The 115,071-nt window shown below is 57.1% G+C and carries 112 protein-coding genes and 5 pseudogenes; 58 read left to right on the forward strand and 59 right to left on the reverse strand.

Going from position 1 to position 115,071, the window contains the following annotated elements:
- The first annotated feature begins 309 nt into the window (after positions 1–309).
- Positions 310–909: a recombinase family protein gene (locus tag AARI_RS15915; RefSeq protein ID WP_041649103.1), complete on the forward strand. Its 600-nt coding sequence runs from the start codon at positions 310–312 to the stop codon at positions 907–909.
- Positions 910–1,173: 264 nt separating this feature from the next.
- Positions 1,174–1,461 carry a hypothetical protein gene (locus AARI_RS15920; protein WP_013350280.1) on the forward strand — a complete coding sequence of 96 codons (288 nt, stop codon included), beginning with the start codon at positions 1,174–1,176 and terminating at the stop codon, positions 1,459–1,461.
- 342 nt (positions 1,462–1,803) lie between these two features.
- On the opposite strand, the gene AARI_RS15925 is transcribed toward AARI_RS15920, so the two are convergent.
- The gene (locus AARI_RS15925; RefSeq protein WP_013350281.1) at positions 1,804–2,304 is read right to left on the reverse strand and encodes a DUF805 domain-containing protein; all 501 of its coding nucleotides are present in this window, start codon (positions 2,302–2,304) and stop codon (positions 1,804–1,806) included.
- A 279-nt stretch (positions 2,305–2,583) separates the two neighbouring features.
- Positions 2,584–3,627: a PDDEXK nuclease domain-containing protein gene (locus tag AARI_RS15930; RefSeq protein ID WP_013350282.1), complete on the reverse strand. Its 1,044-nt coding sequence runs from the start codon at positions 3,625–3,627 to the stop codon at positions 2,584–2,586.
- 408 nt (positions 3,628–4,035) lie between these two features.
- Here AARI_RS15930 and AARI_RS15935 point away from each other — a divergent pair, with 408 nt between their 5' ends.
- Both AARI_RS15935 and AARI_RS19400 read left to right on the forward strand, forming a co-directional pair.
- Entirely contained in the window at positions 4,036–4,533 is a 498-nt protein-coding gene (locus tag AARI_RS15935; protein ID WP_013350283.1) for a hypothetical protein, read from the forward strand.
- A gap of 362 nt (positions 4,534–4,895) precedes the next feature.
- Positions 4,896–5,353 (forward strand): annotated as a pseudogene (locus AARI_RS19400) (transposase); the annotation flags it as partial.
- A gap of 201 nt (positions 5,354–5,554) precedes the next feature.
- Here the strand turns inward: AARI_RS19400 and AARI_RS15950 are convergent.
- The 8 genes from AARI_RS15950 to AARI_RS20465 form a co-directional block, all read right to left on the reverse strand.
- Positions 5,555–5,917: a hypothetical protein gene (locus AARI_RS15950; RefSeq protein ID WP_013350285.1), complete on the reverse strand. Its 363-nt coding sequence runs from the start codon at positions 5,915–5,917 to the stop codon at positions 5,555–5,557.
- A 130-nt stretch (positions 5,918–6,047) separates the two neighbouring features.
- A complete protein-coding gene (locus tag AARI_RS20460; RefSeq protein WP_407637047.1) occupies positions 6,048–6,212 on the reverse strand; it encodes a hypothetical protein in 165 nt (54 codons plus the stop codon).
- Positions 6,212–6,610: a DDE-type integrase/transposase/recombinase gene (locus AARI_RS19410; protein ID WP_162094127.1), complete on the reverse strand. Its 399-nt coding sequence runs from the start codon at positions 6,608–6,610 to the stop codon at positions 6,212–6,214. Before AARI_RS19410 ends, AARI_RS20460 begins: the two co-directional genes overlap by 1 nt.
- Before the next feature lie 361 nt (positions 6,611–6,971).
- Positions 6,972–7,283, reverse strand: a complete 312-nt coding sequence (locus AARI_RS15960) for a transposase (RefSeq protein ID WP_041650260.1) — start codon at positions 7,281–7,283, stop codon at positions 6,972–6,974.
- Positions 7,284–7,941: 658 nt separating this feature from the next.
- Positions 7,942–8,511 carry a hypothetical protein gene (locus tag AARI_RS15970; RefSeq protein WP_041649106.1) on the reverse strand — a complete coding sequence of 190 codons (570 nt, stop codon included), beginning with the start codon at positions 8,509–8,511 and terminating at the stop codon, positions 7,942–7,944.
- Positions 8,512–8,815: 304 nt separating this feature from the next.
- Positions 8,816–10,048, reverse strand: coding sequence for a glycosyltransferase 87 family protein (locus AARI_RS15975; protein WP_041649107.1), 1,233 nt, complete (start codon positions 10,046–10,048; stop codon positions 8,816–8,818).
- Between the two features lie 175 nt (positions 10,049–10,223).
- Positions 10,224–11,371 (reverse strand): IS3-like element ISAar3 family transposase gene (locus AARI_RS15980; RefSeq protein ID WP_157867089.1). Its coding sequence is split into 2 segments (ribosomal slippage): positions 10,224–11,098 and positions 11,098–11,371, totalling 1,149 coding nucleotides; the frame shifts between segments, so codons are not numbered across the junction.
- Positions 11,372–11,430: 59 nt separating this feature from the next.
- The gene (locus AARI_RS20465; RefSeq protein WP_219724430.1) at positions 11,431–11,652 is read right to left on the reverse strand and encodes a DUF6355 family natural product biosynthesis protein; all 222 of its coding nucleotides are present in this window, start codon (positions 11,650–11,652) and stop codon (positions 11,431–11,433) included.
- A gap of 181 nt (positions 11,653–11,833) precedes the next feature.
- Between AARI_RS20465 and AARI_RS19865 the strand changes: the two genes are divergently transcribed.
- Together AARI_RS19865 and AARI_RS15990 are read left to right on the forward strand one after the other, a co-directional pair.
- Positions 11,834–12,325 (forward strand): hypothetical protein, encoded by a 492-nt coding sequence (locus AARI_RS19865; protein ID WP_162094128.1) that lies wholly within the window; start codon positions 11,834–11,836, stop codon positions 12,323–12,325.
- Between the two features lie 472 nt (positions 12,326–12,797).
- Positions 12,798–13,632 (forward strand): annotated as a pseudogene (locus AARI_RS15990) (IS5 family transposase).
- Here AARI_RS15990 and AARI_RS15995 read toward each other — a convergent pair.
- The 5 genes from AARI_RS15995 to AARI_RS16015 all read right to left on the reverse strand — a co-directional run bounded on the left by AARI_RS15995 (position 13,616) and on the right by AARI_RS16015 (position 18,336).
- The gene (locus AARI_RS15995) at positions 13,616–14,089 is read right to left on the reverse strand and encodes a hypothetical protein (RefSeq protein ID WP_013350292.1); all 474 of its coding nucleotides are present in this window, start codon (positions 14,087–14,089) and stop codon (positions 13,616–13,618) included. The pseudogene AARI_RS15990 and the gene AARI_RS15995 overlap by 17 nt on opposite strands.
- 379 nt (positions 14,090–14,468) lie before the next feature.
- Positions 14,469–14,909, reverse strand: a complete 441-nt coding sequence (locus AARI_RS16000; protein WP_041648188.1) for a hypothetical protein — start codon at positions 14,907–14,909, stop codon at positions 14,469–14,471.
- A 241-nt stretch (positions 14,910–15,150) separates the two neighbouring features.
- On the reverse strand, positions 15,151–15,744 hold the full coding sequence (locus tag AARI_RS16005; RefSeq protein ID WP_013347371.1) for a recombinase family protein: 594 nt from the start codon (positions 15,742–15,744) through the stop codon (positions 15,151–15,153).
- 183 nt (positions 15,745–15,927) lie between these two features.
- Complete coding sequence (locus AARI_RS16010) at positions 15,928–17,235, reverse strand: ISL3-like element ISAar19 family transposase (protein WP_013347368.1); 1,308 nt, start codon at positions 17,233–17,235, stop codon at positions 15,928–15,930.
- 159 nt (positions 17,236–17,394) lie between these two features.
- Positions 17,395–18,336 carry a metal ABC transporter substrate-binding protein gene (locus AARI_RS16015; protein WP_013350294.1) on the reverse strand — a complete coding sequence of 314 codons (942 nt, stop codon included), beginning with the start codon at positions 18,334–18,336 and terminating at the stop codon, positions 17,395–17,397.
- Between the two features lie 823 nt (positions 18,337–19,159).
- Here AARI_RS16015 and AARI_RS16020 point away from each other — a divergent pair.
- Positions 19,160–20,149, forward strand: coding sequence for an Abi family protein (locus AARI_RS16020; RefSeq protein WP_013350296.1), 990 nt, complete (start codon positions 19,160–19,162; stop codon positions 20,147–20,149).
- A 647-nt stretch (positions 20,150–20,796) separates the two neighbouring features.
- On the opposite strand, the gene AARI_RS16025 is transcribed toward AARI_RS16020, so the two are convergent.
- Genes AARI_RS16025 through nrdI form a run of 4 tightly spaced genes read right to left on the reverse strand, consistent with a single transcriptional unit; the run spans position 20,797 to position 25,129 of the window.
- Complete coding sequence (locus tag AARI_RS16025) at positions 20,797–21,372, reverse strand: NADPH-dependent FMN reductase (protein WP_013350297.1); 576 nt, start codon at positions 21,370–21,372, stop codon at positions 20,797–20,799.
- Positions 21,373–21,419: 47 nt separating this feature from the next.
- Positions 21,420–22,445, reverse strand: a complete 1,026-nt coding sequence (gene nrdF / locus AARI_RS16030; RefSeq protein ID WP_013350298.1) for a class 1b ribonucleoside-diphosphate reductase subunit beta — start codon at positions 22,443–22,445, stop codon at positions 21,420–21,422.
- Positions 22,446–22,478: 33 nt separating this feature from the next.
- Positions 22,479–24,644, reverse strand: coding sequence for a class 1b ribonucleoside-diphosphate reductase subunit alpha (gene nrdE / locus AARI_RS16035; RefSeq protein WP_013350299.1), 2,166 nt, complete (start codon positions 24,642–24,644; stop codon positions 22,479–22,481).
- Complete coding sequence (gene nrdI / locus AARI_RS16040; protein ID WP_013350300.1) at positions 24,641–25,129, reverse strand: class Ib ribonucleoside-diphosphate reductase assembly flavoprotein NrdI; 489 nt, start codon at positions 25,127–25,129, stop codon at positions 24,641–24,643. Before nrdI ends, nrdE begins: the two co-directional genes overlap by 4 nt.
- A gap of 438 nt (positions 25,130–25,567) precedes the next feature.
- Between nrdI and AARI_RS16045 the strand changes: the two genes are divergently transcribed.
- Positions 25,568–26,209: a zeta toxin family protein gene (locus tag AARI_RS16045; protein ID WP_013350301.1), complete on the forward strand. Its 642-nt coding sequence runs from the start codon at positions 25,568–25,570 to the stop codon at positions 26,207–26,209.
- A gap of 197 nt (positions 26,210–26,406) precedes the next feature.
- On the opposite strand, the gene AARI_RS16050 is transcribed toward AARI_RS16045, so the two are convergent.
- Positions 26,407–26,820, reverse strand: coding sequence for a hypothetical protein (locus AARI_RS16050; protein WP_013350302.1), 414 nt, complete (start codon positions 26,818–26,820; stop codon positions 26,407–26,409).
- A 113-nt stretch (positions 26,821–26,933) separates the two neighbouring features.
- Between AARI_RS16050 and mobC the strand changes: the two genes are divergently transcribed.
- The 4 genes from mobC to AARI_RS18790 are packed head-to-tail and all read left to right on the forward strand — an operon-like array spanning position 26,934 to position 30,146.
- On the forward strand, positions 26,934–27,326 hold the full coding sequence (gene mobC / locus AARI_RS16055) for a plasmid mobilization relaxosome protein MobC (protein WP_013350303.1): 393 nt from the start codon (positions 26,934–26,936) through the stop codon (positions 27,324–27,326).
- Positions 27,323–28,825 (forward strand): relaxase/mobilization nuclease domain-containing protein, encoded by a 1,503-nt coding sequence (locus tag AARI_RS18785; RefSeq protein ID WP_013350304.1) that lies wholly within the window; start codon positions 27,323–27,325, stop codon positions 28,823–28,825. The genes mobC and AARI_RS18785 overlap by 4 nt, the downstream gene beginning before the upstream one ends.
- Positions 28,826–28,851: 26 nt before the next feature.
- The gene (locus tag AARI_RS16065) at positions 28,852–29,703 is read left to right on the forward strand and encodes a hypothetical protein (protein ID WP_013350305.1); all 852 of its coding nucleotides are present in this window, start codon (positions 28,852–28,854) and stop codon (positions 29,701–29,703) included.
- Positions 29,700–30,146, forward strand: coding sequence for a DUF4913 domain-containing protein (locus tag AARI_RS18790; protein ID WP_013350306.1), 447 nt, complete (start codon positions 29,700–29,702; stop codon positions 30,144–30,146). The genes AARI_RS16065 and AARI_RS18790 overlap by 4 nt, the downstream gene beginning before the upstream one ends.
- 478 nt (positions 30,147–30,624) lie before the next feature.
- Here the strand turns inward: AARI_RS18790 and AARI_RS16075 are convergent, their stop codons facing one another.
- From AARI_RS16075 to AARI_RS16125, 11 genes are all read right to left on the reverse strand, one after another.
- Positions 30,625–31,053 (reverse strand): hypothetical protein, encoded by a 429-nt coding sequence (locus AARI_RS16075; RefSeq protein ID WP_013350308.1) that lies wholly within the window; start codon positions 31,051–31,053, stop codon positions 30,625–30,627.
- 74 nt (positions 31,054–31,127) lie between these two features.
- Positions 31,128–31,529: a hypothetical protein gene (locus tag AARI_RS19790; protein ID WP_157867178.1), complete on the reverse strand. Its 402-nt coding sequence runs from the start codon at positions 31,527–31,529 to the stop codon at positions 31,128–31,130.
- A 57-nt stretch (positions 31,530–31,586) separates the two neighbouring features.
- On the reverse strand, positions 31,587–38,150 hold the full coding sequence (locus AARI_RS16085) for a DNRLRE domain-containing protein (protein ID WP_041649111.1): 6,564 nt from the start codon (positions 38,148–38,150) through the stop codon (positions 31,587–31,589).
- A gap of 113 nt (positions 38,151–38,263) precedes the next feature.
- Positions 38,264–38,665, reverse strand: coding sequence for a hypothetical protein (locus tag AARI_RS16090; protein WP_157867179.1), 402 nt, complete (start codon positions 38,663–38,665; stop codon positions 38,264–38,266).
- Positions 38,666–38,880: 215 nt separating this feature from the next.
- A complete protein-coding gene (locus tag AARI_RS16095) occupies positions 38,881–40,602 on the reverse strand; it encodes a type IV secretory system conjugative DNA transfer family protein (RefSeq protein ID WP_013350309.1) in 1,722 nt (573 codons plus the stop codon).
- The gene (locus AARI_RS16100) at positions 40,602–42,215 is read right to left on the reverse strand and encodes a hypothetical protein (protein WP_013350310.1); all 1,614 of its coding nucleotides are present in this window, start codon (positions 42,213–42,215) and stop codon (positions 40,602–40,604) included. The genes AARI_RS16095 and AARI_RS16100 overlap by 1 nt, the downstream gene beginning before the upstream one ends.
- Positions 42,215–43,726 carry an SCO6880 family protein gene (locus AARI_RS16105; RefSeq protein WP_013350311.1) on the reverse strand — a complete coding sequence of 504 codons (1,512 nt, stop codon included), beginning with the start codon at positions 43,724–43,726 and terminating at the stop codon, positions 42,215–42,217. Before AARI_RS16105 ends, AARI_RS16100 begins: the two co-directional genes overlap by 1 nt.
- A 2-nt stretch (positions 43,727–43,728) precedes the next feature.
- Complete coding sequence (locus AARI_RS18795) at positions 43,729–45,309, reverse strand: hypothetical protein (protein ID WP_049862677.1); 1,581 nt, start codon at positions 45,307–45,309, stop codon at positions 43,729–43,731.
- 42 nt (positions 45,310–45,351) lie between these two features.
- Entirely contained in the window at positions 45,352–46,071 is a 720-nt protein-coding gene (locus AARI_RS16115; RefSeq protein WP_013350313.1) for a hypothetical protein, read from the reverse strand.
- Between the two features lie 37 nt (positions 46,072–46,108).
- Positions 46,109–46,390, reverse strand: coding sequence for a hypothetical protein (locus AARI_RS16120; RefSeq protein WP_013350314.1), 282 nt, complete (start codon positions 46,388–46,390; stop codon positions 46,109–46,111).
- Positions 46,391–46,402: 12 nt separating this feature from the next.
- On the reverse strand, positions 46,403–46,822 hold the full coding sequence (locus tag AARI_RS16125; protein WP_041650276.1) for a DUF6668 family protein: 420 nt from the start codon (positions 46,820–46,822) through the stop codon (positions 46,403–46,405).
- 390 nt (positions 46,823–47,212) lie between these two features.
- On the opposite strand from AARI_RS16125, the gene AARI_RS16130 reads away from it, so the two are divergent.
- From AARI_RS16130 to AARI_RS16160, 7 genes are all read left to right on the forward strand, one after another.
- Positions 47,213–47,431: a helix-turn-helix domain-containing protein gene (locus AARI_RS16130; RefSeq protein ID WP_013350316.1), complete on the forward strand. Its 219-nt coding sequence runs from the start codon at positions 47,213–47,215 to the stop codon at positions 47,429–47,431.
- A 28-nt stretch (positions 47,432–47,459) separates the two neighbouring features.
- Positions 47,460–48,923 carry a hypothetical protein gene (locus AARI_RS16135; protein ID WP_013350317.1) on the forward strand — a complete coding sequence of 488 codons (1,464 nt, stop codon included), beginning with the start codon at positions 47,460–47,462 and terminating at the stop codon, positions 48,921–48,923.
- A 12-nt stretch (positions 48,924–48,935) separates the two neighbouring features.
- Positions 48,936–50,066 carry a transglycosylase SLT domain-containing protein gene (locus AARI_RS18800; protein ID WP_013350318.1) on the forward strand — a complete coding sequence of 377 codons (1,131 nt, stop codon included), beginning with the start codon at positions 48,936–48,938 and terminating at the stop codon, positions 50,064–50,066.
- Positions 50,063–50,626, forward strand: a complete 564-nt coding sequence (locus tag AARI_RS16145; protein ID WP_013350319.1) for a hypothetical protein — start codon at positions 50,063–50,065, stop codon at positions 50,624–50,626. Before AARI_RS18800 ends, AARI_RS16145 begins: the two co-directional genes overlap by 4 nt.
- Before the next feature lie 48 nt (positions 50,627–50,674).
- Positions 50,675–52,156, forward strand: coding sequence for a MinD/ParA family ATP-binding protein (locus AARI_RS16150; protein WP_013350320.1), 1,482 nt, complete (start codon positions 50,675–50,677; stop codon positions 52,154–52,156).
- Positions 52,157–52,219: 63 nt separating this feature from the next.
- Positions 52,220–52,993 (forward strand): ApeA N-terminal domain 1-containing protein, encoded by a 774-nt coding sequence (locus tag AARI_RS16155; protein WP_013350321.1) that lies wholly within the window; start codon positions 52,220–52,222, stop codon positions 52,991–52,993.
- A 57-nt stretch (positions 52,994–53,050) separates the two neighbouring features.
- Positions 53,051–54,361 (forward strand): ISL3-like element ISAar39 family transposase, encoded by a 1,311-nt coding sequence (locus AARI_RS16160; RefSeq protein WP_013350322.1) that lies wholly within the window; start codon positions 53,051–53,053, stop codon positions 54,359–54,361.
- A 23-nt stretch (positions 54,362–54,384) separates the two neighbouring features.
- On the opposite strand, the gene AARI_RS16165 is transcribed toward AARI_RS16160, so the two are convergent.
- From AARI_RS16165 to AARI_RS16180, 4 genes are all read right to left on the reverse strand, one after another.
- Positions 54,385–55,161 carry an ABC transporter ATP-binding protein gene (locus AARI_RS16165; RefSeq protein WP_013350323.1) on the reverse strand — a complete coding sequence of 259 codons (777 nt, stop codon included), beginning with the start codon at positions 55,159–55,161 and terminating at the stop codon, positions 54,385–54,387.
- On the reverse strand, positions 55,158–56,222 hold the full coding sequence (locus tag AARI_RS16170; RefSeq protein WP_013350324.1) for a FecCD family ABC transporter permease: 1,065 nt from the start codon (positions 56,220–56,222) through the stop codon (positions 55,158–55,160). The genes AARI_RS16165 and AARI_RS16170 overlap by 4 nt, the downstream gene beginning before the upstream one ends.
- The gene (locus AARI_RS16175; protein ID WP_226940849.1) at positions 56,212–57,162 is read right to left on the reverse strand and encodes an ABC transporter substrate-binding protein; all 951 of its coding nucleotides are present in this window, start codon (positions 57,160–57,162) and stop codon (positions 56,212–56,214) included. Before AARI_RS16175 ends, AARI_RS16170 begins: the two co-directional genes overlap by 11 nt.
- A gap of 95 nt (positions 57,163–57,257) precedes the next feature.
- A complete protein-coding gene (locus tag AARI_RS16180) occupies positions 57,258–58,127 on the reverse strand; it encodes a DJ-1/PfpI family protein (RefSeq protein WP_226833574.1) in 870 nt (289 codons plus the stop codon).
- A 161-nt stretch (positions 58,128–58,288) separates the two neighbouring features.
- On the opposite strand from AARI_RS16180, the gene AARI_RS16190 reads away from it, so the two are divergent.
- A protein-coding gene (locus AARI_RS16190) for an IS3-like element ISAar24 family transposase (RefSeq protein WP_096253939.1) occupies positions 58,289–59,454 on the forward strand; the annotation gives its coding sequence in 2 pieces (ribosomal slippage) (positions 58,289–58,565 and positions 58,565–59,454; 1,167 coding nt in all).
- Positions 59,455–59,499: 45 nt separating this feature from the next.
- Here the strand turns inward: AARI_RS16190 and AARI_RS16195 are convergent.
- Positions 59,500–59,817 (reverse strand): annotated as a pseudogene (locus AARI_RS16195) (integrase core domain-containing protein); the annotation flags it as partial.
- A 141-nt stretch (positions 59,818–59,958) separates the two neighbouring features.
- Here AARI_RS16195 and AARI_RS16200 point away from each other — a divergent pair.
- The 7 genes and pseudogenes from AARI_RS16200 (at position 59,959) to AARI_RS16230 (ending at position 66,363) form a co-directional block, all read left to right on the forward strand.
- Positions 59,959–61,260 (forward strand): ISL3-like element ISAar42 family transposase, encoded by a 1,302-nt coding sequence (locus AARI_RS16200; protein WP_013350329.1) that lies wholly within the window; start codon positions 59,959–59,961, stop codon positions 61,258–61,260.
- 238 nt (positions 61,261–61,498) lie between these two features.
- Positions 61,499–62,705: pseudogene (locus AARI_RS16205) on the forward strand (ISL3 family transposase).
- Between the two features lie 289 nt (positions 62,706–62,994).
- On the forward strand, positions 62,995–63,429 hold the full coding sequence (locus AARI_RS16210; protein ID WP_013350331.1) for a hypothetical protein: 435 nt from the start codon (positions 62,995–62,997) through the stop codon (positions 63,427–63,429).
- Positions 63,430–63,521: 92 nt separating this feature from the next.
- Entirely contained in the window at positions 63,522–63,722 is a 201-nt protein-coding gene (locus tag AARI_RS16215; RefSeq protein WP_049862679.1) for a hypothetical protein, read from the forward strand.
- Positions 63,723–63,873: 151 nt separating this feature from the next.
- Positions 63,874–65,301 carry a hypothetical protein gene (locus AARI_RS16220; protein ID WP_013350333.1) on the forward strand — a complete coding sequence of 476 codons (1,428 nt, stop codon included), beginning with the start codon at positions 63,874–63,876 and terminating at the stop codon, positions 65,299–65,301.
- Between the two features lie 173 nt (positions 65,302–65,474).
- Complete coding sequence (locus AARI_RS16225) at positions 65,475–65,762, forward strand: hypothetical protein (protein ID WP_013350334.1); 288 nt, start codon at positions 65,475–65,477, stop codon at positions 65,760–65,762.
- 217 nt (positions 65,763–65,979) lie between these two features.
- Positions 65,980–66,363 carry a hypothetical protein gene (locus AARI_RS16230; protein ID WP_013350335.1) on the forward strand — a complete coding sequence of 128 codons (384 nt, stop codon included), beginning with the start codon at positions 65,980–65,982 and terminating at the stop codon, positions 66,361–66,363.
- 47 nt (positions 66,364–66,410) lie between these two features.
- Here AARI_RS16230 and AARI_RS16235 read toward each other — a convergent pair whose 3' ends face one another.
- Positions 66,411–66,701, reverse strand: coding sequence for a hypothetical protein (locus AARI_RS16235; RefSeq protein WP_013350336.1), 291 nt, complete (start codon positions 66,699–66,701; stop codon positions 66,411–66,413).
- A gap of 220 nt (positions 66,702–66,921) precedes the next feature.
- Between AARI_RS16235 and AARI_RS16240 the strand changes: the two genes are divergently transcribed.
- From AARI_RS16240 to AARI_RS16270, 8 genes are all read left to right on the forward strand, one after another.
- Positions 66,922–67,515 carry a ParA family protein gene (locus AARI_RS16240; protein WP_013350337.1) on the forward strand — a complete coding sequence of 198 codons (594 nt, stop codon included), beginning with the start codon at positions 66,922–66,924 and terminating at the stop codon, positions 67,513–67,515.
- Positions 67,512–67,748, forward strand: a complete 237-nt coding sequence (locus tag AARI_RS16245) for a toxin-antitoxin system HicB family antitoxin (RefSeq protein WP_013350338.1) — start codon at positions 67,512–67,514, stop codon at positions 67,746–67,748. The genes AARI_RS16240 and AARI_RS16245 overlap by 4 nt, the downstream gene beginning before the upstream one ends.
- 460 nt (positions 67,749–68,208) lie before the next feature.
- Positions 68,209–68,595 carry a hypothetical protein gene (locus AARI_RS16250; RefSeq protein WP_013350339.1) on the forward strand — a complete coding sequence of 129 codons (387 nt, stop codon included), beginning with the start codon at positions 68,209–68,211 and terminating at the stop codon, positions 68,593–68,595.
- A 53-nt stretch (positions 68,596–68,648) separates the two neighbouring features.
- A complete protein-coding gene (locus AARI_RS19795; protein WP_013350340.1) occupies positions 68,649–68,816 on the forward strand; it encodes a hypothetical protein in 168 nt (55 codons plus the stop codon).
- Between the two features lie 16 nt (positions 68,817–68,832).
- On the forward strand, positions 68,833–69,057 hold the full coding sequence (gene nrdH / locus AARI_RS16255) for a glutaredoxin-like protein NrdH (protein ID WP_013350341.1): 225 nt from the start codon (positions 68,833–68,835) through the stop codon (positions 69,055–69,057).
- Between the two features lie 355 nt (positions 69,058–69,412).
- Positions 69,413–70,414 carry a DUF4192 family protein gene (locus AARI_RS16260; RefSeq protein WP_013350342.1) on the forward strand — a complete coding sequence of 334 codons (1,002 nt, stop codon included), beginning with the start codon at positions 69,413–69,415 and terminating at the stop codon, positions 70,412–70,414.
- 504 nt (positions 70,415–70,918) lie between these two features.
- On the forward strand, positions 70,919–71,152 hold the full coding sequence (locus AARI_RS16265) for a hypothetical protein (RefSeq protein WP_013350344.1): 234 nt from the start codon (positions 70,919–70,921) through the stop codon (positions 71,150–71,152).
- Positions 71,153–71,353: 201 nt separating this feature from the next.
- A complete protein-coding gene (locus AARI_RS16270; protein WP_013350345.1) occupies positions 71,354–71,680 on the forward strand; it encodes a hypothetical protein in 327 nt (108 codons plus the stop codon).
- Between the two features lie 159 nt (positions 71,681–71,839).
- Here the strand turns inward: AARI_RS16270 and AARI_RS16275 are convergent, their stop codons facing one another.
- Positions 71,840–75,115 (reverse strand): type ISP restriction/modification enzyme, encoded by a 3,276-nt coding sequence (locus AARI_RS16275; RefSeq protein WP_013350346.1) that lies wholly within the window; start codon positions 75,113–75,115, stop codon positions 71,840–71,842.
- A 216-nt stretch (positions 75,116–75,331) separates the two neighbouring features.
- Between AARI_RS16275 and AARI_RS16280 the strand changes: the two genes are divergently transcribed.
- On the forward strand, positions 75,332–75,658 hold the full coding sequence (locus tag AARI_RS16280) for a hypothetical protein (protein WP_013350347.1): 327 nt from the start codon (positions 75,332–75,334) through the stop codon (positions 75,656–75,658).
- Positions 75,659–75,742: 84 nt separating this feature from the next.
- Here AARI_RS16280 and AARI_RS16285 read toward each other — a convergent pair whose 3' ends face one another.
- The 3 genes from AARI_RS16285 to AARI_RS16295 all read right to left on the reverse strand — a co-directional run bounded on the left by AARI_RS16285 (position 75,743) and on the right by AARI_RS16295 (position 78,865).
- The gene (locus AARI_RS16285; RefSeq protein WP_013350348.1) at positions 75,743–77,146 is read right to left on the reverse strand and encodes a PepSY-associated TM helix domain-containing protein; all 1,404 of its coding nucleotides are present in this window, start codon (positions 77,144–77,146) and stop codon (positions 75,743–75,745) included.
- An 82-nt stretch (positions 77,147–77,228) separates the two neighbouring features.
- Entirely contained in the window at positions 77,229–78,431 is a 1,203-nt protein-coding gene (locus AARI_RS16290; protein WP_041649118.1) for a Dyp-type peroxidase, read from the reverse strand.
- Complete coding sequence (locus AARI_RS16295; RefSeq protein ID WP_231849403.1) at positions 78,431–78,865, reverse strand: copper chaperone PCu(A)C; 435 nt, start codon at positions 78,863–78,865, stop codon at positions 78,431–78,433. Before AARI_RS16295 ends, AARI_RS16290 begins: the two co-directional genes overlap by 1 nt.
- Positions 78,866–78,881: 16 nt before the next feature.
- Between AARI_RS16295 and AARI_RS20165 the strand changes: the two genes are divergently transcribed.
- The gene (locus AARI_RS20165; RefSeq protein ID WP_226910952.1) at positions 78,882–79,223 is read left to right on the forward strand and encodes a hypothetical protein; all 342 of its coding nucleotides are present in this window, start codon (positions 78,882–78,884) and stop codon (positions 79,221–79,223) included.
- A gap of 186 nt (positions 79,224–79,409) precedes the next feature.
- On the opposite strand, the gene AARI_RS18805 is transcribed toward AARI_RS20165, so the two are convergent.
- Complete coding sequence (locus AARI_RS18805) at positions 79,410–79,835, reverse strand: hypothetical protein (protein ID WP_157867180.1); 426 nt, start codon at positions 79,833–79,835, stop codon at positions 79,410–79,412.
- Positions 79,836–80,787: 952 nt separating this feature from the next.
- Here AARI_RS18805 and AARI_RS16310 point away from each other — a divergent pair.
- Genes AARI_RS16310 through AARI_RS16320 form a run of 3 tightly spaced genes read left to right on the forward strand, consistent with a single transcriptional unit; the run spans position 80,788 to position 83,350 of the window.
- Positions 80,788–81,729 carry a metal ABC transporter substrate-binding protein gene (locus tag AARI_RS16310; RefSeq protein ID WP_013350294.1) on the forward strand — a complete coding sequence of 314 codons (942 nt, stop codon included), beginning with the start codon at positions 80,788–80,790 and terminating at the stop codon, positions 81,727–81,729.
- The gene (locus AARI_RS16315; RefSeq protein WP_013350352.1) at positions 81,729–82,460 is read left to right on the forward strand and encodes a metal ABC transporter ATP-binding protein; all 732 of its coding nucleotides are present in this window, start codon (positions 81,729–81,731) and stop codon (positions 82,458–82,460) included. The genes AARI_RS16310 and AARI_RS16315 overlap by 1 nt, the downstream gene beginning before the upstream one ends.
- A gap of 47 nt (positions 82,461–82,507) precedes the next feature.
- Positions 82,508–83,350: a metal ABC transporter permease gene (locus tag AARI_RS16320; RefSeq protein WP_049862754.1), complete on the forward strand. Its 843-nt coding sequence runs from the start codon at positions 82,508–82,510 to the stop codon at positions 83,348–83,350.
- 70 nt (positions 83,351–83,420) lie between these two features.
- On the opposite strand, the gene AARI_RS18810 is transcribed toward AARI_RS16320, so the two are convergent.
- Positions 83,421–83,954 (reverse strand): metal-dependent transcriptional regulator, encoded by a 534-nt coding sequence (locus tag AARI_RS18810; RefSeq protein ID WP_269446600.1) that lies wholly within the window; start codon positions 83,952–83,954, stop codon positions 83,421–83,423.
- A gap of 459 nt (positions 83,955–84,413) precedes the next feature.
- Between AARI_RS18810 and AARI_RS16330 the strand changes: the two genes are divergently transcribed.
- The 8 genes and pseudogenes from AARI_RS16330 (at position 84,414) to AARI_RS18815 (ending at position 91,413) form a co-directional block, all read left to right on the forward strand.
- The gene (locus AARI_RS16330; RefSeq protein WP_041649120.1) at positions 84,414–85,073 is read left to right on the forward strand and encodes a hypothetical protein; all 660 of its coding nucleotides are present in this window, start codon (positions 84,414–84,416) and stop codon (positions 85,071–85,073) included.
- Complete coding sequence (locus AARI_RS16335) at positions 85,061–85,522, forward strand: hypothetical protein (RefSeq protein WP_013350355.1); 462 nt, start codon at positions 85,061–85,063, stop codon at positions 85,520–85,522. The genes AARI_RS16330 and AARI_RS16335 overlap by 13 nt, the downstream gene beginning before the upstream one ends.
- Positions 85,523–85,821: 299 nt before the next feature.
- The gene (locus AARI_RS16340; protein ID WP_041649121.1) at positions 85,822–86,415 is read left to right on the forward strand and encodes a recombinase family protein; all 594 of its coding nucleotides are present in this window, start codon (positions 85,822–85,824) and stop codon (positions 86,413–86,415) included.
- 6 nt (positions 86,416–86,421) lie between these two features.
- Positions 86,422–87,930, forward strand: coding sequence for a Mu transposase C-terminal domain-containing protein (locus AARI_RS16345; RefSeq protein ID WP_226910932.1), 1,509 nt, complete (start codon positions 86,422–86,424; stop codon positions 87,928–87,930).
- Positions 87,930–88,742, forward strand: coding sequence for an AAA family ATPase (locus AARI_RS16350; RefSeq protein WP_013350357.1), 813 nt, complete (start codon positions 87,930–87,932; stop codon positions 88,740–88,742). Before AARI_RS16345 ends, AARI_RS16350 begins: the two co-directional genes overlap by 1 nt.
- 50 nt (positions 88,743–88,792) lie before the next feature.
- A pseudogene (locus tag AARI_RS19430) lies at positions 88,793–88,954 on the forward strand (helix-turn-helix domain-containing protein); the annotation flags it as partial.
- Between the two features lie 123 nt (positions 88,955–89,077).
- Positions 89,078–90,264 (forward strand): IS3-like element ISAar4 family transposase gene (locus AARI_RS16360; RefSeq protein WP_157867047.1). Its coding sequence is split into 2 segments (ribosomal slippage): positions 89,078–89,333 and positions 89,333–90,264, totalling 1,188 coding nucleotides; the frame shifts between segments, so codons are not numbered across the junction.
- A gap of 96 nt (positions 90,265–90,360) precedes the next feature.
- Positions 90,361–91,413: a nucleotide-binding protein gene (locus AARI_RS18815; RefSeq protein WP_013350358.1), complete on the forward strand. Its 1,053-nt coding sequence runs from the start codon at positions 90,361–90,363 to the stop codon at positions 91,411–91,413.
- A 125-nt stretch (positions 91,414–91,538) separates the two neighbouring features.
- On the opposite strand, the gene AARI_RS16370 is transcribed toward AARI_RS18815, so the two are convergent.
- Positions 91,539–91,871 carry a hypothetical protein gene (locus AARI_RS16370; RefSeq protein WP_013350359.1) on the reverse strand — a complete coding sequence of 111 codons (333 nt, stop codon included), beginning with the start codon at positions 91,869–91,871 and terminating at the stop codon, positions 91,539–91,541.
- Positions 91,872–92,185: 314 nt separating this feature from the next.
- Between AARI_RS16370 and AARI_RS18820 the strand changes: the two genes are divergently transcribed.
- Entirely contained in the window at positions 92,186–92,980 is a 795-nt protein-coding gene (locus tag AARI_RS18820) for a restriction endonuclease (RefSeq protein WP_013350360.1), read from the forward strand.
- Positions 92,981–93,052: 72 nt separating this feature from the next.
- Here AARI_RS18820 and AARI_RS16380 read toward each other — a convergent pair whose 3' ends face one another.
- A complete protein-coding gene (locus AARI_RS16380) occupies positions 93,053–94,099 on the reverse strand; it encodes an IS110-like element ISAar41 family transposase (protein ID WP_013350361.1) in 1,047 nt (348 codons plus the stop codon).
- 341 nt (positions 94,100–94,440) lie between these two features.
- Between AARI_RS16380 and AARI_RS16390 the strand changes: the two genes are divergently transcribed.
- Positions 94,441–95,678 (forward strand): IS3-like element ISAar40 family transposase gene (locus AARI_RS16390; protein ID WP_157867181.1). Its coding sequence is split into 2 segments (ribosomal slippage): positions 94,441–94,708 and positions 94,708–95,678, totalling 1,239 coding nucleotides; the frame shifts between segments, so codons are not numbered across the junction.
- Positions 95,679–95,991: 313 nt separating this feature from the next.
- Here the strand turns inward: AARI_RS16390 and AARI_RS16395 are convergent.
- The 7 genes from AARI_RS16395 to AARI_RS16435 all read right to left on the reverse strand — a co-directional run bounded on the left by AARI_RS16395 (position 95,992) and on the right by AARI_RS16435 (position 103,032).
- Entirely contained in the window at positions 95,992–96,252 is a 261-nt protein-coding gene (locus tag AARI_RS16395) for a hypothetical protein (RefSeq protein ID WP_013350364.1), read from the reverse strand.
- A gap of 585 nt (positions 96,253–96,837) precedes the next feature.
- Positions 96,838–97,985 (reverse strand): IS3-like element ISAar3 family transposase gene (locus AARI_RS16405; protein ID WP_102597772.1). Its coding sequence is split into 2 segments (ribosomal slippage): positions 96,838–97,712 and positions 97,712–97,985, totalling 1,149 coding nucleotides; the frame shifts between segments, so codons are not numbered across the junction.
- 43 nt (positions 97,986–98,028) lie between these two features.
- Positions 98,029–98,361, reverse strand: coding sequence for a transposase (locus AARI_RS16415; protein WP_049862681.1), 333 nt, complete (start codon positions 98,359–98,361; stop codon positions 98,029–98,031).
- Between the two features lie 290 nt (positions 98,362–98,651).
- Entirely contained in the window at positions 98,652–99,863 is a 1,212-nt protein-coding gene (gene rlmN / locus AARI_RS16420) for a 23S rRNA (adenine(2503)-C(2))-methyltransferase RlmN (RefSeq protein ID WP_049862755.1), read from the reverse strand.
- Between the two features lie 223 nt (positions 99,864–100,086).
- A complete protein-coding gene (locus tag AARI_RS16425) occupies positions 100,087–101,205 on the reverse strand; it encodes an FAD-dependent oxidoreductase (RefSeq protein WP_013350366.1) in 1,119 nt (372 codons plus the stop codon).
- Positions 101,198–101,911: a methyltransferase domain-containing protein gene (locus AARI_RS16430; protein WP_013350367.1), complete on the reverse strand. Its 714-nt coding sequence runs from the start codon at positions 101,909–101,911 to the stop codon at positions 101,198–101,200. The genes AARI_RS16425 and AARI_RS16430 overlap by 8 nt, the downstream gene beginning before the upstream one ends.
- Positions 101,911–103,032: a type III polyketide synthase gene (locus AARI_RS16435; protein WP_013350368.1), complete on the reverse strand. Its 1,122-nt coding sequence runs from the start codon at positions 103,030–103,032 to the stop codon at positions 101,911–101,913. The genes AARI_RS16430 and AARI_RS16435 overlap by 1 nt, the downstream gene beginning before the upstream one ends.
- A 167-nt stretch (positions 103,033–103,199) precedes the next feature.
- Here AARI_RS16435 and AARI_RS16440 point away from each other — a divergent pair, with 167 nt between their 5' ends.
- A complete protein-coding gene (locus AARI_RS16440; protein WP_013350369.1) occupies positions 103,200–103,865 on the forward strand; it encodes a GntR family transcriptional regulator in 666 nt (221 codons plus the stop codon).
- 6 nt (positions 103,866–103,871) lie between these two features.
- On the opposite strand, the gene AARI_RS16445 is transcribed toward AARI_RS16440, so the two are convergent.
- The 5 genes from AARI_RS16445 to AARI_RS16460 form a co-directional block, all read right to left on the reverse strand.
- Positions 103,872–104,525, reverse strand: coding sequence for a zinc-binding dehydrogenase (locus AARI_RS16445; RefSeq protein WP_231849405.1), 654 nt, complete (start codon positions 104,523–104,525; stop codon positions 103,872–103,874).
- Positions 104,425–104,760, reverse strand: coding sequence for an alcohol dehydrogenase catalytic domain-containing protein (locus AARI_RS20170; protein WP_257998039.1), 336 nt, complete (start codon positions 104,758–104,760; stop codon positions 104,425–104,427). Before AARI_RS20170 ends, AARI_RS16445 begins: the two co-directional genes overlap by 101 nt.
- A gap of 156 nt (positions 104,761–104,916) precedes the next feature.
- Positions 104,917–105,579, reverse strand: a complete 663-nt coding sequence (locus AARI_RS16450) for a GOLPH3/VPS74 family protein (RefSeq protein ID WP_013350370.1) — start codon at positions 105,577–105,579, stop codon at positions 104,917–104,919.
- Between the two features lie 84 nt (positions 105,580–105,663).
- Positions 105,664–106,833, reverse strand: a complete 1,170-nt coding sequence (locus AARI_RS16455; protein WP_013350371.1) for a hypothetical protein — start codon at positions 106,831–106,833, stop codon at positions 105,664–105,666.
- A 52-nt stretch (positions 106,834–106,885) separates the two neighbouring features.
- Entirely contained in the window at positions 106,886–107,614 is a 729-nt protein-coding gene (locus AARI_RS16460; protein ID WP_157867182.1) for a sulfite exporter TauE/SafE family protein, read from the reverse strand.
- A 98-nt stretch (positions 107,615–107,712) separates the two neighbouring features.
- Here AARI_RS16460 and AARI_RS16465 point away from each other — a divergent pair, with 98 nt between their 5' ends.
- The 5 genes from AARI_RS16465 (at position 107,713) to AARI_RS16485 (ending at position 111,686) form a co-directional block, all read left to right on the forward strand.
- Positions 107,713–108,888 (forward strand): FAD-dependent oxidoreductase, encoded by a 1,176-nt coding sequence (locus tag AARI_RS16465; RefSeq protein ID WP_013350373.1) that lies wholly within the window; start codon positions 107,713–107,715, stop codon positions 108,886–108,888.
- 233 nt (positions 108,889–109,121) lie between these two features.
- Positions 109,122–109,766, forward strand: a complete 645-nt coding sequence (locus AARI_RS16470; RefSeq protein WP_013350374.1) for a SipW-dependent-type signal peptide-containing protein — start codon at positions 109,122–109,124, stop codon at positions 109,764–109,766.
- Between the two features lie 120 nt (positions 109,767–109,886).
- Positions 109,887–110,354: a signal peptidase I gene (locus AARI_RS19960; RefSeq protein WP_013350375.1), complete on the forward strand. Its 468-nt coding sequence runs from the start codon at positions 109,887–109,889 to the stop codon at positions 110,352–110,354.
- 107 nt (positions 110,355–110,461) lie between these two features.
- On the forward strand, positions 110,462–111,148 hold the full coding sequence (locus tag AARI_RS19965; protein ID WP_146041044.1) for an LPXTG cell wall anchor domain-containing protein: 687 nt from the start codon (positions 110,462–110,464) through the stop codon (positions 111,146–111,148).
- Positions 111,141–111,686 carry a hypothetical protein gene (locus AARI_RS16485; protein ID WP_013350377.1) on the forward strand — a complete coding sequence of 182 codons (546 nt, stop codon included), beginning with the start codon at positions 111,141–111,143 and terminating at the stop codon, positions 111,684–111,686. The genes AARI_RS19965 and AARI_RS16485 overlap by 8 nt, the downstream gene beginning before the upstream one ends.
- Before the next feature lie 23 nt (positions 111,687–111,709).
- Here the strand turns inward: AARI_RS16485 and glsA are convergent, their stop codons facing one another.
- A complete protein-coding gene (glsA, locus tag AARI_RS16490) occupies positions 111,710–112,738 on the reverse strand; it encodes a glutaminase A (protein WP_013350378.1) in 1,029 nt (342 codons plus the stop codon).
- 208 nt (positions 112,739–112,946) lie between these two features.
- On the opposite strand from glsA, the gene AARI_RS16495 reads away from it, so the two are divergent.
- Complete coding sequence (locus tag AARI_RS16495; RefSeq protein ID WP_013350379.1) at positions 112,947–113,369, forward strand: acyl-CoA thioesterase; 423 nt, start codon at positions 112,947–112,949, stop codon at positions 113,367–113,369.
- 198 nt (positions 113,370–113,567) lie between these two features.
- A complete protein-coding gene (locus AARI_RS16500) occupies positions 113,568–113,987 on the forward strand; it encodes a VOC family protein (RefSeq protein ID WP_013350380.1) in 420 nt (139 codons plus the stop codon).
- Between the two features lie 7 nt (positions 113,988–113,994).
- Here AARI_RS16500 and AARI_RS16505 read toward each other — a convergent pair whose 3' ends face one another.
- Positions 113,995–114,834 (reverse strand): SGNH/GDSL hydrolase family protein, encoded by an 840-nt coding sequence (locus tag AARI_RS16505; RefSeq protein ID WP_013350381.1) that lies wholly within the window; start codon positions 114,832–114,834, stop codon positions 113,995–113,997.
- Positions 114,835–115,071: the final 237 nt, after the last annotated feature.

Genomic DNA, 115,071 nt, shown 5'->3' on the forward strand with positions numbered 1-115,071 from the left:
ACGGAAAAATCGTACGCTAAGGGCGAGTGGAGCCAGATAGCAATTGGACTTCAGCTTGCCGACGGAATCAAGTCAAAGGCTGTCCCGTAGCAGGACCAGGTAGAGCCCTCTGTTTGGCTGCGCAATCAGTGGCGTCGTCCCGCAAGGGGTCTGACCGCATAATTGAATTGCAGTGTTCCGATAGCCGGTCCTCCACCGGACACGCCAACCGCTGACCTGCTGCTTTGCTAATGGTGACCTATGAAGTGTCCGTATAGGGTGTACGGTGAACTGTCCGGTGAAGGATCCCTATGTGACACACTGATCTACATGTCTAAGATCATGGTCGGTTACGCACGCGTGTCCACGGAGGAGCAAGACCTCACCGCCCAGCGTGATGCCCTGGCATCCCTTGGCGTTGAACCCGAACGCGTCTATGTTGATCATGGCTTTACCGGCAGGAACAAGAATCGCGCAGGACTTCACGAAGCCCTCGCCGCCTGCCGGGCCGGAGATACCTTCGTCGTTACCAAACTCGACCGCCTGGCCCGGTCCGTCCGAGACGCCCACGAGATAGCCGACGACCTCGCCAGACGCGAAATCAGACTCAGCATCGGTGGTTCCGTCCACGACCCCACCGACCCAATGGGCAAACTGCTGTTCAACGTCCTGGCGATGATCGCTGAGTTCGAAGCCGACCTCATCAGCATGCGCACCCGCGAAGGAATGAAGGTTGCCACGGCCAACGGCCGACTCCGGGGAAAACAGCCAAAACTCACCGTGAAACAAGAAACACACCTCCTCGAACTGCACGATGCCGGCAAACACACCATGACCGAAATGGCAGAACTATTCTCCATCAGCCGATCCACCATCTACCGGGCCGTTGAACGCGACCAACGCAAGAAAACCGGCACAATCAATCCGTGACCTCTTCCTGCCACCACCGAAAGATGACGTGCGGCTCTCATCCGTTGCCCCACACTGCGAAAGCTTTGCGTCGGGCATTTCGCTTTTTCGCGAGCCCTATCCACGCCAGGATCGACACCGGGATGTCGTTAGCGTGAATTTCCGTACCGATCTTCCTCAGACCCCTATTCGGATTCAACCAGTCAGCTTCGCCCCGCTGACAGTGAATGTAACAACCGCGATCTCTCCCTGTCCCTCACTGACGGTGTTGTCAGGCTCGCACTGATGAAAAACAACGAGATAAATCAGTTCGGCAACCAGATGCAAGAGCTCATCGGCGACCGTTGCGAGCCGCAGGATGCCTATGAAAATATCCTGTCCTGCTACTTTTTCACCAATGACAGTTGGATCACTGTTACCGCACGCCAAGACGCCACCGAACAACCGTTCCGAGGCAATACCAAAACCTGGCAACCGAATTCGCCGAACAAGCAGAATTCGGCATCAAGTAACGACAACGTTCCAGTACTTTCTAACCAATCAAAGAATGGGCTGGCACTCACCTCACGGTGAGTACCAGCCCATTCTTTTCGACCGTGGTTACGTGGGTGGCCTCCTGCCCACCTGTGCACAGCAAAAGCCCAACCGCTGCGCTGCTTTTCCTGCACACACGTGGACAGCAGGAACCAACCGACCACCCGCACACAAGCCACAAGCTGCGGTACCTGAGTTCACCTACGACAGGTGATCGTGGCCCGTGCACAGCCTCGAAGATGTATATGTCCGTGCCTCCAGCCACACAATGCACTTCGCGAAATTGGCCCAACAGAAAATAAGCACGCTTCACAATGACGAACAGCGCCCGCACACCCACTTCACGCAGATTCACAGACGCTGTCCTCACCAACAAAATGACTATGGCGCGGTCGGCTGTTCAGGCCACAACTCCCGTTTGTCGAAACGTGTACCTACCGGGTTGGCTGGCATCAATGTCAAAATCAAAAGCGCCAAGGTACCCAAGATCGGCACAAGCGCTAACAGATACAACCAGCCACTGAAGTTGGCATCATGTAAACGACGCACCGCGATCGAAATATTCGGGATCAGCGTCGCCAAACCATAGATGTTCACTATCCACTCCACCACGACAGCCTCCGTAGGGACCTCAACGGCGCCAGGCTCAATAGCAAGTGCACCGCTCATGAACATCGCGATCACAGCCACAAAACCTACGATGAAATTGAACAACGCCACCCACCAGTACTCACTCAAACTCGCACGGCCACTGAAAGTCGCGTACTTCTTGAAGAACCGTTTGACGGCTTCGCCAAAAGACGCTCCGTACAACGGTAAGCTCAGACTTTCAGTCTCAGACGTCGCATAAGGATTATTCGGCGGGTAAACAGGGTCAGACATAAGGCAGCTTCCTCCAGTGGATTGATCATTCAACATCATACTGCTATTTCAACCGAAACTTCACGGCCCCAGAGAACACTCGACATCTAGGAATCCACATTCACCAATAAATTAACCCGGTACCGTGCATGGTGACGCCGCTTGGCATCACTCCCAGAATTCGCCAAATCTCAGGGACAAGATTCATCCCAGCGACATTCTCGAAGCCTGGCAGCTCAGAAGGTCATATCAATCAATATGCCATCTGACCAATTACTTGGATCCACGGCAGCATCAATGCTATTCGCCTGCCAGACCTCCTTCGGCCTCCAACGCAGCCGCAATCGCTTCAGGAGACGGCAAAGACGTCTTCTCCTCCTGAGGCAACGCATCATACGTGTAAGAAGAAACCGCTAGCGGCTGTGTCGAACCCTCCAAGGCATACCGCACCGTCCGATCGTTCTTAGACCCACAAACTAAGATCCCCACCGTAGGAGCCTGACGGGGAAGCCTCAACATGTCATTAACCGCAGCGACATAGAAATTCAACTGCCCCAGATGCTCAGGCCTGAACTTCCCAGCCTTCAGCTCAACGACGACATAACGGTCCGATGGCACGTGATACAACAACAGATCAACATAAAAATCATCGCCATCGACATCAAGATGGTACTGCCTACCGACGAACGCGAAACCAGCACCAAACTCGGCTAAAGTCTGCGACAAACGAAGCGTCATGGCTTCTTCAATCGCAAGCTCTTGCGCCTCTTCGGTGAGCCCCAAAAAATCAAAGATCAGGGGATCCTTGGCCAGTTCCTTCGCCAAGTCACTGCCCTGGCTAGGTAAACGAGATTCTAAATTGTTAGGAGCCGCACCTTCGCGTGCATGTAACCGAGTACGAATTTGGTGCTCAAGAACCGCCACCGACCAACCATTCTGAACAGCACGGTGCGCATACCACTGACGCAATTCACCGTCACCAATCTTATTCAGAAGCGCCACGTTGTGAGTCCAGCTCAATTGTCCAGTTACTGACTGGACAATTGAATCTTCATCACCCCACGCTTCGGCAAACGCCCGCATATTGTATAGATTCGTTCTCGAGAACCCCTTCATATGAGGGAACTCAGCTCGCAGATCCCTCGCAATCCTGTCGAACACCTTACTCCCCCAAGGCTGACCAGCCTGACGCTCAAGAATGATTCGCCCGATATTCCAATACAGTTCGACCATGGCCGTATTAACCATCCGCTGCGCCCGATGCTGGGCCCCGTGGATCAGCTCTTTCAAGGTCAACAACGCATCAGAATAGTCAGCAGGAAGATCGCGTTCGATTTGGGACATATATCAACCATAGATGCCGAAGAGACAACATGCCGGAAAAGTTCAGCCACCAACTGGACACTTAACGCATACATCCACAAACTGACACAATGGATGCGACAAAAGTGGGACAGATTCGATCAGTGCCACAAACGGTCGTTTACGTGACATCGGGCATCGAAGAACATGCACATCCGAAAATTGTCACTTAACCCCAATGCTGTTTCATGGAGGTCCGGAAACCCACGAACGCACCACCCCAAGGCTCGTCGTCCTTGACGCTCTTGGACGCGGACCCCCTAGTCTTTGCCTGTGCAGCAGTCCGCTCTCAAAGATCCTACTGCGGGGCGATTCACTAGTACTACCTCAGGTGCGACACTGAGCAATGCACCGGGCCTCTACGTGGGCGCGCCAAGCGAAGGACAACACATGAACAAGCAAACCAAAAAGTTCCTGATCACCGCTGGAATAGGCGCCATCGCCATGGGGCTCACCGCCTGCGGCCCCCTAGACACGCCGTCTCCAGGTGCGCGCGCCTATGGCGGGATCGAACCGACCACCTCAACCCAGGAAAGTCTCGCATCCCGCGTTCCTCCCGATGAGATGGACAGTCCTGGATTCGATGTAGTGGTAGCAGACCCACTCCTGAAAGGCACCACTTCCACTGATGTTCCTCTCGGTATGGGACGATTTGTCTCTATCTGGGTGGATTGCGATCGTGCCACGTCACACCTACGAGTGAGGGTGACCGCCGCCAACGGTGCGAAGCTGCTTGACGACACACAAGCGTGCGACTTCAACGGTGCTGCGTTCGTTTCGAACGCGACGGAGGGTTCTCCGACGGAACAAGCCAAGGTTCTGGTGGAGGCTCCGGGAAGCGTCGTGTATCGCATCTTCGTCGGCGCGGAAGGTAGCCGCAACTCGTGAACGTCGTCGTATGCTGACATGTACGGACATCACGAAGCGACAAAAACTCCAACGGACGGTCCAATGTTCGATATGTCTCTTCAGCAACTCCAGAACGAAAATTTCATTTTGCGCATCACGAAAAGTGATTTCCCCACTCCTACATAGTAGAAACCATGTGCTGGATATTCGTGTTCACATCGCTGTATCTGCGCACTAGGATGAAAGAAAGCCTAAGTAGGGGGAATGCTGCACTTCTCCCCGTCTTTTTGTCGGGGGTGGACAGGAATTCCATTCTGTAGTTCTCGCCTTCCTACGGACTTTCCGTGTTCGTGTGAGCTGTCATGATGTCGTGAGACACGCGTTCGTAGGAGAATGAGTGCATGTCCAAACGTCAGAAGTTCACCCCGGAGTTCCGCGCCGAAGCAGTCGAACTAGTGATCTCCTCCCAGAAGAGCCTGGTCGAGGTCACAGCCTCTCTAGGCATCAACGAAGGAACCCTGGGCAACTGGGTCCGCGCTTACCGCACCGAGCACCCAGAATCGGAAGCAGAGGAACGCGGACCAGTGGAATGGGCCCAATACGAGAAATTGCGCAAGGAACTGCTGGAGGTGAAACGGGAGAACGACTTTTTAAACGATGTCAGCGCCTATTTCGCCTCGAACAGCAAGAAATAAGCGCAATCTTCACCTTCATCAAAGCCCATGCCGGCCAGTACCCGGTGAACTGGATGTGCCAGAAACTGCAGGTTTCCAGGGCGTCCTATTACCGGTGGCTGAACCCCTGCGAGGAGCTGAGCGAAGCCAAAGCACTGCGCATGCGCCGCACCGAACTGGTCCACTACAACGCTAAGACCTACACCGCAGCCGTGCAACTCGTTGCTCGACTGGCCACGGGAGCTTCGACTTTGAACCGAACGGTTGCTGCTGAGGAGGAAGAACGATGGGCTTTTCGCCGCTGAAATTCTGCGATACATGTGGTTGGGTACCCAAAAGCCGTGCGCTGCACGCAAAGGATTGCGCGGCGCACGGCTCGGCGGCTTCTACTTGCAGAACCCGTTGTTCTTGATGACGTCCAGGATCTTCTTGGCATCCCGCTCGGTGACCGTTTCCACGCCTGCGCCTTCAAAACGAGCTTGAGTACTCGAGATCAACTTGTCCGGTGACATACCGCCCAAAATGTCAGTGCACTGATTGCGAGCGCTGTTAAAAGCCTTCTCATTGTTCAGCGCCGGATCGATTTCCGCTAGATCTTCCCGTAGCTTTGCTTCTTGCTCGGAGTCAGGCCTAGGGATGCCGGTGGCGGCGCCAGCAGCAACCTCGTTGGCGGTGGACTCATTGAAGTATGTACATCCGCTCAGTGCAACAGTGCTGATCATCAGGAAGCTGGCAAAGACTTTCTTCATGTTACTCCTTAGGAATGGGATCGCGATCAGTACTGCGATTTGTCTATATGAACCGTCCCGGAAATCATGTCGCTAATTTACTAGCGGCAACATCGGGTATCGCGCCGTTGAAGTCATCATAGTAGAGTTCCTAAAATTCCACCTGTTTACTATAGCCGAGGGTCGAATGCAACCGGGCATAGTTGTACCAGTGCACCCAATCCACGACGACATCCCCGACATCGGATTCCGCTGCCAACGGGCTGTTGCGGAACGGGGAATCCCTAGCCGCGGCTTCGTTCTTGAACAACCTCATCACCGTTTCGGCGGCCGCGTTGACGAACGCATCCCCGATGGTGCCGATCGATGGGACCAGCCCTTCAGCGGCCAGCGTCCTGGTGTACCGCTGCGAGGTATATTCACTGCCGGCATCTGAATGATGTACCGTGCCTTGAATCGGGCTTTACGAGATCCCGAACCATGCCGGCGTTGCCATAACGCCATCCGGAGAGCTTCCTTCACAAACTCGGTATCATGCGAGGTTGACGTCGCCCAAGACAGAATCCGTCTGGAGAACAAATCGATCATGAACGATACGTAGGTGAACCCGGCGCCGGTCGGCACATCAGTGAAATTTGTGATCCAGACCTTGTCAGGCGCGACAGTGAAGAATTTGCGGTTCAGCAGATCCTTGGCCCGAATCTTGTCCTTCACACGGATCGTGGTGACAGTCCTCCGGCCTCTGGCCAGACCCTTCATTCCCGCCTCGCGCAACAGCTAAGTCCACGGTGTGCTTCGAGATCTCAAGGAAGCCGTTGCGCTGCAACCAAGCCCGCATCTTCCGACGCCCGTACAGCAACCTCAGGCTTAGGCCTGCCGGTCTTCTCATCAGGCTGCTGCAGATTGTGCAGGACGTTGAGGATCTGGGCGTCGGTGATGTCCCGGGATGCCGGTTGGCGTTGTTTCCAGCCGCGGTAGGTTCGCGCAGAGACCTGCAGTCCCTGAATAGTCAGGGCTTGGCATGTCTGCTCGACTGCGTAGCCGCACTCGCGTTGATGGTCGATGAACTCGGTGATTAGGGCCGGCGAGGGTCGAGCTCCCTCGCGAAGAAAATCGCTGGCTGGCGGAGGATTTCGTTGCTTTCTTCCAGGTCCTTGGCCTTGGCCTCCAGGGCTTTGATCTCGGCGAGTTCCTCGCTGGTGGGGCCGGTGCGGTCCCCGGCGTCGACCTGGGCCTGGACGACCCACCGGCGCAGGGCCTCGGCGCCGATGCTCAGCTTGGGTGCAAGATCCTGGCCGGCACTGTAGACCGACTTGTATCGCTCCAACCGGTCCAGGACATAGGCGACGGCGCGGGCCTTGGCTTCAGGGGTGTACTGCTTGGGCATGCTTTCCATTCTCTCAATAGAAAGCGGCATGAAACCCAGGACGTTTCACCGAGCCCCTCGAGATCTAGTGGGTGGAACTGTCCATCGGCAGCGCGGCGTACGACCATGCCGCCGCGAAGACCGTGTGGGATTGTTCAAGAACGAGGCCGTCGCCACGGTCTCGCTTTTCTGCATCGGAGCGGTTAAGACCGAATTAGACGTTGTGGAGGTTGTCTTCGAATGGGTGCATTGGTACAGCTGCGAACGCCTGCGTTCCTCTCTGTTCCACCAAGCACCGGAGGAATTCGAGCGAACCTATTATGATGAAATTTCCGGCTCGTTACCCGACGCTGTCGCGCATAAAACGGCAGCATGGTTTGCGGGACGGTGCAGCCATCCCTATCGGGGAATGGGCAAAGATCACACTGCTGCATACTGCATATAACTTTCAAAAACGGTCGTTTTTGATGTCCGAACCACCATTGGAGATCCCGCCGGTCGAAGCGAAACCTACTTCAAGGTGATGCATCCCGAATCATGGCAAGAAACAGGTCAGAAAATCAGTCTTACAAAGGCCTTCCCAGTTCAAAACAGCATTTGAACTGGGAAGCCTTAGCAAGAACAACAAACTAAAATCTCTGGAAGTCCATTCAGCCTGCGACCTTCCAGAGCATAGAATTTAAAACACGGTAACTGACTTCAATGTAGTGGCGCTGCTGAGCTTAACCTTGACCTTAGGCGCAACTGTGGCGTAGCAAACTTTACTGCTGCAAGCTCGCATAGTTCGATTCTGCGAACCGTAACTTCCGCGGTTATTCCAAGTGCCGGTCAGCGATCCCGTGCCAATAAAGCCATAATCAACAGAAGCTCCACCTGCACCATAGAGACACGCATTGACGGTTGTGGAAGCGCAATTGCTAGTGGGAAGCAGCGCGTACGTCTGGACGGTGCTTTCCTTCTCAACCTTGGTTATTTCTGCGGTTTCCGCCTCCTGATAAACGACAGCTGGTTTACCAGACTCCAATAGCGCCAATTCTTCATCGCTGAGATTCTTTGTTATTTCTTCAAAATTCGGTTCCTTTTGTTCTATGAAGTAACCGGAAAGATCGAAAGTGGTAGCCGCAGGAACAGCAGTTGAAGGGACACTCACATCTGCGGTGGAAGCTGCCATTGCTGGGGAGGCAAGGACAGATCCTGCGAGTAACGAAGCGCCGATAATGGCGGCAGCCCTGGAAAGAAGATTTTTCATAATTCCTCGTAACTGAAACGTTGACCAGTGTGTATTTACTGACCCTTCTTTACTCTAACTTAGAGATTTTCGGCTTACATCGAGGAATGACTTGCATCTTGTATCAAATAGGTAACAAATTACCTCGTCAGTAAAGCCCTGGATCTAAAACGACCGACCGTCATTGACACACACTGAAAAGCCGATCAGCTTCCAATCTGACGAATAAGTTCGGACAACCTGTCCTCCCGATCCTGCAGGGCTTGTCGGCCGACAGTTCAATCTTGAAAAACGGTTGTTTTTGAGCTGAGTTCCCGATCTGATGCTACCGCTCGCTACTCTGGCCTTCGGGCAGTCGCGCAGGACTGGAAGTACCTGTTTCTGAGATTTCGAATGAACTGGACGGCCGAGCGAGAACGATTCCCAAGGCTAGCGTCAGCAGGAGCAACCCTTCTCGGAAGACTATGCCAATCGCAGAGAGAACAATATTCTCAGGTAGCGCCGTGAGAACCCAATCTCCGAGGTCGGTTGGTTGCATAAGAAGAAAGAGCAGTCCGGCTAGGCCCCAGCGCCGGGTACGTGCATTCAGGGAGAGGCGCAGGACGATAAACACCAGGAACACCCAATGGTGTATCCAGCTAACCGGTGAGAGCAATTGAATGCTTGCGCCTGCAATAAGAACTGCATCGAGGGTTCGCTGCGCTTTGTGCAAGTGGTAGGCAGTAGCCAAGGCGGCCGCAGCTACGCCAAGGATGAAGAAGGCCTTGACTCCTAGGGGGGCGTCCGCCCAAAAGTATGCGAGAGCGCCGGAAATCGAATTGTTCCCGCTTGTTGCGAAATTGCTGCCCAGATCTACTTTGTCGCTCAGCGACAAGATCTCCACGCTCAGATAATGCCATGTATTTACGGGGAAGAGTACCGCGCCGATGGCCAGGGTGCCCAGACCTCCTGCGCACATCCATATTGCTGCTCGGAACTGGCGAGTAGCGAGAAGATAAAACAGGAAGAATGCAGGAGTGAGCTTGATGCCTGCTGCAATGCCAGTCAATAGTCCGCGAGGCAGCCAAGAAATCCGCTGTGTCTTATTAGCCGCCAGATCATAGAGACAGGCAACAGCTAGCAAGATATTGATCTGCCCGAAAGCGAGATGCTGAGCGATCACGGTTGTTCCGCTCAGCAGGAGAAACAGGGCGATAACAAACTTGGATGAGGGATCGTGGCCGATTGAGCGGGCCAGGAACCTCAGTGCCCAGGCAAATCCGCAAAGCATGACGAAGGTCCAGGTAACCCAAGCCAGCATTGGCGGAAGCAAAGTGAATGGTTGGATGAGTAAAAGGGTGAAAGGGGTGTATACGAAAGGCAACCCCTCATCTGGCAATCGTTCGCTGAAAATATTGTGAGCGTAGATATTCTCAGTTGTGAAAGCCTGGCGAGCCGCATCGTAGTAGACAAAAAAATCTACAGGCATGTAGGTCAGGCTTGATAACGCCAGACATAGAAAAAGTAAGGTCATTGCCAGCGGGAGAAGATACTGAATTACGTATTTCTGCTGTAACACTGGCAACGACCTTACTTGTCTACTGGTTAGAGATTCTCTCTACCCACCCTATGACAATTAGCAAGAGCGAAGATAGAAGGCGTTGGTGATTGCGTAGATGCCGCCATCGTTCTTGCGTAGCAGGGTCGAACCAGGGCCAACGCACTTGGTTGGGTCCCTTTAAGCAGTCCAGCAGCTATGCGATAGCTAACTGATTCTCTCTAACCCACTCATCCCAAAACCGGGACGGCGTCAACCCATCCAAAGACCCATGGGGACGCTCATGATTGTAAATGTCCTTCCATTCATCAGCCAAATACTTCGCTTCCACCATAGTGTCCATAATTTCCCCGGAAAGCTGTTCACGCCGGAACTGCGCATTGAACGACTCGATAAAACCGTTCTGCCAAGGTGAGCCCGGATCGATAAACGCAGTGGACACCCCCACAGTGTTACACCAATCCACCAGCGCGCCAGCAGTGAACTCAGGCCCGTTATCACACCGCACAAACGTTGGCTGGATCCCAATTTCAGCAATGATGTCCTCCAAAACAGCCACCACATCAGCAGCTTTAAAAGACCTGCGGGGAATGATCGCCAAAGCGGTCCGCGTGTACTCATCAATGACATTGAAGAACCGGATATGACGGCCACAAGAGGTGACATCCGACTGGAAATCAAAGCTCAGTACATGCATCGGGTACTCGGCGGTCAACCGCTTCTGTTCCCCAGCGTCTGGGCCGGTGCGCCGCTTCTTTCGACGCTTGGGCTTACAGACCAAGCCTTCTTCTCGCCATAATCGTCGGATGCGCTTGCTGTTCAAGACAGTGTCTTTCCATCGTTCGGTGGCCAGCAAGTGCCAGCGGGCTTTGCGCCAGCCCCACGTTGGATGCTTAGACGCGACAGCCCTCAAGTCGGCTCGTAGCTGCGCTTCGTCAAAGCTCATCGGTGTTTTTTTCTTACGTAGTGCAGAGCGGTTCTGGCCCAGAACGTGGCAAGCGAAGCGTTCGGATGCCCCGAATTTTTCCATCGCCATCCGTACAGCACGGCGGCGTGGTTCGGGGCTTAGAATTTTCCCTTGGCAACCTCAGTAAGGATGTCGTTGGCGAGCATCTGATCAGCGAGCAGCTTCTTGAGGCGCGCGTTTTCCCTCTCTAGCTCCTTGGTACGTTTGCTGGCTTCAGCGTTTTTCTCGGACCCGTACTGGTTGATCCAGCGGTACCAAGTAGCTTCAGTGATCTGAAGTTCCTTGATGACCTCGATCATCGGGTGTCCGTCGTTGAGCATCTTTTGTCCTTGGCGGACTTTAGCGATGACCTGGTCTGGTGTGTGTCTGCGTGCCATTGTTTCTGTGATTCCTCCTGTGTCCATTGTCGGACACGAGTACTCACATAGTCACTGGACTACTTTCCGGGGACCCAACCACACTGACCGTAGTTTCCTACAACCTGATCAACCTGGATGTAGGCTCTGCCTGAACCGCAATGATTGTAGTAGCTATACCCTCCGCTGACGTAATAGCCGCATGGCGCAGCTTGAGCGGCAGGGGCTGCTATGACTGCCCCTGACGCAATTATGCCCAGCGCAAGCGCGGCTCCAGTTAGGCGTTTCTTCAATCCGATCATTGGCTTACCTTCTCTTCTGAGGTGCAGTGACAAGACCAGAATATGTATATAAAGGTTTTTAAACCAGTAGTGATATTTAAATATTTTGAGTGTAGGATACGCAAATCAAATACTTGGAATAAAAACAGGCGCCTTCCAGAATTGGTGGCTAGAGCGGTGTGCGGGTCTGTAGCATACGCTTATGACCGCAACAATTATTCGCCCGCTTAGGGGCAGGATTCAGGTAAGGGGCTTGAATGCTCCCCGAGGTGGACAGCCAACGAACAAGGAAATGTTCAGAACGGCAACTGGCGCTGCCATCCGACCAACATGGGTTGTGGCAGATCCTGGGGAACCGGGCTGGAAAGGGTATTGGACGATCGCACGTCAACATCTAACGGATGTTGCTGAAGCAGTAGCTATTCGCGATGGACTTGTTTTCATTGAGATGCATTACAGCACGGCTGAGCAGTGCGATACGAGATGCCAGACAGCTGAAGGTAATGACTGCACGTGTTCCTGTGAAGGTAAATACCACGGCAGGGGAGAGCATGCTGCTTGGCTCGAAGTCGGCGATACAACGCTGTTTCGTGGGGGAGACGAGAAGATCGTGACGCGTTCTCTCGACGGCCAACAAGCCCTGCGGGATCGGGAAGATAGGTTGGCTGAACTGATTCGTCAGATTGGAAGGTGATCGGCTTTTCGGTTGGATCCAATAACGGTCGTTTTCGACCAGGCAACCAGGAACCAGGAAGCTGTCAGATTCCGAAGTCGGCTGCTCATGAGGGGCCAGGCGTTGCCCGCAGAATCAGAGTCCGAACTCAGCGAGTTGGCAGATATTCGTCAGAGAGAACGGTGAATAGATACACTATGGCGCGCGTCGAGGCCTTCCGAATGGGTGGTGTAGGAACCGTCCCACTCTGAAGACCTCGATCTTTTTGTCGTCAAGACACGCCGAATCCGTTCGTCTCAGCTCGGCCGGCAGTGACAATGACTTTCACGAAGAACCCTGCGTCACTAAGAGATCGCGCCAATAGGTGTGCAACATCCGCAGTAAGTATTAATGACAGCGTAATTAACCACGTCAGGCACGTCATTAAGCAGTGAAGCAGGCACGGACAGTGTTAAACAAGGTTTGTCTAGAACCGTTTACACAAGAAGGTCACGTGCCTGCCCTACCATCTTCCATCATCGAGCCTCTCTGGCGCCAATTCGAAGCGTTGATCCCAGATCGGAACGTAACCCATCCACTGGGCTGCCACAAGCCACGGATCAGCGACCGGATCATCTTCGACAAGTTCATCCAAGTCCTCGTCCTGGGCGCTGCCTATGAGAAAATCAGCGACACGACCTGCTCGGCCACCACCATCCGACGGCGCCGCGACGAATGGATCACCGCAGGGATCTTCCGCGAACTGGAGCAGATCTGCCTGGAATCCTACGACCGGATCATTGGACTGGACCTAGAGAATCTCGTCATCGACGGATGTCTGGTCAAAGCGCCGTGCGGCGGTGAAGCCGCCGGAAAATCCCCGGTAGACCGCGGCAAGCAAGGCACCAAACGCTCGCTGATGACCGACGGGAAAGGCATCCCGGTCGGCTGCATCACCGCAGGCGCGAACCGGCACGATTCCCCGTTGCTACGCCCCACGCTCGAACGCCTTTCCCGTTTCGGCTACCAGCTGCCAGAGCAGATTACCGTGCATCTGGATGCTGGATATGACAGCCGTAAAACACGGGAGCTGCTTACCGAGCTGGGTTGTGATTGGGAGATCAGTACCAAGGGCGAACCCTTGCAGGCCGGGGTCCGCTGGGTGGTGGAACGAAACCAATTCGTGGCACAACCGGGGGTTCAAGAAATTGGCGATCTGCACCGAGCGCAAGGTCCGGGTCATTGACGCGTTGATCAGCCTCGCGAACAGTGTCATCGTGATCCGCAGGCTGATCGGGGAAGCGTGGGCGACCCATCGGTGGGATACGAGGCCTAATCGAAAGCCTTAAGAATCGTTTGTCCCCTATTGGCGCGATCTCTTAGACGCTGCTCGTAGTTCTTCGTGGCTGCCACTGGGTGGAACACTGGAATGGGCAGTGCAACTGCGCAGGAATCCCAATACTTCACTCGGAAAGTTACCGCGCCTTGGTCTTCTGTGCGAGCGAAAAGCTCGTGGATTTTTGTTGTAGCTTTTTCCGGATCAACGGGCTGCAATGCGGGGTTCGGCGTGGAAACATAGAAGAATTTAAGTTCATTAGAGCCAGTATCGAGCACGGCCACCAAGACAGACCGACCGTGCATGGACACTAGACCCATGACGTCGTTAACCGGTTCGGTAGGCGCCGCCATGACAATTGGCATTCCCTGAGCCCAGCCGTGCGCGGCGAGGTGTGCGCGTCCTTCACGTGATCCGAGCAGTTCGCTGACGCGTTCGGCAGTTTGCGTTCTTACGAGACGTCCTGGCATTGGTACTACCTCCACTGTGTTCTTGAGTCTTCCGAGTGATCCCCATCAGCTTGGAACAAGACACAACGCAGACTGGCTGCCTGTCGCTGCGGTTCTTAGTGTGTTGTTTCCACCCTAGGATGATCGGCGCAACAACGCTACCGATTCAGGTAAACGTTAATAAAAGTTCACGTCAACTCATCAATTGGCAGTTTTTTAAGGAACCGCATTGCCTGTGGAAAGAAAATGTGGATTGGCGGAAGGGTGCTGAAAATGACTAGTCAGACAGGCAAGGGCTGGGGGCCGCGCGTTGCTCAGAGCGCATATGAAGCGTCGAAACTGGGGATCGGTGAGGATTCTCAGAAATTTAAGAGGTTTGACTAGGGAATTGGCGCAAGGCTCAGCGATTATCAGATGACAGCTGGGCATCCGCCGCGTGGTTGTCGTTGCTGACGTAGAGGGGGATCTGGTGAAGCGCGGCGCTATGAGCCCAGAAATGGACGCGAAAGGGCATAAGCCTATTCTCGCTGTGCCTAATGCAGAGTTCCGCGAGCGTAGTTCCCGATGGCAGAGGAACAACTCTGGTGAAGAGGGGGCTGGGGATGGTGACATGCCACAGTTGCAAGGCGTCAGTTTGAGCGTTGGTGAGCGCCAGAAGCACAGCCCGCCCATGGACGGAAACAAACCCCATGACGTCTTCCACCAGCTCATCTCGGTGGGCAAAGACTACTGGCATGCCTTCCACCCATCCATACGCGGTGAGGTGCCTTTGAGTTATAGGGCAATGCAGCAGCTCGTTGAGACGTTGGGTGGCGGGGGTATGTAGTTCGGGCGTGTTCATATCTTCCTCCATTGGGGGCAGCTTGCCCTAAGCTGACCGACCACGAGCTTTACTGAATTTTATTCAGGTACGTTCCCCGGGTTTCGCTTGCGGCGCTCGGTAATCTTTGTGGAGTGATCTTCTGAGAATACTCCTAACTTGGGAAAGAGGGTATCCAATCGGCGGAAGACTTTGGGCGTCTCATGGCCGGCAAACTTAAGGGGATGGCCCAGATTCGATGACGTCGATCCCTATGAATGAACTAATTGGTGTGAAGCTTGTCCATTTTATTGATCCGTCGGTAGAGGGTTGCGCGGGACATGCCCATGTCTTTGGCTACTTGCGTTGCTGGTTCGCCGGCCTGAAGGAGTTTCACCGCGGTACGGATCTGGGACTCGGTAAAGGTCGGGCGACGGCCTCCGAGATCGCCGCCGGTGGTGCGGCGTTTGGTGACGGAGTCGTTGATGCGTTCCCGTTTGATTTCCAGCTCCATCTGCGCGAGTGCTGCCATGACGGTGAAGACCATGGCGCCCATTGGGGTTTTGGTGTCGACGTCACCGCCGCCCAAGTTCAGCACCCGTAAACCAATATTTCGCTCACGAAGTTCTTCGGCTAATTCGAGCATTTTTTGGGTGGAGCGCCCAAGTCGGTCCAAGGTGGTGATCACGAGCGTGTCGTTCGGGTGCAGCGATTCGAGCGCCTTACCGAGTCCGGGCCGCTTCGCCAGTGCGCCGGATAGGCCGTGGTCGATATAGAGGTCATCGCGTCGGACCCCAGTCGCAAGAAGATCCTGGATTTGCCGGTCGGCGTCTTGGGCTTTGGTTGATACGCGGGCGTAGCCGATCAGTTTGGGCATTGGTCCTTCGAAAGTGTCTCGCAACTAATGGTGTAGACACGATTTTACGCCATCGGTTGCGACACATAGTTACGAGAATTCTAGACCATTGAGTTTCCGTGGATTTTTCACCGGGGGAGTGAGGTTCGACGAGACGTCTTGCAACCTATAGGTTGCAAGACGTCTCTTAGATAAATGGGCTCTTCAGGATTGAGGGTGTAAACGCCGTCTAAACCCACCGGTCTCCAACAACGACCGGGCGATATAGTGCGCCAGATTCTTGAACCCCAACGCGATACCTCGCAGATGCTCCAACCTGCCATTCAAAGCCTCGGTAGGACCATTCGAACTACCAATATGATCAAAGTACGCGAGAATGTCCGTCTTCCTCCTGCGCAGGGTGCCGCCGAGCTTTTTCAGCTCCGGCAACCCTTTCGGTACCTTCGTGCCAACTTCGTTGATCAGTTGCTCCAAGGCCCACCGTCCGACCTCGGGCTTCGGTTGCCGGTAGGCATCCACCATCTTCTGATACACGCTCCAGACCAATTGAACCGGCTCATACTCCGGCTCCTTGAACAGGTCTTCAAGCTTGGTCTTCTGCTTTTCCGTAGCCAAGGATAGTCCCGTGGTCAGCGTTCGCCTGCACTTGTAAAGCGGGTCATCCTTGCGTCCTCGACGCCCATGTTGCTCACGTTGAATCCGTTGCCGGGTCTGGTCCAGCGCCTCGGAACCTAGTTTGACTACATGGAATGGATCCAACACCTCCACCGCGTGGGGTAGCTCCTCGACGGCAGCTGTTTTGAAGCCGGTGAAACCGTCCATTGCGACGACTTCAATGCCCTGTTTCCATTGTTCTTCTTGATCAGCCAGCCAGGTTTTGAATACAGCTTTGGATCTTCCAGGGACCATGTCGATCAGTCGTGCGGTACCGGTGCCGTCACGCACCGCGGTGAGGTCCACAATCACGGTGACGTATTTGTCGCCGGTTCGGGTATGCCGCCAAACATGTTCATCGACTCCCAGCACTTTGACCCCGTCGAAGCGGGTTGGATCATCAATCAGTAAGCGTTGACCTTCAGCCAGCACAGCCTCATTGGCGGTATTCCAGGTGACGCCGAGGCCTTCGGCAATTCGGGAGACTGACAAGTGGTGGCAGACCAGTCCAACCAGCGCCCAGCGTAGCCCGGTCCTGCTGATTTTCTGGCGTGGCGCTACTGCTTGGGACAGCTCTTCACGCCAGACTCGTTGGCAATTGGCGCAACGGTAGCGGCGGTGTTTGATGACTAGGACAGTGGGACGCCAGCCCAATGGTTCGTGGGCGAGGCGGCGGGTGACGGTATCGCGTGGAATGCCTGCTGCTCCGCAGGTTTGGCACCAAGGGATCGGGTTGGTGACGTGGCAGAGGATTTCGGCTTTCGCTGCGCTCAGGTGTTGCCCGATTGCGGTCAGTCCCAAGCCGTCAAGATTGGTGAAAGTGGTGAGGTCTGGTGCGGTGAAGGTAGGATTGAGCAACGTCGAGGTCTTTCGAAAATGGCTAGTGTAGTAACTTCCATTCTTCTGGAAGACCTCGACTTTTTCGTGCTCGGCGACATGCCCGGGAATCGGGGTGTTGGTTTCAGGTGGTTACACTCTTATTCCTGAAGAGCCCTTTAAGCGAAATAGCTGGGGGCATTAATTCTCACCAGTCAATGCGTCGATAATCGTTTGCGTGTCGTGACGGATCAGCTCTAAATAGGTAGGCACAGGACCGTCTTTTCCGGAGAGGGAATCCACATAGAGGGTGCCACCGAATTTGGCATCGGTGGCTTCGACGACCTGCTGCATGGGCGCGTCAGACACTGTGGACTCGCAGAAAACTGCGGGTACTTGGTTCGTGGTGACGAATTCGATGGCAGAGGTTATCTGCTGGGGTGTTGCTTGCTGCTCCGCGTTGACGGCCCAGATGTATTTTTCGGTTAGATCGGTGTCTTTGGCAAGGTAGGAAAAAGCTCCTTCACAAGTGACGAGTGCTCGTTGGCTCTGGGGCAGATGGGAAAGTTCAGTGACTAGCTCGTCATGCACTTCCTGTAATTCCTCTTTGTATGCTGCTGCATTACGCGCGTATTCATTGGTATTTTCAGGGTCAAGAGTGCTGAATGCCGAGGCCATGTTATCGACGTAGACCTGTACGTTTAGCGGGCTCATCCAGGCATGGGGATTAGGTTTTCCGGCATGCTCGTCTTCGGTGATATCGATTGGTTCGACACCGTCACTGACAACAGCGTGGGGCACGTCTAAGCCCTCGACGAATTGGCCGAACCATGCTTCGAGATTCATTCCGTTATCCAGGATCAGGTCAGCTTTCGCAGCTTTGCTGATATCGCCCGGGGTGGGTTCATAGCCGTGTATTTCCGCTCCGAATTTCGTAATGGATTCGATCTGCAGGTGGTCGCCGGCGACGTTTTCAGCGATATCGGCTAGTACGGTGAATGTGGTTAGGACCACTGGTTTCTTTTCTTGAGTCGTGGCGTAATTTTGCGGGGAAGTGGTGCAGCCAGTGAGGAGGAGAGCTAGGGCTCCTGCGCTAATAGCAAGGGAAAAGCGTGGGCGGAATGAACGTGGAGATCTGGGCATAGGATTGCCTTTCGATCGTAGGTTTACGGCTGAAGAATCTAGAGTGAGCTCATGAGTGATGGCGGGGTCTCAGGGGGTGGCCCTGCGCGATGTGCAGCTGAGGCGAATCGTTCTAATTTGGTCGGGTTTTCGCCGCGGCAGTAAATGCCGACTAGTCGCAGGAAGTAACGCACTACAGTTGCAGGGTCGGTGGAGGAACCCAGTAGTGACTGCGCTTCGTGGTGCTTGGACTCTTGCGCGGCGCGGAACAATGCGACGGCTTCGATCCAGAGTCCGTCGTTGGTTCGTTGTGAAGCATTATGTTGCATGGGTAGAACTCTAATGTTCGGTACACCGAAGTCCAAAATACTACTTGTTAGGTCGAGGGCCTTTCTGAAGCATGGATAATGCATGATTATGCAGAATGTCGGTTGTAGCCTGTGCTTGGATGTTGGTATCGCCGAGGCATTTCATGGTCGAAGTTTGAATGGTTGAGCCCATAGCCAGATGGGATCGGGGCGATCTAGGGGTGCGGTGGGGCAATACCCGTGGAGTGGCTAATCTTTCGACACATAGTTTATGAAACTGAGTTTTGCGACGAAATATCCTCGAAAATCTGTTGAGTTCTCAATCGTCGAGGATTTCCACTCAACCTGGCGCATGACTGTGTCACAAACGACCGTTTTAGAAACTGTCGAATGGTCTTAGTGTTCCTCCCATAGAGTCAGATGTATTTAGGTAAGAGGCGGTGGTCGGTTTTGGTTTCTGGTCTGTTATGATGATGTCATCATGATCAGCCCGCTCGCCTTATGGCTCGGGCTGATTTTCTTTAACAGGGAAGTTCATGGCTCAATACACTAAAAAGTGGCTATCGGTAGAAGAGCAGCTCGCGAAGCTTGAGCTTAATGGTGTGCTGATTGGTGATCGTGAAGCAGGGATACAGCTACTGAGGGCTGTGGGGTATTACCGTCTGACAGGGTATTTGTATCCCTTCCGCGATTCTCATTTTGTTTATGAGGCGGATGGTCGAGAACATGTCCAGGTGTTGAGTACCTACCGCAGGGGTACCTCGCTGGAACATGCTAGAAAACTCATTGATTTCGATCGAGCCTTGCGAATTCTGGTGTTGGATGGCATCGAGCGCATTGAAATTTCGTTGCGCATGCAACTTGGGTATGTCTTGGGTAGGAAGTCGCCATTCGCGCATCTTGACGCCACACAATTCGTTTCTTCGTTTACGACTAGCGAAGCCGAAGCCGGGGGAGTCATTCGGCCGAGTAAGCATGAAGTACTCATCACTCGGACGCGGGAACGGCAAAGTAGTTCAGATGAGTCTTTCGTGGCACATTTTCGTCAAAAGTATGATGATCAGATGCCGATTTGGGCACTTACCGAGATTATGGAGTTCGGGCATCTGAGCAGGATGTATGGCGGGCTTCAGAACTCGACAGGCACAGAGATCGCAATGACGTATGGTGTCCCTTCCAAGAGGATCATGGCAAGCTGGATCGCGAGCCTCAACTATGTGCGTAATGTTTCCGCGCACCACGCGAGGCTCTTTAACCGAAAACTTGTCTTTGCGCCGAAGCGACCTGCGCTTGGCCAGATTCCGCTGCTGGATCATTTGAAAGAAGAGGAATCATCTAAGCAGGTCTTCGGGCTCTACAACGTAGTAGCTATCATGGCCTATCTATTGCGATCGATCGATCCCGAATGCGACTGGTCCGAAAAAATGATCGAGCTGATAAATGGCTTTCCCAGCTCTTCTAGCCTCACCGTTGACAGCCTGGGTATGCCAGCGAATTGGTCTGATTTAGCCATATGGGCGAAGTAGGAAAGCGTGCACTTCTTTTTGTGGTCTGATGTTGCTTAGGATGCGGGGTTTAATTGCCTGTCAGACGTGTTGCAACCGCATCACGCAGTAACGCGACGCAATTGGTTTGCTGAGGGTATAGCCGGCAGCGCGGCTTACGCGGGTCGAATGTCTCTTTGTTTGCTTACTATGGTTCTGCTCTGGTTTTGAAGGTTGATGTGTAGTTTCTTCGGGAAGACTGCAAAGCGCCATATGAATCGATCAGTTTGGCGGCTCAAATATCCGATAGATGCGAATGGTCAGGCGACCAATATGGGCGCCTGACCATTCGATTGGGTTTTCCGCAAGGACGAGTGAGGTGAAACGCTCGGTCCGAACCGTGCGGGGTCCCGTCGCGGGTCTGAAGTTTGTATGGATTCAGGATAACAAGCAGATCGCAATAGTCGTGAAGTTATCAACCTTCAATAATGAGAAAAGGGAACTGGGCTGAAAAGAGGTTTCTAAACTTCATTCGCTCAGTTCAAAGGGATTAGCTTCAGCGCGCTGCTCTAAGCCATTTTCCCCATGTTTCGGCTCAACTTGCTGGTTAGGCTTGTTTGGACCGCCCCCATGTTCGGCATCGCACGAGCGTTGATATTGTAGGTTCCCCTTGTAGCTTGGTAAGAGGGTCAGCGGGAATCAGTGTTTTGTTCGATGAGCTGAACAAGGCGAGAGACATAGTTTTGAAGAAATTCCACTGTGGATTCCTGGGTCACATGGCCGTCTGCATCGAGAAGCGTGGGTGACTGGGAAAGAAAGACTTCTGGTTGGCCGGGAGTGGGCATGTTGAAATATGAAAGGGCCAGCCTAAGGTTCTTCTGCGAGCTGTACCCGCCCATACGCCCAACGGAGTGACTGACGATTCCCGCGGGAAGGTTTTCCCAAGCGACATCGCTGTTGGGTTTGGAACCGATGTCTATGGCATTTTTCAGGCAGGAGGGGATGGTGCGGTTGTTCTCGGGCGTGACAAAAAATATCCCGTCGGAGGATTTGATGATCTTGCGGAACAGCGCGTATTCAGGCGGGGTCGGTTTGTCGCTGACCTGGGGGTCATCGTAGTCGAAATCGTAAAGAGGGAGATCCCGGATCTCGACGATGCGTGCGTTGTAGCCTTCAGGGAAATAGTCGATAAGATTGTGGGCGATTTTTCGTGCGTAGGATCCTCGACGCAGACTGCCGACGAGGACGGAGACGTTCTTATTCAAGGGACAATGCTCTTTCTAGGATCGAGTATGTGGGAATGAGGATTGGGTTAGAAATCCCAGTCGTCGTCGCTGGTGTCTTCGGCTTTGCCGATGATGTAGGAAGAGCCGGACCCGGAAAAGAAGTCATGATTTTCATCCGCTCCTGGTGCGAGGGCAGCGAGGATCTCGGGGTTGACGTTTGTCTCTTCCGGTGTGAAGCGGGCTGGATAGCCAAGATTCATGAGCGCTTTGTTTGCGTTGTAGCGGACGAAGACGGCTACGTCGTCCATGAGCCCGAGCGGTTCGTAAAGCTCACCGGAGTACTGCAATTCGAGTTCATAGAGTTCTTCGAGGAGTGCATAGGTAAATTCGCGCATGTTTTCCTGCGTGGCAGGGGACTGGGTTTCGAGGCCTCGCTGGTACTTGTATCCGGAGTAGTAGCCGTGCACAGCCTTGTCGCGCAAGATCAGCCGGATCATGTCCGCGGTGTTTGTGAGTGTCGCGTGGACGGAGAAGTGCAACGGCAGATAGAACCCTGCATACAGGAGCAACGAGGAGAGCAGCGTTGAGGAGACTTTGCGCTTAAGCGGGTCATCCCCGTAATAGTGGGTAAGTACCTTTTTACACCGTTCCTGGAGCATGTCGTTGGCAATGGCCCATCGGTAAGCGCTGTCAATCTCAGGCGTCGAGGTCAGAGTCGAAAAAACGGAGGAGTAGGAACGGGCGTGCACTGCTTGCATGAAGGCGATGTTGGTATAGACGGCTTCTTCGTGTTCTGTCTGTGAATCTTGGATCTGGCAGATTTCTCCGACGGTGGCCTGGACTGTGTCGAGCATGGTGAGCCCTGTGAATACGCGCATGGTTAGTGTTCGTTCTTCCTGGGTGAGTTTTTCCCATGCAGGAAGATCGTTGGAAAGTGGAACTTTTTCAGGGAGCCAAAAGTTGGCGGTGAGGCGGTTCCAGACTTCAAGGTCTTTATCGTCGACGACACGGTTCCAGTTGATAGGGCGTATGCGGGCGGCTGGGTTATGCCGGTAGCCTGGTGGGGTCACAGCGATCTCGGTATTCGAGTAAAGGGTGTCGTGAGAATTCATTGTGGTTCCTTCTGGGAGATCAGAGTTTCAACGTTAAAGTGCGCATGAGACGCAGTTTTCGATTTCGGTGCCTTCGAGGGCGGGTTGACGCAGGCGGATGTAGTAGAGGGTTTTGATTCCGGCACGCCAGGCGTAGATCTGCGCTTTGTTGATGTCCCGGGTGGTGGCGCTGTCGCGGAAGAATAACGTGAGTGAGAGGCCTTGGTCGACGTGGCGGGTGGCGGCGGCGTAGGTGTCGATGATCTTTTCGTAGCCGATCTCGTACGCGTCCTCGAAAAATTCGATGTTGGCGTCGGTCATGTGTGGGGCTGGGTAGTAGAGGCGGCCTAGTTTGCCTTCTTTTCGGATTTCGATCTTTGCCGCTATTGGATGGATTGATGCGGTCGCATTGTTGACATACGAGATCGATCCGGTCGGTGGGATCGCCTGTAAATAGGCGTTGTAAATGCCGTGCGCCATGACTGACTTGCGTAGCGCCTGCCAGTCCTCACGGGTCGGGATCGCGATTCCTACTTGGCTGAACAGTGCAGCGACTCGCTCGGTGGCAGGCAGCCAGTCTCGTTCGATGTACTTGTCGAAGTAGGAACCATCGGCGTAGGCCGAGGTCCCGAACCCGGCGAACGTCGTGCCACGTTCGATGGCGATCTGGTTTGAGACGCGTAGAGCGTGGTAGGTGACGGTGAGGAAATAGATGTCAGTGAAGTCGATGCCTTCCTCGCTGCCATAACGAATGCGCTGCGAGGCGAGGAACCCGTGAAGGTTCATTTGGCCGAGTCCAATCGCGTGCGATGCGTTGTTCCCCGCTGCGATCGACGGCACTGCGTCGATGTCTGTCTGGTCCGAGACGCTCGTCAGCGCGCGCACGGCGGTTTCGATGGTGGCGCCGAAGTCGGGAGAGTCCATCGCAGCGGCGATGTTCAGCGAGCCGAGATTGCATGAGATGTCATTCCCGATCTTCGTGTAGCCGCCGGCGGTGTCTAGGGTCGAGGGCGTGTTAACCTGGAGGATTTCGCTGCATAGATTCGACATGTTGACATGCCCCGCGAGCGGGTTGGCGCGGTTGACGGTGTCCTCGAAGAGGACGTAGGGGTAGCCGGACTCGAACTGCAGTTCGGCGAGGGTCTTGAAGAACTCGCGGGCGCTGATCGTGGTCTTGCGGATCCGTGGGTTCGCAACCAGTTCGTCGTAATGGTCGTTTACCGACAGGTCAGATAAGGGCTTGCCGTACTCGCGCGCGACGTCGTAGGGACTGAATAGGTGCATGTCCCGGTTCTCCTTCGCGAGTTTGAAGGTGACGTCGGGGATCACGACGCCCAGGGAGAGCGTTTTGATCCGAACCTTCTCATCCGCATTCTCGCGCTTCGTGTCGAGGAACCGGAGGATATCCGGGTGGTGTGCGTGAAGGTAGACCGCGCCGGCGCCTTGGCGGGCGCCGAGCTGGTTGGCGTAGGAGAAAGAATCTTCCAGGATCTTCATGACCGGCACGACCCCGGACGCCTGGTTCTGGATCTGTTTGATCGGCGCGCCGGTCTCGCGCAGGTTCGTCAGCAGCAGGGCGACGCCGCCGCCGCGCTTGGACAGCTGCAACGCCGAGTTCACGCCCCGGCCGATGGACTCCAGGTTGTCCTCCAGCCGCAGCAGGAAGCAGGAGACCAGCTCGCCGCGTTGTGCTTTTCCGGCGTTCAAGAACGTCGGGGTTGCTGGCTGGAAACGTCCCGAGATCATCTCGTCTGCCAGGCTGGTCGTGAGGGTTTCGTTGCCTTGCCCGAGGAATAGCGCGGTAGCGGCAACGCGTTCTCCGAAGTTCTCCAAGTACGTGGTCCCGTCGAAAGTGCGCAGGGCGTAGGAAGTGAAGAATTTGAAGGCACCGAGGAAGGTGGCAAAGCGGTGCCCGGCCATCTGTACGCGTTCGTGGAGCGAGGTCACGAAAGCGGGGTCGTAGGCGCGCAGGAACGCTTCCTCGTAGTAATTGTTGTCGATCAGCCATTCCAGCCGCCCCCATACCGAGCCGAACATCTTGGTGTTCGGGATGACGTGCTGGCGGAAGTATGCGCATGCGGCCTCGCGGTCCTTGCTGAACTGGATCGATCCATCGGGGCCGAACAGGTTCAGCTGCGCGTTCAGTGCGTGGTAGTCCTTTCGCGCCCCTATGCCCTCCGGTTGCGTGAGAGCCTGCGGGGAGTCGATGGTAGTGGTCATGCCGTCTTCCTTTCCTCTGTGTGCTGCTGCGCCCAGAAGCGGGGCAGTCCTTCTCTGACGCGTTCGACATCGCGGTCAGTGCCGAGCAATTCGAAGCGGTACAGCTCGGGCACTTGGCACTTGGTCGAGATGATGGGGCCGGCGAGGCAGTAGTGCTCGCCGAAGTTGGTGTTGCCAGCGGTGATGACCCCGCGGATCAGTGCCCGGTTGGCAGGGTCGTTCAGGAACATGCCCACCTGCTTCGGAACTGCACCTGTGCGCTCTCCGCCGCCATAGGTCGGCACGATCAGCACGAACGGCCTATTTACCCGAAGCAGCCCCTCCTGACGGGGCCGCAGCGGGATGCGCACCGCATGCAACTGCAGCCGGTCGACGAAGCGGCTGGTGTTCTCCGACACGCTCGAAAAGTACACGAGATTCGGAGAATCAGAATCTTTGAATTCTCGTACCTCGCGGTCTAAGAATTTATTTCTTTGGGAGGTCACCTTAGTATCTCCTCCTTCACTCAGTTGATGTCGGATTGATAAAAGCTATCGAACTAGATGTAGTGCCTAGCCGAGGCTGAGAGCACAACATGTTGTGTCAACAACCATAACTTCGATGGGGCGAACTAACAACTTCGATCCCTCAAGCTATGGAAATAACTGAGGTTTCGTGTCCACTTCTGGATCGCTCACTGCCTTGATGTGCACTCAATGATGAGGAACGGTCAGTGTTGGAGAACGATTAGTTGGGAGAGTTTAGGGTCGTCATTAGAGCAAGCATGGCGTCTGTATTTCCGCATTAACGGGTCATGCTGAACGTTACGAGGAGCATCTGAGCGATGGTCTTGGTTGTATTCATGGTGATCCGGACGTGTTCAAAGAGAAGATCATCGCTCACGAGTTGGAAAGCGAGAATCTGAATCGGTTGAAACTCCATTGGTGAAAGAACTTGAGGCCCAGGGCCACACGTTCGCACCGATGGAGTTTGCTGCGTTAGTGCATGAAGAATCGTCCATGTTGAGCGCGAAGCTGCAATGGGATCTGCGCAAGGACGGGACGAACTACGTCATTGACGCGGTGTTGATATCTCAAGCGTCTGCGCGCGAGGTGGCGGCGAGTTTGGATAAGCGCGGCTACACCTATGACGTGGTGAGTGTGCAAGCGACGTTCGAGGAATCCAAGGCTGGGATCTATGGTCGCTGGCTAGAGGGCTGTGCAGCCTTTGAGCGTGGTGAAAGCCAGCTTGGAGGTCGTCCGGTGCCGTCGGATTTTGCGAACAATCTGATCACACCGGATGGTAAATTGGCGACGGAAAAATCCGAGAAGAGGCTGTCAGAGCGCGGCGAGGGAGTAGTGAGTTTCAGGCAATACCGGCGCTGTTCTGCAACGCCGGAAATTGACCAAGTGAAACATGACGGAAAGCTCATAGCACGTTGCGCGGCGGCTGCACGGCAGATATTTCCCACGGCGCATGAGGTGCCGAAAACTCTCCGACAAATGAACCGTCCTGGCGCAGATCGGGAACCGGGATCGGAGACTAACGGCACGCCCTCCCCGTCCCCCGATATGTGCCGTAGGTGAACTCAGGTACCGCAGCTTGTGGCTTGTGGGCGGGCGGTCGCTTGGTTCCTGCTGTCCACGTGGGTGCAGGAAAAGCAGCGCAGCGGGTGGGCTTTTGCTGTGTACAGGTGGGCAGGAGGCCACCCGCGTGACCAGGAATAAAGAAGAGGGCCGGCACTCACCGTGAGGTGAGTGCCGCCCCTTTGCTGTGTGTTCGTTTAACTTTCGGCTGCTGGGGTCGTTTCGCTGGTTTTTTTGCGAGGCCGGCGGCGGGATGGGGCGCCGATTTTATTCAGTTCGGTTTGCGTCCAACCCTTTTTCAGTGCGGCCGTGAAAGCTTGCTTTTCGGCGGCCTTGGCTTGGTCTAGTTGCTGTTCGGCTTCCACGCGTGCGGCAACTGCTTGGGCAATATCGTTGGCGGCTTGCATGCGCAGGTCGTTTTGCGCTTGGAGCTGTTCGAGAATGCGGGTTGCTGCGTCACTCATGGTTGGTACCTTCCGGTAGGTTTGTGCCGGATCGACCGGGCCGATCCGGCGATGGTCTGCTGCTTCCAGCGTAGCGCGGTCACGTTGCGAAGCCAACGCACCCTGCACCCTGGTGAGGTGCAGGGCCCCGCCACGGAGGCGGAGCAAGCTATACACTTAGCACGGCTAAGTGGCTCGCATCCTTGATCTTCGATTCTGTGGATGAGACAATTGACCTGTTAGGTCAATTGGTGTTGCACTGGGCTGGAAGGTTGGTTCGCATGACTCGCTTCGATTCTCGGAAGCGTCAGTCGAACGCTGCCGGTGGCCGTTCGGTGCGCCGCGAGGTGAAGCTCACCGTTGACCAGAACTTGGCGTTGCAGGTCATGGCCGATGAGGCTGGCGTGTCGGTGGCTCGCCTTTTGGTGGAATCCACCTTGTCGCAGTCTCGTGGTGAGACTGCTGCCGAGCGCCACGAGCTGATTACCTCGTTGTTCTTGTTGCAGCGTGGTCTTGCTGCGGCGGGGAACAACATCAACCAGATCGCCAGGGCCGCGAATGCGACCGGTGAAATCAAGGGCGAGCTGCACGATTCGTTGGAGCATCTGCGGGCAACCGTGAAACGTATTGACGAGGTCTTGGAGTCGTTGAAGATTGCGGGTGATCCAGCATGATCCCCAACGTTACTCGCGGTGGTCGCATGGCCGGTTTGATGAACTACCTGGTTGGCCCTGGTCGTTCCAACGAGCACGAGAACCAGCGGCTCATTGCAGGAGATGATCGCGTGACTTTCGCTTATGCTCCTGGCGCTGAATTGTCGAAGTACGATGCTTTTGAGATTGCCGAGATGCTGGATGCGCCGCGCAAGGTGCACGGTACGGAAGTGACCAAGCCGCTGTATGCGAAAGACGAAGAATCCGGCGAGTTCTTGAAGGATGAAAACGGCAAGAAGATCCGCACCGGGTCGAAGGATGCGCACGTGTGGCATTGCTCCTTGGCTGTTGAATCCGGGTACGGCTCAGTGCCCGATGAGCAATGGGAAAAGATCGCGAAGTCCTTCGTGGAAAAGATGGGTTTCATTGATCCGGACGGCGCGAAATCCTCGCGCTGGGTTGCGGTGCATCACGGCGCATCGAAGAATGGCAACGACCATATTCACGTAGTGGTGTCGATGGTTCGCGAGGACGGAACCAAGGCGAGCACGCACAATGATTTCCACCGCGCCCAGGTCGCGTGCCGCGAGCTGGAAACAGAGTATGGATTGCCTCGATTGGAGTCCCAGGAACACGGCAAGGGTCTGGCGGGAGAGAAGCCAGCAGAGCGTGCGAGGGCCGAGCGTGGGAATAATGCTTTGTCGGATAAGTTCGAGCTGCGTCGCCGTCTGCGTGCAGCCTTGTCCACGGCGAATAGTGCCGAAGAGTATGTGCGCCATGCACAGGACTTGGGCGTGCGTGTTGCCCCGAGTTTCAAGGCCGGATCGAACAGTGAAGTGCGCGGCTATCGGGTGTCTTTGGGCGAACGCGGCAGTGATGACAAAGTGATTTGGTACGCGCCGTCAAAGCTGGATTCCACTCTTGCCTGGAATGATATTCACGCCAGGTTCGGGAACAAGGATCGCGTGGCCGGGGATGCCTATTTGGTGTCCTTGCATTCATCGAGCCAGTCCCGCGGGGATCGCAAGGCAGTAGCGCATCCGGTCAGTGCTCAGCAGTTGGATCGGATGATGAGCCATAAGACTGGCCCGGATACGCTGGCGAACATTTACGCGCGTTTGTCGTTGCAGTTCGAGCGCGGCAGGCCAGCGACGTTCCAGCAGCTTTCAGAGTCTTACGCCCGTGCTGCCCAGGGTGGAGGCAATGTGCGCTACGCGGCAAGGCTGAACCAGCGATTCAAAGCTGGCAAAGGTTATGGCTGGGTTGCTTTGGCGAAGCAAGCTGGTCGCTTAGGCCGAGTCATGATGCAGAATCATATGGCTGCTGATCGGCCTCGTTTTGCTTCGGGTGTCGATCGCTTGATCAACGATGCCGAGAACATTGTGAACGCGGAAATGAAACGTATCCAGGCACAGGAAGCGCAGAAAGTGGGTGCGTCGAAGGCACCGCATGTTCCGTACCGGGATTGGAACGCCGGGGCGCGTCCTGGATCGGGTACTGACCAGGGTTACGAACGATAGGCCCCAACCTAACGAGAGGAAGCACCGTGGAAAGCCAGGAAGAATCAGAGATGATGCAGGACTTCGGCAGCATTGTCCGAGCCGTGATGGGTTCGGGAATGCAAATGGCCGAGAACGCCCAGCGCCGAGCACAAATGCGGCTGTCCGAGGCCAATGCGGAAGTAGAGCGTGAACGCAACGTGGCTCAGATGGTTCACCGAGATTTATCTTCAGCGCAGTTCTGGAAGAGCGCTGGCAGCGAGGCGATTGCCGACAGGATGATCGTGGCCAGCGAACTTGCTGGACGCCATGAATCAGCTTCCCAGGCGTTCATGGCTGGTGCTGACCGTATCCGCAATCAGTTCGGGATCAACGTGGAGGACATTAACCGGGATCATCCCACGGCGGCGACTGACCGCCACCGGGCCTTGCGGGATGCGCTGGATGACTACCTGGCCGGCCAGCGGGAGCACGCCGAAGGCAACCCGGTAGCAGCCGAGCAGGCGCAGGAGAACGAAGAAGCTCACCAAGCAGTGGCTGAGCGCGCAGCAGGTGAAGAACTGGCTGATGAGGCTCACGCTGACGCGGCGGAGCGGCGCGCCGAGCAAGAGCCGGTGCTTGGTGGCAAAGAACAGGGTGAGCCAACTGAAAATTCTGCGGCTCCCGCAGCTCCTAAGCATGCCGATGGGGCAAAACCTGGTTCTGCTGATGCAGAGCCGAAGCAGAACAGCCCCGCTGCGCAACGGCTGCTGACGGTGTGGAAAGATAAGGGCGGCAAAGACGCTGATTTCCCGTTGGCTCCAACCACCGCTAACCCCCAGACAGCCATGAAGAACCGCAAGCGAGTCATGGCCGGAGCGGCCCCGGCACGCACACAGGGACAGGAGCGAACGCGATGATCGGCATTCCCCCAAACGATGATGAGCTGGATCTGGACGCTGGCGAGGCCAACGAGCCAGCGTCCCAACAACCAGTGACCGAGCAAGAACCAGAAGAACGCCCCTTCCTCTATGAGGATGCGGAACAGTGGCTGCATGGGTATGCGCTACCGCGCTACTTGCGCAGGCATGGCCCCTCAGGCCATGCGTGGGCACCGAATTGGTATGAGTACCCGGAAGCGTATTCGGTGATCACTGCGCTGTGGGAGACGTGGGAGCAGATGCGGTGGGATGGCCCTCAGCAGGTCTTGGTGTTCTATCGGGACTACTTCTATCCGCTGATGGACAGACTCACCGCGCAGGATGGCCCGTTCCATGCTTATGACAAGGTGATGCACCCAGAACTGCCCGAGATGCTCCCTATCTGGGACGCACCGAGCGGGTATTTCCGTTCATCTGTATAGCAGCAGCAAGAAGCTGGCCAGCGAATTTCGCTGGCCAGCTTCTTGCTTTTAATGCCACCTCTTGCGCACATGGTAGGGTGCGTAACCCATGTTTCTTGGCCCACCGGAGAGGCAGAAGCGTTGCGCCGCACACATGAGTGGTGTGAACACTCTTTTGATTCTTGCGGTTATTGCTGACTTAGCGGCCTACGTGAGTGATTGGTACCAGGCGGTGGAACTAGCCATCAACGCAAGCAAATACTATTTAGCAATTGCCAGGAACGATATCGGCCGAAATTCATAGAAGCTCGTCGTCCACGGTCTGTACGGATTCAGGGCGTAACACAAACCAGGGTGGAAAGATCTTCTCTCCACCCTGGTTTATTTTGCAGCTTTTCTATCGAACTACCCAAAACTCGGCAAATGGTTTGGTAGAACGAATGCAATTTAGAATCAACTTATAGTTAGAGATCCTCTTAGCGCTCAACCCTGATTGTGGTCAGGCAGTGGAATTAGTCCAAGATTCCAGATCAATTTTCTGCTGCACCAGTTCGCTTTCATCTCCGAAGCTATCAATTAAAACCTTCAATGATTCAAGCGCTTTTTTATGGCCGTGCGAGTCTATCCTTCCAGTAATGCGAATCAATGCGAACGCGGCTGACGAAATGAACAGTGCATCATCCAAAGCCTCCTGGCCTTTTAGAGTCTGGCTCCACTCGTCGCTAAGTGGTGCGTCTACTATCTCCAAAAGCTCCTGAACGGTTGTTTCTTCAGAGACCTCGTCTCGATGGTCTTCTGCCAAAGAAATTACGTCAAAGCCTTCGTCCGAACCAAACGGCGCGAACTCGTTGGTTAGATCTTCATAGAACTCCGAGGTGAAGTGATTCACATATTCATCATGGGGCGGTGTCAAATTATCGTCATGCATTTATGGCTGTTCCTAAAAGTCAAGAGTGAATCCTCTGTTAAGTTTCGAATCATTGCCTCGCTTGGATCGCGCGATCAATAAACTCTGTCAAAGCCTTTAGCCTTAGCTTTAGAGTCAATATGCGTGAACCAGCTAATGGGTTGAACTGAAAGCCACTCTTCCTCTTCCCCTGGGGCCAAGGAGAAGAAATCCCAGCTCTCACTAATCTCCGGAAAAAGGGTGTATGACCCCGGGCCCGCTGAACGAAGCGTCACTAATACTTCGATCCCAGCAGGGAACATGGAACTCCCAGTATTGCCCTCGACGAGCTTCTTAGTGACCCTCCGAGAAGAAACAACTTTTATGAGAACAGTTGTTCCTTTAGCTGGACCTTCAAGATACTCTCCGTAGAAAATTCGATGTCCCTTTTTGAGCGCTTCAATACTCGGCCCTCGTAAGCCGCTATCGCTCTTTTTACGGAATACTGAAAAACCCATGTTCCCCCAATTGAACTCGTGGATGCGGATAAGCCAACTCGTTACCGGCTTACTCTGTTACTTGCAGTATCTACCTCTGTGCCCTGGTGGACAACTTCCTGCTCGCTTCTTGTATCCAACGATCCGCCCAGTCTCCCAGACTCGTGCATGCTGGTAACTTTGGAACCGGCGATTGATCTTATAACTGCATCGCGTACCCATCCTGCGCTGGCATCTAGAGATCTGCGATATCGGACGTTTGGCGCCAACTCGGCTAATCCCATATTTGTAGACCTTGCTCTTCGATCCCCTGTGGTAGGACATGGTATAGCCGTAGTATTTTTTCTTGTTATACCTCTTCGACTTCCCAGGACGCGCGACGCCGCCCACCCTGACCGCATGCACGGAAGCTCTAGCTGCGGCGCGTGTTACGTTCCTACTCCATGTGTTATGCCATCTACTTGTGGCGCGGTTCCAACTATTCATATAGTTGTTCGAACTTGATCCGTACCCGCTGCCATAGCCGCCTCCGCAGCTAATTCTGATGGCAAATCCATACCATTGCGTTCGACATGCTTCACCATCGGTGTCGCTGCTATTAACTGGGTCATCCGGATATTTATAGCTTGTTGTGTTGCCGCCTTCTACTGGGTCACGTCCGGTAAATATCCCAGCATGAGAGTTGTAAAGACGTGCGCCCATCAGGATCAGTCCGCTGGTATCAACAGCTCGCTGATCAGCGCCATGCCAGCCATAAGTCGTCGCACCAGTATTCACTGGTTCGGACAGCTGGTTCCCATACTCGTCATACTGTGCCCACCCGGTGATACCTTGCCCCGCACCGGTGCCAGTGACCGGAACAGTGGCCACCACGTCTCCGTGGGGGTTGCTCAACGCCAGTTCAACGTTATTCTCGGTGATGGTTAGTGCCAGGTCTCCACCGATCGTGGACTCATACCGAGTCGTGATCGTTTGGGTTCCTTGAACACGGCTCGTCCATGCAGGGTTATCCGAATCATCGGCGTAGTGCTTCGTTTCGGTCCCGGCAGCGTTCGTCCCCGTAGAAGTTACCGATAGTCGGCGGCCTTGCGGATCCCGGGCGAAGGTGGAGGTGGTGCCGTTGCGGGTAATGGCTGCAGCAGCATCATCAGCGAAGTACTTCACCGTGATCGCCCCAGCACCAGCCTTCACACCACCAGCAGCTGCTGGCGCATCCGCGGCTGGAAGCGTGGTCTGCCGTCCCAACCCGTCATACACATACCCGGCGCCTACACCGACGCGGTCAGCCGCATCATAGGCCCAGGTCCGCGAAGCAGTCTGGGCTCCGTTGACCGTGGTGGTCAGCGAAGTACGGTTGCCGTTCTTATCGAACGCATACTTCCGCACCGTTGTCGGAGTGACGGCACCTTCAGCAGGGTCAGTATTGACGGTTTCGCCCGGCTGCGCGGTGACATCCTTGACTTCGGTCAGGCGTCCGGCCCGGTCATAGGTGAACGACCGGTCATAAGCTGCACCCCGGTCACCGGCGGTGGAGGTGCCAGCAAGGACATCACCCTCAGGAGTCGTCTCACCGACAATCCGGCCGGTGGTATCCCGGTTCTGTTCCCACGCGATCCAGGTCCCGTTCGACGTGGTCCCGTCTTCGGCTTTCAGCGGGCCGTCATAGGCCAGGCGGACCTGCTTGCCGGATTCGTCGTAGTCCATCTTCTGGGTGAAGCCGCCCGGGATGCTCTGGGTCAGGATGTTGCCGTCGCCATCGTAGGACGCCTTGTAGGTGCCGGTTCCCGTCCCACCATGCTTGGACACGGTCATGCTCGTGACCACGCCCTGGTACTCCGCGGTGCCGTCTGACGAGAGCGCCCCGTACTTGTAGGTCGAGGTGGACACCGGCGAGACGGTCTTGGACACGTTGCCAAATCCGTCGTACTCGGTCGTGGTCGTTTCCCCCAGCGAGTTCGTGTAGGAAGTGGTACGTCCCCACAGATCCTGGGTCCATTTCACCTCTGACTGCGGCAACGTGCCTGAGGCTAGTGCCCGTACGCCGTTCTGTACGCCGGTGGCGTCGTAGAGCTTCTCGACCGGTTGAACCGCGACAGTGGTGATGCCACTGGTGGTGACCGTGGTTTTCAGCTCCTGCCCGTCAGCACGGTAGGTCTGGGTTGTCGTGCGCTTGGCACCATCGGTCCCGGTCGAGGCCTCGGTGAACGTCGCCGGCTGGCCATAGATGTTGAACCCGGTCTGATGCTTCGACACCGAGCCAGCACCCTTTGGGGTGTTCTTGCAGAGGTATCCCGCAAATTCAGGTTTGCTGCCACAAACAGCATCAACGGCGTTGGTGCCGGCTGTGTAGTAGATGCTCTGAGTGGTGCCGGCGTCTGCTCCTGCCGACTTCGGCTGGCGGGTCTCGATGACGCGGCCCTGGTCGTCATACCTGGTTTCGACCACGATGTTGTTTGTCGTGGGAGACAGGACCTGAGTGACCTTGGTGGGGGTTCCGATCACCCAGCCTGAACGCAAGTTGTTCTTATCAGTAATCGCCTTTCCGTTCTTATCGACCGTATAGGCGTCATACCCGTTCTCCACCTGGGTGATGATCGGCTCATTCGTGGCAGACATGTCGACGTCGCCGGAATTCGCTTTGGTAGTGACTTCCTTCGTGGCAAGCATCCGCGGCATGCCGCCAGCATCAACATCGCTCAACGGCGTGTAGGTCGTCTTGGTGTGGACGCGAGCTGGCTCATCGTTCTCATCGGTGGTCACCGGAGAATATGAGTCAGTGACATACCCACGTAAGAATTCTGCGGTAGCCTCATTCTTCGCGATCTCATCTGCCTTGATCACCGGGTCGGTGGCGTTCGAGATCCCGTCACCGTTCTCATCCACATAGGCCGACAAAGCCGACCAGTAGAAAGACAAGGATGCCTGGTCCATATGTCCATTGACGATGCCGCCGACAACATTCTCAGGGGTTGCGGCCGAGGCCTGGATCATACGCAGGGCCCGCTCATCGTAGGCCCGTTCGACATTGCCGTCCTCGTTGAAGACGCTGGCGGTGCTCTGCCAGGCTCCGGCAGCGTACGAGGAGGTGTTCACGACTCGGTTCTGCGAATCCACATACTGCAGATCCGCATATTTGAAGTCGCTGGCTGCAACGGATCCGGCCTTGGACGATGCGATGTTCTTCCCCGCTCCGAACACTGCGTAACCGGTAACGGGACGCTTGGAACCTTCTTGCTCCCAGAGCTTGACTCGTTCTTCACGCAGGTCCGGCAGGTTGTTTCCATCCCCGACGGGGTTGACCCCATAGACAAAGCGTGCTGTCTGCACCCGGGAGTTCCCGTCGGTGGGGTTGCCGCGCTCGACCTTTTCCAGCCAATCAGCACGCCCGGAGCCGGTGTTCCCGAGCCCGTAGGAATAGTAGGTCGGGGCATCAACACGTGCGCCCCCACTGGTCTTTTCCTCGGTGGAAGCAATCAGCGGCACGCCAGCGGCCGAGTCAGCAGCATAGGTGTAGGAAGTGACATCCCCTGTGCGCGAATCCTTCACGCTGGTCAGTCGTGCATCAGCAGTCGTTCCGTCATACGCGTACTCGGCAATGTTCACAGTCTTCATCGCGCTGGCGGCTGGATCCCAGGCTGTGTAGGTGACTTTCGTGATCTTGCCTGAAGTGTCATAGGCCAGGTTGATGCGCCGGCAGCCCTTGACGGGGGTGGTCGTGTCGCATGTCAGGTTGGTCTCGGTGCCAGCAACAACCATCGTGGTCTGTCCAGCGGTGTTCGAGACGAACTTGGCTGTGCCCGTGCCGTTGCCGCCGGTGACGGTTTCGGTGATCCACTCGTAGATCTTGGAGTTGCCCTCCAGGATCGCACCACGCTTGAAGGTGGTCACTGTGCCGTCTTCCTCCGTGATCTTGATCCGCGCGGAGGTACCAGTGCCGGATAATGCGAGTTTCCATCCCGAAGCACTCGCGTCGTCATTCGCCGCGACATAAGTGCCCGTTTTCAAGGAGACACGGCCGTTGCCTGGCTGGCGGAAGACCGCCGCGGTTTCATCATCATTGATCAAGGTGACGGTGCCATCCAGGGCAGTGGATTCAGCGACCATCAGCCCTGAAAGACCCTCGTCGGGGCCTTCGATATTCACGCGCCAGCCTTTGCCGAAGATGCGGGAGTTCGCGCCGATCCCCGAGTAGGACGAGTAGGAGCGGTTCACGGACAGACCAGTGTTGCCGGCGTCGACTTCGACGTCGGTTTCCGAAAGGTTCAGTTCACCGGTGGTCAGCGCGACCTGTCCGTCGCCGGCCTCGGCAACAGGGTAGTTATCCCCGAAAGCGTGCGGCAGCTTGGTGACCTGGACTGGTTTCTTGGATTTGTTCGTGGTGCACTGCAACTTCGAAGCGGCTGGAGCTCCTGCATAGTCGAAGCAGACCTGCAGCTCAACCAAGGTCGCCAGGCGGTCTTTACCGAGTTCTTTCAATTTTCCGGCCGGAGCGGCTGCGACGTTGACCATGGTATTGACTTTGACCGGCTGCCCAACAGCGATAGCAGGCAACGTGGCAGCTTCATACCATCCGCTATTCGAACCATAGGTCGTCGTATCAGCGCTGACGCTGTTTGCTTCACGCCAATACACCTTCGGAGTCACCACGCCGGTCGATGAGCTCGGACCTTGGCCAGTGACCTTGAACGAGTCCGAAGTAGTGGAACCACCGGCAGGAGAAGTCAGCGAAGCAACGCCGTTGCCGAAGGTCCACGTGGTAGTGCCCGAAGTATTGGTCGCTTTGTCGTTCGCCTTCACCCTCAGGATATTCGCGCCCGTAGGATTCCATGACAAGGTCGCCTTGCCAGAGGTGGCCGTGACGGTCTTCCAAGGATCATTGTTCAACTGGTAAGAGAATTTGTCGGTGTCAGCGCTGGAAGAGAATGTGAAAGTATTCGAGGTGGGCTTTGTGGACTTCCAGCCGTTGTTCGTAATCCCTCCTGAGGAGGAGATCGAAGGAGCCGACGGCGCTACCGAGTCAACAGTGAAAGTAGTTGACGAACCGGCAGCCTTGGAACGCAGCGAACCGTCATTGGCCCAGGCCTTGACCGTGTAAGTGCCGTTCTCAGCCAAGGAGGCCTTATACGTGGAGACCTGCTTTGAAGCGACAGTCGTCCCTGCCTTCTTGGCCAGGGTGCTGGTGCCGGACATGTCGAACTCTGCCTTGACGTTACCGCCATCAGGGTCCGTCACTGTCGAACGGAACGTCGGGGTTTTGGACTTTACCCACAGTTTGCCAGCAGCGTCCTTGACTGACTCGCCGGAGTTGAACGAAACACCCGAAGGGGTTCCTGGGTAGGAGTTGTAGGTCACGATGAATTGCGGCTCAACCGGATCATTGGACCCGGTGATGTAGTTCGCTGAGCGGTACCGCTTCCAAGTGTTGTTGTTCGTCTCATCGGCGGCAATCAGTCGAACACCAAAATTCTTGGTGGGGTTATCTGCCCAGTACTGGGCGATCGGCGTGATCGGGTAGTAGACGTACCCGGCAGCACAGCTGGAGGAGTAGCCTTTGGAAATGTTGTTTGAACCCTCGCCGCTGGTTGTCACGCTGGGCTGTGCGGTCCAACGAACATCAGACGAAATCCACGAGGTCGTCACACGCTGCACTTTAATCGGCGACGAAGTGCACGAATAAGAGTGGTAGTTGTGCATCCGCAGCTCGGCCTTGGTGATCTTCTTGCCGTTCAAGGCGGTGGAGGCGAACTGCAGGAATGAGCGGGACTTCAACGAACCACCATTGAACGTGCCAACGCGAAGTTCAGGATCGCCGGCCTTGGATCCGGGGACGTCTGCCTGAACCCACGTATCAGAGACACCGGATGTCCAGGTCGGGTCAATCGTCACCGGATACTGGCGCTCTGGATCCTGCAGCCACTCTTTATCGACGGTTAGCGTGAGTACTGGGACGCCGTCTTCTTCGGTGAGTTCGGTGTCGACGAAACGTTCAGCAGATGGAAGGCCGGAAGCCTCATCGATCTTGGCATCCCACATCGTCGGCGCCGGGGCGAAGAATATGGTCTCGCCCGAGCCATTCACGGCACGCAGATCCCCGGTGTCCTTATCTTTCTTCAGGGTCAGGCCTTTAGAAAGTTGGACCGGGAAACGTAATGAGACATCTCCCTCGGGTGCCTTATCGACCACTGTGCGGTGGGAAAATCCTGACTTCAATGGCTGCACGACGACATCAGCTTCAGCTGACTGTTCCTGCGGAGCTTCCGAAGAGGATGACTCGACTGGCTCTGCCGATGTTTCTGGTTCCGGATTCGTGCTTGATGACTCTGCCGATGCTTCGCTCGGGGCAACAGTGGATGTTGCATCACTGTTACCGGTAGGCGACTGCGATGGCTTAGCTGTACCTTCGGCAACTTCAGACTCTTGGGAAGGGGCCTCAGATGATTCAGATTCCTCCGACGGGAGTGGAGTCACCGTTGAAGTTTGCGGTGAGACATCCCCAATGGATTCATCCGTCACTGGTACTTCGACCTGGTCAGAATACTTGGCCTGGTTCTCAGCAATCTCAGGCTGAGGAAGCTCGCCTTCCCAGCCCAGCGTGAGCTTGGCGTTCTGGTGCTCGCCGGTGGCGTCGAGCTCAGCGAGCACGACCGAATCTTGGGTGGGGCCATCGCCGAGCGCGTCCTTGCCGTCAGCGATGGTGAGCTCGGTGCCGTCACCTACGACCGTGGAAGCGGTGTCAGTCAGTTCTCCGTCGGCGCCTAGAGGAATGAACCTGCCTTTTCTTCTTTGAAGCGGGCTGCTGAGGTCGTTTCGGACGTCCAGGTCCCATCCGGGTTGGCGAACACCTGTTCGGTGGCCGTGCGGAGGGACAAATCTTCGACGCGGTGGCCGGTGGCTTTCGCGGTAATTTGGGCGGACACCCCGTCAGGACGTTCGGTGACGTCCTCCACGGTTTGTGCCGTGTCTTGCGGTTCTTCGTCGGCGAACGCCGATGGGGCGACTAAACCTGAGGCCAGCAACGCACTGGTGCTGGCAATCGCGATAGCAGATAGGATTTTCCTCTTCCCTACTGTGAAATCTGTCCACAGGCGCGCAGAGATATCCCTTCTCAGAAGGTGCACTTCGACCTCTATTTTCGATAAGAAATAAAGCTGACACATAGCCAGCACATAGATTCTGCTATATCCAGTGCGCGCGAATTACCAAAAAGAACGCTTTGGGAAAAAAGTTGCCTAAACGTTATTTACCCAATGATCTTACGAAACGAGAGGTTGAAGGCTGGGGTCAACTTGGGGGAGCATCAAATCTAGTCAATCGATTGATCTGCGAAATTCATTGCAGCATCGAATGAACGGGAATCAACTTCTGCGATTCGTTAGTTCTTCAGCAGCCCCTCGTAATATCTTTGCGAGTCTCGCACATCGTCTCCATAAGGCTTGGTCGAGTAGTGCTGTAGCTCGATCAGTCCTGCCGGTAGGCCGGAGCTGGTGAGGATGGCGCGGCCCCGTGGCAATGCCGCAAGGTCGGCCACGTCCAGGATCTTTTCGCGCTGCATCGAACTGGATACCGAGCGGCCGCTGCGAGCACTGGTGCTGGAGGAGCGTTTGAGCACGTCCCGTTCACCGATTACTTGGGTCAGGAACGGCAAGAATTTATCGTCCGAGAGTCCTGAGCCGGCAACGCGGATGTTGGCGGCGCCCCAGAGTTTGTTCATGCCTTTCTCTCCGTAGGCTTCTACGCCTTGGCTGTAGGACTGGAAGAACGTCGAAACGACGATACCGCGTGAACCATAGTGTGAATACACGTCGGGCAGTTCGCGCCAACGCACCACGTTCGCCGCTTCATCCAACACTGCTGTGAGCGGGGTTTTCAACCGGCCCCCTGGCTGGCTGGCTGCGGTCTTTTCCGCTTCGGTCATGACGGCCATGACTAGCGCTGCGGTGATCGCACGAGCTGATCCGCCGCCTTCCTTGGAGATGAGATACAGAGTGTCGGTTCCGGTAGCCAGCTTGCGATGATCCAATTCGGGGCGATTGGCCCCATTATGGCGAATCCAGGGAATCACCTTGTCGTAGGACAGGACGTTCACCCATGGGCGCATCGTGCCATAGACCCCGTCACGCTGCTTCGGGGTGAGCTTCTGGATCTGCTCCAGGGAGTTCGCCAGAGGCCGGTGGCCGTGGTCTTTGAGCAGGTCGCGGGCCGTGAAATCCTCGGGATCTTGCGCCCACGCGAACACGTCAGTGATCGGGCGCCGACCCGCGGCGGCGGCAAAGAACAAGTGCGAGAGCAGGCGTTTACCGTCAGATTCGAAATACGCGTCCTGTTTAGCCCCTGCGTCGGTGGCCGAGGCCAGGAACACGTCCGCGAGCTTTTCAGCAGTTTCCATATCAGTGACGAAGGAGAGCGGATTCCACCACCAGGAGGGTTCTTCTCCGATGATGCCCTGCACGTCGTGCACCCACACAGTGCCTACGCGGGCGCGGGGGCCACGGGTCATGTCTACGATGTCGCGCTTATTCGAGGTGGCCAGCACTGGCCCGCCGGTTTCCAGGATCTGCGGGACGCACACGCAGGAGGTTTTGCCGGCGCGTGGCCCCATCAACCAGATCTGCACCCACTCATAGGAAGCAAACAAGGACTTGCGGTTGTTGACCAGCTTGGCCAGAGGCACCCCAATGCCGGCCTTGGTCGCGCCGAGGCGTTCAGCATCCGCCCGGGCCGCTGGCTCTTCCAAGGCCTTGAAGTCCTTGGCGTGGCCCATCTCCTTGGCCAGATGATCAATGCGGGAGCTGGTGCCCCGGCTGCGCCGCCACACCACCACGAGCATCACGATGACCGCCAGCAGGAGCAACAGGCCCAGGGCGAACACAGCGATTTGCAGCCCGCCCACGGGCAGGTAGCCGCGTGATTGATCCATGAGGATCTGCACTGGATTATTCGAGGACTGAGGCACGTTCGGGTCGAGGATCGCCCCGAGAGTCCACAACAGCACACCCATGATGACTAAGGTGAGGATGCCGCCGCCGATGATCCACAGCAGTTCATCATTGGCCGGCTGATTCTTGCGCCCAGAGCGCGGATCTGAGGAAAACATTATTTGACCATCTCCCAAGCCCGGTTGGTATCCGAAATCTCGAATTCCAGATCAGTGAGTTGCGTGACGAATGGAGTACCGGGATTCTTGCCAACCTTCATGATGAAGTGCCCTGCACCAGGCCGGCGGGAAGCCTTATTAGTTTTCGGATCAACCACGGCTTCACCGGTCCAGTCGGTCATCAACGCTTTTTCCTTGGAGGACAGGGCGAACACTTCTTCCAGGTTGCCCATCTCCGAAGGAGCCAACCCGCCCAGGAACACCAGGGCGGAGCGTTCCACGAACCCCCAGGCGGTGGCCGTCAGGTGTTCCTTGGATAGCCTGAGGTCGTTCATGGTGTGGGTGATCATGACCTGGCCAATGCCGCGCCCACGATTCAGGCGAGTGATGGTGTCAATGAAGTGCACCATGTCATCGCTGGCGCGCAGGATGCGCCACAGCTCGTCCATGACCAGGAAGTAGGTGCGGCGCTGCCGCTTGCCCGCAGCGGCCAAATGCTGTTCGGCCGAGACGGTGGCTGATCCGAGGTTCCAGCACAAGGACTGCACGGCAGCGACCAGAACACTATCGTTTTCGTTCACGCCGGAAATGTCGAATACCACCGGCACACCGGGGGTGATGTGAGCATCCGAGGGCTTGGCGAACATGTCCCCATAGGCACCGGAGGGGCCGAGGTTGATCAACGCATCCAGCAGGGCTTGGAGGCGCTGGTCGTATTCGTGGTCATCATCGTAGGCCAGGACGTTTTGGCGCAGCACTTCTGGCCGGGAGCGGATGAAGTCCACCAGATCCCCGATCAACGGCGCATCCCGCAACTCTGGGTCGAGTTCGTTGATCGCCACCGACAGGCAGGTGGACTCGTGCGGTTTCAGCGGCCGGCCCAGCATCATCGAGGCGATGCCTTCCATCAGTGATCGGCGGCGGCTGATCATCTCCTGGATCGCAATGTCCCGTGCCTTCTCATTGTCAATCTCGTTCAGGCTGGCGACCAGTGGGCCTAGATCTAACGGATTGAGGTGTCCTTGGCCGGGGGAGAAGGTGATGACCTGCCCACCCAGGGCGCGGATATGCGGCACATAATCAGGGCGTGAGTCGGCCAAGATCATTGGCACCACGCCCCAGGCTGAGAGCACGGCCAGCAGGCGGTGCACCAGCGAGGTCTTGCCTAGTCCTGGCTGGCCGAGGATGAAGGCGGAAGGGTTGGAAATGATGCCGTTAAGGAACCAGGAAATAGGATCGCCGGTCACTAGCGTGTTGCGCAGCAGATGGCGGCCCAGAGGTGCGCCAATGGTCGGTAATCCGGCGCCGTTGACGAAGGGCCAGAACCCGCACACCTGCACCGCTGAACCTTGAATCTCGACCGGGTTTTCGATGTAGTTCACCGGCCCGCCGCCACGGCGGTTCCACCCTGCATCGCCTGGAACATAGCGCGATTGGGCGCCCTCAGCCAGCAGTCGGGAAAGCAAGCCTGGTTCTTTGGCTGGTTTGGGTGCTGCCTTCTTCGCAGAGCGTTCCAAACGGGCCACGTCGCGCTTGGATAGCGTGAGGCTGTGGGACTGGGCCAGATCCTCAGGGTTAGGCTGCTGGCGCTTCTTCTGGATTAGCGGAGTCATTAGAACCACGTCTTAATCTCGTCGGGGATCATCATGTGATCAGGTACCACCATGCCCAAAGGCAAGCCCGCCTGGAAGGTCACTGCCTGGTTCGCCAACGCTTCGCGTACCCGCAGCTTGGCGTGGGACACCAAGCCGGGAACGGTGCGGTCGAACTTCTTCAGCTCGGCTTCATCTTTCACGCTGATGGTGATGATTAGCCCGAAGCGGGTCAACCCGGAACCCAAGGCTTCTTCCTGGGCTGTTTTCTGTGCTGCCGCCAAACGCTGGCGGGCACGCACGGAAACGCGCTGCTGCGAGCCGGAGAACATCGCATCCTTCTGCTCGTTCTCCACCACGGTGGAGGTCTGATCAGCCGGGATCGGACGATACAGCAAGGTCACCCGCTTGCGCAGCGCCCCCTCGCTCGGTGCAGTGAGGCGAGCCAACGAGTTGGACATGAACGCGCCGCGCGGGCCTTCATACATCGTCCACGACTTCGACACGGCCCGGTCGTGCCGGTAATGGTCGAACGCGTCCAATGCGAACGATGGGCCAGCATCCTCCCACGCCAGGCCGGTGCCGCCAGCGGCTTGTGCTTCCTCCACGGCGACAGCGGTGGTCGGGTCATAAGCCACGCGGGTGAAGTCGATGATTTCCTGGGCCGTGTTCGGCCGTACTGCTCCGGCCCCGGTGTTCGCCAGCCCGGAAATGATGCCGGGGAGCTTGTTGCCGATTTCCTCAGCCATCTCTTCCATGCCCCGATCCCCGGCCTTCCCATCGAGGCGGCGGCCGTCAAAGGTCAGGGTAATGCGGGCTACGACTTCAGGAGCGGCGGAGTGATCAGTCTGCGCGATACGTTCAACGACACGCTGGGCGAACTCGGGCGCGTCCTCGCGGTGATTATCAGCCAACAGCTTTTGCAACCGCAGGCCCGAGTCCTGGGAGGATTCGATGGTGACCGAAGCGCCGCGGATTCCCTCGTCCAGGCCGCGTTGGGTCAGCCAGTTCGCCCAGTGCGCCACCTGGTTATCCACGTCGGCCTGGTCAATGAGATTATCCCCGTTGGGGAAGCATTCGAGCACCACGGAGTAGTTGTGGTGGCCACGGGAGGAGAGGCGGATCAGCCCGAAAGGGTTACCGTAGGAGTCCATGGATTCAGTCAGCTGGGACTTGGCCATCAGACCGGGCAAGCGTACCTGCCCATCGGGGGTGAACCCGGTGGGGCCGGAAAGATAAACGTGCTTTTTGGATGCGACCTTCTGCCGCTGCGCTAGACGAAGCATGAGTCTCCCATAGATTGAACGGCCTTGTTTCTTGGTGACCAGAAGCAGCACGGCCCCGAGGATGGTGGCCAGGGCGATGATGACGGCGGCCATGATCCAGCCGCGCGCTGCGGTGACGATGACGATGAGGACGATGGGCACCAGCATGAGGCTTTGGCCCATGGACAGGCCCAGCAAGCCTGAGCGGCGCGGCACGGTCAGGTTGCCGAAGGTGTTCGGTTCGATTCGCGTATCTGTGATGGCCATGTTTATTCGCCGTCCTCGTCTACGAGCTTGCTGGGGTTCGCGCCGTTGGCGATGCCTTTAACGTCGCTCATTTTCTGCATGGCTTCCGTGGCCTTGTTGGGTGCTTTGGCGCCGGATGGGCCACCGGCAGGTGGGGTGCTGTTCTGGGCTGAGCCTGGGGAAGTAACGCCGTTACCCGAACTACCGGAGCCAGAAGAATCAGTGGAAGTTGATGCACCGGCACCAGTTGGAGTGGAACTCGAACTACTTGATGCCGGAGCCGCAGCTGCGCCATCCGATCCACCGGCAGCGGAATGAGCGCCGCCGCCCGAAGCAGCAGGAGAACCGCTAGAGGTTGCGCCGGACGTGGAGCTGCCAGAACCACTGGCAGAAGATCCACCACCAGCACTAGAACCGGAGCCTGCCTCACCAGAGGCAGCACCCGACGCGGAAGAACCCCCATCGGTGCCGCTAATGGTTTCCGAAGCAGAAGAACCACCACCGCCAGATGACCCACTCACGGATGCGCCAGCACTGCCGCCAGTCGATCCTCCACCACCGGCTGTAGTGCCGCCGCCGGCTGTCCCGGCTGCGATCGAACCTCCACCGGCAGCAGCAGCGGCACCACTGCCACCACCAACGGCACCTGCACCGCCACCCATCGCCGCACCTGCACCACCGGCAGCAGCAGCCGCGCCACCTGTACCCGCGAGAACTGCGGCACCGGCCGCGAGCGTGACACCCGCGCCCAGCGCTGCGCCGCCGGAGAACGCGCCAGCGCCAACACCGGCAGCAGGAACGATGAACTTGATCAAGGCGGGCAACGCCAGCGCCGCCAGCAACAAGATCAGCAACGCAATCAGGGTCGAGTGCATCGCCTCAGGAACCGTGGCTTCTTCACCCTCGGGGGCACTGCCTTCTACCAGCATGCGGAACCCCAAAGAATAGATGCCCGCTGCGACCGGCTTATAGAGCAGCAACGCGATCAGCCACCCGTTGGCTTTGCGCCATGCTTGCCGGCCCTGCTCTGATCCACTGGCCGCAGCCAGCACCACGATGAAGGCGGAGAGGATCAGGAACATCACGTCACGGAAATACATGAACAACAGGTTGATGACTGCGCCGAGCAACAAGAGAATGAACAGCAGGAACGCAGTACCGGGACTAGCTATAAGCGCAGTGCCAGCGGTTAGCATTTGCGTCAGATCCACATCCCCGCCAGTAGAACGCTCAACGATCCACTTGGAAAATTCATCCGAAGCGGTGAGCAACAAGCCAATACCTGTTGCATAGGCGGTGGCCGCGAGAATCAGATTCACAATCGGGGTACCCAAACCGATCAGGCTGTTTTTCACGTCCTGGGACATGACGAGCTTTATCAGGCCGATCAGAAAACCCAGGATCGCAAACCCTGCAACGTACCAAGACATGTCATCGCGCAAACTAGCCACGGCAGCGTTGTCTACGTCGGGGCTGGGGGTATCCATCCAGAAGGTGGAAACCTGGGCAACGAAGGCCACGGCACCGTCATAGAGCGACTGGACGAAGTCCGTAATTGCACTATCGGCAAGGTTTTTGAGGCCTTCACCAATGTTGCAGTTCACCTGCCACCATTCACAACTAGCCTGGTTCGCCACAATAATCGCCTACTTGAACTCTGTGTAAGAACTTGGATCGTTGACTTCGCTCCATGCCGGAGGGCCGGAAGTTAGATCCAATCGCCAGTCATGGTCTTTGTCGCTCCAAGCCAGGTTCACGCTCATAGCCGCATACTGCTCGCCTGCCTTGGAAAGATATTCAACAATGGCACTGTCATCACTGCTATTCATGACTCGGTATCCGAGCATCGGCGGGAAGCTCTCATTGCTCGTACTAGAACCTTGTTCTTCGAAAAGCCGTTGACGATTCATCGATTCAACGGCAGCATCAATCTCTGCACCGGCCGAGAAATCAATTACCAGGGTGAACCCTGCCAGCACCGCACCAGTAGGTGTGTGGCTGAAGCAGCGCCAGAAATCCCCGTCCATCTTCGCTGGCCCATGATCGGCATTCACCGGCAGCAGCATCCCGGCAGGGTGCCGCTTCCATTCAGTGTCCGGGGCATCGTTCGGGAACGAAGCGTCGGTACTTAGCGCAGGGCAATCCCCAGAAGCCGGTTTGGAAGCCGAAGCCGACGGAGTATCCGAAGGGGAGGACGGGGAAGCAGTCTCAACCGGTACCGACGGTGCAGGAGCGCTCGGAGCTGTTTCTGGTTCAGAGTTGACGCGGGGGAAGATGATTAGCCCCGCGATCACGATGACCACGATGAAGGCGAGGATACCGCCCCAGAGTTTCCAGTTTCTGCCTAATGGATCAGTTTCAGCCATGAGGATCTTCTCTTTCTCTTAGACGGTTCACCGGTGCTTAGACGAAGACGTTGATGATCGTTCCCGCGCTAATGGCCAGGATGCAGACGATCAGCGAGATGACCAGTCCCTTGAACCCGTTGATTTCCCGTCCCGTGAAGGACGCGAACGCCAGGAAACCTGCCGAGGCGAGGAATCCGGCCACGCCGAGCAGGATCACAGCCCAGGCGATCCAGTTCAGGATCGTGGTGAAACCATCGGTTCCTGGTGGCTGTTCCGGGGTTGGGTTAGGGATGCTGGCGGCGAGGTCGATACCGAAAGCCAGGGTTTGCAGCAACATTTTTATGCCTCTCTATTTGGTGGGAGTGTTCAGGAGTTTGATGATTCGTTTGATCCGTCCGGGTAACCGGGCCGTATCGGGTGGAGCATCCAGCCAGGGATCCATCCATGGAATATGGGTGCCTCGGGGAACCATGCGCAACAGGCGTTTGGTGGCTTTTTTGCGGGCATCACTGGTGCGTGGCCCTGCTTCGATCAGCACCAGGGCTGAAAGCTGGGAGCCGGTCAGCTGACCATTGGCCCAGGAGCGGACGAACCTATCCGCAGTGGCCAATCCAGAATGATCGGTACGAGCCACCGCAATCACTGGGATAGGCCAGGCGCTGCCCGTCCAGGCGTTCTGCGAGATGGGCCAAGCTTGGCCAACCTCAGATGCGCCATCGCCCAGAAGCGATGCAAGAGTGGATGCGCCTGCACCGCCGTGAATCCCCATGACGGCAATACCTTCAAAAGCCCCAACATCACTAACAGCCCATGTTTCGCTTGGAGCTTCAAGCATCGGTGATAGTCCAGGTTTCACTGGGCCGGTAACTAGCAGGTCATTACCCATAAGCTCATCTCGAATGTCGAAAGAGTCTTTTTGCGTCACCTGCTTCTCAGAAGGGGCAAAAGGATTCGACACGGCAGACATAGTGCGCTCTCCTTAGTAGAGTGATCAACGGAAAAGAGTTGATCTAACATTTAGTATAAACTCGCATTGAAATCACTGTCAATAGTTTTGCCATACTTAGATTGGGGAAATTCAAAGTTAACGCTTTGAATGGTTAATATGGGCAATATGGTTGACATGGATTTCATATTCATACACATTTGGAGTGTGACCATGAACGATCCAGAAGCAGTGGAGGATCTCATCGCGGATTTGCCGGAGTGGGCAACGACCGAGGAGATCGCTGACGTGATGCGCGTCAAGGCGCAGACCGTTCTGAAATGGAACCGTGAATACGGTCTCAAATCAGTGTCCATTGGGTCTCGCGTGCGCCGGTACAGGAAGAAAGACGTGCGGGACTTCTTACTGAGAAGCGACGAAACAGCCGACTAACCCAAGGAAGCTACGGGTAGTGAGTTAGATGACGATCATTGATCCACAGAAAGTCCCGGCATTCCCGGTCTACACGCTAAAGATCAGCGAAGGCCGGGAGTCCTTGACTCTGGACGGTGCACAAATTCCTGTGCTTGATGGAGAAGATTTCATCGAGGCAGGGAAAAACGCGATCGTCGCCAAGCTCACCAGCCACAATCTGGGTATGGTGCGGGCACGAGCCATCGACGAATCCAGCGGGCAAGCGTGGGACATGATCATCGCTGCTACCGGGGAAGTCCTAGACCTCACCGAGCAACAAGAAGCCGAACAAGCAGCCAAGGCCCGCAAACAGCGCCGCAACAAACGGCTGATGATCGCCGGAGTGAGCACCCTAGCGGTGCTTACTCTCGGCGGTCTCGGCACCGCCGTGGTCATCGCTAACCAGCCCGCCGCCACCGTCCCCGCCTACACCCCGCAAGGGGTCGGGGCCACGCTGCCAGCCGCGCCGCCGCCGCAGCACTCGGCCACCGCCGCGTGGAGCCACCCCACCCTCGCTGATGCTACGGTCAACATGATCAGCCCTGACCGGCTGCTCACCGCCGATCCAGAGGGCACTGTCACCGGCCGCAACCCGGCCACTGGCCAACCTGTCTGGCGTGGGAACAAAGCCCCGGAAGACCTGGCCAGCATCCACCAGGGCACGTGGGCCGGCAAGCCCGTCTATGCGGCCGCAGAACGCAACGAACTGCGCCTCTGGCCGGTAGAGATGCCCTACGACACCCCGAGCGTGGCACCAACCAGCATCGGGCTGGAACCAGGGCAAACAGCGCGCACCGACACCCACACCCCCTACATCGAACTGGGAGACTGGTACATCCGCGTCCCCGATACGGCTGGCACACTGCATGATGTGATGATCCCACCCGGATCGACCGTGCTGGACGTGGCCGCCGATGGAACCATCACCACAATCAGCGCCACCACCATCTACACCCTGGATAACAGCGGGAAGATCCTGGAAGAGAAGAACTTCACCGCGCCAGAAGGTGCCACAAAATACCCGGTACGAGTGTGGCTGCTCGATGACACCCACGCACTGCTGGCATGGGATGACACCGAACGCATCATGGGAGTGCTGAACACCAGCACCGGTTCAATGCTGTTCTCCGGCACACCACGGGCAATCCCCACCGCCACCGAACCCCTTCTGGTGGACAAGGAAGCGAAAACCGCAGCTATCGGAAGCGTGGGAATCAGCTACAGCGACCAGGAAGCCCTCATAGACCTTCCTGCCGCTGACCTGTCAGCAATCCACGGAAACCTGATCTACGCGAACAGCAACAACGGGCCAGTCACCCTGGATCTGGGCAACCCCGAAGCCGAGCCGAAGACGTGGGTGAATTACCGGGCCGAAGATCCAGCCCCGGCACTGGTCACCGATGACGCGGTGTATTTGGTGGCAACCCAGTTGGAAAGCACCACCGTCTATCGATCCAACCGCGAACAGTAGGGAGGTCTGGTCATGGAAGAGCAGGGTGGCGGAGCCAAAATCATCCTGGCAGTCCTCGGTGTCCTTCTCCTTCTGGTCATCACCCCGATCATTCTGTTCATGGGTGGAGGCGACAGCGAAGAACCCGATCCCAATGCCCCGTGTGTCATTGAAGGAACCCCCATCGGCAAGGGCAACGACGGAGAATCGACGGTGAAAATTCCCGAACAGTACCGGGAAGCTGTGGAGAAGTCCGCCGATACTGCTGGGCTTCCCGTAGGGATCATCGCCGCGCAAATCAGCCAAGAATCCGGCTGGAACCCCAAAGCAGTCTCCCCGGTGGGAGCACGAGGCATTGCCCAGTTCATGCCCGGTACCTGGGAGGAATGGGGCAACGGGAAAGACCCGTTCGATCCGTTCGCTGGCCTCGGTGCCCAAGGCCGCTACATGAAACATCTCGCCGGACAAATCGCGGATCTGGCAAGCAACGAGAAGGAAAAGATCCAATTCACCCTGGCCGCCTACAACGCCGGAGCGGGCAACGTCCAGAAATACGGGGGTATCCCGCCCTTCGAGGAAACCCGCCACTACGTGGAAGTCATCATGGGCAACGCCCAGATGGACTATTCCTCAACCTGCGAAGCGCCTGGTGGCTTCGACTTCGGGGAGCTGCAAGCCGATGAATGGGCACACCCCATGCCTAATTCGCGGCTGACCTCGCCGTTCGGGCCGCGCGCGTGCCCGCTGGCCAGCTGCGCGGGCATGCCGTTCCTGTTGAAGCACGAAGGCATCGACCTGGCCGGATCAGACCCCTATTTCTACGCTCCCACAGACATGAAGATCACCTATGCCAGCATCGGGAACATCGACAAGCTTTACGGCTCCTACGGCAACTATATTTTCGCGCAGATGACCGAAGCCCCTTACCTGGTGTTCGAGTTCCACGAAGCGCAAGACAACTCCCTGCTGGTGAAAACCGGAGACGTAGTGAAGAAAGGAACCCCGCTGGGCAAGCCAGGTGCCACGGGTAATTCCAGTGGCATCCATGTCCACTTCCAGATCAACAACCCGAAAACCAGTGTGTTTGACAGGCCAGCGATCAACAACGGCAAAACCTATGACCCGGTACCGATCCTTAGACAGCAAAAGGTGAACATCCAATGAAACACCCCAAAATCCTCGCCCTGGCCCTGACCTTAGGACTCGCAACAGGGATAGCCGGATGCACCCCCGCCGGCACCGAGAACGAACCAAGCAGCATTCCGAGCGTTGCCCCAACCACAGCCACCCCCACCGCGCCAGCGCCCAGCAACAGCCACGAGCACGGGGATGCCGTGGATGATCCAGCCAAAATCGAATTGGCGAAGCAAGCGGCAACGATCATGACCACCTGGGACCCGAACAAGGACTTCAACCGCACCGCCGCCGAAATGCGCGCCAGAAAGCTCATGACCAGCGAACGGGCCAAAGAAGTCATCGCGCCGGAGCGGCCCGCGACCGGCGTTGAATGGCTGACCGCCGCAGAGAAGAAAGCAACCAGCAAGCCCACGGTGAAACTCATGACCGAGCACCACGAGCAGGACACGGTTGCGATCACCGCCACCTGGCAATGGGTCACCAAGGACGGGGAATCCTGGGCAGGGGAAGGGAAGCAGACGTTTTACTTCACCTTCACCGACACCGAACCGTACAAGATCCGCGACTACGTTTCATCTATCCAATAAAAGCCCTTACGGCGCAGCCGATTTCCTCTTGAAGAAAGCGAGCACACCATGAGCACCACCGAAGAACTCATTAAGGCGACCGTCAACGCAGACGGCAGCGCAACCGTGATCATTGAGGGGAAAACCCACGAATTCACGGCAGATAATGAAGCCACTGCACGAGCACAAACCGTTGAACTGGTCAGCTCCCACGCAAAGAAAGAAGGCAGCGTCGTACGCGCCGTCATGCACGATTCCCAAGGCTCTTGGCCAGTGAAAGTACACCCGAATGGCACCGTGGAGCCTGACACGACGAACCCACCGCAGCGCCGAGAGAAACCAGCACGCCGCCGCGCTGATAGCCCAGTAACCCATGTGGCCACCACCGAACCAGCAGTCATTGACCAAGCGGCCGCACAAGACACTGAGGAAACACCACAACAGACAGTGTCCGAGGCACAGGCCTCAACGGAACCTACCGCCGAAGGAGAAGAAGCAGCAATGGAAACCGTGCAAGCAAAAGCACCCCAAGGACAAACCACGCCGCCCCCAGCGACGGCAGCTAAAGCTCCCCAAGATAACCCCTTCGCCAAGAAGTCTCCTACCCAGGACAGCGCGACGGCAACGCGCCGCGAAGCGCGGCAAAGCTTCCTAACCCAGGAACAAGTCGAAGAACCAGCCACCAAAGGCTGGCGCGGCACCATGACCCGCATGGGCATCCGCATGGCCCCTAGCGAGGACGAGCGCGCCGAACGTGCAGATGTGCAGGCAGTGAGCCAGCACTGGCCAGGCCCACGCACCATCGCCATTGTGAACGGCAAAGGAGGGGCAGGGAAAACCCCCACCACCGTCCTGCTCAGTGCGATCTTCGCCCGTTACGGCGGGGCAGGTGTGCTGGCTTGGGACAACAACCAAACCCGAGGCACCCTGGGCTGGCGCACCGAGCAAGGCCCGCACGAGGCGACCTTGTTGGAGCTGCTACCTGAATCAGAAAAGCTCCTGGGCACCGGGGCACAATCCGCAGACCTAGCCCATTTCGTGCACCACCAGACCCGAGACCGGTTCGACGTGCTGCGTTCGAAGCCAATGGAATTGGCCAGCGCACAGCGCGTGGATGCCGAAGACGTTGACGCAATTCACCGCGTGGCCTCGAAGTACTACCGGCTGATCTTCATTGACTCAGGAAACGACGAGTCAGATCCGATGTGGCGGCGCATGATCGACCACACTGACCAACTTGTCGTGGCCACTACGACCCGTGATGACCACGCCGAAGCCGGCGCGCTGCTGCTGGAAGCCCTCGCGCAGCAAAACGACAAGGCAAACGCCCTGGCACAAAACGCCGTAGCAGTGGTGACCCAAGCAGATTCCAAAGCCACTACCGCCGACGTGAAGCGCGTGGCCGATGGCTACAAAACCCTGGCCCGCGACGTAGCAACTATTCCATTTGACCCAGCTATCGTTGACGGAATTCTGCGCTACGACGCGCTACGTCCAAATACGCAGCGGGCATGGCTGGCAGCCGGAGCGGCAGTAGCAAGAGGACTATAAGCTAAAGGCTGGCGAAGCCTACGAACGCAAATTTCATTCACTTGAATCTAGGTAGGACTACAAATGGATATATCTTCTCTCCTCAGTGGAGATTCAGTCACTGGGCTACTGGTAGATGGAGAAGACGGAACACCATATGTTGGGGCCACCCTCACAATTGACGCTGAACGTGGGATAGTCCTAGAAATTCCATATATCGAGCATCCCGAAGTCCCACAATTTCAGCATGTCGCTAAGTGGTTTAAAGACCGGCAGGTGCCACCTAACATGATTCTACAAACTGTTGATGGAGACCTCGGACTCTTTGGCAATCAATGGAAAGGCTATAGAGATTCGAATAATCAGTCACTCGGTATGATTCGGCCAAACGAATTGGTGGTGGGGGAATACAACGGCGAATTATCTCAGCCTCTATTACTTGAAAAGGTACGCAGTAGGATCGATGGGTTATCCGAGTGGACTTCGATACGTTCCATAGACTTCACACGCATCACTGATGATCAAGGGCTTATCAAAGAGTTAAACGTCAAGGCTAAACCAGTCGCAAGCGACACATGGTGCCAAGGAGAAGCAACCATGCAGATCGTTTCCGAATGGAAAACCTCATACCCTGACAAAGAGAGCCGCTACGGACTGAACATTGATGAGGGGACAGTACTCGTATCGAACTTTGATTCCCCTAGGTCCTTTAGAGATCACTTAAAAGAACAGAGCAAAGTGCGTGACTTGCTGACCCTGCTCGTTGGTAGATCCATTCATTTCAGGCAGCATAAGGGGCTCTTCGCAGATGAGGGTGTAGCGGTCGGTGGCGGGGTGGGCGCGTCGGTGCGGGGATAGACGTCGAGGTCTCCCGATGATGGAAGTTCTGACGCTCGCCATCTGGAAGACCTCGACATGCCCCACGCTACCTTCTCGTCCCCTGATCTCGATGCCTTCTGCGGCCTGGACGGGCTCGGCCTCACAGCCACCGGCCAGCGCATCGAGACGGGCCAGGCAGTTCTGGAGTGCCGGGTCCTCGCGGACGATCAGTGGTGCCATCGCTGCGGCCAGGCCGGAGTTCCTCGCGGCACGGTCCTCAGGACGATCGTGCACGTCCCCCTCGGCTGGCGACCGACGATGCTGCAGGTCAGAGTGCGTCGCTACCGCTGCCCGGACTGCTGCACCGTGTGGCGTCAGGACACCACAGCCGCTGCCGCGTCCCGCACGAAGCTGTCGCGCGACGCGGTCTTCTGGGCACTCAAGAGCGTGGTCATCGACCGGATGTCGATCGCGCGGGTCGCCGAGAACCTCGGCACCGCCTGGCACACCGTGAACGACGCTGTCCTCGAAGCCGGCTCCGAGCTCCTGATCAACGATCCTGCCCGGTTCGAGGGGGTCCGGGTCCTCGGCGTGGACGAGCACGTCTGGTCCCACACCAGAGGCGGTAACAAGTACGTCACCGTGATCATCGACCTGACCCCGGTCCGCGATGGCACCGGAGCCTCGAGGCTGCTGGACATGGTCCCCGGCCGTTCGAAGAAGGTGCTCAAGACCTGGCTCGACCAGCAGGAACAGGGCTTCCGCGACCGGATCGAGACCGTGGCGATGGACGGGTTCACCGGTTTCAAGACCGCCGCTGCGGAAGAGATCCCGCAGGCCGTCGCGGTGATGGATCCGTTCCACGTCGTCGCCCTGGCCGGTGACGCACTGGACCGCTGCCGGCAACGGATCCAGCAGACCACCTGCGGGCATCGTGGCCGATCCGGGGATCCTCTCTACGGGATCCGCCGAGTCCTCCGCACCGGCGCAGACCTCCTGACCGATCGCCAGTGCGGCCGCCTGAGCAGCGTGTTCGCCGCAGACGAGCACGCCGCAGTGGAGGCGACCTGGGGCATCTACCAGCGGATCGTCCAGGCATACCGCAATCCCGATCGCGTTGCCGCCAAGCAGCAACTCACCGCCGTGATCCAGGACCTCGCCGGCAACGTTCCAGCCTCGCTGACCGAGGTCATCACGCTCGGCCGCACTCTGAAACGCCGGGCCGGGGACGTGCTGGCCTACTTCGACCGGCCCGGCACCAGCAACGGCCCAACAGAGGCTATCAATGGCCGCCTCGAGCACCTCCGTGGCACCGCGCTGGGCTTCCGCAACCTCGCCCACTACATCCTCCGATCCCTCCTCGACACCGGCGGATTCAGACCCCTGCTACACCGTCAAATGCGATGAGCCGCATATCTCATGTGCAGGTCTCACTCCCCGGCGGCACGAGCTCGCGCGGAGCGTAAGAGAAGATGCGTCTGGCCTCGGGCTGTGGTCACGCTTTCGCTGTCGATCGCGAAGACTTCGAGAACCCGAGACTTCGTCAGCACGGCGTCGGGGTGTCCGTGTGCGCGCAACTGCCCCTCGGCGAGGAGGAGCATGTCGTCCGTGTAGCGGATCGCGAGGTCGAGGTCGTGGAGGGCGCAGAGGACCGTTACCCGAAGGTCTTGCAGGAGCTCCATGAGGGCGAATCTGTGCTGGACGTCGAGGTGGTTCGTGGGCTCGTCCAGCACCAGCAGAGTGGGGTCGTGACGGAGGGCTCGTGCGAGAAGTGCGCGTTGCAGTTGTCCGCCGGAGAGAGCCGCGACTGGTTCGGTCGCGAGTTCGTCGAGTCCGACGCGCGCCAGGGTGCGATTGACCTGGTGCGTGGAGAGTTTCTGAGGGCCCAGAGCGACGAGTTCGGTCACGGTGACGTCGGGAAGGGGCCCCGTGTGTTGCCGGAGAACTCCGATCTTCCGAGCCCTGTCGCGAGCGCGCATCGTGCTGATGTCTTCACCGTCGACCGTGACGGTGCCGGTGAAGGCCGGATGGTATCCGGTAAGGAGGCTCAGGAGAGTTGACTTGCCGCATCCGTTGGGTCCGACGACGGCGACGATCTCACCCGCTGCGATTGTGGCGCTGACGTTGTCGAGCGCGCGCCGTGGTCCGTAGTTCACGGACACGGCGTTGAAAGCCACTTCGGATGGCGTCGTATGCGATGAGCTCATGAGAGGGCCATGGCGCGATTCTTGCGCATGAGGAGGATGAAGATTGGCACGCCGATCGCCGCGGTGAAGATCCCGACTGGAAGCTCTGACGATGCTAGCACGGTGCGCGCGGCGAGGTCCGCCGAGCTGAGCAGGATCGCCCCCAGCAACGCAGACACGGGAATGACGCGCTTGTGCATACCGCCCACGAGGAGACGGGCGATGTGCGGCACGATGAGGCCCACGAAGCCGATAGTCCCCGAGACGGCGACTGCGGCGCCGGTCATCAGGGAAGCGAGAGCGAAGACGAGCACCCGGGAACGCCCCGGATGCACCCCTGACGCGGCCGCTTGAGCGTCTCCGAGGCCGAGGAGGTCAAGGCGCCCGCTAGACATTGCGACGAGAACGATCGCGACGATGATCACGGGGCCGATGACGAGCAGCAGTCGCCATTGGGCGCCTGCCAGACTCCCGAGAAGCCAGAACATCACCTGCTGAGTGGCATCGGAATTCCCGGATCGGATGAGGAGAAAGGACATCACCCCTCCGAGAAGTTGACCGATCGCGACTCCGGACAGCACCAGTCGGCCTGCGGACATCCCCCAGCGTGAGGTCGCTGTGGCCGCGACGATGATTCCGGTCGCAGCGGCACCGACGAAAGAGGCGACCGGGAGCAACAGCACTCCGAAGGTGGTAACACCGACGGAAGTGATGACCAGGACCGCCGCGACCCCGGCTCCGGAAGACAGGCCGAGGACGTAGGGGTCGGCGATGGGGTTGCGGACGAGGACCTGTGCGCACGCTCCGGCGACTGCCAGGGCGGCGCCGACCACTGCGGCCTGCAACACGCGCGGCATGCGTAGTTCCCAGACGATGAAATCCAGGGAGCCAAGCTCGGGTTTTCCCGCCACGCGCCCGGAGATGACCTCGATCACCTCTCCGGGGGCGATCGATACCGCGCCGACACCGACGCTGATCACCATCACTGTCAGAAGCAGGAAGAGGAGCCCGATGAGGATGGCGGTCAGAGGGATGGCGCGCAGGGCCCCGGTTCGGCGTCTGCGCGTCTCCTCAGGAAGCATTCGCGACCGCATCCGCGATGATCTGGACGGCGTCCGCATTCAGCAGGCTCGGTGACAGGAGGATGCGCTGCGGCACCACGACGACGTTCTCGTTCTTGACGGCGTCGGTCTCGGCCAACAGCGGGCTGGCCATGATGGCCGCCTTCAGGTCCTCATCGCTGGAATCCGCGAAACCGGACACCACCACGATCACAGCCGGGTTGGCCTCTGTCACCGCCTCCGCAGACAAGCTTGCGAAGTCCTGGAGCTGGTCACGGGCGATGTTGGTACCGCCGGCCAAGGTGATGATGCCGTTCGCTAGCCTTGATCCGCCGTTGGTGTTGATGCCCGCGCCAGCGTCGGGCACGGAGGACAAGCTGAGCACGGGCACGTCTGCGTCCCGCGAGGCCGCCGTCGCGTCTGAGACCTGAGTACGAATCCGGTCGATCAGCTCCTCGCCACGCTCGGTAACGTCGAATGCATCGGAGAGCGCGCTTATATACCTGTACGTCTCATCGATGTTGTCCACCGGGACATCCTGCACCGCGCCGCAGGCGGACAGGGCGGCAGATCCCGCGGACTCCAGCTGATCGACAGACGCGGTGCCGTCGAAACCGCCGAACTCGTACTGCGAGATTCCCGTGACCAGGTCCGGGTCGGAGGCGATCACTGCCTCAGCTGACCCCTGTCCGTCGTCAAGAACGGGCACTGCGTCGAGTTGAGCGCGGATGTCTCCGGAGAAGTCGGTCTTGAAGTCTGGAGCCGCAGTGCCCACAACCGTGTCGCCGAGTCCGAGTTCGATGAGAAAGGCCGCCGCTCCGGCGTCCATGGTCACAACGCGCTCGGGGACGGATTCGAGTGAGACAACCGCCGGGCATGTGGGGTCGGTAACGACGTCGGCGGCGCCGGTGGGAGAAGCCGAGGAGCCGGCGGAGTGCCCGCTGTGGTCGGAATGGTCCATCGACCCGCCACCGCATCCCGCGAGGGCGGCGATCGTCAGGGTGGCGAGGAAAGCAGAGGGGAGGATGCGTCGCGAAGTCACCCCTTAACTCTACATCATGTAGAGATAACGGCCTCGCCGCGAGCTTCTGGATGCCACGGGTACTCCATCACGCTGCAGATTCGGTGAGCGACGGCGCGGGAGTCGAACCGATCTACGAGGTGCAGGGCCATGTCGATTCCGGCCGACACGCCGGCGCTCGTGACGACATCGCCAGAGTCGACCCATCGTTCGCCCGACGAGATGCGCGCTGACGGGTGGGACTTCTGGAGCTGGCCGCGGGCCATCCAGTGGGTCGTCGCATTGATCCCGTCGAGAAGGCCAGCAGCGCCGAGCACCTGGGCGCCAGTGCACACGGACGCCATCGTTGCTCCCTGTTCAGCGAGGCGCGAGATCCGCCCGACCTGTTCGAGATCCCCCGCGAGGATGTCGGCACCGCGACCACCCGGGACTATAAGAAGATCGATGGGGCGGTCGCCAAGGCTACCGTCGACATCGACGGTGAGCCCCTTCGCGCAACGGACCGACTTGCCGTCCAAACTCACCGCACGCACGTCGACGCGTCGGTCACCAAGCTCCGCCCAGAAGCGGAGCACTTCCCAGGGACCGATTGCATCGAGTTCCTCGGCCCCGTCGAAGAAAAGCACGTCGACTGCGAGGTCGGGCGCGTTCGTAGTCGAACCGAGGAAGCTCATCGCATCAACACGAGCGAGTGCGAATGCGCCGCCGGCGTGTAGTACGCCCTCGACCTCGCCGTCCGTGAGCTCACGGTCGGCGACCACGCTCACCGTGGATACGCCACCCTCGACGAGATCGATGTTCACCTCTTTGACGCCGCGCACAGCAATCAACTGCGCGGTGACCGTCTCGACACAACCGTGACAGGTCAAGCCCGTCACCGGGGAGCTCCATGTGTTCGTGCTCATTTTCAACCTTCCGTTAGCTTCGGATGCGACTGCCGTCTCCCAGCCGCACGCGTTCCCTTTCAATCGGGACTGCCGCATGATCAGGTGACAGTTTGACATGACCTATGGCTCGGTTTCCAGTTGACGTCGCTAGTCGATGGTCTTCATGGAAGGCTCTTCGCATGCCACGCCCGTACCCTCCCGAGTTCCGTGCCCGTGCCATCGCTCTGGTCCGCGAGGGCCGCCAGGTCAAGCAGACCGCACTGGACCTGGGCATCCACGAGGTCACCCTCCACAACTGGCTGCGACAGGACGATATCGACCTCGGCCGCCGGCCGGGACTAAGCAGTCAGGAATCTGCCGAGCTCCGCGCGGCGCGCGGCCGTGTCCGCCAGCTCGAGCAGGAGATCGCGATCCTCCGCCGGGCCGCGACGTGGCTCGACGAGGAGGGAGGAGTTGCCCCAAAAGGGCGCACCCGGTGATCGACCGACTCGTCGACGCCGGGGCACCCACAAGCACCTGCTGCCGCCTACTGGGCGTCTCCCGTCAGGGCTACTACCGGTACCGAAAGCGCCCGACCAGTGCCACTGAGCTGCGCCGCCGCTGGCTGACCGGCCTGATCCGGGAGATCCACGTCGCCTCCCGCGGCACCTACGGCTACCGCCGCATCCACACCGAGCTCACCATCGGAATGAACATTCCGTGTTCCAGCCGGCTCATCTCCGTCCTCATGACTCGCGCCGGAATCGGTGGCCTTCCAGGCCCAGCCAGAATCAAGCGACTCAAGGGGGTCGCCACAGCGGACGACCTGGTCAACCGCAAGTTCCACCGTCTCGCGCTGAACGAGCTGTGGGTCACGGACATCACCGAGCATCCCACCCGGGAGGGCAAGATCTACTGCGCCGCCGTGCTGGATGCTTGCAGCCGCAAGATCATCGGCTGGGCTATCGACTCCAAACAGGACTCCACCCTGGTCGTGAACGCTCTGGACATGGCAATCCGTGCACGTCAGCCAGGGCCCGGAGGGATCGTTCATGCGGATCACGGAGTCCAGTTCACCTCCTGGGTCTTCACTCAGAAGATCCGTTCAGCGGGACTGCTGCCGTCGTTCGGGACCGTCGGCGATGGCCTCGACAATGCGATGATGGAGTCGTTCTGGTCGACGATGCAGATCGAGCTGCTGAACCGGAAGAAGTGGAAGACGCGCATCGAGCTCGCGAACGCGATCTTCGAGTACATCGAGGTGTTCTACAACCGTCGTCGCCGGCACTCCTCCCTCGAGTACGCGACACCCCACGACTACGACCTCGCCCGCACCCCGCGGGCACTCACCACCATCGGAAGCTAGCGACCAAGAGTGGAAACCTAACCGTAGGGCAGGTCAGTTGTGGTGTCAGGCCGCGAGGCTCACGGCCGGTTTCATGATGGTCTCGTATTCGATGGGGGTCAATCGGCCCAGGCGGGCCTGTCGGCGGCGGCGGTGATAGGTCCGCTCGATCCAGGTGATGATCGCGATCCGGAGCTCGTCTCGGGTCCGCCAGCGCTTGCGGTCCAGGACGTTCTTCTGGAGCAGCGAGAAGAAGGACTCCATCGCGGCGTTGTCCCCGGCGGCACCGACTTGCCCCATCGATCCGATGAGGTGGTGACGGGTCAGGGCGTGCACAAACTTCCGTGATCGGAACTGGGATCCGCGGTCCGAGTGGACGATGCAGCCAGCGGCATCTCGACGCCTGGATATCGGGCTCTTCGCAGTTGACGGTGTAGTCGGGGGTGGGCGGCTGGTTCGTGGATAGACGTCGAGGTCTTCCAAGATGGAAGTTCCTACACTGCTCATCCGCCGGAAGACCTCGACTTGCACCACGCTACCTTCGCCGCGCCCGACCTGACCACGTTCTGCCGTCTCGACGAGCTCGGCCTCGAGGCCGTTGGGCAGCGTCTCGAGCCAGATCGGGCGGTGATCGAGTGCCGCGTCGTCGAGGACGACCCGTGGTGTCGGAAGTGCGGCGCCGAGGGCGCGCCACGGGACACGGTGACGCGCCCGCTGGCGCATGAACCGTTCGGGCACCGGCCGACGACGCTGCTAATCCGGGTGCGCCGCTACCGGTGCGTGTCCTGCCGCCGCACCTGGCGGCAGGACACGTCGAAGGCGGCCGCGCCCCGGGCGAAGATCTCCCGCGGCGGGATCGGGTGGGCACTCACTGCGATCGTGGTCGACCACCTCACCGTCTCGCGCGCCGCCGCCGGTCTCGGGGTGTCGTGGCACACCGCGAACACCGCGATCCTCGCCGAAGGCAAGCGGCGCCTCATCGACGACCCGGCCCGGTTCGACGGGGTCACCACGATCGGCGTCGACGAGCACGTCTGGCGACACACCCGATTCGGCGACAAGTACGTCACCGTGATCATCGACCTCACGCCCGCCCGCGAGAAGACCGGCCCCGCGCGCTTGCTGGACATGATCGAAGGCCGCTCCAAGTCCGTCTTCAAGCAGTGGCTCGCGGGCCGCCCGAAGCAGTGGCGCGACGGGATCGAGGTGGTCGCGATGGACGGGTTCAGCGGGTTCAAGACCGCCGCCGCGGAAGAGCTCCCCGACGCGGTTGCGGTGATGGACCCAATCCATGCCGTCCGTCTCGCTGGCGACGCGCTGGATGCCTGCCGGCGCCGGGTCCAGCAGGACACCACCGGGCACCGCGGGATGAAGGGCGACCCGCTCTACAAGGCCCGCCGCACCCTCCACACCGGCGCGAGCCTGCTCACCGACAAGCAGCGGGCACGCCTGAACGCGGTGTTCGCGAGCGAGGAGCATGTCGAGGTCGAGGCGACCTGGGGCATCTACCAGCGCATCGTCGCCGCCTACCGGGAACCCGACAAGAAGAAGGCCAGGCAGGCCATGCAGGCGGTGATCGCCACGATCACCACCGGGGTTCCCGCGGCGCTCGTGGAGATCCGCAAGCTCGGCCGCACCATGAAGCAACGCGCCGCCGACATCCTCGCGTTCTTCGACCGGCCCGGCACCAGCAACGGCCCGACCGAGGCGATCAACGGCCGCCTCGAACACCTCCGCGGCTCCGCGCTCGGCTTCCGCAACCTCACCCACTACATCGCCAGGTCGCTGCTCGAAGCCGGAGGGTTCAGACCTCACCTACACCCTTGATTCCGAAGAGCCGCGAAAGCCAAAGCGAAGATGGAGAAGCTCATCACCGCGCTGAGCAAGCGCGTCCCGGACGCCTTGCCCGAGCTGGCCAAGCTCGGCCGAACACTGACGAAACGGGCTCTTCACAGATGAGGGTGTAGCGCGTAGTCAAGGATCGAACGGCGTGGCGCTGCCCGGGTAGGCATCGAGGCCTTCCGATGATGGAAGTTCTCACACTGCCCATCTGGAAGACCTCGACGTGCCTGACGCTACCTTCACCGACCCTGACCTGACCATGTTCTGCCGCTTGAATGAGCTCGGCCTTGAGGCCACCGGTCAGCGCCTCGAGCCCGCCGGTGCGGTCCTGGCCTGTCGAGTCGTCGAACCCGACCGCTGGTGCCGACGCTGTGGCTGTGAAGGAACCGCGCGCGGCACGGTTGTCCGCCGGCTGGCCCACGAGCCGTTGGGGTGGCGTCCGACGACGTTGGAGGTCACGGTCCGCCGCTACCGGTGCACCGGCTGCGGCCACGTGTGGCGCCAAGACACGTCTTTGGCGGCCGAGCCACGCGCGAAGCTCTCCCGGCGAGGGCTGGCGTGGGCGCTGGAGGGCATCGTCATCGCCCACCTGACGGTCGCGCGGGTCGCTGAGGGGCTCGGGGTTGCGTGGAACACCGCCAACGATGCCGTCCTGGCCCAGGGCACACGCGTCCTGATCGAGGACCCGAACCGCTTCGACGGCGTCCGCGTGCTCGGCGTCGACGAGCACGTCTGGCGGCTCCAAGCGAGTCTTCAAGGAGTGGCTCGCCGCTCGCCCTCAGGCATGGCGTGAGGCCATCGAAGTCGTCGCGATGGATGGCTTCACCGGGTTCAAGAGCGCCACCGCCGAGGAACTGCCCGACGCGGCTGCGGTGATGGATCCCTTCCACGTCGTGCGCCTTGCCGGTGATGCCCTCGACCAGTGCCGACGCCGAGTCCAGCAGGAACTGCACGGGCACCGCGGCCGCAAAGACGACCCGCTCTACCGTGCGCGTAGAACGTTGCACACCGGCGCGGGCCTGCTCACCGACAAGCAGCAGACCCGCCTGCAGGAGCTGTTCGTGCTCGAGGAGCACGTGCCCGTCGAGGCGACCTGGGGGATCTACCAGCGGATGATCGCGGCCTACCGCGAGAAGGACCGATCCCTCGGCCGCGCGGCGATGGAGGCGCTCATCGACGCCGTCAGCCAAGACGTCCCCGCCGGGCTGGACGAGTTGCGCAAGCTCGGTCGGACCCTGAAGGCTCGCGCCACCGACGTGCTGGCCTACTTCGAGCGGCCTGGCACCAGCAATGGCCCCACAGAGGCGATCAACGGACGCCTGGAGCACCTGCGCGGCTCGGCCCTGGGCTTCCGCAACCTGACCAACTACATCGCCAGATCCCTGCTCGAGTCCGGCGGATTCAGACCTCAACTACACCCTCATCTGTGAAGAGCCGCATAAGGTTTCTTCCGCACGAGTCATTGAGAAGTCTTTAGCCGGAACTGTACTCGGGAACCCCCTTTCCCCGCTCATAAGCTCGGCCACGGTACTAGAGCACGACCAACCAACTCCTAAAAATCAGGATTTTAATTGGTCCCTAGCTCACTTTGACGAGATCGGCGTTGACGGGCTGCAAGCGTGGGCTGGGAAATATGCGCAATGGGGACCAAAGTTCATTTTTCCTGCGGTCAGCATCTTTTCACGCGATAACGTCTTTGCCGAAGAAAAAGTCAACACTTTGTCGATGACCGTCGAAGCAGCCGGAACGCTTTTAGGCAGACAACTTGGGGAAGAAATTACTTACAAGCCTGGCAAAAAGCCAGGTCCCTCGACGTCAACGTATGTCTACCGTTGCTTAGCAGTGCTAAACGTCTATTGGAATGAGATTGCCCCGAACTGTGTAGGTCTTGCCCGTGGACTTGCTAAAACCTATAACGCAACAAAGCACTACAACAAAGGGAAGTATCCAGAACAGGAAGTGATCGTGCTTTCCAGCAAAGTCTTGGAATATCTCGTTCGGCTGATAGCCCTGTACTTAGTTGATACCAAAGGCCACCTACTCGATAAATACAGAAAGGCACCAGGACTTCTTCGGCTAGGCGGCTGGCACCGACACCTCGCGATTTCGTTCGATGAAAACGGAACAGCGATTCCGTATAACCCTAGTGTTTGATCTTTCGAATTCGAGCGTGTCACACCTCGCTTAACCCTAGGCCTAAGGGGTAGGGTGAAGCTATGAACGTAAAAAGGCGACCACGCGGCTCTATGAAAGAGCCTGTATCTGTGGGATGGGAAATTGACCGCCCGGTCAAAGACCATTTTGCTGCTCTGGCAAAAAAAGCGGGGTATACCAACTCCGCGTTTCTTGAGCTGATGATGCGTTCTGTAGAGCTAGACAAAGACGGAAAGCCAACTTGGATTCCGCCACAAGACACCGAGGGGCAGCTGCCTATCGATAAGCCATAAACGGAAAAGGCCGCGCTGAGCGCGACCTTTTCTAAGAATCCGAATCTGATCTGCCATAACTTTGGCGAGTCTCGCAGACCAGATTGACCAGAAGCTTCCGGTTACCAAGCCGGACGCTCCCTTGAGTACATCCCTTATCAGAAATGTCTATATGTCTATAGTAGCGCCTGAGCGCACCCAATCAAGCACCAGCACCCCTGAAACGGTGCAAAACACCGCGACACACACCACAAAACCACGCTGGTGCACCCGCCCCACCGACGGCCGCATAGCCGCAATCCTCGCCCATACAGCCCAGGGGCACCGCCCGTTCGTCAAGGCCGAAACCCCCGAAGGATTCACCGCTAAGGGGAAAAGCCAGTTCAATGCGGCCAAAGAAGCAATGGGCACCAAACACGCCCAGACCCCCGCACCCCTGCATATCAAGCGTGTCTCACGCGCCCAGGAAACCTCTCCCCGCGCGATTGCCTGGGCAATTCCGACCGGCAGCAAGAAAATCGACCACACCGCCCAAGCCTGGCGCGCCACACGATCACTCGACGAGCTGCTATGCCGCCGAGCGGACTGCAAACGCAACATTCTGGCCGTGCTCTGGGTACTGCTTCGCTACACCGACCACGACAGCATGACGGTGCGTATCACCTGGGACACCATCGCCACCAAAGCACGCGTATCCCGCGCCACCGTAGGCAACGCCCTGCGCTTCCTGCGCACCCACGGCATCCTCGGCATCGTCGCCTCAGGCCGCAGCGCCGAATACGCCGCCAAAGCTGGCCAACCAGCCACCAACGAAGCCCCCGTCTACGTCATCACCCGCCCCATCGGCCTCGGCCTGCGCCCCCAGGACGCCAAAGACACCACCACAACCCGCCCGACCCCCAATCGCACGGCCTGTGGAAATAACTTGGAACCCCTCCCCGTAGGGGGGTTAACCACTTACGAAGTAAGTTCCTACACGCGCACGCGCGAGAAAAACACTCAAAATGAGCCGCTACGCGGCACTGAAAAACTTTTGGGGCACGGCTCCGCCGTGCGAACTCACCACAGCGATGATCGACCAGTTGAGCTGTGGCCAGCTCACAGAACGATCAGCTCTAGAGGACAGGGGCTATCGGCTACCGCTGAAATCTTGCGTCGGATGCCAGATTTTGCCCGTTTTTCCAAGAAAAACGTGCTCAACATGTTCAAACCCTTCTTCTCCAACGGATGGACAATCTCAGATATCCAACACGCCCTCGAATGGCGCACCACACCAGGACTGCACGGCAAAGAAGCCTGGGGAGCACTACCCCAGCACAACCGTGAAACTCAGTCCTACATCGACTACTGCCGGATCTTGCGCGCAGCGATCCTGCACCGCATGAACCAATGGCGCACCGCCACCGGAGAAATCATGCTCAGCAGATCCCAGCGAGCAGCAGCCGCCAGCAGCCACGCGCGCGCCGCCGCACGCGCAGCAGCCGAACGCCGCGCCCAGCAGGCCGCCCAACGCCCACAGCTGCGCACCACAGCTTCCCGAGGCGCTGCCGCAGCCCGAGCCGCCCTAGCTGCCGCACGCCGGACCGGATCATGTTCCTAGCCTCCTGCCCACATGGGCACGAAAAAAGCCCTCCCGCTCCGCTGCTTTTTTCGCACACATGATGGACAGCAGGAACCAAACGACCGACCGCACACAAGCCACACGATTAGTACTCGAGTTAGCACACGACACGCGAGCATGGCATGTGCACGGACTTCTCGAAAGCAGCACTCATGACCCAAAACCCAGAACAAGCAACGCACCATCTAACCCAGGCGCGCGCTGCAATAATCTTTGGACTTGTCTACCTGGTATTTCTTTTCATCACGCCAGGACGTGACGGCTGGATCTACACCAGCGCCGCAGGAACAATCCTCGTGATGGGCGCGGCCGCGCGCGGCCACTACCGATTTAGCCAGGACAAGCAGCCACAAACAACCGAATTACGTTGGTTGTATGCAGCCGTCCTGCTCGGATTCTTAGTAGCTTTTGCCTCTGCGATAGGTCGAAATATCACCTAGACCTTACAAATCTATGACACCTCGCGCACAGACCAGGAATCAATGCATGGATGCTCCACGAGATCCGCGGTCACAAAAAATCAGGGCGTGGATTACTGCCAAGACCTGGCAACCAGGCACTTGCTGCGTTCGAGGCAAACACTGTTCGGAAACCGGTTGCTGAGATCCAATCTGTCGCGGATGGCCATTAGGCTGAGCAAAGACCGTAGGAGGAAAAATGAAGTACATCATCGGAGCCTGGGCCAACACGAAATACACTCGACCGGTCTCAAGCTTCATCCTGGCAATAGTGTTCTGGGGTGGCTTCCTAAGTTTCAATTACTCGATGGATAACCCTGCCGATCTGAGCATCTGGATCTGGGCCAGCGCAAGCGTGCTGTTCTTCCCTCCCGCGCGAGAGACTTATTTCCGTCTCACCGGGCCAATCCGCGACGGATTGAGCGGAATCGTGCTCTGGGGGCCGCTCTTCCTAGTAGCACTGGCACTCAGAATTACGATTTTCGTGCTGCTTGTCTTCATTGCCGTGCCCTTAGGCCTCCTTGGATTTTTCTATCTGGCTACCCAAGAAGCCAGAGGCAAAGGATATCGAGTCATTGCCTAAACCAGCTCACGCAAAAAGGCCGGCCATGTAGCCGGCCTTTTCTATGGCTACAACACTTCCTGAACAGACCAGGAATCAGTGCGCGGGTGCTCGATTAGATGCCAGGTCAAAATATCGGAATTAGGGTTATTACCTAGTCGCACCTGCACCAGCCAAACAGCATAGTCGATCCGATCAGCCTTGCCCTTCTTGATACTGAAGCTCGTATCCTCCCACCACTTCACGCGCTCAAAATGAACGGTAGGCTCTACTACGACTTGCCAAACGCGGCCGCTGCGTCGAATCTTCCAGGGCGCACCGGCCGCCGTAAAACGAACGTCTACATGTTCCTCAGACATAACGAAGTAACCGTACTCCCCCGCTCCGACAAATCACCACAATTATTGCGAGCAAAACAGCTTGCTATTTTCCTGCTCAAATAGCTTGCAACATTGCTAGCAAACTAGTATTGTTGAAATCAAGATAGGTAACTAGCTTGCAAGCAAAATTGTATGAAAGTTTGCAAGTTTGCAAGTTTGCGTGCACAATAACTTGTGTGCAAAAGATTAGGAGGCAGACATGGCTACCACTATTGCGCTTGTGCAAACCAAAGGCGGCGTAGGTAAGACAACCAGCGCGATCTACCTCGCTTGTGCTCTGATCGTTCTGGGGTTCACTGTAGAGCTTTGGGATACCGACATGCAGGGGTCAGCAACCGAATGGGCCGAAGACGCTCAGGAAGCCGGCACTCCGCTGCCGTTCCCTGTCGAAATCGTGAACATCGCCAAGCTGAAGAGACTTGCAGGAAAGAGCACTAAGGATTTCGTCATTATTGACACTCCCCCAGGTGACCCGGCCACTATCGACGCGGCAATCAGAGCTGCTGATGTAGTCATCATGCCGACAGAGCCGGCAGTCATGGATCTACGAAGGCTCGTTGCTACGAACTCGAACCTTCCAAGCGACAAAGCCCGCATTGCCCTTTTCACTAAGGTCAACGAGCAAACGGTCGCACTACGGGATAGCTTAGAATTCCTGGAAGATAGCGACCTGGCACTATTCAGCACCCGAATCAAGCACCGCCAAGCATTCAAGACCATTCCAGGCGAAATTCCTACCGACCTAATGGGCTATGAAGAAGTTGCCAAGGAACTAATGGAGGCACTGTCATGAGCAGCCTTAAAGACAAAATGAAGCCGACCGGGAAAACGGCAAACGAAAAAGCGCCCTCTGTGAGCGAGAGCTTTAGGAACCCCGAAGCAAACGAGCAGGAAATGAAACCGCTCAACGTGAGGATTCCTAAGGAATTGCATACACAGATAAAGCTCTATGCTGCGGCTAACGACATTAAGCAGCAAGTTCTCGTGGCACAAGCCCTTCAAGAGTTTTTAGAGAAGCGCGCCTAAGCTGCCCGTGAGACAATGGACTAACTTCCTTTCCTTGGAAGTAAACCGAACCCGACCGCCTTCCTATGCGGTCGGGTTCACCTTTTTAACACCCGCGTACCTAGTACCGGATTCTCTTGCCCCGATGCCCGATTGTTGCACGTCTGAAAGCCCAGTCAAGGGCGCTGCGCGTCGCTACGCGATGGGCTGGCGCCCACCCTTGACAGAACTTTCAGGCGTGCATTTTGGCATGTATCGGAACAAGGGGAACCCATGCAATCAGGCGTAAAAGTTGCGTCGACCTGCAATGCAAGTTTTCTACAAAAATTGAAAGACAGCGAAAAATCTTTCAATAAAAACAACAAACTAGCTTGCTAGCAAACTAGCAAACTGCTAGAATTGAAGTATCAACAGGGGATAGGAACCCACGCTGGAAAGTCCAGCTCGGGCCTCGGTTGAGAACCAAGGAAAGGCAGTCAAAATGACTAGCGTCGAATTCATCGGTCCACAGTTGCCGCGCGATGACCGTACGGGAGATGGCTACGACTACATCGAAACGGCCGAGAATGCCGGATGGACAGTCATTGCACAGTGGGGAGCCGAAGGTTACGACTTCGGAGCGTGGCCATACATCATTGGATTCGCCCGACAGGCCAAGGAAGCCAGCGGAAAGCGACACTTCGGCTATGGCGTGTATGTCGAGGGTGACACTACGACCAAGTATTTCGACAACTTGGAAGCGTGCAAGGAAGCCATCGACCGCGACGCTCATTGGTACTGGAAAACAGGACAGAGCGACGGCCCCGGCAACGTTCCCGAGAAATTCGAGGATCTACCCGCTAAATATCGCGGACTTCCCAATGATTAGCCAGGTGCCCCGCCGAAAGGCGGGGCAAGCCTCCCCCTGAAAGCAGGCCACCAATGACCACCGTTGCCCCGCATGCCGTACTGAATTGCTCAGTGACTCAGATTCTCGGTTTCTATCGCACAGAAAAAGAAGCCACCGCAGCAGCAAACGAGTTCGGGCAGTGCAGTTTCGCCTATAAGCTCAGCCCCGAAGAAATCACCGCGCTAGAAGCCCAGGAATAGCCCCAGGAGGGAAGCTATGAAAACGCCCGTAATCGTCTACAGTAAGCCTTCTTGCGTCCAGTGCAACGCCACCTACAGGGCGCTAGACAAAAAGGGAATCCCGTACGAGATGATCGACATCAGCCAGGATGTGGAAGCGCTCGAATATGTTCGCTCATTGGGCTACACGCAAGCCCCTGTTGTGGTCACAGATCGAGATCATTGGTCAGGTTTCCGGCCGGATAAGATCGACGTTCTCTAAGCGGGTTTTCCTTGCCCCGATGCCCGATTGTTGCACGTCTGAAAGCCCAGTCAAGGGCGCTGCGCGTCGCTACGCGATGGGCTGGCGCCCACCCTTGACAGAACTTTCAGGCGTGCATTTTGGCATGTATCGGAACAAGGGGAACCCATGCAATCAGGCGTAAAAGTTGCGTCGACCTGCAATGCAAGTTTTCTACAAAAATTGAAAGACAGCGAAAAATCTTTCAATAAAAACAACAAACTAGCTTGCTAGCAAGCTAGCAAACTGCTAGAATTGAAGTATCAACAGGGGATAGGAACCCACGCTGGAAAGTCCAGCTCGGGCCTCGGTTGAGAACCAAGGAAAGGCAGTCAAAATGACTAGCATCTCAAGCAACGTGAGCATCGCAGCTTTCGTCCGCACCAGCCTCAAGCTCGACCCGCAGGAATCTGTGGCCATCTTGCTCTGCAAAGGTCGGTCGGTAGTCGCCACCCTGCGAGTAGACATTGCAAATGGCGGACAGGTGACCCAGTGGATTGACGCAATCCACAGCCTTGTCGGTCAGATCATCACCGACAACGGCATTGACGCTACTGTCCTCGTAGCGTACGACGATCGCGGAGAATTCAAGGGTCGCGGGTACAGCGAACTAGACAACCTCATGATGCTGATCGGCGCACCAATCCGGCGCGCGGTACTCGTCGCCAACGGCCAGATCATGGACTTCAACGGCGATGGCACCGACGCAGTAGCCTACTCAGAGGTCGAAGCGGAACCGCTCACCCTTGAAGACCGACTAAACGGAAAGAACCCATTGCGCGCCAAGGACATCGAGCACTGCGAAGAATCCAGCATCGAGGTGCAGACCATCGCAGTAGCGCGAGTGGCCGAAATAATGAAGATGGGAGACAGCCTCGAGGAAATCGCTCCCAAGATCGGCCATGAAATGGCTACTCAAATCGCGATCTACCGCGAAGCTGGGGAAGTGACCGAAGAAGTTGCCGGGTGGCTCACCGGAACGTTCAGCGTCAAGCTAGGCCGAGATATGGCCGTCCTTGCACTGGCAGGAACCGCCACGGACAAGGTAGAAATTGCCAGTTACCTAATCGGTGATCGAGTAGTCGAAGATCGGCAGATCCTAGAAGATGGCCACGAAATGCTCTTCGAATCACTGGCCCAGATCGCCGGGAGTCCGCGCCCCAACATCCTCTGCGCTGTAGCATGGGCGCACTGGACACGAGGGAACAGCACCGAAGCGATGGCCACTCTAACCGAAGTGATCGAGTTAGAACCCAACCACGAGCTAGGAAATCTGTTCATGAAACTCATAGCAAGCGGTAAAGTCTCCAAAACGGCGATGAAGAATCCAAAGCAATAAACAATCCAACAAGGTAGGTGGGGGAAGGTGAAAGTCTTCCCCCACCTACCAACACCGGCATGACTACAAGGACACCGAACCCGTGAACAGCTCAACAAGTATTTGGGAATCGGCCTACCAGCGCCGAGACAACACCGATCAGCTGAGGAAATCGAGCGCGGCGGCCTCCGCCGCCAGCTCCCCCGGCCGCCGCGCTCAAACCTCGCCACCCGTGCCCAACCCCTGGGATGTATTCACTCACCAGGGCAAACCGCATCGCTTCATGCGAATGCAGCCAGGAGACTACCCGGGAGAGCCAATTCGACCGCACGAAGCTGTCACCGCCATGATCCATACGCATGCTGGGGCACCGAAAATTCCGGCTCACGCTACAGCACGCACACCGCACTTGGTACACGTGATCTGGGAAGACGAGAAGGGGGAGACCTACGGAACCTGGCTTCCTAATCTGTCAGTCAGATTCGATAGCCTACGACCAAAACCCACCGAACAGGAGTAGAACCCATGACGCGCAACGTGTCAGATATTTATCAAGAACTAGTCGATCTCTCTAATGAGTTGGAAGATCTTGCCAGGGCCGGCCGCATCACCATGAGCACCGATGCCTGGAACAAAGACCACCAGGAAACCCTGCCGGCCGTCAGACAAACGATAAACGCTCTGCAAGTAGCCATCGACAACACCCGTTGGATGGAAACCCTGCCCCCAGCAGAACCAACGGCCCACGAAGGTTCCTAAACCTCCTGCCCACCTGTGCACAGCAAAAGCCCCCAACGCTCCGCTGCTTTTCCTGCACACACCTGGACAGCAGGAACTAATCGACCGCCCGCGCACAACCCAAAAGTTGCGGTACCTGAGTTACCAAGCGTTATGCGATCTTGGCATGTGCACGGCCTCTGAACACAGTCAATCGACATTCAAGAACCCGGAGAGGCAATCATGAGAAGCAGTTACGAACTCATCACCAAAGCGCAAAATATCGGCCGCTACGCAGCCGACCTCGCTCACGACGGCAGCGTCGCCGATCTATCAACTTCGGCACACCACCCCGGAGATGATACCGGCAGAGTAGTCTTGGAAGCCTACCGAAAATTCGGTGCCACCTCAGTACGCGACGTGCTGGAAGCCTACCAAAGTGGCTACAACAACAAAGCAGCAGACCTCGGAGATCCTGTAGTGCGCATGATCCAAATCAAAAACGGAATCCACTACGCACTGCCAGGGGCAACCGACGAAGAAATCAAAGCAATCAAGGATCAGCTATGAGCTAGCCGCAAGGGACAAAGAACATACCGCTACAAACTTGTTTTGGTACGCCATAACCATGGCCCTCATGCTCAGCATTTTCACCGCGTCCTACCTACATCAACGACCGGTGCGACGCAGTAAGTAGACAGTTTGGAAAGCTAAACCTTCCCGAACTGTTTAGAACAAATCACCCGCCATGCGTGGCTTGCGGTCCTTGGGCACTTTCGGCCACTGAACGCCCATGTCCTCTAGCTCAGACACGCTCAGTATTGGACCATCCAAGACTTGCTCTAAGAGATCCGCTTGCTGTTCCTCCAAATGAACCAAATGAGTTAGAACAGCCAGCAGCTCTGAGAACTCACGCGACCACTGACTAGGCCAGTTTGTTGTGACCAAATCATTGAGCGGCGAAGTTCGTTTGCCCTTTGGTTTCTTGCGCCTGTACCCAATCCAAGACTCGATAACTTCTCGGCCGCCAACTGCGTAGGACCAAACGCGCGGATCTACATTAGACCATTGCCCGGAACCCAAAGAGATAGTTTGGGTCAGCGGTTCATAGGTTGCGGTTTCAGGCATTGCACTACTAACTGCCACATCATAAGAAGGCAAAGCACCGGTGGTGACGTGATCGAGAATGCTAGTTGCACCTAAAGGTGCAACGCCACGCTCGCCAAAGGTATGCAGCCACAACACCAAGCGACCAATATCAACTGTCTTACTCCAAAGTTCTAGATCGCTAGTAATCGGTACTCGATTAGCGCCATACTTTACTTCGTCGCTGAATCGTTCAACGTAGCCAGGATGCGCAGAAATGCCAGCTACGTATGCAAAGAGATCATCGACTGTGAGGTCAGCACCAAGTTGTTCTGACAAAGTATCTAGTAGGTCAAGAGCGACGTTTGGCGAACCATCAGGATTTAGCATAGGTAGAACACGGCCACCACGATTATTGAAATAATCCATATCTGGGATCAGATGAGAAAGCATGATGCCGGGACCCCGCCCAGGTTCATGGGCATGTTGCTCAACCATGAAGACCTGGTCTTTCGACCTCGCTGCCCACAAGTCTGGACTCGCACGGTGTAAGAGTCGACTGTCTGCGATGATGTGTTGACGGTCGAAAGATCGGTAACCGACGTGGACAATAGACGGCTGAGTTGGCCAGGCAACGGAATCAAATGCGTCCTGGGTATTTTGTTCTGTATCAGAACCGATCAAGGGAATCTTTTTAGTTAGATGAAGCCCCGTGCTGCTGGTTTCCTTGAACTTGGCTGCTTTGAGTTCTTTGTCATCTTCAAGAATCAGATCGTTCCAACGCTGTTCGAGAATTTCCTTGTTTGGGTTATAAACCCATGTCTTGTTCGGCTTTATACCTGGCGCAGTCCAAGGGAACAGGTCATTCAATGCTGGGAATGCCGTCCATTCGTCCCCGGCAGCAGGCACAAACCCGTCAGTCCAATCTGAACCTGCAAGAGTAAATGAAGCATCAGATAGATTCAGCTTGTCGAGGGCACCGAACTTCTCTTTGCGCAGCCCGTGGAGCTCGGTGTATTTGATTTCGGAAGGAGCAGTTGGGTCATTGGCCTGATCGCGGATAAAGAGCGCAATAGACACTGGTGTCTCAATATTGAACACAGCAGTGTTTGCCGGCGGCTGTTTTCCTTCTGGCGTGAGATTGATAATCCAGCCGCGCGAGGTGTTTTCCCGAATCCATTGGCGCATTCCCCTGAAGCCCGGTCCATTGAGGTAACCGGTAGCAGTAATGAAGCAGACCACGCCGTGGTGGCTAGCAGGGGTGCTTTCAAAGACCTTCCACATCGCCCAGCGCCAGAAGTACACGTATAGATTTTTCAGGACGTATTCGAATTTTCCGTTACCGGGCAGCCTGAAATCGTCTAAAGGCGTGTTGGGTCGATTTGGGTCGCCCAGCTCAATCCAGCCGCCCAGACCCTCAGATTTATCCTTATATGGGGGATTGCCGATACATACCTGGATCGGTGTTTCGACTTTCATCTTGTTAGCCCGTTGACGTTGTTCAGCGATCAACTGCAACGTGTAGCTCAACTGACGCGACGAACCGGACTTTGGATCTTCTAGAGTGTCGGCAACATACAGATTCAATCCACCGTCAGGAAGTGAACCACCGTAATCGCGGATTGCTTGAGTGAGGCGTAGTTCAGCGACCGAGAATGGACCGGATTGCAGTTCGATGCCGTAAAGCCGCTGCGCGGCAGAGGTTACGGCATCACTGACAGCGCCTTGCCCGTATTTCGAAGAATTATCTGCGACCTGGCGAAGCACTGAAAGGGGGTAAGTGCCTGTGCCCATCGCCGGATCGATCACTGCCACGGTATCGGCTGAAAGGCCTTCAGGGGTGTTCAAGTACTTCTTGAGTGCTTCATCAGTTAGCCGAGTCATCGAATCGACCACTTCAACCGGTGTATAGAACGAACCAGATTGCTTACGCCGTTCAGGGTTATAAGCGCTCAGGAAATGCTCATATAGGTGTAGGTAAACATCTTGCCGGCCTTGGGAAATATGCTGCCACCGCGCCGCGGAGAGAGCCCGGACAATCGTTTCAATCGCCAAGCCAACCGTTGACTCAGCAACGTGCTCGGTGAGCAGATCCAGAGCACGACCTAGCAGAGTGTGGTTAGCCTTCAACCGGCTAGCGATTTCAGGGATCTTTAACCCTTCAAGTTCAATTCCCTCGGACAACCCGACGACGAGGGCGAAAACGACGGTTTGTGCGAATCCGTCGGCAAATTCTTCGTCGGTGGCGCGCGGGTAGAGGCTCGCGCGCCAGTCGCGGTGTAGTCCGATGAAGGGCCGCAGGCCAGGGTCGATGTTGTTTGCTTTGGCAAAGCGGCGGTCTGCTTTGAGGGATTCTAGGACTTCTTCACGCAGCATTACGGCGAGTGGCGCAATTGTATCCACGAGCCGGCCAACAGAAGTGATTGGGGTTGGAGTCCAGGTTAGGAAGTCTGTAATCAGTGGCAAGAACGATGCGGGAGCGGTCAATTTTCCCTTATGCGTGGCAAGGCTAGGGGTATGCAGTGTGGAGTCTGCGATCAGTTCCCCGAACCGCCATAAACGCCAGTCTGTGCCGTTTGTATGCAGAAGATTTGGGAGATTGCTTAAGCGCTGCCATTGTCGTGCGTTATGCGAGGTTTTGGCGTAAGTCGACGGGTCAAGGGAAGTACCAGGCTTTTTGAGCTCGACGTGACCAGTCATTAGGCCGTCGACGCGCGCGCCGTAGTCAGGCCGGACAGTGCCGGAGTCTTCACGGACTTCGCGATGCATCACGGTTTTACGTTGCAGCAGGTCATTCGACACCGCAATGATAAGTTCCGTTACTGGCTGGGATAGGGCGGCTTCTGGCTCACCGGGCCCGTTTAGGAGGTCTTTTGCCAGTGCGCCATATTGTTCTACCAAGTCAGCAATTTTCACCATAGATCAAACTTTACTTCCAAGAATGCAGCGTCTTTGCTTCCCGGTGCGAAATTCGCCGTAGTGATCAACAGAAAGTAGACGAGCGAAAGCGGTCATACTTCTATACTTGTATATAGGTTGACGTTACTTAGATACTAGTATTAGAGTATAACTATACCTGGTTACTTGTTATTGGGTATGCAGGGCAGGGGGACTGGAACTGTGAAAGAAGGAAAAATGGGTGTTGAAAAAGTTGTTATCCGTGTCAACGAAGTCGGTGAGCACGAATTTGATTGGTGGATCGACCGCGGCCGCCGCTGGTGGGTTGCGAAAGCTGATCGTGTTCTTAATGCACATGAGTTGATCGTCATTGATTCTGTGAACGTTGTGCGGGCGGCTGGCCGTATTTACGGTGTCTTGAAAGACATTGAAGATGGCTCTGGTCGAGTGAGCATTGAAGTTTTGCCCGATGAGGATTCCCCGCTGCTAGGTAAGGAGATTCAGCGCAGCAAGTCGAGGAATCCTGTTGCTTACATGAGTGACATTGAGGTTATTTCCGAGTAATTCACTAACGGTGGTTTTTGAAACAGTTGTGCCCTTCGCCTACAGCGCGAAGGGCACAACTAAAACTTGTTTGAACTTTTGAATTTATTCAGTGGTTCGATGTTGAACTTTACTGCGTTGGAGCCGGCCTACGATCATGTCAATGACGAGGAAAGCCGCGAGGCTGATTCCCATCAGGGGCAAGAAGACCCCTACCATTCCGGCTGCAAGCAGTAGCAACAGCAGCCCCCACCACGGGGCACGCAACAATCCGCCGCGAGCCGGTGTCTTGCCCATGCGTTGCGAGGGATTTTTCATGGGTCGACGTTTCCACCACATCACGTATCCCAGCACCACCATGGTCGCGATGGTGGTAGCGACGAGGAATAACAAGATCTGGTTCGGCAATCCGAACATAGACCCCATGTGGATATCGATTCCCCACCGCGTTAGCTTCGCCGCAAGGTTGAAGTCTTTGAAATCTACCCGGTCGACGACTTCCAGGGTTTGACCATTAATGGAGACCGCGTCAACTTCGGTCGGGTATGAACGTTGAATTTCTTGGACCACCCATGCTTTGCTTTCCGCAGCGGGCGGCTTGATTTCGACCAGTCCGGTGTTGATATTGACTTCGCGGGCAATGGCGAGCATCGTGTCGAAAGCTGCCGGGTTCACCGACTCCCCGGGGGGTGCTGTAGCCGCTCCATGGTGGTGGGCATGCTCATCAGCGGAACCGTCGCCAGCGGCAGTGAGGTCGGTGCTAACGGAGGGGGTGCCCCAGTTCAGCGCAGTACGCAATTCACCCACGTTTGCGCCGCCGTAGGTGGACCAAGTGATCCCGGTGGCGGAAAGGAAGAACGCGCCAAGCAAGACCCAGATCCCCAGAGAGCCATGCCAACTGGCCAGTCGGCGGTAGCCGGTGGCTTTGGTATTGGGACGTAGGAGGTCCTTTTTGCGTTTGGTGCGCCTGATCCGCAAGATCCATAGACCTAAGCCAGCAAGGGCAATGATACCTAGCCAGGAAGCTGCCAGCTCGCTGTACATGCGTCCTGGCTCACCGAGTTGCAGATTGCGGTGCAACTGGTCGATCCAGGTGCGTAATGGCAGGGCACCACTGGTTCCGTAGGCGGTGAGATCGCCGCGGATTTCAGCGGTGGCAGGGTCCACCAAGATGGCCCTGGTTTCGCTCTCGCCCAGTGCTGGGTCGGCATACATCACCCGCGTGGTGTCCCCTTGATTCGGTGCCGGACGCACCGCGACCAAGGTTTCGCTGCTACCCATATAGGTGTTGGCCGCTTCGACTTGATCAGCTAGCGGCAGATAGGAATCAGCAACCGGTGCGTGCAGTTCTTTGGCGTAGACCGCTTGTTCGATCTGCGGCGTGATCGCGTATAAGGCTCCGCTCACGGCGGCGATGAGGATGAACGGACCGATGAAAATTCCTGCGTAGAAATGCAGCCGAAGTAGCAGTTGCCCAAACCAGCCTTTGCGAGTCGGACGGGAAGGCATGGAAGGCGGTTGGGATTCCGGGGGGTGCGGTGTCCAAGAGAGTCATGAGTAATCCTTGAAAGAAGAGAAATAATAGGGCTGGTCATGCCTTGAAGAGGGTTTCACCGACGAATCCTCCTTCGGCACAGCCTGGCGGGATGAGGAACACGGCAGAGCCGATCGGCGTGGTCCACTGGTTCAGCGCGTCAAGCTCCGCCAGACGTTGTTGCAACGGGACGAATTGCTTGGCCACGCTTTGTTGGTAGGACACGAAAATCAGTCCCGAATCGGAAATATCGGTTCCAGTGGGCTGCTCGTCATAGTTGTATCCCCGGCGGAAGATCCGCTCGCTGGGGTTCTCTGAGCGGGCGCGTCGAATGTGCGCGTGGGCCGGGATGACCGTGAATCCGAGAGCGTTGGTTGCTTCGAAATCGGGTTCGTCGTGTTCCTGACTGCCGGTGGTGGGGGCACCATTCGCCAAGGTTCGTCCAACACTGAATTCTCGACCGGAACGATCCACTTCGTCCCAGGTGTCGACGTCCATCTGGATGCGGCGAATGACCATGGTGGTGCTTCCATCAGGGTTCCATACCAGCGCGTTGAAGTCTGCGGTCTGCGGCGACGGGTTGACGGTTCCATCAACCTGGCCGAAGAGGTTACGCATCGTCGTGCCAGAAGCTTCTGATCCTCTAGAACGGCGGAACCCTGGCTGCACCCATTTCACCGATGCGAACCGTCGGGCATCTTTGAGCAGCATCCGCTGGGCATGAGCCACGGTCAGCTGATCATCCGAGGCGATATGCAGCAACAGGTCCCCGTCGTTCCACCGTTCTTGCAACCGATCGATACTGAACTTAGGCAGTGGCTGAATACCTGCGGCAGAGGATCCTGCCAGCTCCACCAGCTTCGGGCCAAAGCCGAAGGTCACGGTCAACCGGGCAGGAACTGCTCCTAGTTCCGGTTCGGTATCTGCCAATGCAGCTTGCCCCTGGGTGAGCCTTGCTGCGTCATCTGTGAGCAGTCGCAGGAGGCGTTGCACTGCGGCCCTGTCGAGATTCTCGCGCAGGGCGAGAGAGATGTAGGTGGCGTGGGCTTGCGGTTCCGTAGCGATGCCTGCTTGGTGGGGGCCATAGAACGGAATCACGGTGTTCCCGTGCAACTGATCCGCTGCCTCAGCGGGCGCGGTGGTGCTAGTCAAGGACTCAATGCCGAGGGCTGCGATCGCTCCCAGCCCAGCGGCGGCTCCACCGAACAGCACACCGCGCCGACTCGGGCCACTTTGAAAGGGTGTCTTTTCGTGGGGCATTAGTGATCGTGGGCGCTTTCCGATGCGGAATGGTCCATATCCATGGTGCTGTGGTCCATGTCCCCGTGCTCGGTGCCTTCGTATTTTTCGTTGGCTCCGGCGAACTCCTTGACGGGGGCGGTGACATCGAAGGTGGTGTCATCGGAGAAGGTCAGGGTCAGGTTCACATCATTGCCTGGTTGCAGTGGTTCGGTGAGGTCCATGAGCATGATGTGGTCTCCCCCGGGTTCCAGATGCAGTTCGCTATGGGCGGGGATGGTGAAGCCACCGGTTTTTTCACGCATGACCATGGCCCCGGATTCATTGGCTACGGTCTCGTGCAGTTCCAGATCGGTGGAGGCAGGGCTGGTCACGGAGGTAACGGTGATGTCGTGGTCCCCGGTATTTTCAATGGTGCCGAATCCTGCGGACATGCCTTCGTCAGCGGCCTTCACCCACGGATCTTTCATCGTGACCGAAGCATTAGACGGTGATGCGGGACTGTTCTCGGCGGGGTTTGTAGCGCAGCCGCTCAGGGTGAGCAGGGCAGCGGCACAGAGAGCAGCGGTACGCAGAGCAAAAGAGGTGTTCAAGGTTCATCCTAAAAATATGGAAGCGCAGACAGCGCGCTTCGAAGGAGATATGCTGTTGAGCCCAAAAACTCTGGATGCCGAGCAATATGCAGGGCAACCGGTTGTTGGGGATGGCATGGTGAGGGATTGCCCTCAGAAGAAGGGCATGGAAGTCTATGGTGTAAGCGCACTGTGCGGATTACTGAGCGACGGGGCGCGAAACTATGCAGGCAGCTGCTGAGCTAAGAAATCATCACGATGAATAGTTGTGCGTGAAGCAGCATGCCAGGCCCGGGTTCAAAGCGGTCTTGCATACGAGCAACTTCCTGTGGACAGCAACACGAGACGCAACAAATCCGCCTGTCAGTCGTCAGTAAGGCAGACGTAAAAAACCCACAGACACGTTGATCTGTAAATGGGAGTGGTCTTACACCGTGGTGAGTGCGGGTGGACCCCGACGAATAACCGACGTTGAATACACGCATATCGTGTAGGTCGGGATTTCACGCGGGGCAGTGGGAGTCGGCAGTGGGTGGATTAGCTGGTAGGCGAAAGTAACTAGTCGCCACAGCAGTTTCCAGGTCAACAGGTCAACGATGTTAGCGGCAGCGATGAGCATTTGTTCGCTGCGATGCAGAACCAGCACGGTAGCGAGGCCCGCCATGAGGTGGGCTAGAAGCATCGTGGTATCACCATGGCTCATGGTGGCAGCGTCGGCCGAGGTAGTGATATCTATGGGCATAGCCATCCCATGATGCGCGTGCATGTCCTGCCCGCCAATGATGGACGCAGCTGAATGCCCGGCTCCCATCGAGAACAACAGATGGAAGAGCAGCTGGCTGAATCCAACCATCCCGGCCAAGCGCCACAGGGTGAATTGTCGACCGCTGAGCAACATGCACACGAGAAGCGACAGCGCGAGAGGTAGCGCGACGTTCAGGAGTCCTGGTACTTCTCCGCCTGCGAGTACGTGGGAGCACAGAGAAACGAACGTCGCAAAGAATGCGGCGGTCGTGCCTCTGAGAACACGTGTCGAGCGGGCGGATTTTTGCACACCCCTAGTATTCCAGACTGAGCGCTGTATTTCGACATCCCGTAAAACTGAAGTGGTAATGACCCCACCTGTTTGCAGAAGGACCGGAAACGGTCGTTTGTGACACAGTCATGCGCCAGGTTGAGTGGAAATCCTCGACGATTGAGAACTCAACAGATTTTCGAGGATATTTCGTCGCAAAACTCAGTTTCATAAACTATGTGTCGAAAGATTAGCCACTCCACGGGTATTGCCCCACCGCACCCCTAGATCGCCCCGATCCCATCTGGCTATGGGCTCAACCATTCAAACTTCGACCATGAAATGCCTCGGCGATACCAACATCCAAGCACAGGCTACAACCGACATTCTGCATAATCATGCATTATCCATGCTTCAGAAAGGCCCTCGACCTAACAAGTAGTATTTTGAACTTCGGTGTACCGAACATTAGAGTTCTACCCATGCAACATAATGCTTCACAACGAACCAACGACGGACTCTGGATCGAAGCCGTCGCATTGTTCCGCGCCGCGCAAGAGTCCAAGCACCACGAAGCGCAGTCACTACTGGGTTCCTCCACCGACCCGGCAACTGTAGTGCGTTACTTCCTGCGACTAGTCGGCATTTACTGCCGCGGCGAAAACCCGACCAAATTAGAACGATTCGCCTCAGCTGCACATCGCGCAGGGCCACCCCCTGAGACCCCGCCATCACTCATGAGCTCACTCTAGATTCTTCAGCCGTAAACCTACGATCGAAAGGCAATCCTATGCCCAGATCTCCACGTTCATTCCGCCCACGCTTTTCCCTTGCTATTAGCGCAGGAGCCCTAGCTCTCCTCCTCACTGGCTGCACCACTTCCCCGCAAAATTACGCCACGACTCAAGAAAAGAAACCAGTGGTCCTAACCACATTCACCGTACTAGCCGATATCGCTGAAAACGTCGCCGGCGACCACCTGCAGATCGAATCCATTACGAAATTCGGAGCGGAAATACACGGCTATGAACCCACCCCGGGCGATATCAGCAAAGCTGCGAAAGCTGACCTGATCCTGGATAACGGAATGAATCTCGAAGCATGGTTCGGCCAATTCGTCGAGGGATTAGACGTGCCCCACGCTGTTGTCAGTGACGGTGTCGAACCAATCGATATCACCGAAGACGAGCATGCCGGAAAACCTAATCCCCATGCCTGGATGAGCCCGCTAAACGTACAGGTCTACGTCGATAACATGGCCTCGGCATTCAGCACTCTTGACCCTGAAAATACCAATGAATACGCGCGTAATGCAGCAGCATACAAAGAGGAATTACAGGAAGTGCATGACGAGCTAGTCACTGAACTTTCCCATCTGCCCCAGAGCCAACGAGCACTCGTCACTTGTGAAGGAGCTTTTTCCTACCTTGCCAAAGACACCGATCTAACCGAAAAATACATCTGGGCCGTCAACGCGGAGCAGCAAGCAACACCCCAGCAGATAACCTCTGCCATCGAATTCGTCACCACGAACCAAGTACCCGCAGTTTTCTGCGAGTCCACAGTGTCTGACGCGCCCATGCAGCAGGTCGTCGAAGCCACCGATGCCAAATTCGGTGGCACCCTCTATGTGGATTCCCTCTCCGGAAAAGACGGTCCTGTGCCTACCTATTTAGAGCTGATCCGTCACGACACGCAAACGATTATCGACGCATTGACTGGTGAGAATTAATGCCCCCAGCTATTTCGCTTAAAGATGTCACTGTCCAATACGGTGCGATACGAGCACTAGAGCAAGTAACGCTGGATATCAATCCACACCGGGTCTGTGCTCTGATCGGCATGAACGGTTCGGGAAAATCTACCTTATTCAAGACCATCATGGGCCTGGTTCACCCCGTCACAGGAACAGTTTTGGTTAATTCCCATAATCCTGCTGCAGAACGCAAACGTGCAGGAATCAGTTACGTCCCGCAGCATGAAGACATCGATTGGGCATTCCCACTCTCCGTGCGCGAAGTCGTCATGACTGGACGTTACGGAAAGATGGGACTCACGCGCCGTGCTAGGACTGCCGACCATCAAGCCGTCAACGAAGCACTAGAAAAAGTGGAGCTCACCCAATACGCTGACCGGCAAATCGGCCAGCTTTCCGGAGGGCAGAAAAAACGCGCGTTCGTTGCTCGCGGCATCGCCCAAGAAGCGAAGATCCTGCTCCTCGACGAGCCATTCGCAGGAGTGGACAAACGATCCGAAGCAACAATCACCCGTCTAATCCGCGAACTTGCCTATAAAGGTGCCACCGTTGTGGTGTCGACTCACGACCTACAAGCATTACCCGAACTAGCAGACGAGGCCATCCTTCTTATGCGCCGAGTGCTGATGCACTCTTCTCCAGAAAATGTCCTTCAACCTGAGAATCTGGCTATGGCCTTCGGACTTGACGTGCTGGCAAAAGGATAACTGTGCAACTAATCGACCTTCTCATCGAACCGCTCAGCTATGAATTCATGCTTCGAGCTTTGATCACTACGCTGACCGCATCAGTAGTTTGCGCGGTCCTCTCATGCTGGCTTGTCCTCATCGGCTGGTCCCTCATGGGAGACGCGGTATCGCACGCAGTGCTCCCCGGTGTTGTCCTTGCTTATATTGTCGGCGCACCCTTTGCCCTAGGAGCGGTAATCTTCGGATTCCTCGCAGTGCTGCTCATCGGCATTGTGCGAGACACCAGCAGAGTAAAAGAAGACGCCGCCATCGGAATCGTTTTCACCACACTCTTTTCCCTGGGACTAGTCCTCATCTCTGTAACCCCAGCACACACTGACCTGAACCACATCATCTTCGGAAATCTACTAGGCGTCTCATGGACAGATCTGGCACAAATCATCATCCTCGGTGCCCTAACCCTGGCGATACTCCTCACCAAACGCCGGGATTTCACTCTCTACGCCTTTGATCCAACCCATGCCCACGCCATTGGATTGAACCCACGTTTACTCGGGGCACTGCTCTTAGCACTTCTAGCAACGACAGCGGTCGTAGCGCTACAAGCAGTCGGAGTCATCCTTGTGGTCGCCATGCTCATCATCCCAGGAGCAACCGCATACCTACTAACCAACCGCTTCAGCAGAATGCTGATGATCGCCCCACTCATCGCGGCACTATGCGCCGTTATAGGATTGTATGCGAGCTACTACTTCGACACAGCCTCCGGGGGCATGGTCGTCCTCAGCCAAGGCGCCGCTTTCTTCCTGGCATATCTCTTCAGCCCACAACATGGACTAATCAGCGCCAAACTAGCTAGGTATCATAGGACCCGCAACGAATCCCGGCTACAGCACAGCCCCAATTAAAGAGTAAAGGGAAGCCAGAGGCCGGCGACCCCTCGGATCAGTTGCCTGCCTCTGGGTTCTCTCCCGTCGCCTATGAACCTATTGCATCCTGTGAATCAATGGATACATACAGTGCCTTGACCGCTGCAGCGCCAAGAAGCACAGATTCTTTGGCCCCTGAGATCCGAGCTTCCAATACCCCCGAAAATGGGGCACCTTGACTGATCGACAGGTTTTTCCCAATGCAGAACCCATGATCTTCAAAGAACTTCAGCATTTGAGGGTCCTCGTCAGAAATCCGCTCGATACTTACATCCTGCCCCGCTCCAACATCACTAAGTGGGACAGCGGCTGGCGAATCCACCGCGCCTGACGCCGAAGGGATCGGATCGCCATGGGGATCACGCGAGGGAAACTCCAGTAATTCGTCGATCCGCTCCACCATGAAGTCAGACACCGCATGTTCCAGATTCTCAGCCTCATCATGCACCTGATCCCAGGAATACCCCAGCACCTCGACAAGAAAAGTCTCCAACAGCCGATGCCTGCGGACCATCTGCACAGCATAGCGACGGCCTGACTCTGTGACTGTTGACGTTATTTGACGGCTAAATCGCAGCTCCAAGTGGCGGTTTTAGCCGGCCATAAGCGGGACTGTATATGTGAGCGCCGAGAAACGCGAGGGCACGGTCCAAAATCTCGAAGCTAAAGGCATCGACCGGGAGATGGAGAGCATTCGCGTCGAGGTGACGTCAGCTCAGGAAGCCTGCCATCAGGGCCGTCAAGGGCATCAGAAAGTCCAAAGTTCCTAAGGACCACACACCCCGCGGCCTTGGCGCTCAAATTCAATGACCTGGCTTGGACCAATAGTGATCTCGCCTGTCACCGTTCTAATTTCTTCGATAGGTCGCAATGCCGCACCTGACCGATGCCTCGAATCAGCCCTTACCGAAGACTATGAACTTTCAGCCTGCTGTTAAGGTGCATCGTGGTAAAACTCTAGGCAAGAAGTTACACTATTGAAGATAATAAAAAATATTGAGCCCAGAACCAAAAGTTTAAACTACAAGCGTCAGGCATAACGATGAATTTTACTTTTGTAACATTACCCCTTGCGTTGTCTTTGGTAGCTGTATTACCGGGGATAGCGCAGGCTGTTGAAATTCCTGTTAGCGACACCCATACGGTGCAGCAGTCTTCGGAATATGCCCTTTCAACGAAAGATTTCTTCCCCGAGAAAACCCCTACGGAATCGAACTACATCGAAGCGGAATCGCCTGCCGATGCAGTAGCCAAGATGGATAAGATGGACGAACTACGCAAAGCTGGATTCAATGTGGGTGCCATGGCAAAAGTGAATTATGGGCCTTGCAAGATCGTTGCCGCAGGTTTTCACACCAGAAAATCTGGGAACTATAGTACGGGTGGCTTCAAATCCACAACCTATTGCACCACGAAAGTCACTTCGATCAAGCATTCTTCACAGGCGCGATTTAAACGATTAGCCTGGTGGATCAAGGGTGGCCCGGATATTAGCCAGCCAGCCCAAAAGATAAAGGGCGATAAATATAACGGCACTTACTATCCTGTTGTCTTCACGCAGACAAATCACGCACTGTCATGCAAATCTGCGAAAAAAACCACATGGTCAGGCCGTACTCTCGGATCTATTGTCTACAAAGGCAAGACTTACTATGCTGATGCCTACGCTCCTGTACAGAAGGGGGTTCCATGCCGTCTCTAAGCAGTATCCTGACAAAAATCAAGATTCGCCTGGGCTCGAAATATTCAGAAGATCAGATGGTCTACGTCGTCTATGGGAAACAACCCAGCCCATTTCCAGATCTTGAATACATAGAGCCAATAATTGCGATCGTGGCCAGTGAACGTGAATGCTTTGCGATTCAGGAAAAGTATCTAGACACTAAAGTCAGCTGGGAAGCTCGTAAGGTGCAGGGTGCCGAAAGCATAGACCTGGTAGATGGCTGCGTTTTGTATCTGACGCATACTACTTTGTCATCGTACGATGAGGACGCCGATGGGAATCCAATCTTCGGGATCATGGAGAATCCACAGCCCACGGCTCTATATTGCAGTCGGGGCGCCGCTGAACAGCAAGCACCGGATCAATACCTGCACATCGTTACCCTCGGTGAAATAAACCTTCGTGGCGTCGGAGAGTTTTTGGAATAAGTGTCCAGCACCCTACGCCAATACCTGAAGTTGCCAGACATGACGGGGCCGCACCTACCAGGTGCGGCCCCTCTTCATGTTGCTTGCCACGTTGCAGGAGATGGTATCGGTTTAGATGCCTGCTTGACCCTATCCGCGTTGTCTCAACAAACTAAAGATTATTGAGACACTCTCCTCAGTCCGGCCATGCCGTCTCAATATTCCGGAACGGCAAGGAGTCCAACCGTCTTATAAAGTCGTCCCAACGTAAAACGTCTTACCTGCTTGCCGTGCAGGGGTTTTTGAGCCACACTGGGCAGGTGAGACATTTGGGATACACGCGCGTGAGCACTTTGAGCCAAGACGCGGCCTTGCAGCTCGATGCCCTGGTTGCTTCAGGGGTGCAGAAGCGCGACGTGTTCGCCGACGTGACTTCCGGCAGCCGCAGCGCGATCGAGCGGCCCGGAATGAAGAAGCTGCTGGACTATGCCGAAGCCGGCGACACCGTCGTGGTGTGGCGGGTTGACCGGCTGGGCCGCTCCCTGATCGATGTCTTGAATACCGTGAACCTTTTGCGGGAGCGCGGGATTAATGTCCGCTCCATTTCCGATGGCATCGACCCGGCCACCTCGACCGGTCGGATGATGCTGAACATGCTTGCCTCGTTGGCCGAATACGAGCGCGAATTGATCGTGGAACGAGTCAACGCCGGCATTGCCGCCGCCCGGCAATCCGGAACCCGTTTCGGCCGGCCGGCCTCTGACCCGGCAGTGATTGCCGACAAGCTCGCGATCGCCAAAGATGCCCGCGCCAGGGGACGCACCGCCGAAGACGCAGCACGCCTGGTTGGCTGGAGCCGCGCAACGTTCTACCGCCACTTGGGCCAAGAGCCCACCTCTTCCAAGAGCTTGTGATCGGCCATGTCCCGGCGAAGCGAAACGCGCAGGGACGCACCGCTGGGGCGAGACCAGAATGACAGCAGTACCGAGAAAGCAGGAACTCCTCGTGACTACCTGGCTAAGGCAACAGCACGTTGGGAAATGCTGCGGCAACACGTCGAAGACGGAGTGCCGCTGACGGTTCTGGCAGGGGAACACCATATCGGCCTGAGGACACTGCAACGATGGCACCAGAGCTTCAAGCTCCACGGGAAGCCTGGTCTGGAACCGGTGGCACCTGGCAAACGTGGACGCCGGATGCCCAGCGAATTCGTGAACCTGGTCGAAGGCCTCGCCTTAGCTAAACCGCCCAGGACCACGGCAGCCATCCACGAACAAGTCAACAAGGTAGCGCTCCACCAAGGGTGGGCACCGGTTTCCTACTCCACCATCCGCTCGATTGTCGGCGAGATAGATCCGGGGATGATGACGCTGGCGCAGCAAGGTACGGCGGCGTACCGAGATAAATATGAACTGGTCTGGCGCCGCCGCGCCGAACGCCCGAACGCGGTGTGGCAGGCCGATCATACCGAGCTCGACATCCTGGTTTTTGACGCTAGCCACCAGCCGGTCCGCCCGTGGCTCACCACGATCATGGATGATTACTCGCGAGCCCTCTGCGGGTACATGATCTTCACCGGCGCCCCCTCATCCTTGAATACGGCATTGGCGTTGCGTGAGGCGATCTGGCCCAAAAAGACAGCTTATTGGCCGATGTGCGGAATCCCTGATGTGCTCTATGTAGACCACGGAACCGATTTCACGAGCCACCACTTAGCGCAGGCCGCCAGAGACCTGCACTTCGAAATCATTTTCTCCACGGTGGCCCGGCCGCAGGGCAGAGGAAAGATTGAGCGATTCTTCGGCACCCTCAATACCGAGCTCTTAGCCCGGTTGCCTGGCTACCTGCACAGCGTGCCCAATCCTAAGCCGGGGCTGTCCATCGGTGAACTGGACACGGCGCTAGAAGAGTTCATTGGGCAGAACTATCACCAGCGTGAGCATCAAGAGATCAAGGAAACGCCTCAAAAAGCGTGGCAGGGCAACGGCTGGTTACCGCGTCTGCCTGAAACCATCGATGAACTGAACCTGCTGCTGCTCACGGTCGCCAAACCAAGAATCGTCCACCGCGATGGCGTGCACTTCCAAGGCCTACGCTACATTTCCCCGTTGCTGGCCGCCTACGTCGGAGAATCCGTCATTCTTCGCTACGACCCTCGGGACGTTGCCGAGATCCAGGTCTTTCACCGGGGCCAGCACATCTGCAAAGCCGTGGATCCCACGCATGAACGAGCCACCGTGACGTTCAAGGACATCCAGAAGGCACGCTCCGCACGCAAGCGTCAGTTGCGCGGACAAATCAAAGAACGAATAGCCACCGTCGCAGAATTTCTACCGGCCGGACAACCACCAACGGAGCCAACCCAACCTGATCCGGCGGCCCACCCAACTAAGAAAACGAAGTTGCGCACCTACGCAGAGGACGAATAATGGCACCCTCAACATTTATCGCAACAAAGGAGCACCGCCGCTTCACTGAGTTCGCCAATGCGGTGCGCAGGCAGCGGACCATCGGGATCTGCTACGGACAAGCTGGAATCGGCAAAACCCTCTCGGCTAAACGCTATGCCAACTGGAGCCCGAAAGCCGCGGCGTTAGTAGAGGAATGGGGTCGCCGGGAGGACAGCGACCTCCAAATCTATAAGGATCTAGCCAAAACGCGAACCGTCTTCTTCACCCCAGGGGTTCTGACAACTCCTAAGCAAATCAAAGAAGAGCTCTCACTGATCACTAATCGGACCTCGATCTGCATTCACCAACATCTTGATACCCTAGGCGTCACGAACGGTCCGATGAATCAAGACAAGCATGTGGAGCTGATCATCGTCGACGAGTCGGAACGACTCAACGCCACTGCCTTGGAAGTGCTGCGAGATAGGTATGACAGGAACAATATCGCTCTGATGCTGATTGGGATGCCCGGCATAGAAAAGCAGTTCAGCCGATATCCTCAGCTCTATAGCCGTGTCGGCTTCGCCCACGAATACCGTCCGCTTGCGCAGGATGAACTGCATTTCGTCCTGCAACGAAAGTGGCGTGCCCTCGGCAAAACCCTGGATTTGGAGGACTTCACCGATACGCAAGCTGTCGCGGCGATCGCGCGCATCACGCGCGGTAATTTCCGGCTGATTGATCGGCTCTTCACACAGATGCAGCGGGTCCTGAAGATCAATGAGCTGGACACTATTACCGATGACGTTGTTGAAGCTGCGCGTTCCACGCTCGTTATCGGAATCAGTTGAACCGCCATGAGTAGCTGCGCGAAAACCGCCAAATCAAGCTAACAGTCACAGGCGGCGACCTCGGCGGCCGTCGCCCCACCTTCACCGAATCGCAGATCCGCACCGCAGCGAAACTCATCCAAGCCGGCGAACCGGCAACCCAAGTCGCCAAAGACATGGGAATGTCTAGAGCGACCCTTTACCGCAGGATCAATGAACAAAAAACTCAATAGTGTTCGGCTACTTCACACCTCTCAGCAGAAGGCCCATTACGGGAAGTCTGGGCTGCTATGGATATTTCGGACAGTGGCACCCCATGAAATGATGGGGTTCACCGAAATGAGGAAGCACCACAAATGTCATCAACACGACGCAAGTTCAGCCAGGAATTCAAAGACGAACTCTGCCGCGAAGTCATCGACACAGCCAGACCCATCAAGTCTGTCGCCACTGAATACGGCGTCGGCACCGAAACGCTACGCAACTGGCTGAAGAAGTACAAAGAAGCCCACGGCGGCCCTGAGACCGAGCCGGAACTCAACGTTTCCGAACGTGCCCGACTCAAGGAACTCGAACGCGAAAACCAAGAGCTGAAGGCCGAAGCAGCGTTCCTAAAAAAAGCGGCCGCATACTTCGCAAGGGAGCCACGGTAGTGGCGAAGTATGAATTCATCGACTCCTACGCAGCAGACTCGTCAACTCCGGCGATTGTGAAGATGTGCCGATGGCTGGAGGTCTCCCGGTCCGGGTTCTACCACTGGCGCTCCCGCCCAGTCTCGGCCACCGCGGCTCGCAGACAGGCTTTGGCGGACCGTGTGAGCCATTTCTTCGAGGAATCAGAAGGAACCTACGGGTACCGCAGGATCCACGCGGACCTCGCCGCTGAGAACAGCGAGTGCTCACCGGAGCTGGTCCGCCAGATCATGCGCCAAGAGGGCCTGGTGCCGTGTCAGCCACGACCGTTTAGGACCACTACCGAAGCGGATGCCGAAGCTGCTGCAAGCATGCCTGATCTGGTGAAACGTGACTTCACCGCGAATCGCCCGGGCCTCAAGTTCGTCGGTGATATTACGTATATTCACACGTGGCAGGGGTTCATCTATCTGGCGACGGTCATCGACTGCTATTCGAAGAAAGTCGTTGGCTGGGCGATCGAGGATCACATGCGTGCCGAGCTGGTGGAGAAGGCCCTGCGCAACGCTGCGGATACGAGCAGGATCGAGCCGAACGCGATCAGCCACAGCGACCGCGGAAGTGTTTATACCTCGGCTTCATACCGGGCTTTGGTTGCCCGGTTGGGGATGCGTTCGTCCATGGGTAAGACCGGGATTTGCTGGGACAATAGCCAGGCAGAAACTTTTTTCTCGGCGTTGAAGAACGAGCGGGTCTACCGCACGACCTACGCTACGAAGGAACGGGCCCGCAAGGACGTTATCCGCTATATTGAGGGGTTCTATAACAGTCGTAGGCGTCATTCGGCGCTTGGTTATCGGCGTCCGAATGAAGTCCATTATAGTTATCAGCAGTCGGCTACGGCAGCGTAGAGAAACCATTAATCCGCTGTCCGAAAACTCCTAAGCAGCCCAGTCTGATCACTTTCGGTATTCAAGCCAATCGCAGCGACAAATTAGTATTAGATCATGACCGCAGAATTTTTCACTCCTGCTTTGAGAAGTAAGCTCGCACGGGCATTAGGAAGCAACCAGTACATCACCCACAATGATCTAGGCGCTCTCTGGATTGAATTCGCACCTGAGATCGAAGAACCAAGCGTCTCAAAACCCAAAAAGGCGCTTGAGATTGTGAAAGCAATAACAGCCAAATTTGACGCCGATCATCAGTTCGTCAAGCTCGTCAACACCGTGTACTACGAGGATCCATATGGAGCGGAACGGCGCAACGAGGGGCAAGAATTCGATGATCTGGAAAAGGAACTGGAACGCTTAGGGTTTATTCTGAGCGACCAATCGGTCGCGTTACCAGCAACCGCAAATTCATCTCCGCCCGAGAAACCAGCACAAAACTGGGTCGCCTCATGGCGTGACACTAAAGCTAATGACTCTGAATCATCCACTCCGGAATGGATGAAACCATGGCCACGCGTCAACAATATAAACGAAATCAGTGAGGAAAGAATGCAAAAACTTAACCTTGATCCTCGCAGGGTTTTTATCGTTCACGGCAGAGACCTAGACTCCAAAAATACTCTTGAGCGTTTTCTAAAGCATGTCGATGCACTACCTTTGACCTGGACTGATGCACGTCAGCTTACCAATAAGCCCTCCCCCTCTACGTTAGAAATTGTTAAGGCTGGCCTCATGAACGCCCAGGCAGTGGTGGTCCTATTTACCCCCGACGATCAAGCCAGGCTGGATAAGCAGTTCGTCAAGCCAAGCGATCGAAGCCCTGAAAAAGAACTAACCGGCCAAGCTCGTCAAAATGTCATTCTTGAAGCAGGAATGGCATTAGCGATGGATGATCAACGAACCATCCTGGTCCGCAAAGGTTTCACTCGTCCCATCTCCGATATCGAAGGCGTCCACTGGATTGATCTAAAGGACAATTGGGATGATCGACAGATTCTTCTCAACGCGCTAGAAGCGGCCAACGTGGCGGTTAGGCGAAACGTTAACATAATGGACGAAAGTATCGGCTCCTTCGAAAATCATGTCCCAAAAACGTCAACAGTCTAGTAGTGATCTACGACCGTTTCAGGACATGGTTTCGGGAATCTGAAAATGCAGAAGAACCGCCGTTTAGCGCAGCCGCGCTAAACGGCGATTCTTCTTCCCGTAAACGATCGTTAGTGGACGGGCCCCTAAAGGATGGCGCTGAGAAGAATCCAAATGTTCAACACGGCAACTCCCCATGACAGCAGCGCCATGCCTTCGGGCAGAGTGAGAAGCTTGGTGCTCCTGCCGTGTTCAGGGATGCCGCACCGTCGCAGGCCGTAGCAAGCTCTGGCGCAGCGCCCATCTGCGGTTCCGTTCCATGCGGTGCAGGTACGCGTCAGCCAAATTCCCAAGCCAAGCGGCAGCAGCACAAGCAAGACGGCGAACAGAATTGTCCCGGTGCTGATGGCTTCGGGGTTGCCGTTCCAGGCTGTGGCCAGGATGAACGCTGCCAGGATGTCGAGGACGTCGATTCCCATTGATACCGCGACTTTCCGATACCGCCGCTTCCGTCCCGTGACATCTGAGGGCTGGCCAGAGCTTCCGGGAGAAGAAGTAGCCATGCGGTATGAGGAAGGCATGAGATAGTTTCGGTCGGGTCGCGAGGAACCGGAATACTGGCATTTGGTTCCGGGCCGATGTTGTCCGACGGGGCATCGGTTGCTGTACTGACACATGGTTACTCAGGATACACAGCTCCTCCCCAGGCTTATTTCCTGATGTCCGGTCGTAATGAAACACAGGGGCGAGCAAAATTCCCGTGTACTCTATCAATGACATTTAGGAGGAATGGGTGGCAAAGGCAGCCTGGAGCGAGTTCCAAGAAGCAGTAAAAAAGGTCCTGAACCAGCAACGCGGTGTCTGCGCTGAAACAAATAAAAGGATTCCAGGCACCCGGACTCACCACGATATCGATGTATACGCTAAATTTACGGCACTAGGAGCACCCATCACGTGGCTCATCGAGTGCAAACTGTGGCAGACACGTGTTACTAAGGAAAAGGTCCTAGCTTTTCACAAAATCGTAGAAGAGACCGGTGCAGACCGGGGTCTTTTGATTGCCGAGAACGGTTACCAGTCTGGCGCTTTTGAAGCCGCAGAAAACGCAAACGTTGAGTTGGTGAGCTTCCAGGATTTTGAACGGAGAGTCGGAGAAGAAGTAGCAATCTCCCGCCTGACTGACTATATTTCCCGTCTCGCAGTTCTACACCACCGATACTGGCAGCATCCTAAGGATGTCAGAAAAGAATACGACCTCAGATTAGACCCATACTCGATGGGGGGCTCAGTTTATAAACATTATCCAATTAGGAGCATTATTTCGATTGCGGAAGGTGTCATCGACCGAATCCAGCTCCGCCTCTTCCCGCTCAAGACTCATGCGGCCACGCTGACGTGGCCCGATGCTGTAATCGGTGCTGATGTCATTCATACTGTTGCCGAGGGCGTCGACTGGCTCGATGCTAACGTTTGCGAAATGGAGAAGGTCATGGATAAAGTCGAGCGCAAGATGGCTGAGAACGGTGATTTCAAACCCAAGCCTGGAAATCACCTATATAAACCTTTTCTGAATCCCTTCTCCGGCTAAACGGAGAAAAACGCCGTCTCTAGGTACGACCTATTCCTGGCTGGGGTTAGCCTGACCCTTCTATGGGTTCTGTCAAGGGACCAGCACGCGTAGCCGACGAAAAACTTTCCGAACGATGTACCGTTTCAGCACCCGTTTGATTTCCCGGTAGCTCAGCCCCTCAGCCTTGCGTTTCTCCACGTAGTCCTTGGTCTGAGGATCGAACTGCATCCGTACCTTGGCAATGACGTCCACCGCTTGATTCAGCATCCTGTCACCATGCCGATTAAGCCGGTGCCGTACCGTGTTCCCGGAGGATACCTGCAACGGAGCGACCCCAGCCATAGACGCGAATGCCGCTTCAGAATGTACTCTGCCTGTGTGCGAGTAAGCGATCAGGATCCACGCAACAGTCACCGGCCCGTACCCGAACTCGGCGGCCAGCCCGGGGGCCATCTGCTCATCCAATTCAGCCATTTGTGTCTTGTTTGCGGCCAGTAGCTTGTCGGCGTCAAGCACCGCCGTGGCCAAGCGACTGGCCTCAGCCCTCGCGTAGCGTTGCGCTACCGAATCGGTGGGGTGCTCACGCCAGGCGCTGATCTGTTTGACCTGCATGTCAGTGAGTGCTTTACGCGCATCAACACCGAGGTCGATTTCTCGTGCCAGAGCCGTCAGGGCATTGCGGTTCCGGGTGCGTTCAGCGTCGATGCGTTCGCGGCTGGCAACCAGTACGTTCAACGCTGAGCGCGTGCCTTCGGCGCGGGGCGTAAGCAGACGCTCGGTGTCCTGATAAAGAATGCCCATGGCCGCTGCGGTGGCGTCGATCTCGTCGGTCTTGCCCACCCTGGCACGGGCCTGTCTACGTGGTGGTTTGACCTCGACCACGGGGAACCCAGCCATGGTCAGGGCATGGGTGATGGTGGCCCCGTAAGACCGGGTTCCTTCCACTGCGGCCAGCAGGGTGCCGGTAGTGCGTTTGGTGATCCAAGCCAAGGTCCGGTTCATGCCGGCAGGGCTGGTCGGAAAGGCCTGGCAGGCCTCTCTGCTCCCGGTGCGGGTGTTGATTATGGCGTAGGTGTGGGTTCGTGCGTGGGTGTCGATTCCGATGACGTAGTCGTATGTTTCTGCAACGATGGTCATGACGGTTTCGCCTCCTTCATCGGTTGGTAGCCGTTATGGTTGGCACCGGTCCGGGAAAGAGTTCTTGGCAGGCGATTCTCTAATGAGTCACGCACCCGGTGGGGTGCGGACGGCCTTCTATGAAGCCATGTCAAGGGGCCGGGCTGGTGTCACCAGCTACGACGGACACGTCAGGCTAAAGTCACTCAGAATACTCTAAGGACAGAATTAGTGTGAGTCACATCGTGGCTGGTGGCACCTATCCTGCCAGCGGGTCCCAGACCTGCCAATAACCATTAGAGAATTAGTGGACAGCCGAACAAGCGGGATCAGCCGATCCCGCATTTGAGAGGATGTCATTAATGAGCAATATGAAAAAGCAACGCAGGTCCTTCACCGAGGAGTACCGCAGGGAAGCTGCCGGCCTGGTCATCGATACCGGACGCACCATCAGCGCGGTCGCCAAGGAACTGAATCTCGGCGAGCAAACACTGGGCACCTGGGTGAAGAAAGAACGATCCCGCCGAGGCCTGGACGGTGAGCCGACCGGAGCGTTGGACGAGTCCGAACGCGAAGAACTCAAACGCTTGCGCAAGGAAGTCTTCGAACTGCGGGAGGACAACCGTTTCCTGGGAAAAGCAGCGTCCTTCTTCGCGTCGAAGCAACATCGGTCGAACGGTTCGAACTGATGCACGCGTTGAAGGATGAGTTTGCCTTGACCCGCATGGCGTCATTGCTTCACGTTTCGAAATCAGGCTATTACGCCTGGAGGCAACGCCAATCCGCTGGCCCGTCCCCGAGGGGTGCCGCGCAGCGGGCACGGGATGTGAAGGTCGCCAAGGTCTTCAACGATTCCCATCAGACCTACGGGGCTCCGCGGGTGGCCGCCCAGCTGGCCCGCGAGGGATCCCCGGCCGATCCCAAGACCGTCGCTGCTTCAATGCTGCGCCAGGGCATCGAAGGGATCAGCCCACGGAAGTTCACTCCGGTGACCATGATCCAAGGCGTTGACACTTACCACCTGCCGGATCGGGTGCGCCGGCAATGGGACCAGGGCACCTTGGACAAGGTCTGGATCAGCGACATTACGTATCTGCGCATCAACGAGGGCTGGCTGTACTTGTGCGCAGTGCGTGATGGCTGCTCCCGCAGGGTGCTGGGATGGGCGCTGGATAGCGTGCAGAACACCGATCTGGTGGAAAGGGCCCTGCGCATGGCCAGGACCCTGCGCGGCCAGATTCCAGGTCAGGTGGTGTTCCACGCGGACCGCGGCTCGCAATTCACCTCAGCTCAGTTGCATGAGGTGGCCGTTGAGCTGGATTTGCTGCAGTCCGTGGGCCGCACGGGCGTGTGCTGGGACAACGCCATGAGCGAGTCATTCTGGTCGACGCTGAAGACCGAATTCTATGACCGCTATCGGTGGGCAACCAGGGCGGACGCCAAGCAGAAAGTGGCTTGGTGGATTGAGGATTTCTATAACCGCCGCCGCCGGCTGCATTCAAGCCTGGGGATGGTTCCTCCGGTGGAGTTTGAGCAGAAGCTTCGCGGTCAGCAGGAACGCGTTGAACAGCATAGGACCGTGCTAACGCTAGCAGCATGAGCTAGATCACGTGTCCACTAGTTGTGGGGAACCCCAAGTGCGCCAGAAACGAACGATATTCACACAGTGAGAGCTACGCCCCGACATATTGTGCCCTGTATTGTGTGAAGTAACGGATGCGGCGCATTAATTGTCCAGTTGGTGACTGGACAATTTCGAGGAGCTTCATCATCGGCACTTGTGGTTGATACATGTCCCAGATCGAACGAGAACTACCCAATGATTACTCTGATGCTCTGTTTGCATCACGGTTGCTTGATGAACCTTAGCGTCAACCAAACCTTCAGCAGACCCGCTGTTCCTCAGATGAGCGTCAGTTGACGTAAAGAACCGTTTGATACTGAGGCATGTAACCGATGTATTGCTCGCCCTTGCAATACCGCTGAATACTGACCGTGTAACCCTTGTTTCGGAGGTGCTTCACCCGAGCATTGGTTTCAGCTTTGCAAATTTGCAGGTTGTTGTACCACCGAGTCTGGGTGTCCGCTTGGGCTGCAGGAGCTAAAGCCACCATCCCGGCGGTCAGGCAGAGCGCTGTCGCCCCGGCGGTCACCATCTTCTTAATCTTCAGCACAGTTCGGTCTCCTTTATTCACATCAATTCGCTTTTATTAAAGATTAACTTACTATTGTGTTCCGTCAACCCTAAGTGGGCCATTAAAGCCCCAAGAATCAGGCCTACGCGAGCAAGATTTTCTGACATGTTGGCATTCACCCCAGTTCGTATAGTCCAGGGGCTCGTTGACGGTTTATTTTGCTCTGTTTGGCAGAAAACATGAGAAAGCGTTCCGGGTGGGCCGGAACGCTTTGCTCGACCTCGCGAAAAGGTTATTCAATTATGTGCGCCGCGTGAGTTCGCATCTCGATCATAAGCCGAGCAGGTGGAACAACACAGGTCTACTCGGGGAGATTCAGGTAACTCTCAGAATTCTAATTGCAGCACGTGCAAGAACGCAGTCGATCTATCTATCTATCTATCTATCTATCTATCTATCTATCTATCTATCTATCTATCTATCTATCTATCTATCTATCTATCTATCTATCTATCTATCTATCTATCGGGTCGGGACAGATACCGTGCAAGGTCTGAAAAGTTTCATGGGGATGAAGAGGGCGGCGAGGGTCGAGTGGTTGGGTCCCTTTAAGCAGTCCAGCAGCTATGCGATAGCTAACTGATTCTCTCTAACCCACTCATCCCAAAACCGGGACGGCGTCAACCCATCCAAAGACCCATGGGGACGCTCATGATTGTAAATGTCCTTCCATTCATCAGCCAAATACTTCGCTTCCACCATAGTGTCCATAATTTCCCCGGAAAGCTGTTCACGCCGGAACTGCGCATTGAACGACTCGATAAAACCGTTCTGCCAAGGTGAGCCCGGATCGATAAACGCAGTGGACACCCCCACAGTGTTACACCAATCCACCAGCGCGCCAGCAGTGAACTCAGGCCCGTTATCACACCGCACAAACGTTGGCTGGATCCCAATTTCAGCAATGATGTCCTCCAAAACAGCCACCACATCAGCAGCTTTAAAAGACCTGCGGGGAATGATCGCCAAAGCGGTCCGCGTGTACTCATCAATGACATTGAAGAACCGGATATGACGGCCACAAGAGGTGACATCCGACTGGAAATCAAAGCTCAGTACATGCATCGGGTACTCGGCGGTCAACCGCTTCTGTTCCCCAGCGTCTGGGCCGGTGCGCCGCTTCTTTCGACGCTTGGGCTTACAGACCAAGCCTTCTTCTCGCCATAATCGTCGGATGCGCTTGCTGTTCAAGACAGTGTCTTTCCATCGTTCGGTGGCCAGCAAGTGCCAGCGGGCTTTGCGCCAGCCCCACGTTGGATGCTTAGACGCGACAGCCCTCAAGTCGGCTCGTAGCTGCGCTTCGTCAAAGCTCATCGGTGTTTTTTTCTTACGTAGTGCAGAGCGGTTCTGGCCCAGAACGTGGCAAGCGAAGCGTTCGGATGCCCCGAATTTTTCCATCGCCATCCGTACAGCACGGCGGCGTGGTTCGGGGCTTAGAATTTTCCCTTGGCAACCTCAGTAAGGATGTCGTTGGCGAGCATCTGATCAGCGAGCAGCTTCTTGAGGCGCGCGTTTTCCTTCTCTAGCTCCTTGGTACGTTTGCTGGCTTCAGCGTTTTTCTCGGACCCGTACTGGTTGATCCAGCGGTACCAAGTAGCTTCAGTGATCTGAAGTTCCTTGATGACCTCGATCATCGGGTGTCCGTCGTTGAGCATCTTTTGTCCTTGGCGGACTTTAGCGATGACCTGGTCTGGTGTGTGTCTGCGTGCCATTGTTTCTGTGATTCCTCCTGTGTCCATTGTCGGACACGAGTACTCACATAGTCACTGGACTACTTTCCGGGGACCCAACCACGAGCTCCCTCGCGAAGAAAATCGCTGACTGCCGGAGGATTTCATTGGTCTCTTCCAGCTCCTTGAACTTGGCCATAAGCGCTTTGATCTCGGCGAGCTCCTCGCTGGTGGGGCCGATGCGGTCCCCGGCATCGATCTGGGCTTGGACGACCCAGCGGCGCAGGGTTTCGGCTCCGATGTTCAGCTTCGGGGCAAGGTCCTGACAAGCACCGTAGACGGACTTGTAACGGTCCAGGCGGTCCAGGACGTAGGTGACGGCACGGCCCTTGACTTCAGGGGTGTACTGCTTGGGCATGTGTTCCATTCTCTCAAATAGGAACGGCATGAAACCCGGGACGATTCACGTCGGGTCGTGCGCACAAGTAGTGACATGTAAACGATCCATAGTCCTGCGAACAACTCTCTGAACAACGCGATCATCTGTGCTGACGACTTCGGACTCTGACATCTGGATTGGTCTTATCAAGGAAAAGCGGGTCTGAAACGGCCATATGAGAACCATACATCCAAGCACAGCGCGAGTGCACCAAACCGGCTCGTTAAAGAGCTATGGAGACCAGCCGAAGCTGGTCTCCATAGTGAATGCTACTTGTCGCCGTCGGCTGCGAGCTGGCCGCAGGCTCCGTCGATTTCCTTGCCACGGGTATCACGCAGCGTGGTTGGCACGCCGAGCTCATCGAGGCGGCGAACGAACTTCGAGGTGATGTCCGGTTCGCTTCGGGTCCAGATGGAGCCCGGTACCGGGTTCAGCGGGATCGGGTTCACGTGCACCCAGCCGCGGCCGCGAGCGTTCAGCTTCTTGGCCAGCATTTCTGCACGCCATTCGTGGTCGTTCATGTCCTTGATCAGCGCGTACTCGATGGAGACACGGCGGCCGGTCTTCACGTAGTAGTCGTACGCGGCATCCAGTGCTTCGTCGACCTTCCAGCGCGAGTTGACCGGGATCAGCTCGTCGCGCAGCTCGTCATCCGGGGCATGCAGCGACAGCGCGAAGGTGACCTGGACGTTCTCCTCGGTCAACTTGCGGATCGCCGGAACCAGTCCCACGGTGGAGACGGTGATACCGCGGGCAGCCATGCCCAGGCCTTCAGGGGTGTCGGCGACCATGCGGTGCACGGCGTTCATGACTCGCTTGTAGTTAGCCAGTGGCTCGCCCATGCCCATGAACACGATGTTGCCTACGCGCTCATCGGGGTGCTGGCGTCCACCCAGGCCGCCTTCGGCGATGACGCGGTTGGCCTGGACGATCTGGTCCAGGATTTCTGCGGTGGACATGTTGCGGGTCAACCCGGCCTGGCCGGTGGCGCAGAATGGGCAGTTCATGCCGCAACCGCACTGCGAAGAGATGCACAGGGTAATGCGGCCCGGGTAGCGCATGAGCACGGACTCGACCAGCGAGCCGTCGAACAGGCGCCAGAGGAACTTGATGGTCTTGCCATCGTCGGTTTCCAGGCGCTTCACTTCGGTGAGCAGCTTGGGGAACATGGCCTCGGCCAGTTCAGCACGGCGCTCCTTGGGAAGATCGCTCATCTTCTCAGGGTCGGTGGTGTAGTGCTGGAAGTAGTGCACCGAGAGCTGCTTGGCGCGGAAGGCGGGCAGGCCCAGTTCCTTCAGCTTCGCCTGGCGTTCGGCCAGGGACAGGTCGGCCAGGTGCGTTGGCGGCTGGGAAACGCGGCGCTTGGTGGAGAACTGCAGTTCCGGACGACCATCGGCACCCATCTCCTGCTTCCAGCCTTCTGCGGTTGGAATGACCTGAGCGCGGCCTTCGGCTTCGGCTCGGGAGTTGGAGATGCGCATCTGCTGGGCGCGCTGGGCCGCGGCCTGCTCATTGCGCAGGGCCTTGCGTTCTTCAGCGGAAAGTGGGGTGGAATCGATGGAAGTCATTGCTACCTATTGTTTCATGTATCCACGGGTATTTGGCGGTGAGTTTGGGCACGCGCAAACCATGCCGCACCTCCAGCTTAGCCACGATGCGCCTTGGCCGGTTCCAGGAGCCGGCGCTTCAAGGCTTCTGCCAGCTTCAGCGCCTCCGAAGACCAGTCATCGTGAAGTCCCGCGCCACCCATTGATGCAGCCAGGCACTTGCTGCCAACCGGGAAAACACCGCGTCGCGCGGCGGCACGGCCCAGCCTGGCAGCGCCCTTCCCAGCAGCATGTTCACCTGCGCACGCCGGGCCGCACTGCGGGCAGCCCGAAGCCGCAAGTCATCGATTGCTTGCAAGGGCCCACCGCCAATGACCAGCTGCGCCACCGCCTGCGCATCCTGAAATCCCAGGCTCAGCCCCTGCCCGCCAATCGGACTGATCTGGTGGGCGGCATCCCCGAGCAGCAGCACGCGCCCATGGACCATCGAAGGCACCAAGCGGGTGGCGGTGCCGAAGAGGCTGGACATCGTGCAGCTGCTGGCATTCAGCAGATAGCCCGAGCGCTGGCCTACGGTTTCGGCCAGGAGTTCGGGTGAAGTGTCCTTTGGGTTCTTCTCGAAACGCACCACCCAGCGGCGCAGCCTGCCAGGCATCGGGAAGGATTCCACGATCCCGTGCGGATGCAGGAACAAGGCCGCGGTATGCGCCAGCGACGTAGTGTCCGGGAAGTCCCCCATCAGGTAGCAGCCATGATGATTCTTTCCGGCGAAGCGGACACCGAGATCCGTACGGACCGCGGAGCGGACCCCATCAGCACCGGCCAACCAGCGGGCCCGATGCACCACGCCTCCAGCTGCGAATTCCACCGTCTGCTGCGATTGCGAAAGCACCCGCTCAAACGCGCAGCCACGCTCCACCGATCCCGGGGCGAGGTCTTCCAAGCGCTCGCGCAGCAACTGCTCGGTGCACTGCTGCGGCAAGGAGAGCACATGCCGGTAGGCTCCGCCAATCACCGAGAAATCCATGGCAGCGATGCTGCGCCCGCGCGAGATGCCCAGCCCTCCGCGGATCTGCACCCCCGCGTGCTGCGCTTTAGCTCCCACCCCGAGCTGCTCCAGGATCTGTTGTGCCGGAGGATGCAGGCCAATGGCGCGCGAGTGCTCCACCGGGGCGGTGCGCTGCTCGAAGACCCGAACCGCGCGTCCTTCCTGGACCAGCAGGATGGCCAGGGCCAGGCCTACCGGTCCGGCGCCGATGATCGCGGCCTCATCCACTGCCGGCCGCTTCCCAGAACAAGAGGTTTCGATAGGGGCGCTGTGCGTGTACTTCCCATCCCTGGCGGGCCAGCCGCGCCAGTTCCACCGGAACGTAGCTGCGCCGAATGGAAGTCAGGCCATCACGCCGGATTAGCGAGCTGCCTGCCAGCGGCAAAGTGGCCGCCCCGAACAATCCCAGTGCCACCGGCGAGCGCCGGATATCGCTGTGCAGTCCGATGCCGGTGCACAGCTGCTCTGTATCGACCTGCACTTGCTGCAGCTGTTCCGGGTCCAGATGATGCAGCAGGTGGTTGGAGAGCACCACGTCGAAGTGCGCGCCTTCGGCTACCACCCGGGTGCTGGTCGTTTCGCGGAATTCAAGCACCCCGCCAGGCAGCTTGCCGCGCGCCAGCCTTTGCCGGGCATAGCTAATGGCCCGCGGGTCCGGGTCAATGCCGCACACCTGCACCTCGAATCCATCGGCAAGCGCCCAGCGGGCCAGATTCACCGCGATGTCTCCCCCGCCGCATCCCACGTCCAGGATGCGTGCCCGGCTTCGGCGCGCCAGCAGCGGACGGATGCGCTGCACATAATTGTCCCGCCATCCGGCGACCGCCCGATTCACTATGGGGAATTGGGCGTAGGTGCGCCGCAGGAGCTCCGGGTCGCAATCCGGGCGGTCCATTTCCTCGATGGCGTCCGCTGCCCGCTCCAGCCGGAACATTATCCTTGCCCGCGCACGGTGAACATCCCGGTTTCCACGGTCAGCCCCGGACCGAATGCCATGGCGCAGACCCTTTCGCCGTCGCCCGCGGCGGCGGCTTCCAGGATTTCCTTGAGCACGAAGAGCACCGTGGCGCTGGACATGTTCCCGTAGCGCTCCAGAATGCCTCGGGCTGGCTCCAGCTGCCCGGAATCCAAGCCCAGCCGGTTCTGCACCCGGTCCAAGATGGCCCGGCCTCCGGGATGCACGCCCCAATGCTTGATGCGCTCCACAGTCAGTTCCGGGTCCAGGTCCTTGGCAAACAGCGGGTGCAGTGCCCCGGTGATGTGATCATCGATGATGTGCGGGACATAGGTGCCCAGCACCATCTCGAATCCGTGATCTCCGATATTCCACGCCATGGATTCCTCGCCCACCGGGGTGAGCACGGTTTCGAAACCGTCCATTTCCAGCGCTCCTGCGCCCTGTGCCGAGACGATCACCGCCGCGGCGCCGTCGGCGAAGATGGCCGAGCCCATGATGGTGTCCGGGTCATTGGAGCTGTGCACATGCAAGGTGCACAGCTCGGCGCAGACCACCAGCACGGTGGCTTGCGGATCGGCCAGGCAGAAGTCACGGGCCGCACGCAGCGCTGGGAAGGCCGCATAGCAGCCCATGAACCCCAGGTGGTGGCGCACGGTGCTCGGCGCCAGCCCCAGCGCGCGCACGATCTGGTAGTCCGGGCCCGGGTTGTAGAACCCTGTGCAGGAAACGGTGATGACGTGGGTGATGTCCTCCGGCACCAGGTCCGGGCAAGCTTCCAGGGCTTGTCGGGAGGCGTCGATGAACAGCGTGCTGGCCTGCTGGGCGTAGATGCGGTTGCGTTCGGCAGTAGTCGGCGAAAGCAGCTTGCCTTCCGCCCTGTCGTAGAACAGCGGACTTTGCGGCTCGGGCAGGGAAAGGTCGAACTCATCCACGCAGCTGTATCTGGTGCTGATTGCCGCTGAGTTGAACGAAGTGGCGATCAGCCGCTGGCCCAGCCTGCTGAGATTCCGCTGGCTTGCGAAGACATCGCGGATTTCTTCTTGGGCCAGGACCGTCGTGGGAACTGCTGTTTGGATCGTGCGGATCTTCACTGACATGCCCCGAGCCTAGATCCGATGCCAGGGAAGGTAAACAGCTCTGGCGAATTACCAGCGATTGCCCGAGTCTTCTGTTCCGTCATGCGCGTGGATTATCTATCCCCTGCGAAGAATATGATTATTGTTATTAACATCAGATTTAATCGATCACGCTTGAAGGGGTCATCTTGGCAAAGGCATCAGTCCATTCCCTGGAGGGTATCCGCCGAACCATCCTTGATGGTTTGTGGTCCCCCGGTGACCGCCTCCAGCCGACCACTTTAGCGGAGCAATTCGAAACCAGCACGACAGTGATCCGTGAATCCCTGACCCGGCTGGCTGGCGAGAATTTGGTGGTCATCCGTCCGAACCGCGGTTTCTTCGTTCCGGATCTGAACCTGCGCGAGCTGGCTGATATCACCGAACTGCGGTGCTCCACCGAAGCGCTGGCTGCGCGCTTGGCGGTGGAACGAGGAGATGTGGCATGGGAATCGGAGTTGATCGCTGCCCACCATCAGCTTTCGCGCACCCCGCGGCGCTTGCCCGAGGAACCTGGCACCGTCAACCCGGCATGGTCCGAGGCGCACCGCAATTTCCATCATGCTCTGCTGGTGCCCTGCAATTGCCAGCCGATGCTCAAGCTCTCGGCCGACCTCTCGAATTTCACCGAGCTGTACCGGCGCTGGGCCGCTCCTTCACCAGCTGCAGGCAAGCGAAACGTGGAAAAAGAGCACCAGGAAATCCTCAACGCCGCCTTGGATCGTGATTCCGAGAAGCTCGGCGAGCTGCTGGACAAGCACTACCGCGCTACCGTGCAGGTAGTCATGGATGCAGGCCTGACCACCCTGCGCTGAGTCTGGCTAGCTCCGGCAGTCCAAGAGCACCTTGCCAATATGCTGCCCGGAGTCGAAGTACGCGTGGGTGGCAACTACCTCGCTGAGCGCGAACACCCGGTCTGTGGTGGTCTGGATTTTCCCGGCCTCCAGCAGCGGCCAAACGATCCTGGTAGTTTCTTCCATGATCCTTGCTTTTTCTTCCGTGGTGCGGTCCCGCAGCAAGCTGCCGATCAAGGTCAGCTTTTTCTTCATCAGCATGCTGAAGTCCAGGGTGTCGCTGGCACCGCCCTGCTTGCCAATGGTGATCATGCGTCCGCCCGGCTTCAAGGCATTGAGATTCCGCTGCAGGTAAGAACCCGCCACGGTGTCCAAGATGATGTCAGCACCGCCAAGGTCCTGCACCCGCTGGTCAAACTCTTCTTCGCGATAGTTGATCGCGGCATCGGCACCCCACGAACGGACTCGGGCGCATTTCCCTGCGCTGCCCGCTGTGGCAAAGACCGTGCCGCCCAGCGCCTTGACCAGCTGGATCGCGAAAGCCCCAATGCCACCGGTGCCGCCGTGGACCAGCACGGTTTCACCTTCTTGGTAGCGCCCGTTGAGCATCACATTGAGCACCGCGGTGGCCGCTACTTCCGGAATCCCGTCCGCATCCAAAAGATCCAAGCCCGGTGGCACGGGGAGCAACCTGCCCAGCAGGCACCGCCACATACTCCGCGTAGCCGCCGGAGTCGGTCAGTGCCACAACTTCATCACCCACCGATATCCCGGACACATCGGAACCCAGTTGCGCGATGGTTCCCGAAACCTCCAGCCCGAGGATGTCGCTGGCGCCTTCGGGAAGATTGGCTCGGCCTCCACGCTGAATGACATCGGTGCGGTTCAGACCCGCCGCAGCCACCCGGATCAGCACCTCGTTCGAACTCGGTTGCGGAATGGCGCGTTCATGAATTGCCAGGTCTTCTGGCCTTCCGGGGGGTTTCGACAATGACAGCGCGCATGATTCAGGCTCCTAGATCAGGTTCAGCTTCATTATGGCCTGAGGCCATGGGTGAAATTCACGAAACGGCTAGCCTTTACCCGTTGCTGGTGGAATGATGCGCTGGGTCGTGATTGCCTCGTTCATGGTGGCGACGGCCTGTTGCGCAGAGTCGGCCACCGGGGAATCCTGTGCCAGTTCCTTGATCCGTGCTTGGGCTTGGCCCGTACTCATCGGAGCGAGCTCGTCCTTGAGCACTTCCGGGGCGAGCCCAATCGCCTGGATGATTGACAAGACTGTGATGTCACTGGCCCCCGGAGTCTTGTGCCCATGCAAGGCGGCCTGCAAGTCCGCCCTGATTTGCCGCTGGATCTGCTCATTGATGATGCGAACGCTCCTCTTGCCCATCCCCAGCATGGTCCGCTCGCCGTATTCCACGATGCCAGCCTTGGCCAGGGAATCGGTAACCAATCGCGCATCGCACAGGCCAGAAATCCTGACCGCTTCATCCAATGAGAGCTGCTCTTTTTTCTCAAGCTTTGCCAGTGGAGCTGCCAGGACAGGGTCTGGGCATGGCCCGGCACCGATCAATTGGATTTGCCGCTGCTGGTCATCGCTGAGCGCCACGCGGCCGGCGATCATCAAATCGGATATGAGTGCCGCATTCATCCCGTACCCCGTAGCTGATACAACCGACTCCGGCTTTTCGCGGTCGCTGGCCATCAACAGGTAGAGCTTCTCTGTGATCAACATATTTTCAGGCTACCGGCCATCAACAGTTAAATTCTTCAGCCTTCCGACGGATATTCACTGCTCGGCTCTTGGACACCTGTTTGGCTAGGAACTTTTCGTTTTCTTGGCAACTTCGGATGGAGAATGGGTGGTTCGCGGCGCCAAACGGTCCTGGGTCATTGCGGAGGTGGTTCGGATGAATACGGAGATCCAGCTGAACAAGATGGCAACTACCGATAGCTCAAAGCCGGTGAGGTTGTAATAGGACCATTCAGTCCACAACAGGAAGGCGACCCAGATGGCGCCAACGGCTGTGTAGGACAGCAGGTGGAACACCGCTGGATACCCCGGCAGCAGCACCACGGTGCCAAGCAGCAGGATAATCATCGAGATCGAGGCCAACTGCACGAATGCCGAGTGCCCTTCTATCGAAAGGTTGTAAGGCACCATTCCAATGCCAATGATGGCGACCGCGACCAGCAGCAGGCACCAGCGCACGATTCGCGGACGTGGGCGGACCATCCGTGCCAGCTTGTAGCGTTCCAGGCTCGGGCGGCAGCGGTAGGTCTGGGAAAGGCGCACCAAGTCACGGGTCAGAAACTCGGCAAAAGCAGCCAGCACCAGTCCGGAAATCACCAGGGTGAGGTTGAAGGTCCAGAAGGAGCCCATGCCTGCTTGGGTTGTTCCCAGCGAGGAGAACATGCTCTTCCACCAGCCCTGGTCTTCGGCAAGCAGCATGCTGATCAGCACGCCGGCAGCCATGAAAATGCCCAAGACCACGGACAAGGTTTCAGCGTTGATACGCGCGGTGGCTTCCAACGACAGATACGCCGCGATGCCGGTGGCCGCGGCGACCGCCAGCGACCCTGCCAGCACGTCCAAGTGCAGCCCATAGAAGGCCTGCTGGAACAGGTGGAAGACCACCAGAAGGATCATCACGGTGCTGGCTACATGTACCAGTACCAGGCCCAGCGCCACCACTACCTGACGCCATTTGGGGATTCTTTTCAGCCAGGGCTCGCGGGCACGCAGCATCGTGCGGAAGGCGTAGGCGCTGCTGGTTCCTGCGGAGACGGCACCGGTGACTGCCGAAACGGCACCGACAGATAAACTCCCAAATAATGCCGGACGTGTTCCGGCGAAAACGATGAATCCTACAATCAGCCCAGACAGGGAGCAGAATAAACCGGCCCAGAGGGCCCGGCGTTCAATATCGAGCTCGGTGACTCGCTTGCTGAGAATGACATCGGGATATTGGGAATGCACGTAGTACATTCTCTCATTTTCTTTGCTAAAACGTACCCGGCCGCGTTCAGCGCCCTCGGGGCTACAGGGCCATGAATCCGTTGACCATCAGGCTCACCGCACCGCTGAAGGCAATGAGCACGACGAAGGCACGACTGTACTTAGCTGGGATCTTCGGTGCCAAGAAGTTGCCCAGCAGGATGCCAACTACCATGGCAGCGAAGCAACCAGCCCACTGTTGCCAGTGCAGTTGAGGCATCCCGCCCTTGGCTGCGAGCGAAGTCAACGACAGCACCAGGAAGTACAGCTGCACGGAGATGGCGAATTGGGCTTGCGGCCAACGGCTGGCTATCGCATACCCGGCGATGGCCGGGCCGGAAACTCCGGCGGTAACTGACATGAAGCCGGAAACTGCGCCGGCTCCAACGGCTAGTGATTTGCTTTGACCCATGGGCAGATTGCGGATCATGAAACTGGAGGCCAGTGCGAGGATCACCATGATCGAGATGATTACGGAGAGCAGCGGCCCATCCAACGCTGTTGCGACCCAGGCTCCAGGAAGTGTCATGAGCATGGCCGGGATCAGCAGGATCAGCACTTTCTTGTACTCAACCTGACGGAAGACTTGGGCAAAGATCAGCAGGCTGCTGCAGGCGCCCAACAGATTCACCAGCATGACGCCTTCGTGCGGGCCGAGCACCATCACCAAGAAAGGAGAGGAAACCAGGGCAAAGCCCATTCCGGAAATCCGCTGGGTTGAAGCTCCGACGAAGACGGCTGCGGCCAATCCGAGCACTGCTGCCAGTTCCACACCGTCTCCATTCACGTATTGGTCTTCTATTACGTTATCTGAGCATCAATGAGACTTCCGGTTCCACGGCAGTGATCTTGGGATCTTAAGCTGAGGGGATGGGCAACGATGTTGAATTTCTGGTGATTGGTGGCGGAGCGATGGGCTCGGCGGCTGCTTGGTCCTTGGCTCAATCAGGCCATGAGGTCTTGCTGCTGGAACGCTTCTCCCCCGGGCATGTTCAGGGCGCTTCCCATGGAGCTACCCGGAATTTCAACCCTGCCTATTCTGAGCCGGAATACGTGCGCCTGCTGAAGCGTTCCAATGTCCTATGGGACGAGATTTCCTCTCTGGCAGGCACTGAACTACTCAAACGCACCGGGCTGGTCAATCACGGAATCGTCGCCGAACAGCACGCCATGCACACCGCCTTGTCCCGAGCAGGGTTCGATAGCGAACTGCTGGGCATCTCCGAGGCAGAAGATCGTTTTGCCGGGATGAAGTTCGAAACCGAAGTCCTGCATGTCCCCGCTGGCGGCCAGATCAATGCGGATCTTACCGTCACTTCCTTGCAGCAGCTTGCCAGCAGTTCCGGAGCAGCGATCAAACATGGCCAGCGAGTCACCTCGATTTCTGTTCTGTCCGAGGACTGCGTTGAAGTCAGCTTCCACAACGGCGCTTCGGAACAGCGCATCCGTGCCCGTCATGTCATCTGCACTCTCGGCGCATGGACCCAGAAGCTGCTGGGCGTTGCTGTTCATCTTCCCGCGATCGATGTGACCGAAGAGCATCCGGTGCACTTCGCAGCAACGGATCTACCGGCAGCCTGGCCGGGGTTCAACCACGTCCTCGATCCCTCGCGCGATATCGGGTCGCCGGTGTTCGGTCCGATCTACGGCATGCATACCCCGGGCGAAGGCATCAAGGTCGGCTGGCACGGTTCCGGTTCCGTGATCGATCCCGATCACCGTCCGCACCAAGTGATCGATAAGCAGATCCGCGGTCTTCAGCAATACGCTGAGCGCTGGCTGCCCGGCGCAGACCCCTCTACGTTCGAATCCGTCTCCTGCACCTACGCGAATACCGAGGATGAGCACTTCATCCTGGACCGCTTCGGACCGCTCACGGTGGGAGCTGGGTTCAGCGGACACGGTTTCAAGTTCGTTCCCGCCATTGGCGAAGACCTGGCAGCCCTGGCATTAGGCCAGCGAAGCACGGAAGCTAAGTTCTCCGCGTCGCGTTCAATCGCCAAGCCGGTATTCCTCGAACGGCGTCAAGCGGTTGGTTTGGGTTAGGTTCGGGGCTTAACTCGCGCTTAACCCAGTTGTCTAACTTTGTAGGCCTGTCGGCTAGTTTGGAACTCCAGGAAATATCCTGTGCGCCTACGGACTGTATCCGTCCGGTCAATTTATCCTTCAAGGGGACTATTCTCTACTGGAAATATTGAAGCGTCAACTTCCTTTTGCTAATTTGAGAGACGATTCCACGTTTTCTTGCGGACTGCTCACACACTTCAGGAGGTAATTTCATGGCTGCTGCTTCGAACCAGAAGTCCCGTAAGGTCAAAGCTCTGCTCGCAGGCGGACTGGTCCTTGGTGTTGGAGCAGCGGTAACGCTGGCCGCCTGGACCGAACAGGAATGGGCCACTGGCAATTTCACCGCAGGTTCATTCAACGTCCAAGGCAGTACCGATGGCGCAGCATGGGACGAAAACGAAATACCAGGAGAAGCAGCCGCCATCTCTTTCTCTCTTGATCCAGACGGTCCAAATCCCGCTGAAAATTTGAGCCCGGACACCACTGTTGCTGGCGCATTTGCACTGCGCACTGCCGCGGGCACCACCTATGACGCAACAGTCGAATTACTGAGTTCCTCGGCGACCGAAACAACACCGGGTGACTCCGCAAACCTCACCTACGGCATTTTCATCGTCGATAACATGGCAGCCTGCACCGAGGATGCCATCCCAGCTGCTGGCAACGAAGTTATTGCGAACGGCACGGCTTTCGGATCTGTCTCTGGCGCAACCGTGATTAACCTGGCTAAAGGTGCCAGCACTACTGAAACTGGAGCTCCTGTGACCTTGTGCTTCCAAGTCCACGCCGGAGCAGGTCTTGATGAAGGTCAGGTCAACAATGCGACATGGCAGTTTGAGGCTGCCTCCGTCGAATAAGCGCCCACGAGCACACTGAGTGCAGATGACCCCACTTACGGCCACAGCAGCTCGCGTCAAGGCAACCGCCCGATGCGAGCTGCTTGCACCGTCCGCGAATAGGCATGGATAGAGGAAGAGTTGATCCGGAAACGTACCGAAACAGCAGCCAAGCCCCGCTTGGCAACGCGTTTGGTCGACTTCGGACTGACCTTGTTGGCCCTTGGAGGATCCATCTGTTTGGTCCTTGTCGTGCTCGGAATCGCCTTAAACATCTCCATCATGATGTTCCGGACCGGCTCGATGAGTCCTACCATCACTGCCGGCTCTATCGCCTTCGTCAAGGAAATTCCCGCTGGAGAAATAGCGGTGGGAGATATCGTCACCGTCCAGCAGAAGGAAAGCGAACTTCCGGTCACGCACCGCGTGATCGAGATCCAGGAAATCCGAGATGACGGGGTCGCTGTTTTCCGGATGCAAGGCGACGCCAACGATACTGCGGATGTCCAGCCATACAGCGTCCCTACGGTAAAGCGCGTATTCATTTCCGTCCCGGGGATCGCTCCAGTAATCCAATGGTTCACCTCGCCGTACTTGCTGGGGGCCTGACTCTCGGTGCCGCTGGCCTCGTAGTATGGGCGTTCTGGCCGCGCGATGAGGGAGCGGAGGATGCTGAAACTCGCGTTCTCAAGCCCCAACAAGGAGGGGTTCAATCCTTGACCGTCCCCCTGCTACTGTTTGCTTCGGTAACTGCTTTCATGCCGTCCGAGGTTTCTGGCGAGCAGTCGGTCCGCATCGAGGGTCAGCATCTGCAGATGGAGTCGTTGCCTTCCGCAGAGATGAAGAAGATGAGCCCTGGGAGCTCTGCCAGCTGGGTTGTAGATACCTGGTCAGTAGCTCCGGACGATGGAACGATCGAGTTATCGATTATGTCCGGCCCCGCTCAGAGCGATGCAACGCTTCCACTAGTTTTCGCTGTCACCAATTGTGCAGTGCAGCTCGAATTGCCCTTGGACTCCGGATGTCCCGATGGCTCGCCGTGGGAAACCAGAGAATTCAAAACCGCAGATTTGAACGCGGTAAAAGAGCGGAAAATCGTTGCTTTCAGCGCTTCAGCGAAACAACGAGTTGTAATCACCGGACACCTGGTGGCTGATTCAGCCAAAGCTGTTCATGATGCTTCGGCTACCATTTTGCTCAGCGCTTCAGGCTCCGGGGAAACAATTTCCACTAGCCCCGACGACACCCCCAACATTCCGTCCACTCCAAAAGAGGAGAATAAGGCACTTCCTCCTACAGGCGTTGAGAACGTGCTCCTGCTTAGCGTTATAGGCCTTGTCACCCTTGCTCTGGGAACTCTATTGGCTCGCCGTTCCAAAGTTCCCGGTGATATTGATGCCTAACTCGAAAAAGCGAAACCATCGCAATTCCCGCAAGGCACTTCTGACCGTTCCTGCGCTCGCGATCACCTCGGCCCTGCTTCTTGGCGTCGCAACAGATCGAATCTCTTCAACAGATGCGGCATGGACTGATCATGAATTCACCCAAACAACGTTGTCCGCTGCCAACCTCGGGACTTTCACCCAAATGACTTGCCAGGACAGCGGACTCCTAGGCGATCTTTTATCTGACAGGGTAGTCCTGAATTGGGCCCCACCTTCTGGCGCAGAAAGTTTTGCCGAAGGTTCCATCAAGTACGCCGTTTCTTGGGGCAGTACTATTTCAATCGGATTAGACACTGACAGCAGCGACATCGTCGATGGAAATACTTACACTTACAAACCGTCGGGTGTACTTAAAGCCGGAGTGACCACAACAGTAAAAATTACGCCATACCTCGATGGCACGGACTGGGTCAGCGATACCATCGAGGTAGAACTCTTAGAGGTAAGTCTCCTCGGACTTGGTGTTGTCCTAACCTGCGTTACCCATGAAGCATAGGTCGACTCACGAAGACAATGATCTCAGGTCCGCTTTTCTGGTGCCGAAGCAAACAGGTTCAGGCCCATGGCTCGTGAAAGCTGGCCGATAGCTAGCTGCGCACGCACCGAGTTCCCGGCCATATCCAATGGTGGAGAGAATGCGCCAATGGCGCCCTTGCCCGGAGCTACCGCGACGATGCCCCCGGAGACACCCGACTTGGCAGGGATGCCGATCTCGAACAGCCACTCCCCCGAACGCTCATACAAGCCGTTGGAGGCAACTGTCGCCAAAGTATCGCGGCAAACATCCGCATCCACTACTCGCTTGCCCGTAACAGGGTTCACCCCGCCATCAGCCAGTGTTGCGCCCATAACCGCCAGATCATGTGCGGTGACGTTCAGCGAGCACTGCTTGGTGTAGACATCCACTGCGTCGTGCGGGTCGTTTTCCAGCCGTCCATAGCTTTTGAGCAACCGGCCTAGCGCCTTGTTGCGCTCATTAGCAAGTGACTCGGAATGGTAGACCTCGTCATCCAGCGTCAGCGGCCGTCCGGCAAAAGCCGAAAGGCCTTCACGCACGTTCTCCCATTTCTTGGCAGCGGTTTTCCCGGGCATCATCGCCGTCGTGGCGATGGCACCGGCATTGACCATGGGATTCATTGGATGCCCGTTGTTCAGTTCCACGGCCATCACAGAGTTGAAGGACATGCCGGTGTTGTTCACGCCGATGCGTTCGCGCACTTCTTCGCGTCCATGCTCCTGGACTACCAGCGCGTAGACGAACATTTTGGAGATTGACTGGATGGAGAACTGGTAATCGCAGTCACCCACAGTATGCACCGAACCGCCTACGTGGGACATGGCAATACCGAATAGATCTGGGTCTGCTTGGCCGAGAATCGGAATGTAGTGGGCCAGCAGGCCCTCATCTGCATCCGCGTAGCGCTCATGGGCTTCTTGGAGCAGCGCGTCGATACGGTCGTGTTCCAACGCACCGGTCGAAACATGCTGAACGACGTCGTCGAAGTCGGTGGGAATGGTTTCGTTATTCCCCTCCGAGGGATAGTTCATCTGCACCTTCCTTCTACTGGGAACTGCGTTTCGATACTTACTTTGACCCTACCAACAGCTTGGGCGAAAGGCATCTGCGGAACAGCCCACTCTACCCATTATCGCTTGCCAGCTGGCCACGGCATACGGATCGGATCACATGTGTTTTCAGCTACATTGTGGAACATCTAACAGCGCAAAGGACCTAGTCTGACTTAACATTTTGTGTATGGCTAAGGGTATTACTTTTCATACGCGCAAGTGGGTTCGCCCAGAAGACTTAAACGCAAACGGCACGCTGTTCGGCGGCAGCCTGTTGCGTTGGATTGACGAAGAAGCTGCGATCTACTCGATCATCCAGCTGGGCAACAAGCACGTTGTCACCAAGTTCATGTCCGAGATCAACTTCATCGCCTCGGCAAAAGAAGGCGACCTTATCGAAATGGGCCTGACCGCCATCGACTTCGGCCGAACCTCGGTCACCCTGCGCGCAGAGGTGCGCAACATCTTCACCCAGGAATCGATCCTGACCATCGAGAAGATCGTCTTCGTGAACATCGGCGAAGATGGCAAGCCCGAGCCGCACGGCTACGACCACATCACCTACACCCGCGATCGCATTCCGCTGGAAATCACCAAGTCACTGATCTAGTTTCCGCGCCGATACCCGAAGCCTCCAAATAATCCAGGCTTTGATCCAGGGCCCCGCTCGGCCGCACTTTGCTGCGCACCCGGCGGGGCTCTGTTCCAATTGCAGGCAAAACGCGCATAGCTCTTGCGCTGGGTTCGCGCGTCCAGCAAAGTTGATTTTGCACCAAGGAATTCCCACCGATGCAGAAGCGAGAGACCCATGGGCCGAATGATTTTCGTCAACCTCCCAACCGCCGATCTGGCCAGAGCCGACGAGTTCTACAAGTCGCTGGGCTTCACCAAGAACGAGACGTTCTCCGATGAGAACGCCACCTCATGGATCATCGACGAGAACATCCTCGTGATGGTGCTTCAGCAGGAATTCTTTGCAGGTTTCCTGGTCAACGGCGATAAGCCGGGGCTAGGGAGCGGACTGCGCGAAGCCCTCAACGCGCTCTCGGCGGAGACCCGCGAGGACGTCGATGATTTCGTCGCCCGCGCCGAGGCTGGTGGCGGCAGCATCTACCGTCCGGCAGATGAGCCATTCCCCGGCATGTACCAGGCAGCGGTCCAAGACCCCGACGGCCACGTCTGGGAAATCGCGTGGATGAGCCCGGCGGCCATGGAGAACCCGGTCTAGAAAGCCGCTAGCGGATCTCAAAATTCCGCAAGTGCCGTGGCTCTTCTGATTTGGGGCGCTTGCGGAACTGCTTCTTCATCCCCTTGGCTGGGTACATCGGTTCCGGCCAGCGCGGACGCAGCTCGTCGCCCAGCGTAATGCCCCGCATGCGCCTGCCGAACATCGGCAGCACCCATTGCCGCAGCCATTCCAGGTCGCGCTGCGTGGCCTGCCAGAAGCCGACTCGGTCCGCGGCGCCGAAGGGATCGAAAACGAGCTGGTGAGGATACCCGAGAATCTCCAGGATCCTGATCGCCATATAGCGATGGCCCGCACGGTTCATGTGCAGCTTGTCGATATCCCACATGCGCTTGTCCCGGTAGACTTCCCAGTTCCAGTAGTCGACCAGCACCACGGAATCTGGGTAGAGTTCGGCGAGCTGGCGCACGCATTCATTGAAGCGCCAGTTGCGCCGCTTGAATGGAGCCAGCACCGGGTGCACGGGAATATCGAACCCGGTGAACAACAAGACTTTGGCACCGGTGGATACCAATGCGTCGACGGCTTGCTCGTATTGGCCAAGGAACTGCTTCATGTCCTTGCGGAACTCCAGGATGTCATTGCCGCCTGCATAGAAGGTAATCACCTCCGGCTTGAGTTCCAAGGCCACGGGGATCTGTTCCTCGATGACAGATTTGAGCCGCCGGCTGCGAATTCCCAGATTCACGTACTGCCACTCCGGATCAGCTTTGGACAGCTGCTTGGCTACGCGGTCCGCCCAGCCGCGCACCCCGTTGGGCAGCCTTGGTTCCCAGTCCCCCACGCCCTCGGTGAAGGAATCCCCGATCGCCATAAACAGCCGTCCCATGCTATCGACGCTAGACGGAGAAAGTGCATAGCGCCCGGACAGCAGTTGAAGTTAAAGTGAATGTTTGCCGCTTGCATCCTCAGAGCACCCTGCTCATGATCAAGCGGGACAGGCGGCTTACTTGGGCATCGCTGACTGCGATGACCTCGAATCCAGCCTGTTCGAATAGTTTCCGGGTTCCCGCGAATGCCATGGTCAGATCCATGCGTCCCTCGGCATCCACAGGGTTGGCCTCCG

The organism is Glutamicibacter arilaitensis Re117 (genome assembly GCF_000197735.1).
Lineage (GTDB): Bacteria > Actinomycetota > Actinomycetes > Actinomycetales > Micrococcaceae > Glutamicibacter > Glutamicibacter arilaitensis.

Coding starts and splice junctions, on each gene's coding strand:
- AARI_RS15915 (WP_041649103.1), top strand. CDS start 310: ATGTCTAAGATCATGGTCGGTTACGCACGCGTGTCCACGGAGGAGCAA.
- AARI_RS15920 (WP_013350280.1), top strand. CDS start 1,174: ATGAAAAACAACGAGATAAATCAGTTCGGCAACCAGATGCAAGAGCTC.
- AARI_RS15925 (WP_013350281.1), bottom strand. CDS start 2,304: ATGTCTGACCCTGTTTACCCGCCGAATAATCCTTATGCGACGTCTGAG.
- AARI_RS15930 (WP_013350282.1), bottom strand. CDS start 3,627: ATGTCCCAAATCGAACGCGATCTTCCTGCTGACTATTCTGATGCGTTG.
- AARI_RS15935 (WP_013350283.1), top strand. CDS start 4,036: ATGAACAAGCAAACCAAAAAGTTCCTGATCACCGCTGGAATAGGCGCC.
- AARI_RS15950 (WP_013350285.1), bottom strand. CDS start 5,917: ATGAAGAAAGTCTTTGCCAGCTTCCTGATGATCAGCACTGTTGCACTG.
- AARI_RS20460 (WP_407637047.1), bottom strand. CDS start 6,212: ATGAGGTTGTTCAAGAACGAAGCCGCGGCTAGGGATTCCCCGTTCCGC.
- AARI_RS15960 (WP_041650260.1), bottom strand. CDS start 7,283: ATGCCCAAGCAGTACACCCCTGAAGCCAAGGCCCGCGCCGTCGCCTAT.
- AARI_RS15970 (WP_041649106.1), bottom strand. CDS start 8,511: ATGAAAAATCTTCTTTCCAGGGCTGCCGCCATTATCGGCGCTTCGTTA.
- AARI_RS20465 (WP_219724430.1), bottom strand. CDS start 11,652: ATGATCGGATTGAAGAAACGCCTAACTGGAGCCGCGCTTGCGCTGGGC.
- AARI_RS19865 (WP_162094128.1), top strand. CDS start 11,834: ATGACCGCAACAATTATTCGCCCGCTTAGGGGCAGGATTCAGGTAAGG.
- AARI_RS15995 (WP_013350292.1), bottom strand. CDS start 14,089: ATGCCAGGACGTCTCGTAAGAACGCAAACTGCCGAACGCGTCAGCGAA.
- AARI_RS16000 (WP_041648188.1), bottom strand. CDS start 14,909: ATGAACACGCCCGAACTACATACCCCCGCCACCCAACGTCTCAACGAG.
- AARI_RS16005 (WP_013347371.1), bottom strand. CDS start 15,744: ATGCCCAAACTGATCGGCTACGCCCGCGTATCAACCAAAGCCCAAGAC.
- AARI_RS16015 (WP_013350294.1), bottom strand. CDS start 18,336: ATGCCCAGATCTCCACGTTCATTCCGCCCACGCTTTTCCCTTGCTATT.
- AARI_RS16020 (WP_013350296.1), top strand. CDS start 19,160: ATGGCTCAATACACTAAAAAGTGGCTATCGGTAGAAGAGCAGCTCGCG.
- nrdF (WP_013350298.1), bottom strand. CDS start 22,445: ATGAATTCTCACGACACCCTTTACTCGAATACCGAGATCGCTGTGACC.
- nrdE (WP_013350299.1), bottom strand. CDS start 24,644: ATGACCACTACCATCGACTCCCCGCAGGCTCTCACGCAACCGGAGGGC.
- mobC (WP_013350303.1), top strand. CDS start 26,934: ATGACTCGCTTCGATTCTCGGAAGCGTCAGTCGAACGCTGCCGGTGGC.
- AARI_RS18785 (WP_013350304.1), top strand. CDS start 27,323: ATGATCCCCAACGTTACTCGCGGTGGTCGCATGGCCGGTTTGATGAAC.
- AARI_RS18790 (WP_013350306.1), top strand. CDS start 29,700: ATGATCGGCATTCCCCCAAACGATGATGAGCTGGATCTGGACGCTGGC.
- AARI_RS16075 (WP_013350308.1), bottom strand. CDS start 31,053: ATGCATGACGATAATTTGACACCGCCCCATGATGAATATGTGAATCAC.
- AARI_RS19790 (WP_157867178.1), bottom strand. CDS start 31,529: ATGGGTTTTTCAGTATTCCGTAAAAAGAGCGATAGCGGCTTACGAGGG.
- AARI_RS16090 (WP_157867179.1), bottom strand. CDS start 38,665: ATGTGTCAGCTTTATTTCTTATCGAAAATAGAGGTCGAAGTGCACCTT.
- AARI_RS16095 (WP_013350309.1), bottom strand. CDS start 40,602: ATGTTTTCCTCAGATCCGCGCTCTGGGCGCAAGAATCAGCCGGCCAAT.
- AARI_RS16100 (WP_013350310.1), bottom strand. CDS start 42,215: ATGACTCCGCTAATCCAGAAGAAGCGCCAGCAGCCTAACCCTGAGGAT.
- AARI_RS16105 (WP_013350311.1), bottom strand. CDS start 43,726: ATGGCCATCACAGATACGCGAATCGAACCGAACACCTTCGGCAACCTG.
- AARI_RS16115 (WP_013350313.1), bottom strand. CDS start 46,071: ATGGCTGAAACTGATCCATTAGGCAGAAACTGGAAACTCTGGGGCGGT.
- AARI_RS16120 (WP_013350314.1), bottom strand. CDS start 46,390: ATGTTGCTGCAAACCCTGGCTTTCGGTATCGACCTCGCCGCCAGCATC.
- AARI_RS16125 (WP_041650276.1), bottom strand. CDS start 46,822: ATGGGGATTCACGGCGGTGCAGGCGCATCCACTCTTGCATCGCTTCTG.
- AARI_RS16130 (WP_013350316.1), top strand. CDS start 47,213: ATGAACGATCCAGAAGCAGTGGAGGATCTCATCGCGGATTTGCCGGAG.
- AARI_RS16135 (WP_013350317.1), top strand. CDS start 47,460: ATGACGATCATTGATCCACAGAAAGTCCCGGCATTCCCGGTCTACACG.
- AARI_RS18800 (WP_013350318.1), top strand. CDS start 48,936: ATGGAAGAGCAGGGTGGCGGAGCCAAAATCATCCTGGCAGTCCTCGGT.
- AARI_RS16145 (WP_013350319.1), top strand. CDS start 50,063: ATGAAACACCCCAAAATCCTCGCCCTGGCCCTGACCTTAGGACTCGCA.
- AARI_RS16150 (WP_013350320.1), top strand. CDS start 50,675: ATGAGCACCACCGAAGAACTCATTAAGGCGACCGTCAACGCAGACGGC.
- AARI_RS16155 (WP_013350321.1), top strand. CDS start 52,220: ATGGATATATCTTCTCTCCTCAGTGGAGATTCAGTCACTGGGCTACTG.
- AARI_RS16160 (WP_013350322.1), top strand. CDS start 53,051: ATGCCCCACGCTACCTTCTCGTCCCCTGATCTCGATGCCTTCTGCGGC.
- AARI_RS16165 (WP_013350323.1), bottom strand. CDS start 55,161: ATGAGCTCATCGCATACGACGCCATCCGAAGTGGCTTTCAACGCCGTG.
- AARI_RS16170 (WP_013350324.1), bottom strand. CDS start 56,222: ATGCTTCCTGAGGAGACGCGCAGACGCCGAACCGGGGCCCTGCGCGCC.
- AARI_RS16175 (WP_226940849.1), bottom strand. CDS start 57,162: ATGGACCATTCCGACCACAGCGGGCACTCCGCCGGCTCCTCGGCTTCT.
- AARI_RS16180 (WP_226833574.1), bottom strand. CDS start 58,127: ATGAGCACGAACACATGGAGCTCCCCGGTGACGGGCTTGACCTGTCAC.
- AARI_RS16215 (WP_049862679.1), top strand. CDS start 63,522: ATGAAAGAGCCTGTATCTGTGGGATGGGAAATTGACCGCCCGGTCAAA.
- AARI_RS16220 (WP_013350333.1), top strand. CDS start 63,874: ATGTCTATAGTAGCGCCTGAGCGCACCCAATCAAGCACCAGCACCCCT.
- AARI_RS16225 (WP_013350334.1), top strand. CDS start 65,475: ATGACCCAAAACCCAGAACAAGCAACGCACCATCTAACCCAGGCGCGC.
- AARI_RS16230 (WP_013350335.1), top strand. CDS start 65,980: ATGAAGTACATCATCGGAGCCTGGGCCAACACGAAATACACTCGACCG.
- AARI_RS16235 (WP_013350336.1), bottom strand. CDS start 66,701: ATGTCTGAGGAACATGTAGACGTTCGTTTTACGGCGGCCGGTGCGCCC.
- AARI_RS16240 (WP_013350337.1), top strand. CDS start 66,922: ATGGCTACCACTATTGCGCTTGTGCAAACCAAAGGCGGCGTAGGTAAG.
- AARI_RS16245 (WP_013350338.1), top strand. CDS start 67,512: ATGAGCAGCCTTAAAGACAAAATGAAGCCGACCGGGAAAACGGCAAAC.
- AARI_RS16250 (WP_013350339.1), top strand. CDS start 68,209: ATGACTAGCGTCGAATTCATCGGTCCACAGTTGCCGCGCGATGACCGT.
- AARI_RS19795 (WP_013350340.1), top strand. CDS start 68,649: ATGACCACCGTTGCCCCGCATGCCGTACTGAATTGCTCAGTGACTCAG.
- nrdH (WP_013350341.1), top strand. CDS start 68,833: ATGAAAACGCCCGTAATCGTCTACAGTAAGCCTTCTTGCGTCCAGTGC.
- AARI_RS16260 (WP_013350342.1), top strand. CDS start 69,413: ATGACTAGCATCTCAAGCAACGTGAGCATCGCAGCTTTCGTCCGCACC.
- AARI_RS16265 (WP_013350344.1), top strand. CDS start 70,919: ATGACGCGCAACGTGTCAGATATTTATCAAGAACTAGTCGATCTCTCT.
- AARI_RS16270 (WP_013350345.1), top strand. CDS start 71,354: ATGAGAAGCAGTTACGAACTCATCACCAAAGCGCAAAATATCGGCCGC.
- AARI_RS16275 (WP_013350346.1), bottom strand. CDS start 75,115: ATGGTGAAAATTGCTGACTTGGTAGAACAATATGGCGCACTGGCAAAA.
- AARI_RS16280 (WP_013350347.1), top strand. CDS start 75,332: ATGGGTGTTGAAAAAGTTGTTATCCGTGTCAACGAAGTCGGTGAGCAC.
- AARI_RS16285 (WP_013350348.1), bottom strand. CDS start 77,146: ATGCCTTCCCGTCCGACTCGCAAAGGCTGGTTTGGGCAACTGCTACTT.
- AARI_RS16290 (WP_041649118.1), bottom strand. CDS start 78,431: ATGCCCCACGAAAAGACACCCTTTCAAAGTGGCCCGAGTCGGCGCGGT.
- AARI_RS18805 (WP_157867180.1), bottom strand. CDS start 79,835: ATGGTTGGATTCAGCCAGCTGCTCTTCCATCTGTTGTTCTCGATGGGA.
- AARI_RS16310 (WP_013350294.1), top strand. CDS start 80,788: ATGCCCAGATCTCCACGTTCATTCCGCCCACGCTTTTCCCTTGCTATT.
- AARI_RS16315 (WP_013350352.1), top strand. CDS start 81,729: ATGCCCCCAGCTATTTCGCTTAAAGATGTCACTGTCCAATACGGTGCG.
- AARI_RS16320 (WP_049862754.1), top strand. CDS start 82,508: ATGCTTCGAGCTTTGATCACTACGCTGACCGCATCAGTAGTTTGCGCG.
- AARI_RS16330 (WP_041649120.1), top strand. CDS start 84,414: ATGAATTTTACTTTTGTAACATTACCCCTTGCGTTGTCTTTGGTAGCT.
- AARI_RS16335 (WP_013350355.1), top strand. CDS start 85,061: ATGCCGTCTCTAAGCAGTATCCTGACAAAAATCAAGATTCGCCTGGGC.
- AARI_RS16345 (WP_226910932.1), top strand. CDS start 86,422: ATGTCCCGGCGAAGCGAAACGCGCAGGGACGCACCGCTGGGGCGAGAC.
- AARI_RS16350 (WP_013350357.1), top strand. CDS start 87,930: ATGGCACCCTCAACATTTATCGCAACAAAGGAGCACCGCCGCTTCACT.
- AARI_RS18815 (WP_013350358.1), top strand. CDS start 90,361: ATGACCGCAGAATTTTTCACTCCTGCTTTGAGAAGTAAGCTCGCACGG.
- AARI_RS16370 (WP_013350359.1), bottom strand. CDS start 91,871: ATGGGAATCGACGTCCTCGACATCCTGGCAGCGTTCATCCTGGCCACA.
- AARI_RS16380 (WP_013350361.1), bottom strand. CDS start 94,099: ATGACCATCGTTGCAGAAACATACGACTACGTCATCGGAATCGACACC.
- AARI_RS16415 (WP_049862681.1), bottom strand. CDS start 98,361: ATGCCCAAGCAGTACACCCCTGAAGTCAAGGGCCGTGCCGTCACCTAC.
- rlmN (WP_049862755.1), bottom strand. CDS start 99,863: ATGCGCATCTCCAACTCCCGAGCCGAAGCCGAAGGCCGCGCTCAGGTC.
- AARI_RS16430 (WP_013350367.1), bottom strand. CDS start 101,911: ATGTTCCGGCTGGAGCGGGCAGCGGACGCCATCGAGGAAATGGACCGC.
- AARI_RS16435 (WP_013350368.1), bottom strand. CDS start 103,032: ATGTCAGTGAAGATCCGCACGATCCAAACAGCAGTTCCCACGACGGTC.
- AARI_RS16450 (WP_013350370.1), bottom strand. CDS start 105,579: ATGTTGATCACAGAGAAGCTCTACCTGTTGATGGCCAGCGACCGCGAA.
- AARI_RS16455 (WP_013350371.1), bottom strand. CDS start 106,833: ATGTACTACGTGCATTCCCAATATCCCGATGTCATTCTCAGCAAGCGA.
- AARI_RS16465 (WP_013350373.1), top strand. CDS start 107,713: ATGGGCAACGATGTTGAATTTCTGGTGATTGGTGGCGGAGCGATGGGC.
- AARI_RS16470 (WP_013350374.1), top strand. CDS start 109,122: ATGGCTGCTGCTTCGAACCAGAAGTCCCGTAAGGTCAAAGCTCTGCTC.
- AARI_RS16485 (WP_013350377.1), top strand. CDS start 111,141: ATGCCTAACTCGAAAAAGCGAAACCATCGCAATTCCCGCAAGGCACTT.
- glsA (WP_013350378.1), bottom strand. CDS start 112,738: ATGAACTATCCCTCGGAGGGGAATAACGAAACCATTCCCACCGACTTC.
- AARI_RS16495 (WP_013350379.1), top strand. CDS start 112,947: ATGGCTAAGGGTATTACTTTTCATACGCGCAAGTGGGTTCGCCCAGAA.
- AARI_RS16500 (WP_013350380.1), top strand. CDS start 113,568: ATGGGCCGAATGATTTTCGTCAACCTCCCAACCGCCGATCTGGCCAGA.
- AARI_RS16505 (WP_013350381.1), bottom strand. CDS start 114,834: ATGGGACGGCTGTTTATGGCGATCGGGGATTCCTTCACCGAGGGCGTG.